Genomic DNA, 115,343 nt, shown 5'->3' with positions numbered 1-115,343 from the left:
GATTTGATGGATAAGATTGATCGAATGCCGATGGCATACTTTGAATCTCAGCCTTATGGTGAGGTCTTGTCCCGGATTACAAATGATATCGATACACTAGGAAATGGTTTGAATCAATCTTTGACAACGCTTATCACCTCGGTATTGACCATGGTAGGTGTCTTGTATATGATGTTCTCCATCTCACCTTTAATGACCTTGATTGCCATTCTGATTGTTCCTTTAAGTATGGGAATTATTGGTGTCTTAATGAAAAAATCTCAGGTCTTCTTTAAAGCCCAACAAGCTTCTTTGGGAGTTATCAACGGGCAGGTTGAAGAAGTCTTTGCGGGACAAACGATTGTAAAAGCTTTTAACCAGGAAAGCCAAGTGGCAGCTAATTTCCATGTTGAAAATGACCGCTTACGCGAATCAGCTTGGAAATCGCAATTCTTTTCTGGCTTGATGTTCCCTTTGATGCGCTTTATGGGTAATCTTGGGTATGCTGGGGTCGTGATTGCTGGAGCTTACTTAGCGATGCAAGGTAAGATTCAGGTAGGGGATATTCAAGCATTCACTCAATATGTGAATCAATTTACCCAACCTATCACCCAGATTGCGCAAGTCGTTAATATGATGCAATCGATGGCAGCTGCTGGTGAACGCGTATATGAGTTCTTGGACGAAGAGGAAGAAGATCAACTTGTTGGTGAAACGTTAGATGTGTCCCAAGTTCATGGACAAGTTAGCTTCGATCAGATTGGTTTTGGCTACCATGCGGACCAACCTGTTATTGGTAACTTCTCAGCTTTAATCCAACCTGGACAAAAAGTGGCTTTAGTGGGGCCAACTGGAGCTGGTAAATCAACAATCGTTAAACTTTTGATGCGCTTTTATGATGTGAATCAAGGGCGTATTTTGCTCGATGGGCAGGATATTAAAAATTATTCGCGGCAAAGTTATCGCCACACCATGGCAATGGTTTTACAAGATACCTGGCTCTTTAATGGAACGATTCGCGAAAATATTCGCTATGGGCGTTTAGATGCTAGTGATGAAGAGGTGATTCAGGCTGCTAAGTCAGCCCGTGTCCATCACTTTATTCAATCACTACCAGACGGTTATGATTTTGTCTTGAATGAAGAAGCGTCCAATATTTCGCAAGGGCAGAAGCAATTGTTAACCATTGCTCGGGCTATTTTAGCCGATCGTCCTGTCTTAATCCTCGATGAGGCGACTAGCTCGGTTGATACTCGAACTGAGGTACTTATTCAAGAGGCTATGGACCGTTTAATGAAAGGACGGACCAGCTTTGTGATTGCTCACCGGCTATCGACCATTCGGGATGCTGATTTAATTCTGTATATGGAGCATGGTGACATTGTAGAGCAAGGAAATCATGAACAATTGATGGCTTTAGATGGCCGCTATGCTGAATTGTATAACAGTCAATTTGTCAAAGTGACTTAATGGTCAGACCAATATATAAGTAATTCTTTGAAAGTGAAATTCTAAATTAGGATTTCGCTTTTTTGTGTAAAGGGACTCCATTTTTTTATATGAAGTTCAAAATATATCAGGGGTAAAAAATTTTTATGTTATAATGACAAACATGATAGGATGGATGAGACAAGAGAAAGGTGATTCAGTTGTGAAATTAATAAGGACTTTTGGTCGGGTAGTACAGCGTAGTTTACAAGTGGCCACGACAATAAGCCTAATAGGCTTGGGAACTCTTTTGGCAGTCAATGCCTATGTTGTGTGGTCTACGCAAGGACAAATGCTAACAGCCAAAGAAGTTAGCCAAGCGACATGGGTCAACCAAAAGACTCCTATATTAGTTTTGGGGGCAGGGGTTATTGATAATCAAAAGCCTAGTGAAATACTAGCTTTACGGCTAGAGGCGGCTCAGAGACTTTATCGCTATTTGCCGGACAATCCCTATGTGATGAGTGGCGATCATCGCCAGGATAATTATAATGAAGTCCAAGTGATGAAAGACTTTTTAAACCAACGAGGTTTGCCGAGTCAACGTATTTATCTTGATCATGCTGGCTATTCAACTTATGAAAGCCTTTATCGACTTAAGCACGTCTTGAAGCAGGACAAGGTGATTATTGTGACCCAAGGCTACCACTTGGCTCGAGCTTTGATGATAGCCAATGGCTTGGGCATTGAAGCGGTTGGTTTACCAGCTGAAGAGACACAAGCGGCCCGGCCCAACCGTGAATTCCGGGAGCTGTTTGCTCGTGCCAATGATTTTGTGGCTGTTTACTTAGGTTTTCAGGAGAAACGGCCAGAGACTAAATTTGCATTTAACTTGAATGTCGATGGCAATCGCACGAATGACAAACAAAATTTAATCAATCCCTGATTAAGCATTGAAATATAGGAATAAGTCACGTATACTGTGAACAGAATTAAGGACTTTAAGGTAGACCGAGAGTTTACCAAGCACTTATCGAGTATCAATTTGATAAACGTTTTTTAAGCCCTTGATTAATCAAACAAGGGCTTTTTTTGTGCCCAGAAGGAGTAAGAAATGGAAACAACACCAAATAAAGCGTTATTGTATGATACACATGAGAAACCACCTTTTGTAAAAGGGCTATTTTTAAGCTTGCAACACGTCTTTGCTATGTTTGGGGCAACAATCCTAGTCCCTCTCATTTTAGGTATGTCTGTGTCAACCGCTCTTTTAGCTTCAGGTTTGGGAACACTTATTTATATTGTAGCGACAAAGGCACAAGTTCCCGTGTACTTGGGCTCATCGTTTGCTTATATTTCTGCGATGGCTTTTGCCAAAGAACAAATGGGCGGAGATATCTCCGCTGCTCAATCAGGTATCTTTATTGTTGGTCTGATCTATGTTGCCGTGGCTGGTCTGGTTACCCTTATCGGTACGGAATGGATTGATAAGCTCTTGCCGCCGATTGTGATTGGTCCGATGATTATTGTGATTGGTCTTGGCTTAGCTAATTCAGCAGTAACCAATGCTGGTTTTGTTAAAGATGGCGATTGGAAGAATGTGGTCATCGCGGTAGTCACATTCTTGATTGCAGTTACCATATTTTCGCGCGGTAAAGGCTTTGTTCGGGTGATCCCTTTCCTAATTGCTATCATGGGCGGTTATCTTGTGGCTCTCTGCTTGGGTAAGGTTGATTTTACGCCTGTCTTGAAGGCTCCATGGATCGCCTTCCCTGACGTCAGTCTTCCATTTAAGCACCACTTTGCTTTTGCCAAGACACACCGTTTCTATTTTGGTCCAGAAGCCTTGGCCATTATTCCGATTTCAGTCGTCACGATTGCAGAGCATGTCGGCGACCATACGGTTTTAGGAGAAATTTGTGGACGCAACTTCTTAAAAAAACCTGGTTTGGCTCGCACTTTAGTGGGCGATGGCTTGGCCATCTGTTTATCAGCCTTAATTGGGGGGCCTTCAGAAACAACCTATGGAGAAAATACAGGTGTCGTAGGAATGACTCGGATCGCTTCTGTATCAGTGATTCGCAATGCGGCCATAATTGCCATCGCTATCAGTTTCTTCGCTAAATTTACGGCTTTAATCTCAACCGTTCCGACCGCGGTTCTTGGTGGTATGGCCATTCTTTTGTATGGGGTTATTGCCTCAAATGGTTTAAAAGTTTTGATTAAAGCCAAGACGAATTTTAATCACCCACGAAATCTAGTGATTGCTTCAGCTATGCTTGTGTTGGGTTTAGGTGGGGCAGTCTTACCAATTAGTCAACATTTCTTAATTTCTGGAACGGCCTTAAGTGCGGTTGTGGGTGTGATTTTGAATTTAATATTACCCGCTGAAGCGGATGATGATTTACTTGATTAAGAACTTAAATCAGTCTTAAGAAGGATATAAAGTTAAAGAGTCTTCTATATGATAGTCATACATTAACGAGAAGAAAGAGCTTCTTGCTTAATGGATGGCTATTTTTTTATTTATGGGGTTCTAGCAAATCAGATGTATTGTGGCTTCAAAATTGTTATACTCTGTTTAGAGATAACTATTAAATTGACCCCAGAGGAGGAGTTCCTATGTATTATGATTCAAGTATTATTTTAGTGTTTATTGGGATGGCACTTGTCTTGTATGCTCAACACAAAGTCAGCTCAACGTTTGCAAAGTATAGTGAATGGCCAACCGAGTTACAGATTACCGGTCAAGATGCCGCTCGGGCTATTTTAGCTGAAAATGGCATTACAGATGTGGCTCTAGAACATGTCCCAGGGGACTTGAGTGATCATTATGATGCACGAAATAAGGTCTTGCGTTTATCTGACGCGACGGATAAAGCAACCTCAGTCGCTGCTGTAGCTGTAGCTGCTCATGAATGTGGTCATGCTGTGCAAGATGCTCATGGTTATGTTCCTTTAAGATTACGTGCGGCTTTAGTCCCTGTAACTCAATTAGGATCGACTATTGCTATGCCTCTTATTTTTATTGGTTTTGCTTTATCTATGATGCAATTAATTCGGTTAGGTATATTCGCCTTTGCCATGGTACTGGTGTTTCAGGTGGTGACTTTACCGGTTGAATTTGACGCTAGTAACCGAGCGATGAAAGTCTTAGAGAAACAAGGACTACTCACTGCCGAAGAATTGCCAGCCGCACGCCGTGTTTTAAATGCGGCAGCTTTAACCTATGTTGCAGCAACCTTGAGTACGGCGCTTCAATTATTACGTTTTATCTTGATTTCACGCAATCGGGATTAATAGCCCTGATGGGTGACCCCCAAGGAGGAATGGACGATGAAAGTATGGCAACGATTAGTGCCTAAGAAGGTTAATCCACAAGTTGTGGATGACTTGATGGCCAAAATAAATCGTGAAGTAGAAAAGATGCCTCCGATTAATATTCTGCTAGTAGGTAAAACAGGATCGGGAAAGTCAACCCTAGTGAACGCAATCTTTCGCGAACAGTTAGCTGAGACGGGGATTGGACGCCCAGTTACCCAACAAATTCAAAAAATTACCAAACCAGGTATTCCGCTGACCTTATATGATACCAAAGGATTAGAACTCAGTGCTCAAGCACAACGGGAAGTTTTAACTAGTTTTTCTGACTTGATTCAACGACAAAAAGCTAAGGGACCTCGTGAAGAAATCCATCTTGTTTATTACTGCTTGAATGCTACCATGGGACGGATAGAGGATTACGAACGTGATTTAATTCAAACTTTAGCCAAGCAAATCCCTGTTATCTTGGTTTTAACGCAAGCTATTGGGCAAGAGTATGTCACCTTTGAACAGTACTTACGTCAACAGAATTGGCCGGTTAAGGCCATTGTGCCCATCTTGGCCAAGCCATACTTGATACAAAAGAAAGAGATGGTGTCTAGCTTCGGCTTACAAGCCTTGATTGATCAAAGCTTAGCGGTGATCCCGTCGCAGGTGCATCAGGCTTTTATCAATGCCCAACAAATCGATATCCAACTTAAATTGGATAAAGCGAGAAGTTGGGCTAAAACGTATGTCACGTCAGCTTTTGGTGTGGGCTTTACGCCAATTCCTGTAGCTGATGCAGCACTGTTAGTACCCATGCAAATTACCATGTTGGCGCATCTGTCGGCTATTTTCGGTTTGTCTTTAGATAAAGCCCAATTAGTCAGTCTTATTGCCGGTTTAGGGGGTACGACAGGAACAACGGTGATGGGGCGGATGATTGTCGCCAATGCGATGAAATGGATTCCGGGCCTTGGGACAATTTCGGGTGGTATCCTATCGGGTGTGACAGCAGGGGCCTTAACCTTAGCTTTAGCTTATTCCTACATTGAAATGTTACATCAAATCGCTAAAGCAGAATTGACGGGCCGCGACCTTCCTATGAAAGAATTGCAGAAATTAATGAACCGTTCCTTTGATCAACAATTGGCTGAAATTAGCAAGCATCTACCTAACGCTGTTAAAGATAAAACGGTCAGTCAATGGGTTGACCAATATTTCAAAACTAATCCAAAGAGCTAATCCTGTTTTGCAATCACTCTGATTATGAATCCGTATCAAATTCCAAGCGAGTAGCCTTGTACTTGCCAAGAAGGTGATACGGATTTTTTATTTCAATTTTTAGTTGCTATCTTTATTTTGCCTATTTTGGAGAGGGGAATTTGACAAACGTGATAATTGTCGGTAAGATGTCTTTTGGCTAATAGTAACAGTTACACGAAAATGTAGATTAGAATGATTCCCAAGGAGGGCTAACATGAACATATTAAAAGTAGAAGATTTGTCCTTCTTTTATGAAAAGGAGCAAGTGCTCAATCGTGTCAATTTTGAAGTGAATCAAGGGGAATTTGTTATTTTAACGGGAGAGAATGGGGCGGCTAAGTCAACCCTATTAAAGACTATCTTAGGTTTATTGAAACCAGCTAGTGGTAGTGTAACGATGGCAAAAACCACTGCTGATGGGAAAAAATTAAGCGTGGGCTATGTTCCCCAAAACGTTAATTCTTTTAATGCAGGCTTTCCTTCCACGGTGCAGCAATTGGTAGAATCGGGTCGCTATTCGGAAAATGGTTGGTTTAAAAAATTAAGTCGCCAAGATCATGAACATGTTGATCGTGCCTTAAGTTCAGTGGGCATGACCCAGTTTCGTCACCGTAAGATTGGTGAATTATCTGGAGGTCAGAAGCAAAAGATTTGTTTAGCCCGTGTTTTTGCCCAGGATCCGGATTTCTTTGTCATGGATGAACCGACTACAGGGATGGATCGCCAATCTCGGCGGTCTTTCTATGAATTGCTACGGCATGCATGCCAACATCATGGCAAAACAATTTTGATGGTGACTCATGCCGATGATGAGATTGAAGGATATTATACGCGCGAGATTCGCTTAGTAAGAGAGGAGGGAACCCAATGGAGATGTTTCAGTATGACTTCATCCAACGTGCCTTCTTAGCCGGAGCAGCTATTTCATTGATTACACCAATCTTAGGTCTCTTATTAATCTTGCGACGTCAGTCCTTGATGGCGGATACCCTTTCTCATATCTCTTTAGCCGGAGTAGCTTTAGGAATTATCCTACAAGTGCACCCGACCTATACCACTCTTTTGGTCGTAGTAGTTGCCTCTGTTTTGATTGAATATTTGCGGATGGTTTATCGGGACTATTCTGAAATTTCGATTGCCATGATGATGGCTACCGGGATGTCTGTTGCTTTAGTCTTGATGAATTTGAATCGCAATGCGACTAATTTTAAGATTGAACAATTTTTATTTGGCTCCATTGTTCTGATTTCAGATCAAGAGGTTAAAATGCTGCTAGGCTTAGCCTTGATTCTAGGTATTCTCTACTTGATCTTCCGCAAGCCCCTTTATGTGGTCACCTTCGATGAAGCGACGGCGCATACCAGTGGGTTACCGGTTAAGTGGATTTCGATCATTTTCTCGGTAGTAACCGGGGTAGCTATTTCAATAATGATGCCCATTGTGGGGGCCTTATTAGTTTCCGCATTAATGGTGATACCTTCAGCGACTGCGATTCGCATTTCTAAAAGTTTTGGTCAAGCTATTATTATTGGTATAATTATTAACTTTTTGGGTATTTTCGCTGGATTAACTGCATCTTATCAATTAGATACCCCGCCAGGGGCATCGATTGCTTTATGTTTTATTATGATTTTTATATTAGTAACGGTGGTTCATCGTCTGATCACCCACCGTCGATAAAATAGCTAAGTTCATCTTTCATTTATTGCTTTGTTCAGTGAATGATCGATGAGCTTTTTTTGTTCATGAAAAATTAAATTGTGATAAAAATTGCGAACTTTAGCCAAATTTTCGGTGTAATAGTTAGTATTAATTGGTATAATAGATAAGCATTGTAAGAGAGGGGGGAAAAGATGCAACAAGAAGCACTAAAAATCAAACGCAATCACCGGATGCTCTATATTTGTCAATATCTGGTTGAACACCCCAATGAACTCATTAGTCTGTCGCAATTTGTCGATTATTTTAACTGCGCCAAGTCCTCGATTAGTGAAGATATTGATTTTGTTCGGGAAGTTTTTGAATATAATCAGCTAGGAAACATCCAAACAGTGGCGGGTGTAGCTGGTGGGGTTATTTACTATCCTGCCGTTAAAGAAGAGGAAGTCCAAAGCTTGTTTGCTGCTATCGAAGAACGACTACAAGATGGCAAGCGTATTCTACCAGGGAATTATGTCTATGTAGCTGATATCCTAGAAGATGCGATCACCTTAAATAAGATAGCTAAATTAATTGCTACCCGTTACCAACATCAAGAAATTGATGCGGTTATGACCATTGAAACCAAAGGGATTGGATTATCCGTGGCCGTGGCACGCTATTTAAACGTTCCTTATGTGGTGGTTCGGCGGGGCTCAAGTGACAGTGAAGGGTCAACCTTATCTGTTAACTACGTATCGGGTTCGTTACAAACGGTGATGAAGATGGAGTTATCCAAACGAAGTTTAGCACCGGGTTCAAAAGTGTTAATTGTCGATGACTTTTTACGAAACGGTGGAACTATCAACGGACTCCTTACCATGCTTGAAGAGTTTGAATGTCAAGCTGCGGGAATTTGTGTTTTTGCTGAAAATACAGATCAAGAGAAACAAGAATTACCACGCTATGTGTCACTAGTTCAAGTCCAAATTAACTTCAATGAAGATGCCCGTCATTTTGAACTGCGGATTAAACCCGGCTCTTTCTTTAAAGAATAAAATTAAAGCAAGAAAAGTTTTTTATGGCAGGATGGCTTGCGTCATTCTATAATAGAAAGAGAGACAAGAAGATTAGGAGTGTTTAGATGAGTAAACGAATGGCAGTGGTTTTAGCTGCAGGTAAAGGAACTCGGATGAAATCATCCCTCTATAAGGTTCTGCACCCAGTATGTGGTTTGCCAATGGTTGAACATGTAATTCGTGCGGTAAAGGCGAGTCAGGTTGAAGAGATTGTCACCATCATTGGACATGGAGCTCAACAAGTAAAAGAAGTTCTTGGTGATGCTTCGCGCTATGCTATGCAAGAAGAGCAACTGGGAACAGGGCATGCGGTCTTGCAAGCGGCTGAATTATTAGCTGATCAAGAAGGACAGACTTTAGTTATTTGTGGAGATACGCCTTTATTCACCGCTGAAACTTTAAGTGAGCTTTTTGCTCAGCATGAAGCCCGTGGTGCTCAAGCAACGGTACTTACGGCTATATTGGCGGATGCAACGGGTTATGGACGAATTGTTCGATCTGCTCAAGACGATGTTGAACGAATTGTGGAACATAAGGATGCAACCGAAGAGCAACGTCAAATTAAAGAAATCAATACTGGAACCTTTGTTTTTGATAATCAAGCCTTGTTCAAAGCTCTAGCTAAAGTGACTAACCAAAATGCTCAAGGTGAATATTATTTAACGGATGTCATTGAATTAATCAAAGCGGATGGAGGCCTTGTTGGCGCTCATGTGATGGCCGATCACTTAGAAAGCCTTGGCGTAAATGACCGTCGGGCCTTAAGTCAGGCCAACCAAATCATGTCACGACGGATCAATCAAGCGCACATGGTGGCAGGCGTTTCGTTTATGAACCCAGATACGGTTTATATTGAAACCGATGTCACGATTGGACCAGATACGGTCATTGAGAATGGTGTCCTACTCAAAGGCAAGACTAGCATTGGATCGTCATGTTATATCGGCGCTAATACTGAGATAGTGGATAGTCAAATTGCTGACCAAGTAAAAATTACGCAATCGGTGATTGAGTCATCTACCGTAGCTGAGGGAGCAACAGTGGGACCATTTGCTCATTTGCGTCCTAAATCATATTTAGGAAAAGACGTACATATTGGTAATTTCGTTGAAGTCAAAAATTCAACAATCGGTCAAGGAACTAAGTCTGGTCATCTAACTTATATTGGCGATGCAGATTTAGGTGAAGGTATCAATATTGGTTGTGGCACCATTTTTGTTAATTATGATGGCAAGCGCAAATTCCGCTCTAAAGTCGGAGATCAAGCCTTCATTGGCTGTAATGCAAATATTGTGTCACCGGTTGAGATTGGTCAGCGAGCCTTTATTGCCGCAGGAGCGACCATCACTAACGATGTTCCCGATGAAGCGCTAGCAATTTCGCGGGTGGAACAAAGCAACATTTCTAACTATTGGCAAAAATTTTTAAATAAATAATTAAATGGGGGAATATTAGAGTGACTGAAAAACATTACACGGACGCAAGCTTAAAAATCTTTTCACTAAGTTCAAACCGTCCTTTAGCTGAGAAAGTAGCCGAAAAAGTAGGGATTGAATTAGGCCAAATCAATATTTCACACTTCTCTGATGGTGAAATCAAAGTTAATATCGAAGAAAGTGTTCGTGGGGACCATGTTTATATTATTCAATCAACATCATTCCCAGTTAGCGACCACATGATGGAACTATTAATTATGATTGATGCATTACGCCGGGCAAGTGCGAAAACGATTAACGTGGTTTTACCTTATTATGGTTATGCTCGTCAAGATCGTAAAGCCCAATCACGGGAACCAATTACAGCAAAATTAGTAGCTAACATGATCACAATGGCGGGTGCGGATCGGGTCTTAACTTTAGATCTACACGCTGCTCAAATTCAAGGCTTCTTTGATATCCCAGTGGACCACTTGATGGGGGCTCCACTTATTGCCAACTATTTCTTAGAAAAAGATTTAGTGGGAGAAGATGTAGTGGTTGTATCTCCTGACCATGGTGGGGTGACTCGAGCACGTAAATTGGCTGAATTCTTAAAAGCGCCAATTGCTATTATCGATAAACGTCGTCCAAAACCAAATGTAGCTGAAGTAATGAATATTATCGGGGATGTTAATGGAAAAACATGTATTATTATCGATGATATGATTGATACAGCTGGAACAATTACCTTAGCTGCGCAAGCGTTAATTGATAAAGGGGCTAAAGAAGTTTATGCTTCATGTACGCACCCAATTTTATCTGGACCTGCTTGCCAACGTTTAGAAGAGTCTCCTATTAAACGTGTGGTTGTGACGGACTCCATTCAATTAAAAGATCGTCCATTAAGCAAATTAGATATTATCTCAGTGGATGAATTATTAGCAGAAGCTATTAAACGGGTTCATGAAAATCGCTCTGTAAGCCCATTATTTAGCGAAACTTACAAATCAGCAATTAAAGACTAAACAAAGTGTAGATCTATTTACTCGAGTTGGGAGAGCAACTCGAGTTTTTTTGTTTGTGGATAACTAAATTAAATTAAAAGTCAGACTCAAGAAGGAGCAAAAGCTTAAAAATAAGCATTATTATGGATAAAAGGTAGATAAATTGCCTTATTATCATTATAATATGTTGGTGAAATTATACCGCTAGCCAAAGGCTAAACTTAAACATCAGTAAATAGGTGTCGTTCGTTTAAGTTGAAGAAAGGAAGTAAGCTGTGAATAACCGCTATGAATGGAATAGTATATTACGCTTAGGCGTGGTGATTATTGGGGCTTTAGTTTCCCTGATGAGTATCTATTTGTCTTTTATGATTAAATTTATGGGTCAAGTACCGGGACGCAATTTTGCTGCTCTACAAGGATCGTATTTATGGATTTTGATTGGCTTTGTTGTCATCAATATCTTGTTCGGAACCTATATTTTTTACAATAAAACCCTAACTGATCTCTTTTATTTTTCGATGCTCAGTCAATTTGTGCTAAATATTTATATGATGGCTCTGACTTATGCAGGGTCTTGGTTAACCTTCCCGCGCTCCGTTATCTTGATCAACTTTTTTGTTGGGACCTTGGTGATGTTCTTATTCAATTCTATTGTATATAAAGCCTATCATCATTTCCGGGGTGTCAAGAAGGTCATGGTCGTCGGCCAATCAGACCGAGTTTTGGAAGCCGTTCGCAATTTTGATATGATGTCCAATCGACGTCATGTGGTCTCTCATGCTGTCTTATCTAATTATTATCAACATGTTCGCGAATTATCGGATCAAGTTGATATTGTCTATCTAACAGGAGATATTGACGAACCCGAACGGATTCGGATCTATGATTACCTGATGAGTCACAATAAGAAACTATTTATTTCAACAACGTTTCAAAATTTGATGATGGTTAATCCAAATATCATGAATTTTGAAGATGAAAGTATCATTGAAGTCTCTCCGTTTAAAATTTCTGCAGAAGATGATTTCGTAAAACGAAGCTTCGACATTCTAGTTTCTTTAGTCTTATTGATTGTGGCTTCCCCAATTATGCTTGTGACGATGTTGGCGATTAAAATGGATTCACCTGGGCCTATTTTCTATAAACAAGAACGGATTACCAAAGACCACCGCCACTTTAATATCTTGAAGTTCCGTTCAATGACAGCAACAGCTGAAGCGCAATCAGGACCAGTATTGGCCACGTCTAACGATGCGCGAATTACTCGGGTAGGTAAATTTATCCGTTCAACGCGAATTGATGAGTTACCACAGCTTATTAATGTGTTGCTAGGGGACATGTCATTAGTTGGCCCCCGTCCTGAACGGCCATTCTTTGTTGAACAGTTTAAAGAGCAAAACCCTTATTATTCCTTGCGCCATCATGTACGGGCAGGGATTACCGGCTATGCGCAAGTATATGGTAAATACTCAACCGACTTTAACAGTAAATTGAATTTTGATTTACTGTATATTAAGAATTATTCCTTGGCGTTTGATTTTAAATTACTTTTCCAAACAGTCAAGATTCTTTTCGATAAAGTGTCAGCCCGGGGTCTTGATGAGGAAGGACCACGCACATTAGATTGGCAAGATTTTGCTGAAAAAATGACGATCATTCGCTAAGAATACAATCAAATAGCTAGAATTTTAATTAGGCAATCCACGCAAGAAACTTTTGCGTGGATTTGTTTATAGTCAGAACAACAGTACTATAGCTATCATTTATCTGATAGTTAGCGGATATCCGTACAAATTATCTGAGGCTAAAGATTTTTTTGAATTAGCATTCATATTGTTAGGGGATTGACCATATCTTGTGTTATCATGAAGACAACAACTTAGAGAGGAATGATATGTGTATGAAGAAAACGATGAAATGGATTTCGAGCGTTTTAGTGGCGTTCATGTTAGTGCTTTCAGTGTTGCCTACAGCGCAAGCAGCGGCCAATGTTCAAGATGTGATCAAAAAGATTAGCCAAGCTAATCAAAATGCTGACTCTGGTTTATTCAAAGGCAATATTACTATTACCTCTGAAGATAAAGGTAATAAAGAAGAAATCGGTACGGTTGATGGTGAATTCCAATTTGACCTTAAAGCTGCCCCTATGTTAGCCCTTAAAGGGAATTTAGCATCACAAATGGCTGGTTCTAAACCAATTGCTTTAGAAGCTTACATTAAAGATAATAAAGCCGCATTCAAAATGAATGATCAATGGCAACAAGCTGATGTTACTCAATACGTCAATGACTTTAAGAAACAATATGACGAAGCTAAAGCACAATATAAAGAACCAACTAAAGAACAATTAGCTTTACAAGAAAAATACATGGACTTTAAAGAAGAAGGTAACGAATATATCTTCACTTTAAAGAAAGACATCAAAGCGGAAGAGTTATATGCTGACTTAGATAAAGCTTATGATTTTGAAGCCATGAAAACAAAATCTTTAGAACAAGCTAAAGAACAAGCAAAAACCCAAGGACAAGAAATGACTCCTGAAATGGAAGCTGAAATGAAGAAGGCATTTGACAAAATGTATAGTCCTGAAACACTAGCTTTATTCTTAAAGAATAATCCTGTTATCGAAACTCACTATGATAAGAAGACTAACCAATTAACTAAGATGGTAGCTGATATTACTTTACCATTAAAAGAAATGATTGCTGCGGGTCAACCAGAAACAACTACAGCTGCTGAAAGTGATGCATCAGGTGCAAGCTTAAACGCAGCAAATGATGCACCAGAAAAATTAAACATCAAATTAGACTTTACTTTCTCTGGTTTAGGTGAAGCTCAAGATGTGCAAGTTCCTGAAGAAGCTCAAAAAGCTCCTGAAGCTGGTGCAGAATCATCATCTGAAGCATCAAGTAACTAATTCTAAAAGTTAGAGAATAAAAAGGTTGCCTAAGGGCAACCTTTTTTTGTGCAAGAAATCAAAGTTGTAAAAGGTAAGAGTCACGCTCACTTTTATGATACAATAGGATAAAGTTATACGTCGCAAACCAGTGGCGAGTGAAGGAGCTTCAATATGTATCAATATCCAGATGATAGTTTAATGTTGCATACTGACCTATATCAAATTAATATGTTAAAGACCTATTGGGAGCAAGGGTTAGCGGATCGAGTGGCCGTCTTTGAAGGTTATTTCCGACAAATGCCCTTCGAAAATGGCTATGCGGTATTTGCGGGATTAGAGCGTATTGTTCATTACCTAAATCATTTAAGTTTCTCCGAGACTGATCTTGATTATCTAGCCCAAACAGGACTATATCCGCCTGCTTTTCTAGCTTATTTACGCAATTTCGAATTTAAATGTACGGTTCGTTGTATGCGTGAAGGGGAACTTTGCTTTGCTGATGAACCTTTAATTCAAGTTGAAGGGCCTTTAGGTCAATGTCAGTTAGTTGAAACAGCGATTTTGAATATATTAAATTATCAAACCTTGATTGCAACTAAGGCAGCTCGGATCCGCACTGTCGTAGGCGAAGGAGACAAATTAGCCGAATTCGGAACGCGGCGGGCTCAAGAATTGGATGCGGCGATATGGGGGACTCGAGCAGCTTATATTGGGGGTTTTGATTCTACTTCCAACGTACGAGCGGGTAAAATGTTTAATATTCCAATTTCCGGAACCCATGCCCATTCTTTAGTTCAGGTCTATCGAGATGAATATCAGGCTTTTATGGCTTATGCCAAAACCCATCGAAATGTTGTTTTTCTGGTTGATACTTACGATACCCTCCGTTCAGGGGTTCCAACTGCGATTCGTGTGGCCAAAGAACTCGGCGATCAAATTAATTTTGTGGGTGTGCGAATTGATTCTGGGGATATGGCTTATCTGTCGAAAAAAATTCGTGAGCAATTGGATGAAGCTGGATTTACGCAAACCCGTATTATTGCTTCGAATGATTTAGATGAAAAAACGATTCTTAACTTACGAATGCAAGGTGCTAAGATTGATGATTGGGGAATTGGGACTAAACTAATTACGGCCTATGACCAGCCAGCCTTAGGAGGAGTCTATAAACTAGTAAGCATCGAAGATGAACACGGGCAGCGAGTGCCGACAATGAAGATTTCAAGCAACGCTAGTAAAATGTCGACACCTGGGGTTAAACAAGTTTGGCGAATTACACGCAACAAAGATGGAAAATCTGAAGGAGATTATATTACCTTTATGGAAGAGCGACCAGATCAATTGGATGAACTCTTTATGTTCCATCCTGTTCATACCTATATCAATAAGACGGTTAAAGACTTTACTGCGAAACCATTGCTAGTAACCATCTATCAAGAAGGGCAACAAGTTTATGAACTACCAACACTTGAAGCTATCAAGCAATATGCACAATCAAGTATAAATGCCTTGTGGGAAGAGTACAAACGAATCCTTAACCCCGAACATTATCCGGTTGACTTATCACAAAAATTATATGATGAAAAGATGGCTTCGATTAAAGCGATTCGGGAAAAGATCAAAGAAAATTATGAGAATACCAATATCTTTTTGAGAAAAGAAGATTAAGAAAGGAAGACGTCATGCGCCCTTTACAAGCTCAAATCATTCAAGAACTTAAGGTGCAAAGTCAGATTGATCCCCAAGAAGAGATACGGCGATCGATCGATTTTATGAAGGCCTATTTGTTAGCTCATCCTTTTTTAAAAAGTTATATTTTGGGTATTTCTGGGGGACAGGATTCTACCCTAGCGGGACGATTGGCCCAGATGGCGGTAGAAGAATTAAGGCAGGAACAGCCACAAGCAGACTATCGTTTTATTGCGGTTCGTCTTCCTTATGGACAGCAAGCTGATGAAGCGGATGCCCAAGCGGCCCTAGCTTTTATCCAACCCGATCAAGTGGTCGAAGTGAATATTAAAGCGGCGACTGATGCTATGGTGGCTGAATTAATTCAAGAAGGGCAAGCAGTTAGTGATTTTAATCGAGGAAATATTAAAGCTAGGCAGCGGATGATTGCCCAGTTTGCAATTGCCGGGCAGCAACAAGGGGCGGTTATTGGAACGGATCATGCTGCTGAAAGTGTGACGGGCTTTTATACAAAATTTGGCGATGGGGCAGCAGATATTGTGCCTTTATGGCGGTTAAATAAACGGCAAGGGGCTGCTATGTTACAACATCTAGGAGCGCCAGCCGCTCTATATCAAAAGATTCCTACTGCCGATTTAGAAGATGACCGGCCGATGTTAGCTGACGAAACGGCTTTAGGTGTAACTTATCAAGCGATAGATGATTATCTAGAAGGCAAATCGGTGTCGGAAGAGGCTGCTAATAAAATTGAAACTTGGTATTTGAGAAGCCAACATAAGCGCCACCTACCTATCACGGTTTTTGATGATTTTTGGCGTAAGTAGAAACTTAAACATAAAGGATGACTTGAAGGAGGAGAAAGATGCTAGCTGAATTTATTATGCCTTTTCTAGTAACAGCGGGACTCTCTTTTTTCCTAACAGCCAGCCTAGTTAAGTTAGCTAAACGCTATCGGTGGCTAGATCGTGATCCCCATAAACTTAAGCCGGATCAAGAGCGGGTGCCCAGCTTTGGTGGGGTTGCCTTGTATCTTAGTTTTTGGCTGGGGTCGGCTTGGCTAATGCCTTTTAATTTGTTTACGCTAGAACAGTGGTCAATCTTTTTGGCGGCCTCTTGTGTCTTGCTAGTCGGTCTTGCTGACGATATTTGGGAATTGCGACCTTGGCAAAAGTCAGTAGGGATTTTATTAGGGGCTCATATTATTTACTTTATGGGGGATATTCAATTTTCAACTACTTTGTTACCCGAGGTGTCACCTTGGATGTTTAATTTAATCTCCTATCTTTTAACGATTGCTTGGATTTTCTTTGTAACCAATGCCATTAATCTCTTAGATGGGATTGATGGTTTAGCGGCTAGTTTGTCTATGACATCGCTTGTGACTTTAATTATTACCACCTATTTCTTCAGTTTATCTATTCGTTTTTCTTTTTTGGCCATGCTGATCTTATTGGTGGCCGCTATTATTGGTTTCTTACCCTTTAACTGGTGTCCGGCTAAAATCTATTTAGGAGATACCGGGGCTCTCTTTATTGGTTTTATGTATGCCACGCTAACCGTTTCAAATCTGAAGAACGCATCGTTTTTCTCCTTGTTGTTGCCGGTTATTCTCTATGTTGTTCCCTTATTTGATGCGTTTTATGCTGCTTTTCGACGTATTTTAAAAGGTCAATCACCGGTTCGGGCAGATCAAGAACACTTACATCACCGGTTGCTACGTTTAGGCTTAAAGGAAAGTCAGGTAGTGTGGGCTATGTTGGGTATTACCATGGTGTTTTCGCTATTGGCTCTCTTTATTCAAGTGTTTAATCAATGGCGACAAGAGATTTTGCTCCTTGTGGGCGTTATGCTTATTGGGCTTGTTGTAATAATGGCAAAACTAGCCGGCAAGCCCAAAGGGTAAGCCGGCTAGTTTTCTTTTATGATGGGTGAATTAAGAGGAATATCAAGTTGCTGATGGCCTAGTTCTAGGATGGTTAGGCTAGCATGAAATTGGTCGGTGAGTTGCTCAATTAGTTTCTGACATTGGTCATCTTGGATGGTGAGTTTGAAGACTACCGTATCGGCATACTGGCAGTCTAAAAGATGAACAGCCAAGGGACTTTGATCGATAAAATAGCGGACTGAATCCACTTGTTTATAGGACATACCTACCGTTAAGACTGTTTGTTGACGGCTGTGAACAATCACTCTTTGTTCGTAAGCTTGTGCGAGACATTGGCTAACGCTTTGACTATAAGCTCGAATGAGGCCGCCAGTTCCTAGTTTGGTACCGCCAAAGTAACGAACGACTACGGCACCTATCTGACGTAGATGATGGTGGTTTAAGACCTCTAACATGGGAATGCCAGCCGTACCACCTGGTTCGCCATCATCACTTGTTCGATAAACTTGGCCATGGATATCTAGGATCATAGCTGAGCAATGGTGACTGGCTTTAGGATGTTGTTTGCGAAGTTTGGCAAGTTGATCATTAAAATCTGCTTCATCGGCTATTGGGAAGAGATAACAAATAAAGCGTGATTTTTTTATCTCGATTTCATAATCGATAGCCTGGGCCAATTTGATGTAATCCATGATGCATCCTTTCTAGTTGTTTCAATTGAGTTAATTATAACAATTGAACGACTAGACGTATAGGGACAAGACAGAACCAAGCTTTTTTGTTATAATGCCTAGTGTTCATTTTTTGCATGTAAATCATATATAGTTTAGTTATGACAAGTTAGAAGGAGATTTTTATGAAAACGGCCATCCTTGTTGATAGCACCGCCTATTTGAGTCCTAAAACGGCTCAACATCCGGATGTCTTTCAACTTAGTTTATCTGTTCATTTGAGTAATGGACAAATTCTGCCTGATTTGACCACAGATCATGAAAAGGCAGCTTTTTATCAATTATTACAAGATCAAGAAGTCTTACCTACAACCTCGCAACCCTCGCCCGCCGCTTATTATCAGGTCTTAGATCAAATCAAGGATCAGGGTTACGAAGCTGTGATTGGTATTTTTCTTTCTTCGGGAATAAGTGGAGCTTATCAAACAGCTCGGATGATTTTTGAGGAATACCAGGATCGGATGACCTTAGTTGCCTTGGACTCTAAAGGAGCTTCAGTTGTTATGGAAGACGTTGTTAACCAAGCTCTTAAGATGATTCAATTGGGGATGCCTATGGATCTGATGGTCGAGAAGTTAACTTGGGTCATTCAAGAGTCCCGCATCTATCTAATGGTGGAAGACTTAGATAATTTAGTCAAAGGTGGCCGTTTGAGTGCGGCTGGTGCCTTGATTGGTGGCTTGTTAAAGATTCGCCCCCTCTTGTATTTTAATCAAGAAGGTCAAATTGTCGTCTTTGAGAAAATCCGCACCAACAAGAAAGTTTATAGTCGTTGGAAAGAATTGGCTAAACAAGCCATTGAACAGTATCCTTATGGGGTCACTATTGGTTTTGCTCATGCGCAGGATGAATCAGAAATTCAGCGGGTAGCCGATGAAATTTTGTTTAACTATCCTGGACAAAAAGTCATCTTTAGTGAATTTGGTCCGGTTGTGGGAACGCATACCGGAATTCGTTCAAAGGGGATGGCCACGATTCCGCAGGCTCCCTTACATTTTTAATATAAAATCGTCCGCAGTCTCACACCCTTTTAGCTTACTTGGCTTTTGGGGTGTCTTTTTGTTGCTTTTGAAAATCATAAAAATGCTCTCTCTCTCGTTTTGGTGTAGTTAAACTAAAGGAGGGATGAAGATGGACTATGCTTGTTTCAATGGCATGGTTTTAAGTCGTCCGGAAGTCATAAAGCTTGCCCAAATGAATGGTCTAACGCCCAGTCAATTGAATGACTCTTTCTGGCAGGCCTTTACTTGTCAGCCTATGATCGAACGCCGGGGGAATCACTTAAGATGTCAGCGTTGTGGAAATCGTCAACGCCAAAGCTTTGCATGTTTGCCCAGGACTTCTACTGAGAAAGAACGCTATTATTGTCTTAATTGCCTAGTCATGGGTCGTCAGATTGAGGGGCAAGACTTGCTGATCTTGAAGGAGAAAGCTCCTATTCCGATAATGGCGGGGCCTTTGCTCGCATGGCAGGGTCAGCTTTCACCTCAACAAGCCCAAGTGTCTAAAGAACTGGTTGAATCTTTGAAAGACCCTCGTCCTCATCTTGTTCAAGCTGTGACTGGAGCCGGGAAGACAGAGATGGTTTTTGCTGTGGTTGAGGCGGTCTTACAGGAAGGGGGTCGAGTTGCTCTTGCTTCCCCGCGGGTAGATGTGATTCAGGAACTTGCTCCGCGCTTTAAGGAAGCCTTTCCTGTCGTTTCGCAACATGTCCGTTACGGCGGTCAAAGTTTTCAAGTGGGGTATGCCGCTTTAATATTGGCGACCACTCATCAACTCTGGCGCTTTAAATCGGCTTTTGATTTAGTAATCGTGGATGAGATTGATGCTTTTCCTTTTCGCGGGGATGCCAGTCTTCATGATGCTGTCGCAAGCGCCATTTGTCCTAAGGGAAAATGTATTTATTTGACAGCGACGCCGGATATCCACTTGCTAAAGGCGGTTCGACGGGGAAAAGTTATTCAGTCGATATTACCTGCCCGCTACCATCGCCATTCTTTGGTAGAACCTCAGTTTATTTGGTTGGGGGATTGGCGGCAAGCGATTGAGGAACGGCAAGAAAAATCTAGATTATTTGATCAAGTGAAATACTTTGTTGGTTTGCCAGGGGCCAAGTTAATTTTCATGCCTCATATCGGTTTAGCAAAAAGCTTATTTGCTTGGCTGAAAGATAGCTTAGGCCTTAAGGAGACTTGGGCTTGTGTTCATGCTGGTGATCCAGAGCGGAAGGAAAAGGTCCAAGCGCTCAGATCAGGAGACTTAGTTGGTCTGATTTCGACGACCATCCTTGAAAGAGGTGTTACGATTACTCAGGCTCAAGTCTTAGTGATTGGGGCTGAAGATACGATTTTTAATGCCGCTTCTTTGGTACAAATTGCTGGGCGAGTAGGACGAAAACCGACTTATCCAACGGGTTACTTGGCTTTCGGACACTATGGAGCCAGTTGGGCTATGAAGCAAGCTAGGCGAACTATTCGGCATATGAATCAGTTAGCACGGCAAAGGGGATTATTAGATGACTAGGACCTGCCTTTTGTGTCAAAATTCTTTGAGTAGCTCCCTGTCATGGCAAGAAATTTTCTCTTGTTGCCCCTTGAATCGTCAACATTATTGTCCGACATGTAGTCGCCATAAGCTGCTGCTTACTCCTTCCGATCAATTTTGCCAGGGATGCAGTCGTCCATTCACTTCTGCTGATGACCCATTTCAAAAAGGTTATATCTATCAAGAAGAAAACGGAGATAAGCATTATTATTGTTGGGATTGTTATCGCTGGCGTCAGCTAATGCCGGCAATTTGCTTACGTCATCAAGCTCTATTGGAATACAACCCAATTATGAAGCAGTGGCTTGCCTCGTATAAGTATGGAGGCGATGCTCGTTTGGCTGACTTTGTCGTCTCTGAATTACAAAATCTAGCTAAGAAATATAGCCATTATCAGTGGTTGGTTTTGCCCTCATCGCCGCAACATTTAGCCGAAAGAGGCTTTCATCCCTGCGAGCTATTGTTACAAGTTGCGGATATTGGTTATGCTTGCCCCTGGAATTATGTGGGGAATGGTCAAAGTCAAGCTAGTAAAAATCGCCAGCAACGTCTTCAATTAGCATCTCCCTTTGAGCTTAAGCGTGAACAGCTTTTGTCCCTTCAGCGTCCGTATTTAATTTTTGATGATGTTTATACAACAGGGGCAACAATGATGCGGGCGAAAAGGAGTCTTTTACAAGCGTTTGCGGCTGTTTCTGCCCCTTTAATGGCGGACGATTTAATCAGTTTTAGTCTCTTTAGAGAGACTTAATGGAAATTAAATAGCATAAATGTGATTGGAATAGGAATAGGTTGTTTGCGTTTTCATTTTTATAAGGATGTGGTATACTATAAAAAAGCAAAAGAGCTTTTGCTTTTTTAACTAACACATATTTGCTTTCTCGGCGTTCAGCGCTTAGTTAGTCCCTGTGTTAAATACCAATTGACTAGCGGAAGCTAAGTGTTAGCGCTAGTGAGCCTTATATCTGTTAGAAAACAATGTGAAATGAGGGATTTGTATGTTTAGTTACAATGTTCGTGGGGAAAATATCGAAGTAACCAAAGCCATTCGTGAATATGCTGAGAAGAAAGTAAGTAAGCTTGAACGATTCTTTACAGATGTGCCAGATGCGACCGCTCATGTAAACTTGAAAGTTTACCCAGATAAGACCGCGAAAGCTGAAGTAACCATTCCACTATCCTTCTTAGTGCTTCGGGCAGAAGAAACAACCCCAGATTTATATGCGTCTATTGACCTAGTGGTTGATAAACTTGAACGACAAGTCCGTAAATACAAAACAAAAATTCATCGCAAATCTAGAGAAAAAGGCTTTGAAGGAATTGCTGATGTGGAAGTTAGTCCAGTTGAAATGCCCCATGCTGAAATCCACGAAGAACCTGAATTGGAAATCGTTCGATCAAAACGCATTGATTTAAAACCAATGGATTCAGAAGAAGCTGTGTTACAGATGAATATGCTCGGTCACGATTTCTTTATCTACACGGATGCAGATTCTAATGAAATCAATATTGTTTATCGTCGTAAAGATGGACGTTTTGGCTTAATTGAGACAGCTACCTTATAATTAAAGCAATTTAATGCCACCAAGATTGAATTTTCTTGGTGGTTTTTTGTGTCTTTCAATAGAAAAGCGTTCAAATTGTAATTTAATAATGTTACAATGAATCAGTGAATACCAAAAATCATGAAAGCAACTAGCTTTCAGACTAAATTGAGTGTTATTAAAGGAGTTAAAGCATGGTTAATCTTAAACAGTTTTTTGAGAATGACAAAGCTGAATTAAAGAGAACAGGTAAAATTGCTGATAAAGTCATGGAGTTAGAATCGACATATAAACCTATGTCTGATGAAGAACTACGTGGTATGACTAAAGAGTTTAAAGAACGCTTAGCAAAGGGCGAAACGTTAGACGATATTTTGGTAGAAGCTTTTGCGGTTGTTCGTGAAGCAGCGCGTCGGGTCTTAGGTCTTTTCCCATATAAAGTGCAAATTCAAGGGGGTCTTGTCCTTCACAATGGTGACATCGCCGAAATGAAGACTGGTGAAGGTAAAACATTAACCGAAACCATGCCTGTATACTTGAATGCTTTAGCAGGTAAAGGGGTTCACGTGGTAACAGTCAATGACTACTTAGCTACTCGGGACTCAAAAGAAATGGGTGAAGTGTATCGTTTCCTTGGTTTAACTGTTGGTTTAAACCTTAATACGATGTCATCTGCTGAAAAACGAGCAGCTTATAATTGTGACATCACCTATTCAACAAATAATGAATTAGGTTTCGACTATTTACGTGATAACATGGTCGTTTATCAAGAACAAATGGTTCAACGTCCGCTTTACTATGCTGTTGTCGATGAAGTTGATTCAATCTTAGTCGATGAAGCACGGACACCATTGATTATTTCAGGACAAGCTGAAAAATCAACCGCTCTTTACACGCGGGCGGATTATTTCGTTAAAGGTTTGAAGGAAGAAGACGATTATACGATTGAGTTATCGTCTAAGAGTATCTCTTTAACGGACTTAGGTGTGGATAAAGCTGAGAAAGTCTTCCGCTTGCCAAACCTATATGATATTGAAAATACCGCTCTTGTTCACCATATTGACCAAGCGCTTCGGGCTAACTATATCATGTTACATGATATTGACTATGTCGTGGACGAAGGTAAAGTTAAAATCGTCGATCCATTTACAGGACGGATTATGGAAGGACGCCGTTACTCTGATGGCTTACACCAAGCAATTGAAGCTAAAGAAGGTGTAGAGATTGAAGACGAATCTAAAACAATGGCAACCATCACTTTCCAAAACTACTTCCGTATGTATGAAAAATTATGTGGGATGACAGGTACGGCTAAGACCGAAGAAGAAGAATTCCGCGAAATCTACAACATGAATGTAGTATGTATTCCAACGAATTCACCTGTTATTCGGGTGGATGCACCGGATTTATTGTATCCAAACTTAAAAACTAAATTTGCAGCCGTTGTGAAAGATATCAAAGAACGTCATGCTCAAGGCCAACCGGTCCTAGTGGGTACTGTAGCTGTTGAGACATCTGAATACCTTTCTCGTTTGCTAAATCAAGAAGGCATTCCTCACGAAGTTCTCAACGCTAAAAACCACTTTAAGGAAGCTGAAATCGTTATGCAAGCCGGTCAACGGGGAGCGGTAACCATCGCTACCAACATGGCTGGTCGGGGAACCGATATCAAGTTAGGATCAGGCGTTAAGGAAGTAGGCGGCTTATGTGTCATCGGTACAGAACGTCACGAATCACGCCGGATTGATAATCAATTGCGTGGTCGGGCCGGTCGTCAAGGGGATCCAGGTGCTTCTCAATTCTACTTATCTTTAGAAGATGATTTGATGCGTCGCTTTGGTTCGGAACGTATTCAAGCTATGTGGCAAAATTTAAATGCCAACGAAGCAGAAACCGAAGACTTAGTCTTGAAGAGCCGTTTCTTATCTAAACAGGTTGAGTCTGCGCAAAAACGAGTGGAAGGAAATAACTACGATACACGTAAGAATGTCCTTGAATACGATGAAGTTATGCGTGAACAACGGGAAGTTATCTATAATCAACGTCAACAAATTATTCGTTCGGAAGAATCTTTAACACCGATTGTTAAAGGAATGATCAAGCGAACAATCGAACAGCAAGTTGCCTTAGCTACTGAAGGCGACAAGAAGAACTGGAATTTAGAAAGCTTAGAAGAATTTATGTTATCGGCTCTCTTTAATCCAGAACAAGTGAATATGGCTGAACTAGAAGGTAAGAGTCCTAAAGAGTTAACAGCTTATATCTATGATAAGGCTGAAAATCTTTACGATGAAAAGTTAGCTCAATTGAATGGGCCTGAACAAATCTTGGAATTTGAAAAAGTGATTATTTTGAAAGTGGTTGACGCTAAATGGACCGACCATATCGATATGATGGATCATTTGCGGACCGGTGTTGGTTTGCGGGCTTATGCGCAAACGAATCCTTTAACCGAATACCAAACTGAAGGCTATGAACGGTTCCAAGAGATGGCGGCGGGTATTGAATACGATGTGACACGGTTTGTCATGAAAGCCCAAGTGCGCCAAAATGTGGAACGGGAGCAAGTGAATAATCCACAAGCGGTTCGTCGTCCAGGTACTTTGCCAACGAACGTAACCAAAACCAGAAAAGGTTAATTCTAGTTTGTAATGGAATCCTTTAGTAGACCTTATCTGCTAAAGGATTTTTTGGTTTAAAAAAACAAAGGAGTGAACAAATGGAACTATATGAAGTAAAACAATTTATTGAAGAGGCCCATCAACAGCTTGAAACAACAAGGGGGTCTCTTTGACTTAGATAAATTAGAAGCGGATATTGCAGAATATGAATATCAAATGACTGCTCCAGGATTTTGGGATGATAATGAAGCGGCCCAAAAAGTCATCAATCAATTAAATGAAGCTAAAGCCTCTTATCAAACCTCTTACGACTTAGAGACACAACTAGAAGAGATTGAAATGGCGCTTGAACTATATGAAGAGAGCCAAGATAGCGACATTTTTGACGAAATGGTTCAACAAGTTGAAACGCTACAAGCAGCCTTGGCAGATTACCAACTAAAAATGCTTTTATCTGGTGAACACGATCGGGCTTCGGCTATTTTAGAAATCCATCCAGGGGCGGGTGGAACCGAGTCGCAAGACTGGGGGTCTATGTTGTTACGGATGTATCAACGCTGGGCTGATAAACAAGGTTATCAAGTGACGGTGATCGACTATCAAGATGGCGAAGAAGCAGGGATTAAGAGTGTGACCCTTGAGATTGAAGGAATCAATGCCTATGGTTATTTGAAATCAGAAAAAGGGGTACACCGTTTGGTTCGTATCTCACCTTTTGATTCGAATAGTCGGCGCCATACCTCTTTCTGTTCAGTTGAAGTCACCCCCATGTTAGACGACACGATTGAAGTCGATATCAATCCCGATGATCTCCGGGTCGATTATTTCCGCGCAAGTGGAGCAGGTGGTCAACATATCAATAAGACCTCTTCAGCTGTCCGGATTACCCATATTCCAACTGGAATTGTGACCCAAAGCCAATCGCAACGGTCTCAATTTCAAAATAAAGATTTGGCGATGAACCTATTGAAGGCCAAGCTTTACCAATTAGAAGAAGAGAATAAAGCCAAAGAATTAGCGGCCTTAAAAGGGGAACAAAAAGAAATTGGCTGGGGATCGCAAATCCGTTCTTATGTCTTCCATCCTTATTCGATGGTCAAAGACCATCGGACCAATTATGAAGTGGGTAACACCCAAGCGGTTATGGATGGTGACTTGACGGGCTTTATTGATGCCTACCTAAAATGGTTAATCCAGGACACACTGGCGGAATAAAGCTTTAATTGATACATAAATGAAACCCTTCTGTGATACCTTCTGACTCGCTTCATGGTATGATAGATTAGGAAAACTATAAAGAAGGTGACAAAAAATGATTCAATTATCACATGTCGATAAACAATATGATAACGGCATTATGGGTATCGAAGATGTCTCACTTCGGATTGAACAAGGCGAATTTGTCTATTTAATTGGGCCCTCTGGGTCAGGTAAATCGACCTTTATGAAATTACTTTATCGTGAAGAGAAAGCAAGTTCAGGAACCATCCAAGTGGGTAAATATGCCGTTCACAAGATTAAAAAACGGGATATTCCTATGTTGCGTCGTTATGTAGGCGTGGTCTTTCAGGATTTTAAATTATTACCCCAATTGACGGTTTATGAAAATGTGGCCTATGCTTTGGAAGTAACCGGCAAGAGCGGTAAATTCATTAAACAACGAGTGGGCCAAGTCTTAGATCTAGTTGGCTTACGCTACAAGATGAACTTACTCCCACAAGAGTTATCCGGAGGAGAACAACAACGGGTAGCCATTGCCCGCGCCATTGCTAATGAGCCGAATATTCTTATTGCCGATGAGCCAACCGGGAACTTGGACCCTGAGACGGCTTTGGAAATCTTCCATGTGCTTGAGGCAATCAATCAAAGTGGGACTACTGTAATCATGGGTACTCATAATGAACAATTGGTTAACCAATACAAACATCGAGTGATCCGTTTACAAGATGGGCGCTTAGTCAGTGATGAACACGAGGGGGAATATCATGATACTCTTTAGAAATTTCTTCCGTCATGTCCGTGATGGCTTACGCAATTTATTCCGTAATGGTTGGATGACCATGGCATCGATATTGACCATGGCTTTGACTTTGTTCATGATTTCCGGACTAATCATCTTAATGGGCAATGTACAAAAAGTAACTCGCGATATGGAGAAAGGGATTCAAATTCATGCCTATATTGATTTGGCAGCAAACGAACAAGATGAAGCCAACCTTTATCATGAAATAGAAGCCATTGATCATGTCAAAAAAATTACATACCGTAGTAAAGATCAGGAATTACAAGATTTAATTAAGACGATGGGTAAAGACTTTGACTTGTTTGAAAAGGATAAAAATCCGCTTCATAATGTCTATCTTGTTGACGTCGATAAACCTGAGTTTGTTAAACCGGTGACAGAACAAATCGCTAATCTTAAGTATATTTCAGATGCCAAAAATGGTGGTATGAATACTGAGAAGCTCTTTAAGAGCATCAATGTTGTTCGTTATGTTATGGCCTTAGTGGCTGCGGTTTTCGTGATTATTGCGGTCTTATTAATCTCGAACACCATTCGCTTAACCATTTACGCTCGTCGCCATGAAATTGAGATTATGCGCTTAGTCGGTGCCAAGAATGGCTTTATCCGTGCACCATTCCAAATTGAGGGAACCTTGATTGGTATCATTGGAGCTGGATTGGCATTCGGCGCTTTATATGCGGTATATGAAGGTATTCAAACGGCAGCGCCAAGACAATTTGGTATTCAAAACCTAGCCTTATTACCAACCTGGCCCCTTTTCTGGTATGTTTTAGCCATTATGTTGGTTGTGGGGACCCTACTAGGTTTTGTGGGAGCTCGACGATCCATGAGCAAATTCTTGCAAGTTTAAGAATCGAATGGTCATAGAATAAATAGCTAATTGATAGAAAAAAGAATCCTTCCATTTGGAAGGATTCTTTTTTTATGGTTCATAATATCCCAGTGAAATTGAAAGAAATATTTGATTAGGGGAAAAAATATTGATATGCTTCCTAGTGAAGCTTAGACACAATTAGATGGAGGAAACAATGGTGCGTAAAATATTAATCGTCGATGATGAACCTCATTTATTGACACTTTTGGAATATAATTTAGTCCAAGCGGGCTACGATGTACAAGTGGCTGATAACGGTCTAGATGCCTATAATCGAATTATTGCTGAGAAATTCGATTTTATCATTCTAGATGTCATGTTGCCAGGCATGGACGGGATGGATGTTTGCCGTCGTGTTCGCCAAAAACAAGTTGCCACGCCAATCCTCATGTTGACAGCAAAAGATGGTGAATATGAAAAAATTATTGGCTTAGAATTGGGAGCAGACGATTATATGACTAAGCCCTTTAGTCCACGTGAAGTGGTTGCTCGGGTTAAGGCGATTTTGCGTCGGGTCAGTCAAGATGCTTTGCCTGAACAAATTGTAGCGACTAAAGAAAACGCTGGAACGAATGATCATAAAGAAGGTCAAGCTGATGCATCTGAAAATAGTCAGACTGAAGCTGATGGCAACCAATGCATGGTATTAGGTGATGTGGAAATTTTTACTGATCGCTATGAAGTTCGGGTGAAAGGGGAAGAGATTGAAATCACCCCAAAAGAGTTTGAATTGCTGGTTTACATGGCGTCACGCAAAGGACGTATTTTGAGCCGGGAGCAATTGCTCAATCGTATTTGGAATTTTGATTATGCTGGTGAAACGCGCATTGTCGATGTCCATGTCAGTCATTTACGTGAAAAAATCGAACAAGATACCAAACGGCCGCAGTACATTAAGACTGTCCGCGGCTTTGGCTATAAATTTGAGGTTCCGGGAGAATGAGGAAGTCCGGCTATAATAGTCTGCGTAATCGCTACTATAAAATTATTTTTTTAGGGCTAGCGATTCTTCTGTTGCTTTTCTCGCAGTATTTAAGATTCAATGTTCATGAACTCATTCGCAAACCATTAGCTGATCAAACCCATTTTGCTATTAAAGAATTGTCTTATGATATGGACTATGTGCGACCAGAGCAAATGCAGGAATTGGCGGGGCGTTTGAATCAGTATTGGTTGAAACGAAATGCGCAAATCTTTGTCGTGGAGAATACCATTCTCAAAGAAAAAGAAGGGCAGACGCTCATTCCAACACGTGATTTCATTTCGACTAACCAAGCCAATTTGCAAATTTCAACCTCAGAAAGCCGGATTTGGGCAAAAAAGATGTTAGCCCATAAAAATTTTGAAGTTTTTTGGAAAGATGCTCAATTTTATACTTTAGCGACCCGGATTAAACAAACTCAGCATGAATATTGGTTGGTTCAACGTTTCCCTTTGGCCAATTTTAGTCAAGAACACAAGTTATATTGGACAATCTTTGCGAGTGTGACGTTGTTGATGTTAGCGATTGCGACGATTACTTACCGGGCAGTTGAACGCTATATTACCCAACCCATTCAGGAAATTGATCTAGGTTTGCATCAGGTTTTAGAAGGGGATTTTAGCTTTGACTATAATAATCACTATTACCCAGCCATTGATTTGTTAGGGCAAACCGTAACGAGTTTGAAGAATAATCTAGCCAATCAGCAGGTGGAATTGAGTTCTAGCGAGCAAAGACTTTCTTTGCTGCTTGACCATGTTATTTTAGGTGTTTTAGTAGTCGATCAGACAGGCCATATCCAAGTCTATAATCCGGCGGCTTCAACCTTATTAGGACTAGAAAAGAGCGCCTTGGGTCGGTCATATCAATCAGTGATTAAGTCCTTTGTCTTAGCCAATATGATCCAGCAGGTGCTTGAAAATCGGACAGCTTTACGAGATGAAGTTGAATTATTTATCCCTAAGTCGCTGTTCCTCGATGTCAACATAGTCCCTTATCAAGAAGCGAATCAAGACGAACCGCTTACGATGGTTTTACTCTATGATATAACCCAGATTAAACGGTTGGAAACGGTCCGAACTGAATTTGTTTCCAATGCTTCTCATGAATTAAGAACACCTGTAACAGCTATTAAAGGCTTTGCTGAAACCTTGTTGGAAGGTGCGATAGCTGATCCAGTTTTGGCCAATAAGTTTGTCAGTATTATTGCCCATGAAAGTAATCGTTTGGAACGAATCATTGCTGACATTCTTGAATTGTCGCGGATTGAAAAGCAGACGGTTAGTGCACCTGTTGTAGCTGAATTTGATTTAGTTGCGGTGGCTCATGCTATGGCTCAGTATTTTGATAAGAAAGCTCATAAGAAAGCAATTACTATCCATGTTCATGCCAATCAAGATAAAATTTTAATGCAAGCTGATCAACATCGAATCGAACAAATCTTAACTAATTTGATTGACAATGCCTTGAACTATTCAGATGTTGAGGGGCGGATTGATTTATATGTGAATCATTTAGACAGTGAAATCGAGCTTATTGTTCAAGATACCGGTATGGGGATTCCTGAAGAAGACCAAGCCCGAATTTTTGAACGTTTTTATCGAGTAGATAAAGGGCGAAGCCGCAATTCAGGTGGAACCGGACTGGGCTTGTCCATCGTGAACAACCTGGTTAAGGTATTGAATGGCCATATTGAAGTGGAAAGCCAAGTTGGCAAAGGATCTAAATTTAAATTATATTTTCCAAGCGAAGACTAAATTTACATAAAATTTACAATACAGCCTATTAAATCAATAACCGCATAATTTTCATGAATTTAAGTATGTTTTCATGAAAATTATGCGGTTTTTGTAACAATCTTTACAATTAACCAACCTTAAAATTTACATTCGCTCGTTACAATAGTCTTGGAACAGTAGGCCTCATGAGAGTGATGTAACTGGATTTCGAGATTTTTAGAGTAGGAGTAGTGACATGAGTTCAAATTTTAAAGAAAAATTCATGAAGTATGTCTTTATGTTTTGTGCGTCCATTTCCATTATTTCCATCATCCTGATTTTTTATTTTATTTTTTCAGGTGGACTGCCTTTTATTATGGAAGAAGGAATTGGTCATTTTGTGTTTGGCATGAAATGGAAGCCAACTGCGTCTGAACCTTTGTTCGGTATTTTGCCGATGATTGTGGGTTCCTTAGTAGTTACCATTGGTGCGATTATTGTGGGGGTTCCGATCGGTGTTTTAACAGCCATCTTTATGTCGCATTTTTGTCCGCCTAAATTATATCGTTGGGTAAAACCAGCTATCAACTTAATGGCAGCTATTCCGTCGATTGTATATGGTTTCTTCGCGTTACAAATCTTTGTTCCTTTCTTCCGCTTTTTAGGAGGTTCAGGAATGAACTTGACGACGGCTTCGGTTTTATTAGGGATTATGATTTTACCAACCATTATTGGGATTTCAGAAGCCTCTCTTAGAGCAGTTCCGGCGTCTTATTATGAAGCCAGTATTGGTTTAGGGGCTACTCATGAACGCTCTGTGTTGAAGGTCATCGTACCAGCAGCTAAATCAGGGATTTTATCAGGTATTATTTTGGGGATTGGTCGGGCGATTGGTGAAACCATGGCTGTAATCCTAGTAGCGGGTAACCAGGCTCGGATTCCTAAAGAATTAAATGATGGAGTTCGGACCTTAACGACTAATATTGTATTAGAAATGGCCTATGCAGCTGGCCGGCATCGTGAGGCTTTAGTAGCAACCTCTGTAGTCTTATTTGTCTTCATTATTATAATTAACTCCATCTTCATGATGATTAAAGCGAAAGGAGACCAAAACTAATGAAATTTTTTAAATATTTAGTCTGGGCTTCTGCTATTTTTACGGTAGGTATTTTACTATATATAGTAGGGTTCATCTTCATGAATGGTATTACCGCCATTAAACCAGAAATCTTTGCTTGGACTTACAACACAAGCAATGTTTCGATGATGCCATCGATTATTTCAACTTTAATCGTTGTCATCGTTGCCTTAATTATTTCGACACCAATTGGTGTATTTACTGGTTTTTATTTGGTTGAATATGCGGATCGTTCGAGTAAATTCTTGCCAATTATCCGTTTAGCAACTGACACCTTAGCAGCTATTCCATCTATTGTATATGGTTTGTTTGGGATGTTATTTTTTGTTATTCAAATGAAATTCCAATTTTCATTGATTGCCGGGATTTTGACAATTTCAATCATGATTTTACCTGTTATTATCTCGTCGACTGAAGAAGGGCTTTTATCAGTTAATAACTCCTTGCGGATGGGCTCATTGGCTTTGGGTGCAGGTAAATTAAGAACCATCTTTACGGTGGTTTTACCAGTGGCTATGCCAGGGATTCTTTCAGGTATCATCTTAGCTATCGGGCGGATTGTCGGCGAAACAGCTGCTCTGCTCTTCACACTGGGATCAGCAACGGGTATGCCGCGTAATTTATTCTCTTCTTCGCGAACCTTGGCTTTACACATGTATGTCCTTTCATCAGAAGGATTCCACGTCAAAGAAGCCTATGCGACTGGAGCCGTCTTAATCATCTTGGTATTGATTATTAATTCATTATCTACATACTTGAGTAACAAGCTTAGCCAAGGAGGAAAATAAACCATGACAAATAATGTTAAATTTAAAATTACTGATCTAGATTTCTATTACTCAGATTTCCATGCGTTAAAGAATATTAATATGGAAATTGAAGAAAAACTGGTAACTGCTTTTATCGGACCTTCTGGTTGTGGTAAATCGACATTTTTAAAAACGTTGAACCGTATGCAAGATTTGGTTCCTGGTACTCGAGTTGACGGTAAGATTGAGTTAGATGGACAAGATATCTACCAAAAGAATTACGATGTAAACTTATTACGGAAAAAAGTTGGTATGGTATTCCAACAACCAAACCCATTCCCTAAGAGTATCTATGATAATATCGCTTATGGACCACGTACCCATGGGATAAAAGATTCTAAAGAGTTAGATCGCATTGTTGAAGAAAGTCTTCGTGGCGCAGCTATTTGGGATGAGGTAAAAGATAAGTTAGACCGCCGGGCAACCGATATTTCTGGTGGACAACAACAACGGATTTGTATTGCTAGAGCGATTGCTAACCAACCAGAAGTTTTACTTATGGATGAACCAACTTCAGCCTTGGACCCAATTTCAACTAACAAGATTGAAGAGCTCGTTCACGAGTTAAAAGATAAATATACGATTATTATCGTTACTCACAATATGCAACAGGCCGCTCGTATCTCGGATAAAACTGCTTTCTTCTTAACAGGTGACGTGGTAGAATTCAATGATACTGAAGCAATCTTCTCAACTCCGCAAGATCAACGTACAAACGACTACATTTCAGGTCGCTTCGGTTAATTATTTTGTTCATTTGGACCATTAAAGGAGGTTTATCATGAGAACTACTTATATTCATGAATTAGAAGAATTCCACAATCACTTAACCCGTTTAGGACATGCAGCGAACGAATCGGTTCATAAAGCTGTTAAAGCCTATGTTGAACATGACCTTGAATTAGCTCACGAAGTATTCAGTGATGATTTACGCATTAACGCTTCAACAGCGGACATTGAAAAAGAAGCTTATCGCTTAATTGCTCTACAACAACCAGTTGCGGGTGACTTACGCATGATTTTTACGGTTCTTCATGCTTCAATGGATCTTGAACGAATTGCTGACCATGGAGTAAACATCGCTCGTTCTTTACTAAGAAGAGAACCAGACGCAGGTGAAGTATCTAAAGTAGCTGATAAAATTTCAGCTATGGCTGAAATTACCCAAGCAATGATTACGGATGTGATTTCAGCATTTATCAATCAAGATATCGAAGCTGCTCGTGAAATTGCGACACGTGACTCACAAGTGGATATGCTCTTAAAAGATATCTATCGTGAAACAAGCTATCGTATGCAACAAGATACAGAATTAATTAATTTAGGTTTAAATTACATAGGGGTAGCGACTAACCTTGAACGAATGGGTGATTATGTTACTAATATTTGTGAACGTGTTATTTTCTTAAATAGCGGCGAAATCGTGGAATTAAATTAAAGTAAATTAAACTCTATATGAATTATTAAAGAATGAGAAGGACAAAACTTCTCATTCTTTTTTATATAACATTCATGTTAATTAAAAAGGTAAAATATTCATGTTTACTAGTTTAAAAACAAAAGACAAAAGTCTAAAACGAGATCGTGAGATAAGGAATAAGGGATGAATTTACATAAAATTTACATAGAATTTACAGTGAATTTATAATCGCTCGCTATAATAAACATGTACTGATAAGAAACTATCAGTGGTTTTACTTTGCCGTTCGCAAAGAATCAAAGCATTAAAAAGGAGAATAGTGATGAAAAAATCATTAAAAGCTTTACCATTAGTAGCAGTTATGGGTCTTGGACTTTCTGCAGTAGTTCCAGTTTTCGCTCAAGAAGGTGAAATCAACGTAATCTCTCGTGAAGAAGGTTCTGGTACTCGTGGTGCTTTCGTTGAAATCGTTGGCGTAGTAAACGATAAGAAAGATGACATGACAACTGATACAGCTGATATCCAAAACGGAACTTCAGGTGTTATGCAAGCTGTTGCTGGTAACCCTCAAGCTATTGGTTATATCTCATTAGGTTCTTTAGATGATTCAATCAAAGCTTTAAAAGTTGACGGTGTTGAAGCAACTGCTGAAAACGTTAAATCTGGTGACTACAAAATCTCTCGTCCATTCAACGTTGTATGGCCTAAAGATGGTATGTCTGACTTAGCTAAAGACTTCTTAAGCTACATCCACTCTAAAGAAGGTCAAGCTATTGTTGAAGCTGAAAAATACATTTCAGTTACACCTAAAGATGCTAAAGATCAAGAATTAAAAGCTTACGAAAAACAAGATGGCTTAAAAGGTCAACTTAACGTTGTAGGTTCTACTTCAGTAACTCCATTAATGGAAAAATTAGCTGAAGAATACCAAAAAGTTAACCCAGATGTTAAAATCGAAATCACTTCTAACGGTTCAACTGCTGGTATCCAAGCTGCTGAAGATAAATCAGCTGACTTAGGTATGGCTTCTCGTGAACTTAAAGATGAAGAAAAAGCTAAATTAGATGCTGATGCTATTGCTTTAGACGGTATCGCTGTTATCGTTAACAAAGAAAGCAAAACTGAAGACATCACTTTAGAAAACATCAAGAAAATCTTCCTTGGTGAAATCACTGAATGGGAAGAAGTAAAATAATTAATTCCCGTTAAGAGTCACTCTTATTCAAAGACTTGGACAACCCCTACTGTCCAAGTCTTTTTTGTGTTGTGCGAACATATATTCGCTTGTCGAGCCTGGTTTATGGTATACTCAAGAAGTAATGTAATGGTAAGACTGAAGGAGGTCTTGAACCTTGGTGAGAGATAAAATTGTAGTAAAAGGGGCCCGTTCCCATAACTTAAAGAATGTGAATTTGGAAATCCCGCGTGATAAATTTGTCGTTATGACGGGCTTATCGGGTTCGGGTAAAAGCTCCTTAGCTTTTGATACTTTATATGCTGAAGGACAACGGCGCTATGTAGAAAGTCTATCGACGTACGCTCGTCAATTTCTCGGTCAGATGGATAAGCCGGATGTGGATTCGATTGAAGGTTTGAGTCCAGCCATATCGATTGACCAAAAAACCACCAGTCAAAATCCCCGGTCTACTGTTGGAACTGTAACAGAAATTAATGACTATCTGCGTTTATTGTATGCGCGGGTGGGGGTGCCTTATTGTCCACACCACCATATTCCCATTGAACGACAAAGTGTCGAACAGATGGTTGATCGAATTCTTGAGTTGCCAGAAGGAACTAAAATACAACTATTTGCTCCACTAGTTCGAGAACAAAAGGGACAACATAAAAAAATATTTGAAAGAATTAATAAAGAAGGTTTTGTTCGCGTAAGAGTCGATGGCCAGGTTTATGATGTGATGGAAGTACCTGAGCTAAATAAAAATGCGAAACACACAATTGAAGTAGTCGTTGACCGGATTGTAGTTAAGCCGGGAATTCGGTCGCGTTTATTCGACTCAGTAGAGATCGCTCTCAAACAAGCTGATGGGTATCTAGTGGTTGATGTGATTGAGGGTCAAACCCTTTACTTTAATGAACATTTTGCTTGTCCTCACTGTGACTTCTCGGTGGATGAGCTCGAACCTCGTCTTTTTTCTTTCAATGCACCATTTGGTGCTTGTCCAGATTGTGATGGCTTAGGTTCACGTTTAACGGTGGACGAAGATCTTGTTGTGCCGGATCCGAATCTCACATTAGCCGAAGGGGCAATGTCAGCTTGGAATCCGATATCGTCAACCTACTATCCATCAATGTTGGAACAATTTTGCCAACAGATGAAGATCCCTATGGATATTCCTTATCGTCAACTTAGTTCAGACCAACAAGAATTAGTGAAATATGGGTCGCCGGATAAGCTTTTTAAATTTCGCTATCAACCTATGATGTCGAAAGGAAAAATGAAAGAAGTTGAAATGAATTTTGAAGGCGTGATGAATAATATTAGTCGTCGCTACCATGAAACAAATTCAGATTTTACGCGTGAAACTCTAAGACAATATATGACAGAGCTAGAATGTCCAACTTGCCACGGTCAACGGTTAAATGAAGTCGCCTTATCGGTTAAAGTGGGCGAATTGAATATTGCTCAAGTTGCCGATATGGCAATTGGACAAGCTTTAACGTATTTTAAGGAGCTTACTTTCCCTAAAGCTAAACAAATGATAGCCAAACCTATTATTAAAGAAATTGTGGACCGTTTGGAATTTTTGAATAATGTGGGGCTCGAGTATTTAACGCTTAGTCGGGTGGCTGGCTCCTTGTCAGGTGGCGAAGCACAGCGGATTCGTTTAGCTACTCAAATCGGTTCAAACTTAAGTGGGGTTCTATATATTTTAGATGAACCGTCGATTGGCCTCCATCAACGAGATAATGGCCGTTTGATTGATTCCTTGAAGAAAATGCGTGATTTAGGCAATACCTTAATCGTTGTTGAACACGATGAAGAAACTATGTTGAGCGCAGATTATATTATTGATATTGGCCCTGCTGCGGGTGAACACGGTGGCCAAGTTGTAGCTCAAGGCACGCCAGCGGAAATCATGAAAGATCCTAATTCCTTAACTGGTAAATATCTTTCTGGTCAAGAACGAATTGATGTACCAAAGGTCCGTCGTCAAGAGGACCGAGGCTGGGTGTCCGTGAAGGGGGCTCAGGAAAATAATTTACAAAATGTGGATGTAGCTTTTCCGATTGGTCGTCTAACTTGCGTGACGGGAGTTTCTGGCTCAGGAAAAAGTACCTTGGTCAATAAAATTTTGAAGATTGCTTTAACCAAACAGTTAACCTCAACTAAGGAGCGACCAGGAAAATTTGAATCACTTTCGGGTTATGAGGGGCTAGAGAAAGTGATTGATATTGATCAAACCCCAATTGGCCGGACACCGCGGTCGAATCCGGCGACTTATACGAGTGTTTTTGATGATATTCGAGACTTATTTGCTCAAACAAACGAAGCTAAAGTTAGAGGTTATAATAAGGGTCGCTTTTCTTTCAACACCAAGGGGGGGCGCTGTGAAGCCTGCTCTGGTGGAGGAATTAATAAGATTGAGATGCATTTTTTACCTGATGTTTATGTTCCGTGCGAAGTGTGTGGCGGTAAGCGATACAATTCTGAAACGTTAGAAATCACCTACAAAGGTAAAAATATTGCCCAAGTATTAGAGATGACCATTGAAGAGGCCGTTGAATTCTTTGCGGCGGTACCAAAAATTAAGCGTAAGTTGCAGACCTTGTTAGATGTAGGACTAGGCTATGTAAAACTGGGACAGTCAGCGACGACTCTTTCTGGCGGTGAAGCACAACGGATGAAATTAGCGGCTGAGTTGCAGCGGGTTTCTAGTGGCAACACCTTCTATATTTTGGATGAACCTACGACTGGTTTGCATCAGCACGATATTCGTAAACTTCTCGAAGTAATTAATCGCTTAGTTGAAGCCGGTAACACCGTGGTCATTATTGAACATAATTTAGATGTCATTAAAACGGCTGACTATATTATCGATATGGGACCTGAAGGCGGCGCTAAGGGAGGTCAAGTGGTAGCAACAGGGACTCCTGAAGAGGTCGCAAAGGTGAAAGATTCGTATACGGGTCACTATTTGAAAGATTTATTAAAATAAATGAATGAAGGACTAAGGAAGGATCAATAAATCCATCCTTAGTCCTATGTTATTTTCTGCGAGTATTGGCATAATGAAGACAGTAAGCGTGGTTGTGAATAACTTAGTCAATATGTTTTCTAGGAGGAAACGTCATGAATGAAAAAGAACGAATTATTGAACTGGTCAAAAAAGAGGTTATTTCGATGGAAGAGGCTTTGCGATTATTAGAAGCTGAGGCGCAAAGAACCAAGTCAAGCCAAGGTAAAACTCAGGTTCAAGTTGATAAGACTTCATTAACGGATCAAGAAGCAGCAGATTTTCTTGAAACAGTCAATGGTTTATCAACTAAACTGGATCAGCTAATACAACAGAAAGAGGCTGTAGAGCAAGACTTATTGATTACTCGCCAACGGCTTCGTGAATTTGAGGTGTTTGCCGAATTAGAAGAATTGTCGGATGAAATGCGTGAAAAACAAAATGGCTTGATGCAAGAAAGCCAAACGCTTGAAGGGCAAGTGACTCAGTTGGAAGCAGACATCCAAGCGACGCAAGTTCAGCTTGATTCCCAAAAACCCGAGGCTGAATTTCGGCAAGAGTTTAAACGTTTAGTCAGTCAAGCGAGTGAACAAGTAGCTGAAGTAGCTAGTCAGTTCTCGGTTGAAGCGGTTAAAGAATCGGGACGTTTAGGTCAAAAAATGAAAGAATTTAGCCGTAACTTTAAGCTTAAAGATATTCATATTGATGATGCTAAAGTCAAATTAAAAATGCCTTGGGTGAAGACCAGTCAATTGGCCCATACCTTTACTTTCCCAAGTGAAGGGGTAGACTTTATTGATGTCGATTTGCTGAATGGTCAAGTTCGAGTGGAAACCTATGAAGGGAATCAAATCGAAGTCGTTTCGAATCTTAGTTTCTATGGTGATCATGATGAAGTGAGTCCCCAAGCCTTTGAAGACTTAGCCACTATTTCTTGCCAGGATGGACACCTTGTTTTCTGGGTGAAGACGCCTCGCCTAGCTGTCGATGCCACTATTCGCTTGCCGCGACGCCAGTATCAAAGTGTGAAGCTAGCTACAACCCATGGTGACCAATTCATTGACAATCTAACCGTTAAAGAAATGAAGTCAGCTAATAAAAATGGTGATTTAACAATTAAACAAAGTCAAACTGATTTACTTGATATTAATCATTTGAACGGTGAGACTCATCTTGAAGATAATCAGATTAAAGATATTGTCTTTGCTAATTTTAATGGTAATTTGCGAATCAAAGGCGCTTTTGAGACTTTGACAGCCGATTCAGTCAATACGCAATATTATATCACTAAGACGGATCAAGCCCCTGCCAATATCAAATTAAAGACTGCCAATGGTGATATCAAAGTAGCCATTCCAATAGCCCTGTCTTTCAAGGCAGATGCACATTACCATTTCGGACAATTGAAACATCGCTTTACTGATTTGACTTCTGAAACTATTGGTAAAGAAAAGGGTCAAATAGAACGACACAACGATCAAAATCAGTCTCAGGTATTATTGAGTTTAGAAACGGTGCGTGGCACAATATATTTGAAAGATCATCAAAATTAAAAAGGAGCGAAAAACTATGTCAACTTACAAACGGATTTACAAATCTTCAACGGATAAGAAAATTATGGGTGTGTGCGGCGGTTTAGGTGAATATTTCAATATTGATCCAACGATTGTGCGGGTTTTAGTAGCTGTCTCAGTTGTTTCAGGTTTACCTGCCATTCTGTATTTTATCTTAGGTTTTGTGCTTCCATATGATTATGAAGTTAAAGCGAGTGGCATGGGACGTCAATCGTTTGTCAATCCCTCTAAAAGCACTAAAGTAAGCTATCCTGAATATACAACGGATACCCGTAAAAATGAAGAAGACGCTTGGGGCGACTTCTAAATCAATGACTCACTAAGCCAGAAAGGAGCAAGTTCTATGAAAAAATTTATGCTGAATGCCTTGTTGTTTATGGTGATTGCAGCTATTTTACCAGGTGTTCATCTAAATGGAATTTTAGCTTGCTTCATCATGAGTTTTGTCTTTGCTTGTTTAAATGCCATCTTGAAACCTATATTAATGATTTTGACTTTGCCTCTAAATTTTCTGACACTTGGTTTATTTACTTTTGTTGTAAATGGCATTGTCCTCTATGCGGCCAGTGGTTTGGTAAGTAATTTTTCAATCGATGGTTTATCCTCTGCCATCCTAGCTTCGATTCTTTTATCACTTGGGCAAGCTTTCTTCCATGAAAAGGAAAAGAAGCCAAGTCGTGGACCAGAGATTTATGGGCGCGATGGTCGTCGCCTATAACCTTTAAATTGATTTGAAAACAGTTAAATAGTTAGAAAAGAACCGGTTTTCCTTGAATAGTGCCCATTTAGTGTGTGCTCAAGGACAACCGGTTTTCTTTATATAGGATGCTAAGTGAGTATTCTTTAGCTAAATTTTAATCCTGTGAATAGTCATCTAGGGCTGAGTGTGGTAACATCAAAGAGTATAGTGTGGCCGATTGTGTCAAAGACCAAGGGAGGTTGAAGCCATGACAGCAGTAACAGTGAAAGAATTAGTAGATACCCTAGATATTGATATCGCTTATGGAGAAGAGTTTGAAGATCGGATTATCGTTTCCAGTGAGGTCGCCCGGCCAGGTTTGGTCTTAACCGGCTTTACGCAAGTTTATCCTCATGATCGGGTGCAAATTATCGGGAAGACTGAAATGGCATATATCAATTCCATGACCAGTCGCCAACGCAGTCAAATTTTTGAATTGATGTGTCGTCCCGAAACACCAGCTATTATTGTCTCGCGCGGAATGGAAGTCCCAGAGGAATTAATCGCACCAGCTATGGCCTGCCGAATTCCCTTATTGACCTCACGATCTAAATCGAGTCGTGCTTTAGCCAACATCACCAATTTCTTGGAAGGACGTTTGGCTGAGCGTTTGTCCAAGCACGGTGTTTTTGTCGAAGTTTTTGGCATGGGTGTTCTCTTGGTTGGTGCAAGTGGTGTCGGAAAATCTGAGACGGCTTTAGAGTTGATTCAACGTGGTCACCGTTTAGTGGCTGATGATCGAGTTGAACTCTTTATGTTAGATGAATTAACCTTGATGGGTGAAGCGCCAGATATCTTACAAAACTTATTGGAAATTCGCGGACTAGGCATTATTGATGTCATGAGTTTGTACGGGGTAGCCGCAATTCGACGCGATAAGAAGCTTGAAGTGATTATTGAACTCGTGATTGATGATGGATCAGTTGAATATGATCGTTTGGGCTCATTACGCGATTATGAAACAATTTTTGAAGTAAAAATACCGAAAATACGTATTCCTGTTAAAACGGGGCGGAACTTAGCCGCTATTATCGAAGCAGCTTCAATGAACTTTAGGGCAAATCAAATGGGCTTTGACGCCACCGAAGCGTTTAATAAGAAGTTAGATGCTTTGATTATGAAAAATACGAAAGGCTAAACAGTCATGAAGAGTATATTTTTACTGATGTTTAGTTGGGTCATTGATCCGGTTGCTTTTGAACTGGGTCCTTTTTCGGTTAGATGGTATGGAATTATCATAGGCTGTGGCATTCTCATAGCCTATAAAATGTTTAGTCAACAAGTTAAAGAACACGGCCTTGATCTTGAGTGGGCTACAGATGTGATGTTTTGGAGTATTCTCTTGGGGTTTGTTGGAGCGCGACTCTATTATGTCCTTTTTCGTTGGGATTACTATCAAGCCCATCCTGACCAAATTATTCAAGTCTGGCAGGGGGGCTTAGCCATTTATGGTGGGGTCTTAGTGGGCGGTTTAACCGCTTATTTATTAACGAAGCGGGCCCAGATATCTGCTCGTTTGATGGGTGATATGGCTGCTCCAGCCTTGATGGTTGCTCAAGCAATTGGTCGCTGGGGGAATTTTGTTAATCAAGAAGCGCATGGGGGACCAATTCAACGATCCCTATTGGCCGCTTGGCATTTACCTGAATTCGTGATTGAACAGATGAAGATTGAAGGGGTGTATTATCATCCAACTTTTTTGTATGAATCAAGTTGGAATATTATGGGTTTAATCTTACTTTTCATCTGTCGGTCAAAGTTCAAAGGCTATAAACAGGGCGATACCATGGCATTTTATTTAATTTGGTATGGTATCGGTCGGGCAATTATTGAAGGTTTGAGGACTGATTCGCTCTATTGGGGGCCCATTCGTGTTTCGCAGGGCTTGTCGATTGTTTTAGTTGGTATTGGTTTTACTTTAATGATCGTTAATCATCGGCGTCAAACTAAAGAATTTAATTAAAAGGAAGAGATTAAATGAAAGTTGCAGTATTGGGAACAGGATCTTGGGGAACAGCCCTTGCTCAATTATTGGTTGAAAATGGTCACCAAGTGGGTTTCTGGGGACGAGACCAAGAACCAGTAGAGGAAATAAATCAAAATCATACCAATCAAGCTTATCTTAAAAACATTAGCTTAAATCCAGCCTTAAAGGCTAGCCAGGATATGCGGACTGTGCTTGAGGGTGCACAAATGATTGTATGGGTTTTGCCGACGCAGGCTATTCGCCCTGTATGTCAACAAGTTCAAGACCATCTTCGCAGTCTGAATTCTTCAATGAAGCCCCTCTTGGTTCATGCGACCAAGGGATTAGAGCCGGGAACCCATTATCGAATCAGCCAAGTCATGGCGGAAGTAATCGACCCTAGCTTATATCAAGATATCGTTGTGTTATCAGGACCGAGTCATGCTGAAGAAGTGGCGCGACATGATTTAACTACAGTGACTGCTGCATCTCATTCTCTTGAGGCAGCTGAAGTTGTTCAAGAGGCCTTTATGAGTCCGTATTTCCGTGTCTATACTAATCAGGATGTTATAGGGGTGGAATTAGGGGCGGCCTTAAAGAATATTATCGCTCTTTGTGCCGGTTTAATAGCTGGTGTGGGCTACGGGGATAATGCTAAAGCGGCTTTGCTAACTCGAGGTTTAGCTGAAATCTCACGTCTAGGGATTAAAATGGGTGCCGATCCATTAACCTTTGCTGGTTTAAGTGGGGTTGGTGACTTGGTGGTTACCTGTACGAGTCCTCATTCGCGTAACTGGCAAGCGGGACAATGGTTGGCTAAAGGCTATTCACTGGAAGAAACGGTCGAGCGTGTTCAAATGGTAGTTGAAGGGGTTTCGACTTGTGCTGTTGCTTATGAATTAGCCCAGGAACTTGGTGTAGAGATGCCGATTACCCAAGCTTTATACGGTATTTTATATCAAGGGAAAGACGTAAAAACGAGTTTACAGGCCTTGATGATGCGACAAGGTAAGCAAGAAGCTTCCTTAAGTCATCATTTACAGTCAAAGGGGGAAGAATAGTTGGAAAATAATACACTTGAAAAAGAAGTAGTGGATGTCGTTGTCATAGGGGCTGGACCGGGTGGATTAACGGCAGCCTTGTACGCCTCACGAGCTAATTTAAAGACTGTGATTTTAGAAAAAGGAATGCCAGGTGGTGAAATCAATAACACAGCTGATGTAGAAAATTATACTGGCTTCTCGTTAATAGCGGGTCCTGAGCTAGCTCAACAAATGTACGATTCAGCTATGCGTTTTGGTGCCCAACATATCTATACCGAAGTGACAGGTATTGAATTAGACGGCCAAGATCGCTTAGTCTATACTCGTGATAAAGTCTATCAAACCAAGGTAGTCATTATTGCTACCGGTGCTCAACATCGTAAATTGGATGTTGAGGGAGAGGAACGTCTCAATGGACGCGGGGTTTCCTATTGCGCCGTTTGTGATGGCTTTTTCTTCCGTGATAAAGAATTAGTTGTCGTGGGTGGCGGCGATTCGGCGGTTGAAGAAGGCGTCTATCTAACTCAATTTGCTAAGAAAGTGACGATTATTCATCGTCGGGATCAATTGCGAGCGCAGCAAGTATTACAAGATCGCGCTAAAGCGAATCCTAAAATTGAATTTGTCTGGGATAGCGTGGTTGAAGCGATTGAAGGCCAGGATAAGGTTGAAAGCCTACAAGTTCGTCATGTCAAGACCAACCAAGTGTCGACTTTGAAAGCAGATGGGGTCTTTGTCTATGTCGGCTTGATTCCAAATTCAGAGCTCTTTAATCAACTGGGCATTACGGATGCTGAGGGTTGGATTATCACTAACGAAAAGATGGAAACAGCTGTAGACGGTATTTTCGCTGTTGGAGATGTTCGCCAAACGCATTTGCGTCAAATAGCAACGGCTGTGGGTGATGGGAGTCATGCTGGTCACATGGCTTATCAATATATTACAAGTTTGAATGATTAGTAAATTTAGCAAAGCTTGTCATAAGTGGTCTGCTTGTCAATGAGGCTAGCTGTTTTATCAAAAAAGTGGTATTATTTTACTGGATATTATCTCAGACTTGGACTAGAATAGTTCCTATTGAGACGATTAAAGGAGGCTAAACTCTGTGAGTTGGCAAGAAGAATATGAAAAATGGCGGGCTTATCCCGACTTAGATCCAAAATTACAAAACGCTTTAGCGGAAATGACTGATCAAAACGAGATTGAGGAAGCCTTTGCTGGCCCTTTAAGTTTTGGTACAGCCGGAATGAGGGGCTTACTAGGGCCAGGGCTGAATCGGATGAATCGCTATACCGTTCGTCAGGCTACTGAGGGATTGGCCCAATGGATTTGCCAAAATGGAGAAACGGCCAAACAACGAGGCGTAGCTATTGCTTATGATTCTCGTCATGGGTCGGCCGATTTCGCTATGGAAGCGGCCTTAGTGCTTGGATTCCACGGCATTAAATCCTATGTATATGAAAGTTTAAGGCCCACGCCCGTCTTGTCGTTTGCGGTACGCCATTTACAAACTTATGCGGGCATTATGATTACAGCTAGCCATAACCCGGCTGAATATAATGGTTATAAGGTTTATGGAGCAGACGGTGGCCAAATGCCTCCTGAAGAAGCAAGCCAAGTAACAGCACATATTCGCCAAGTAACCGACCCACTTACGGTTCAAGTGGGTAACAAAACAGAGTTGCTCGGTTCGGGTTTAATCGAAATTATTGGCGATCGAGTAGACCAAGCCTATTTAACTGAAATGGAATTGGTCACTATCGATCGCGACTTAAACGTGGCTATGGCAGATCAAGTGAATATTGTTTTCACCCCTCTTCATGGGACAGGTGGTATGCTAGGAATGAAAGCTCTCAATCAAGCGGGCTTTGATAATATTCATCTGGTTGAAACTCAAGCTAAGCCAGATGGTGATTTCCCGACGGTTAAGTCACCTAACCCTGAAGTAGAGTCAGCCTTTGATGTGGCCGAATTGTTGGCTAAAAAAGTCCAAGCAGATATTATTTTGGCGACTGATCCAGATGCTGACCGCTTAGGTGCTAAAGTCTTAACTAGTGAAGGTCAGTATCAACTTTTAACAGGAAATCAACTAGCTTGTTTGATGTTGGATTATATCTTAGCGGCCAAAAAGGCTAAGGGTGAATTGCCTAGCCATGGTGTCGTGTTAAAATCAATGGTGTCGACTGATTTAGCCGAGTCTATTTGCCAACATTATGATGTAGAAATGGTTGAAGTCTTGACAGGCTTCAAGTTTATCGCTGAGAAAATTGCTCAATATCAAGAGGACGGTTCGCGCGAATTTTTAATGGGCTTTGAAGAAAGCTATGGTTATTTGATTAAAGATTTTGTCCGGGATAAGGATGCTATTCAAGCTTTAGTGGTTCTAGCTGAATTAACCGCTTATTATAAACGGAAGGGTCTTAACTTGGCTCAAGCATTGGAAAATCTTTATCAAACTTATGGCTATTATTATGAAAAAACAATCTCCTTATCCTTCCCAGGCTTAGCTGGACAAGAACAAATGAAGGCGATTATGGCGCAAATTCGTCAAGATAGACTGACTTCATTTGCTGGAATCCAAGTACAGAATCAACTGGATTACTGGCGTGGGTTGATGACTACTCATGAAGGCAAAGAAATCAGTCTGGATTATCCTCAAGCAGATGCTTTGAAGTATCAATTAGAGGATGGTTCATGGGTAGCTTTTCGTCCAAGTGGAACAGAACCTAAAATTAAATTATATTTGGGAACCAAAGATCAAAGTATGGAGGCTGTGATTAATAAAGCCCAAGCCTTGGAGCAAGCTGTTCGTAACTTGATTAATCAAGATTAAATAAGTATTTAAGGGATTTTGTCTGAGTCGAAAGACTAGACAAGATCCTCTTTTTTGTCTATTTTAGTAAGGTGATTATGAGAGCATACCCCTTAGTTTTATTCTTTGTGCTATAATAGGGCTGAGAATTCATAAAGAAAGAGGCGAAGTCCAATGTCTGATGTATTAGAATTAGTGATTATTACGGGTATGAGTGGGGCAGGTAAGACAGTTGCTGTCCAATCATTTGAGGATTTGGGCTACTACTGTATTGATAATATGCCGCCTAACTTGTTACCGACTTTCTGGGAGTTAGTTAAGGAATCTGGGAAGATAACCAAAATTGCCTTAGTCATTGATTTACGGTCGCGCGATTTCTTTAATGAATTGGAAAATGTCATCTCGGCTATGGATAATACACAGTTTATTACTACTCGGATTGTCTTTTTGGAAGCCAATGATCAAGCTTTAGTGTCACGATATAAAGAATCAAGACGGAATCATCCATTGGCAGTAGAGGGGCGCATTCTAGAAGGGATTCAAAAAGAACGGGAATTACTAATGGATCTTCGTGCGCGAGCTTCTATTATCTTTGATACATCTAAGATGTCACCGCGAGAACTTCGCAGTCAAATCACTCAGAAGTTTTCAAAAGGGGATGAGAATGGTTTCCATGTGGAAATTGTCTCCTTTGGATTTAAATATGGAGCTCCGATTGATGCAGATGTGATGATGGATGTGCGTTTCTTACCAAATCCCCATTATATTGCTGAGTTACGCCCAAAAACAGGCTTGGATCCCGAAGTCTATGAATATGTGATGAAACAATCGGAAACGCAGCAATTCTACACTAAATTTGTTGAATTAATTGAAATTTGCTTGCCCGGTTATAAGAAAGAAGGCAAGTCAAGTGTCACGATAGCAATTGGTTGTACAGGTGGTCAGCATCGGTCGATTGCTTTAGCGGAACGTTTAGCCAACCATTTGAAGAATGACCACTATAAAGTGAACATCTCCCATCGAGATCGCTATAAAAAGAAAGAGAAAGCAGCAGGTCTATGAGTGAACAAATTAAAGGAAAATATAAAGTCTGTGTGATTGGTGGCGGAACCGGTCTACCAGTTATTCTAAAAGGCTTAAAAAAACTAGATGCTGATATATCGGCGATTGTGACCGTTGCAGATGATGGTGGGAGTTCGGGGACAATCCGGAACTACATCAATGTGGTACCACCGGGGGATATCCGAAATTGTATGTCTGCTCTGTCGCAAGCCGATCAAATGATGATTGACTTATTTCAATATCGTTTTAATTCCGAAGATGATTTCTTAGCAGGTCATGCTATTGGGAATCTCTTAATTGCGGCTTTGAAAGAAATGCAAGGATCTTTATCGGAATCGATTGACATTCTTTCTGGTTTCATGAAGATTCGCGGCCAAATCCTACCAGCTGCGCCAGAACCCTTAGTTCTTAATGCCTTGTTTGAGGATGGAACCTTGGCGATTGGTGAATCTAAGATAGCCCAGCACCGCAAAAAAATTCAAGAAGTTCTAGTGACAACGATGGCGGGTGAGGAAGCGATTGTGGCATCACCTCGGGTTGTTGATGCAATTCTCGAAGCTGATATGATTGTATTAGGACCAGGTTCCTTGTATACTAGCATTTTACCTAACTTGATGATTAAAGAGATTGGTTATGCAATTTGTTTAACCAAGGCTGAGGTTGTTTACGTTTGCAATATTATGACCCAACTAGGGGAAACTGAGAATTTTACCGATGCAAATCATGTGGAAGTCTTACATCAACACTTGCACCAACGCTTTGTCGACACGGTATTAGTGAATATTGCTGAGGTGCCGAAAGAATATATTTTGCATCAACCAAATCAAGAATATCTCTTGCAAGTTAAGCATGATTTCAAAGGTTTGCGTGAGGAAGGCTGTCGCGTGATTTCCAGTGATTTTCTAAGTATGAAAGACGGCGGAGCCTATCATGATACAGAGAAAGTGGTTGAAGAACTTCGCCACTTGCTTAATACCATCAAATTAAATCGAAAGAATGATAAAGACGATCCCCTAAAGGATTGAATGGAGGAAAAGACGTGACGTTTGCAGCTGAAGTAAAAAAAGAATGTACCTTGCTTGAAGTACATAAAGAACATGCTAAAGCGGAACTTACGGCTTTGATCCGAATGAACGGGGCAGTTAGTTTTTATCAACAGCAATTAATTTTGAATGTTCAAAGTGAAAATGCCGCCATCGCTCGGCGAATCTATTCCTTATTGAAAGATCATTACCAAGCTGAAGGCGAATTGATTGTGCGGCGAAAGATGAAATTAAAGAAGAACAATGTCTATATTGTGCGCTGTCGTCATCAAGTTAAAGAAATTTTAGCGGATTTGAATATCTTTGAGGGCTTTGTGCTTAACCCCCACGTTGATCAAACGATTATGGAGGACGAGCAAAAGAAACGTTCCTATTTACGAGGAGCCTTTTTAGCTGGTGGATCAGTAAATAATCCAGAATCATCTTCCTATCATTTAGAAATCTATTCAAATTATCAAGAACATAATGAGGATATTTGTCGAATGATGAATGACTTTAATCTCAATGCTCGGACCATTACTCGCCGCAACGGTTTTATTACCTATCTAAAAGAAGGTGAAAAAATTGTTGATTTCTTGGCGGTAATTGGAGCCAATCGAGCTATGCTAAAAGTGGAAGATATTCGCATTGTTCGTGATATGCGTAATTCAGTTAACCGTTTAGTCAATTGTGAAAATGCTAATCTTAATAAAGTGATTGATGCATCGCAAAGGCAGTTAGAGGCCATTAAACTCATTGAGGATCGTCAAGGACTGACTAGCTTACCGGAAAAACTTCGCCAAATGGCGCTCTATCGCATGGACAATCCCGATATGAGTCTGCAAGAATTAGGGGATACGATACCCGGTGGTCCTATCTCCAAGTCGGGTGTCAATCATCGTTTACGAAAATTAATTGAAATTGCTGATCAATTAGCTTAAATAAAATGTTTGCTTCCTTGTTTCGGTTATTTATTCATAGCTGAAGAAGAAAGGAAGTAATGGAATGAATCAAGTCTTTTTTGTTGGGCGAATTGTTCGACCTATTGAATTGAAATTAATTGGTCCTCAGCATCGAGTGGTCAATAATACCCTAGCAGTTAGTCGGAATCGTCGCGATAAGGAAGGACGCATGATGACGGATTTTATCCCAGTTATCGCTTGGGATCATGTGGCTGACCTCTTGGATCGCTTTTGCGAGAAAGGACAACGGATTGCGGTCGTAGGACGGATGCAGTCACGGACGTATACGAATCATGATCAACAGTCTGTTTTTGTTGTCGAATGCGTCATAAATGAAATTACCCTTTTAGATCGAATGGTTAAGGATGAACAAGGGCAGGAAGCTGAAATTCATTATGATCCTCATGATTTGCCAGAAGAGGATAAAGAATAGGGAGAAACGAAAACCGCAAGTTTTAGCCAAGAGCTAAAATTTGCGGTTTTTTTATAGTTTGAAAAAAGTCTGTGGCGTGTATTTTATGCTGATTGATGCAAAAATATTAAAATATTGGACAAAAGGTCTGAATTAATTCAAAATATGGATCAAGGAATATTGTATAATAGATGTGCAAGGACTTTGGTCTAGGAAGATAAATTATTATCTAGGAGGAATTAAGATGAATATATTAATGATTGAAGATAATGAATCGGTTTGCGAAATGATGGCCATGTTTTTTGAAAAAGAACAATTTTCGGCAACCTTTCATCATGATGGGGCGCAAGGATACCAAGCTTATAAAGATAACCCAACAATTTGGGATATTGTCATTCTAGATTTAAACTTACCATCCATGGATGGTATGCAAATTTGTCGTAAAATGCGAGAAATTTCAAAAGAAACCCCCATCATTATGCTGACCGCTCAAGATTCTGAAAGTGATCAAGTAATTGGTTTAGAGATGGGGGCAGATGACTATGTTACCAAACCATTCTCTCCTCTCACTTTATTAGCTCGTATGAAGGCTCTTCACCGCCGGGCACATATTGTTGTTAATGAATCAGAAAACCAAGATCAAGACCAATTTAATATCCAAACGGATACGGTTAAAATTAATACTGTAACTAGGGAAGCCTTTTATCATGACCAAGAAATTGCTAATTTGACCCCTAAAGAATTTGATTTATTGGTCATGTTTGCTAAGAATCCTAAACGTGTATTTAGCCGGGAACAATTGTTAAAGAGTATTTGGGAAGATCCATTCTTTGGTGATGAACGAACGGTCGATGCCCATATCAAGAAATTAAGACAAAAAATTGAATTGGTTGGTCCACAAGTGATTCATACAGTCTGGGGTGTGGGTTATAAGTTCGAGGATTCAGGTGAGGCTTAATGAAGTTTCTCTGGCAACAGATTATTGGCTTTCTTTTGGTCATGTTACTAGCTTTAGCCATTGGTGGCTATCGCATGTCCGAGTATATGACCCAAAAAATATATTATGATAAAGAACAGCAATTGTTAAATTATGGGAAAAATATCGTATCAAATAACTTTACACGATCGGATTTACTAAAAGCCAGTCAGCTTTTAGCCAGTGAAAAGATTTTTATCCAAGTTTATCTTGAAGATGGCCGAATTATTTATCCTACCTATGATCAACGCTATGATTCTAACTTGTCCCAAGAAGATTTAGCGACCATTAATTCAGGGAAAGTAGTCGGGTTACGAACCAACCAAGCTTTTGCGGGATCAGAAGGGAACTTGCAGTTTACGACTGTTTATCTTCCTATTAATTATGATGTCGGAGCTTTTCCTGCCGGTTTTATTTCGCTTGGAGCCCCTTTAGATGGGGTTAATAAACAAATTGAAGAAGCTCAGAAAAGCATTCAATGGAGTTTAGGGATTGCGACTGGTTTTGGAATTTTGGCAAGTATTATCTATGCCATGCTTCAAACGCAGAAAATTAAACAACTGCAAACAGCGACGAAACGAGTGGCATCAGGCCAATACGATGTCAAGCTCAATCTCAAGGGTCAAGATGAATTTGGTGACTTAGCTCGTGATTTCCAAGGCATGATTGATTCGCTTTTAGCTAGCCAAGAAGAGATTAAACGACAAGAAAGTTTGAGACGACAATTCATGATGGACGCTGCTCATGAGATGCGGACGCCTTTAACTACTATGAGTGGCTTGCTCGAAGGCTTACAACACGATCTGATACCTGAATCACAACGTGACCGTTGTATGGAATTAATTAATAAAGAAACTCAGCGCTTGATTCGCTTAGTCAATGAAAATCTAGATTACGAAAAAATTCGAAGTCACCAATTTACCTTGAATAAACAATTAATCAATGGCCGAGAATTCTTTGCTTTAATCCGCCAGCAGATGGAAACGAAGGCAGCTGAGAAAAATGATACGGTTCGCTTTGAGGTAGACTCTGATTTGGTGATTTGGGCTGATTATGATCGTCTGGTACAGATTGTTATTAACTTAACAACTAACGCGATACAATTTTCTGAAAATGAAGAGATTTTGCTCGTAGGTAAAAATCAGCCTGATGGTGTTGTGATCCAAGTGATAGATCACGGGATAGGGATTGATGCTTCGCAAATCAAGAGTATCTGGGAACGCTTCTATAAAGTTGATATTTCGCGCAAGAATACTAAGTTTGGCGAATCGGGTATTGGTCTATCGGTTGTTCATTCGTTAGTGGATGCGCATGGTGGCACAATTGATGTTGAAAGTGAATTAGGCAAGGGCTCGACCTTTACCATCAAATTACCCCATGCCCCACAAGAAGGGCATGACGACCAAGCCGAAGTTGACAAAAATATTGTTAAGAAAAGAAAATAAGAAATTAAAAAAATTCTAGGCTTTTGCAAACTTTAGTGGTATCATGCTTAATAGCATTGTGAATGTTATTAAAGGAGAATATAGTATGAGTAATAAAGTTAAGGCCCTAGTTCTTCTTGTGCTAGTTTGCCTTTTAGTGGGTGTTGTGAAGTTATATTCATTTATGGACAATCGTCACGCGGGCTCTCAACCCCAAGTGAGTAGTCAGCAAATTCAATCAATTCAACATGATTTAAATCAGCTCTATTTAAATGATAAGAAAGATTTTTTGAAAGCAGATATTAAAGCAGAAGATCTTCGTCAAGTTGAAACTAAAGTCGCGTCGCTTAGTGCAGTGGCTCCTGAAAAGTCTCAAATGCAAACGCAATTAGAAGATTTAAAGACCAAGTATGAAGCCTTAACTAAGCTTAATGAATTATTTGACCCTAAAAAGCCAGCCATTAAGGGTGATAAAGTAGCGACTGAGTTGGAACTATTAGAGTCCGTGAAAGAAGACCAATTTAAAGAAGTAAAAAAAGCTATCTACTTTAAGGCTAAATCTTTGGATGCCTTTGAAGTAGCGGTTAATAAGGTTCTAGACAAAGTAGAATTAGGTTTTGGTGGAGTTGAAAAGGCCAATAGTTTATTAGCAGAAATAAAAGCCATTCCTGTGGAAGATGGACAAATTGGTCGCATTGCTAAGAAAATGAAAGAACTTGAGGCTGTTTTAGCTAATATTAAAGATCCTCAAGCTTTGGCTGATTTGGAACAGGAAATTCAAAGTTATATTGCTGATTTCTTAACCAAAGTTCAAGTTATTGCTAAGGAAATTCCGGGCTACTATGACTTACTATTAGTCGCAGTAGAACCATCAGAAAAACTTACTAAAGCTGTTCAAGAAAATCGATCTTTATTTGAAGCAACGTCCAGTGAGTCTTCAACTGAATCTTCCGAGACTCAGGTGATTGAGAGCCATTCATCAGAGGCGTCTTATTCAGATCCTATCTACATCCCACCAACCAATCCAACTAATCCAACCAATCCGCCAAGTACACAGGCGCCAGATCCAGGTACACAAGCCCCAGATCCGGGTACGTCAAATCCAGATCCAGGTACACAAGCCCCAGATTCTACTGCGGGTAATTAAAAAAATAAAATTTAGACGCATTGAGTTTTCTAATAAGTCACTCAATGCGTTTTTTTGTTATAATCAGCTACAGAAAAGAGGGGGATCATAATGAAAACCATCGTATATTTAGCTCATCCACAGATTGATGCCTCACAAAGCCAACAATTCTTGATTCAAGCGGGAACCAGTGCAAGTCAAGTAACCTATGTTGATTTGCAGCAGCAGTTTCAGCAGGATGGTGGTTTTGATTTGCAGGTAGAACGTCAACGCCTATTGGAATATCAACGCATAATTTTCCAATTTCACTTGTATTGGTATCAAGCCCCGGCCATTTTAAAAATTTGGCTGGATCAAGTCTTTGATTTACAGGGAGATTATCGGGCTTTCAAGCAAGCTCTTCAAGCAAAGGAACTCGGTCTAGTGGTTATTGCAGGGGTCAAGGCGAGCCATTATCAATTTGGAGGCCGTGAGGATATCTGTCTTTCTGCCTTGCTGTCACCGTATCGGGCTTTGGCTGGGCATTTTCATATGACCTACTTGCCACCTTTGACCATTCACCAATTTGCATATTTAAGTACTGAAGAACAATATGCTTTGTTTTGGGATTATATTTTGTATTTGCAAACGGGTAAGATTGATGATTTTTCGGCTAAAAGCCAGTTAATCATTCAACGACTTGAACAGTTGCAGGAAAACCAATTGGATTTACCGGCGCTTGAACAGGCGGTATTTGAGTCTTTTGTTGATGAATGTGGGCAACAAGATGAGGCCTTGGCAGACTATCATCGTTTGATGGAAGGATGGTAAAATGATAGAAAATCGTTGGCAAGAAGAATGGTTAGCAAAATGGCTGAAAGGGGCTAAAGATTATCCAACTAGAGCCCTTCTTTGGCAGGCGGTTAGACTTAATCAAGAGCAAAAGCAGCGTTTGCAACAAGTTTCCAATCAGTTGGATGGTCAAATTTGGTCACCCAAAGAGTGGCGTTCATAACTTTTATCGAGCAAAAAAGCCCTCCTAGCCATTCGGCATAGGAGGGCTGAATTCTTTATATACGTTGATATGTTGTAGAAAAGAAGCTAGTCACTTAAGGTGACTAAATAGTAATTTTTCTTTCCGCGACGAACAATGATATATTGGCCGCCGATTGCAATATCGGGACTTAACTCAAATTCGAGGTCGGTAATTTTTTCGCCGTTTAATGAGATGGCCCCATTGGCGATAAATTCACGTGCTTGGCGACGAGAAGGAACCAAACCAATTTCGGTTAACCAAATGACTAGGTTTTGATTTTGGCGTGGGGCAGTAAATTGAGGCATATTTTTGAAGCCTTCTTTAATTTGTTTAGCACTTAAGTTGGCTACATCGCCGGTAAAGAGAGCTTGGGTGATCTCTTGTGCCTCATCTAAAGATGCTTGACCGTGGACAAAACGAGTAATTTCTTCGGCTAAGCGCTTTTGACCGAGTCGAAGATGGGGCTGTTCTTGGACACTTTGACCCAAGGCTTCAATTTCTTCATGACTTAAGAAAGTGAAGTATTTTAAGAATTTAACTACATCTTCGTCTTGTTGATTGAGCCAAAATTGGTAGAACTCATAGGGTGTTGTTTTTTCAGGGTCTAACCAAATAGCGCCACCTGCTGATTTGCCGAATTTAGTACCGTCGGCTTTGAGCATCAAGGGAATGGTTAATCCATATGCTTGTGCTTCATGACCCTCCATGCGGCGGATGAAATCCAAGCCGGCTGTAATATTACCCCATTGGTCTGCACCACCGACTTGTAACTGCACATCGTGGTGTTTAAATAAGTAATGGAAATCAATGGCTTGTAAAATTTGGTAGGTAAATTCGGTAAATGAGATACCCACTTCCAAACGACTAGCCACAATATCTTTACTTAACATTGTATTTACATTGAAGTGTTTACCATAATCACGTAAGAATTCCAATAAGGAAAGTTGGCTTAGCCACTCGTAATTATTGACAATGGTAAAAGAGTTACCGTCTGTTTGACCGGTTAAGAAGAGTTTTTCCATTTGCAAGGTCAATTTGCGGGCATTCTCTTTAACGACATCCATGGTCTGTAAAGTACGTTCACTATTTCGACCTGAAGGATCGCCGATTGATCCGGTAGCTCCCCCGATAATGACGACTGGGCGGTGACCAGCTAATTGAAATCGTTTAAGAACCATAAAAGGAATTAGATGGCCAATGTGCATGGAGTCACCCGTAGGATCGACGCCACAATAAAGTCCAATCGCCTTTTCACTTGTAAGTTTTGCTAGACCATTGGGATCGGTTTGCTGATTGATGGCACCACGCCAAGTCAAATCATCGATAATCGACATCGTATTCTCACACTCCATTTCTTTTAATCGTTTCTTGTCCCCGAGCATGGGGCTTAAGGTAAATTATAGTAATTTATCCATATATGCGCAATGGTCAAGCGGGAAAAAGGCAATAAATAATCCTTGATTCAAAGCGACTTTGGAATAATGCTTCAAAAAAAGTCATAATTTCTTCGAAATTTTACAGTAGTGTTACAGAACGTATACATATTGAAGAAAAGCTACTTCATGCGTTTAAAGTGTGCTATTATCATCTCAGGTCAAAAAACAATGGATTTTTATCTAAAAATCCATTCGAAATTTGAACTAATTATGAATTTGATTATTAAATAGAAAAAGAACCATCAGTAGGGAGAGAAACACAGTGAAAAAGACATTACCTAAACGCTTAGTTAAAACAATGTTTGCTTCAGCGATTATGTTAGGCACCGTTGCAAATCCTGTTGCGACTTTTGCCCAAGACTATGATTCATTAATTCAAGGAACTCAAGCGCAAATCGATGCAATGTCAGCACAACAAGCTCAAATTTACAGTGGCTTACAAGCAGCTTACGGTCAAATCAGTGAATTATATGCGCAAGCAGATCAATTAAATGGCTTAATTGCGGAAGACGATGCAGCTATTGAAAAATTACAAACACAAATTAAAGATTTAGAAGAACTTATTGCGAAGCGCGAAAGCTTATTAGAAGATCAAGCTCGTGCTGTCCAAGTGAATGGCGGCTCAAGTGATTACTTAAACTTCGTAGCTTCTTCTGAGTCAATCTCTGATTTTGTAGGTCGTTTGGATGTTGTAAGTAAAATGGTTACAGCAAACAAAGATTTAATCACTACTCAAAAAGAAGATAAAAAAGCTGTAGTAGCTAAACAAGCTGAAGTAGAAGAAACTAAACAAGCTAAAGTAGCTAAATTAGGTGAACTTGAAGCGATTAAAGGTGACTTAGAAGTTCAAGCGGCGAATGCAGAAGCAGCCTATAACCAATTAGCTAATGATATTTCATTAGCAGCTAGCAGTCGTGATGCGTTAATCGCTGAAAAACAAGCCTTTGAAGCTGAACAAGCTCGTATGGCTGCTGAAGCTGCTGCTCAAGCACAAGCTGCCGCAGAAGCGCAAGCCGCTGCCGAAGCACAAGCTGCAACTAGCGAACAAGAAGTTGCTTCACAAGAAAGTCAAGCAGCATCTGAAACACAAACTGAACAAAATGGTCAAACAACAACTGTGGCTGTTGAAGAAACAAGTCAAGCATCTTCAACTGAAGTTGTAACAGAAGCTGGTCAAACAACTGCTGCAACAGTTGCTCAAACGGAAGTAGCTACGACCGCAGCACCTGTTACTACTCAAGCGCCAAAACCAGTGAAGAAAGCTCCAGCTCCAAAAGCTAGCACATCTTCTAATTACGGTGACGTAATCAAAACAGCTGAACAATACTTAGGAACTCCATACGTATGGGGCGGAAAAAATCCAAGTGGTTTTGACTGTTCTGGTTTAGTAAACTATGTTTATAAACAAGCTTACGGTAAAGATTTAGGTGGTTGGACTGTTCCTCAAGAGTCATCAGGTTCACGTATTAACGTAGCTGATGCTAAAGCTGGGGACTTATACTTCTGGGGTACACCAGGTTCTTCATACCACGTAGCTATTGCAGCAGGTAATGGACGTTATATCCACGCTCCACAACCAGGTGAATCAGTTAAATATTCAACAACTGAATGGTTTGCTCCTGACTTTGCAGTTCGTCCAAACTAATAGTTATTTAAAGTAAGGCAGGTTACCCACGGGTAACCTGTTTTTTCTTTGTCTTAAAAGGCAAAGAATTACCGACCTAATAGACTTATTATTAGGACTTTGTGGTATACTAGGACCATCAGAATTTTGAAGGAGGCACTCATTCGTGACCGATCAAGTAAAAAAACCAACTTTTTATATTTCAACACCGATTTACTACCCAAGTGGCAAGCTGCATATTGGTAATTCTTATTCGACCTTAGCCTGTGACGCAATGGCGCGTTATAAGAGACTCATGGGTTTTGATGTGTTCTACGTAACTGGAACCGATGAACACGGACAAAAAATTGAAATGAAGGCTCGTGGCTTAGACATGACGCCGCAGGCTTATGTGGATGGAATGGCGGATTCGATTAAAGCCCTTTGGCAATCTCTGGATATTCAATATGATCATTTTATTCGGACAACTGATGACTATCATGAAACGGCTGTTCAAGCAATTTTTGAACGTCTATTAGCTCAAGATGATATTTATTTAGGTGAATATTCTGGCTGGTACTCCGTTAATGATGAAGAGTATTTTACCGAGAGTCAATTGGCTGAAGTCTATCGCGATGCAGATGGGAAAGTGATAGGTGGTAAAGCTCCGTCAGGTCATGAAGTGAAGTTAGTCAAAGAAGAGTCTTATTTCTTTAGAATGTCTAAGTATGCTGACCGCTTATTAGCCTACTATGAAAGCCATCCAGATTTCATTGTGCCTAACTATCGTAAAGCGGAAATGGTAAATAATTTCATCAAACCAGGTTTGGAAGATTTGGCTGTTTCACGAACCACTTTTAGTTGGGGGGTACCAGTGAAATCCAATCCTAAACATGTTGTCTACGTATGGATTGATGCATTGGTTAATTACATCACAGCATTAGGCTATGGTTCGAACGAGACTGGCAATTTTGATAAGTTTTGGCCAGCGGATGTCCATGTAATTGGTAAGGATATTTCCCGCTTCCATATGATTTACTGGCCGACGATGTTAATGGCGCTCGATTTGCCTTTGCCTAAGAAAATCTTTGCCCATGGTTGGTTATTAATGAAAGACGGCAAAATGTCTAAATCTAAAGGAAATGTCGTTTATCCCGATATGCTTATTGAGCGTTATGGTTTGGATGCTACTCGTTATTACCTCTTAAGAGAATTAAGTCAGGGCAATGACGCTATCTTCACTCCAGAAGACTTTGTCAGCCGGATTAACACAGAATTAGCCAATGACTTAGGTAACTTATTGAATCGGACTGTGGCTATGATGAATAAATATTGTCAAGGACACATCCCTACTAATTTAGACTCAGCTAAGTTAAATGAGGTTGATGCTAGCCTAGAGTCCTTTGCCAACCAAACGATTCAAGCCTATCATCAAGCTATGGATCAACTTCAGTTTTCATTGGCTTTGGAGCATGCTATGCAAATGGTATCGCGGGCTAATAAATATATTGATGAAACGAGTCCGTGGGTTTTGGCTAAAGATGACAGTAAAAAAGGTCAACTTGATTCGGTCATGTATCATTTAGCTGAAGTCTTGCGTATAGCTGCTCACTTATATAGACCGTTCATGACCCAAGCGCCGAGCCAGATTTTCCACCAATTAGGTCTAGATAACGAGTTGGAACGCGATTTAACGCAATTAACTTGGGGTCAATTACCAGAAGGAGCGCAAGTCATTGCTAAAGGTAGTCCGATTTTTCCGCGTTTAGATGTTGAAGTGGAAGTGACGTATATCCAAGAAGCGATGAAACCAAAAGAAGTTCAAAGTCAAAATCAATCAGTTGATGACCCTGAATGGCACCCTGAAGAGGTTCAATTAGTTCGGTCAAATGATCAGTCTATTACTTTTGATGATTTCGTGAAAGTAGAAATGAAAGTCGCTCAAATTATCGATTGTCAACCGGTTCCGGGTTCTAATAAATTATTGCGCTTCCGTTTGGATGCGGGTGATCAAGGTCATCGTCAAATTTTATCGGGTATTGCTAAACACTATCCAGATTATGCAGCCTTGGTAGGTCGTAAAGTGGCCATTGTCGCCAACTTAACGCCGCGAAAGATGATGGGTTATATCAGTCAAGGTATGATCTTATCTGCTGAACATGAAGGTCAACTTTCCTTGGTTTTTGTAGATGATGCTGTTCAAGTGGGTGCTTTGTTAGGCTAATCCAGAATATTAAGCTATCACACATCCTCAAGTCCACTGAAGACTTGAGGGTGTTTTATCAATAAGAAAGGACGCGATGATATGCCCTTATTTGATACACATACACACTTAAATGCCCAGCAATTTGTCGGACGCGAAGTTGAAATAGTTGAAGCAGCACTCGCTCAAGATGTTGCTTATCTAGCGGTGGTGGGTTTTGATCAAGACACCATTGAAAAAAGTTTGCAGTTGAGTCAACAATTTGCCAATGTCATTTCAGTGGTAGGTTGGCATCCAACCGAAGCGGAATCTTATACACCGGAAATCGAAACTAAGTTATATGAATGGCTACAAGCACCAAAAGTGCAAATGTTGGGTGAAATTGGTCTTGATTATTATTGGGATACGGCGTCCAAATCTAAACAAGATCAAGTTTTCCGTCGGCAGATTGGCATAGCTAAGGAATTAAATTTACCGATTACCATTCACAATCGTGAAGCAACTGAGGATTGCTACCGTATATTGAAAGAGGAGGGGCTTCCTCAAGCAGGTGGAATCATGCACAGCTTTGGTGGAAATGCCGAAGAAGCCAAGCAATTTCTGGATTTAGGTATGCATATTTCTTTTTCGGGAGTATTGACCTTTAAAAAAGCGGAAGAAGTACGCCAAGCAGCAAGTGTCGTCCCGATGGATCGCTTGTTGGTTGAGACTGATGCCCCTTATTTGACCCCGGTTCCTTATCGAGGCAAAGAAAACCAACCTCAATATGTGCGTTTAGTAGCTGAGGAATTGGCTCGAGTCAAAGGAGTTGACTATGAAACCTTGGCTAAGGTGACCACGGACAATGCTTTTAAATTATTTAATTGGAGACCTTGAGCATGACATATGACATAAAGGATGTTCCCCGCGAAATTATTATTGTCGAAGGACGCGATGATACGAAACGTTTAATTGAGACCTTTGGTCCCCAAGTTAAAACGATTGAAACAGGTGGCTCTGCTTTAAGCCGCAAAGTCCAAGCCGAAATTAAAGCTTTAGCTGCTGACTATGAATTTATTATCCTGACTGACCCTGATTATCAAGGTCAACGATTGCGTAACCTACTGAGTCAGCTTGTGCCTCAAGCCAAGCATGCTTTTATTGAACCAGAGCTTGCTCGTTCGACACAGCGCAAAGCTAGTTTAGGAGTAGAACACGCTACCCCTGAGACGATTCGTCAAGCATTAGCTGAGGTTATGACGCCAAGCTCGCAAGAACAAATGGAGTGGATTCCGCTCCATCAACTGGTTCAATTAGGCTTGATTGGCCATCCTCAGGCCAACCTTCGTCGCCAACTTATTGCCAAAGAACTTCATCTTGGCTATGTAAATGGCAAGCAGTTACAGAAGCGTTTGGCGCAATATCAGATTCGGCTTGAACAAATTCAAGCTATTTTGGAAAAGGAGGAATAAACCATGACAGAATTTCGTCCTATTGCTACACCTACACGGACAGTTGATATCATGAAACGGTATGATATTAAGATGAAGAAAAGTCTAGGGCAAAACTTTCTCATTGAACCTCGCATGTTGGAGAAGATGATTCAGGCTGGACAGATTGATCAAACAACGACCGTTATTGAAATAGGTCCGGGTATCGGAGCTTTAACCCAGTATCTGGCTCATTATGCTGAACGGGTGCTTGCTTTTGAGATTGATCAACGCTTTGTTTCAATCTTGGGTGAAACGCTAGCCGATTACGATAACGTCCAAATTATTCCTCAAGATATTCTCAAAGTGAATTTTGCTGCCGATGAGTTGACTTGGCTGAGACAGGTGTCTCGTTTGGTGGTAGTAGCTAACTTGCCTTACTATATTACAACCCCGATTATTATGCATTTAATTGAAAGCGGCTTGCCTTTTGACCGTTTAGTCATGATGATGCAAAAAGAAGTCGCTGAGCGAATGACGGCTCAGGTGGGTACTAAAGCCTATAATTCCTTAACTATTGCCATTCAGCAAAATATGGAAGCTAAGATTGATTTTATTGTGCCTAAGAATGTCTTCATACCTAAGCCAAACGTTGATTCAGCTGTTTTGGTCTTGACCCGACGTCAATCTCCTTTGGTACATGTATCGGATCCTTTAGCTTTTCAATCCTTTGTACAAGTAGCTTTTCAACAACGGCGTAAAACCTTATGGAATAATTTAAAAACAGCCTTGGTAAACTCAGACTATTCGGTTGATCGATTACAAGAATTATTTGACCAAACGGGAATAGAACCAGTGCGACGAGCAGAAACGTTATCCATTCATGAATTTGCCCATTTATTCCAACTATATCAACAGCAAAATTCATTAGTAAATTAAATTATTTTTTTCTTGCACATAAGCGAGCTCTGTGATAACATTGATTATTTTATAAATTTGTGATATACTTACCCTGTGAGGTGAGGCACATGCCGAAAGATTTGGTAGAAATCAAGTCTATTTTAGATGATAAGCTTGGTGAAGAGATTGTCGTAACGGTTCAAATGGGTCGCAAAAAGAAAAAAGAACGCCGTGGCGTTCTTCGAGAAACCTATCGCTCTGTTTTTGTTGTTGATTTAGATCAAGATGAAAATGCGTTTGATCGTGTTTCCTATAGTTATCGAGATGTCTTAACGAACTCGATTCGTTTAGAATTTGTTAAATAAAAAAGAGAGCCAAATTTTTTGGCTCTCTTTTTGTGTGAATTAAATTTATTTTTCTAATTGGGCAAAACCTTCTTCAATCACTTTTCTTAAAGTGTTAGCAGAAAGGGCCATTTTTTCTTTTTCTGAGTCATTTAAAGGTATTTCAATAACCTTTTCAATACCTTGACTACCGATGACGGCTGGACAACCAATAAAAATATCAGCCTGATCATATTCACCGTCTAAATAGACGGATAAAGGAAAGATGGCTTTTTCATCATTGAGAATAGCTGTGCAAATACGTGCTAAGGCAGCAGCTATTCCATAATAAGTTGCTCCTTTTTTAGCAATGATTTCATAGGCTGCATCGCGCACTTTGAAGAAGACTTCGACTAAAGCTTGTTCGTCTGTGTGGTTCTTTTTAACCCATTCGTAAATTTGTAAGCCCCCGATGTTGGCATGAGACCAGACTGGGAATTCAGTATCGCCATGTTCGCCTAAGATGTAACCATGCACATTACGAGCGTCTACGCCGACTAATTGAGCGATTTCTTGTTTGAAGCGGGCAGTATCAAGTGATGTTCCTGATCCGATGACCCGTTCTTTAGGGAAGCCAGAGAATTTCCATGTGGCATAAGTTAAAATATCAACAGGATTCGCCGCTACCAAGAAGATACCATCGAAGCCAGATTCAACGATTTGACTAATGATACCTTGATAGATTTTGAGGTTTTTATGGACTAAATCTAAGCGTGTTTCGCCAGGCTTTTGAGCGGCCCCAGCTGTTAATACGACAATGTCTGCATCGTGACAATCAGAGTATTCAGCAGCGTAAATTTTCTTGGGTGAGTTGAAGGCGAGAGCACTTGCTAAATCCAAGGCATCGCCGACAGTTTTATCTTTATTAATATCAATAATACCTAACTCGCGACCAACATTTTGAGTGACTAATGCAAATGCGAAACTCGATCCGACTGCGCCATCGCCAACTAAAATAATTTTGTGAGTTGACATTTCTTTTTTGGGGTTCATAGCAAGTCCTCCTTAGGGTATATTCTAATTATAACATAGGGTTACTTAAAATAAAATATACAGTTTTGTTCTGTTTTAAAGAGAATAATCCTAAATAATATAACAGTTATATGATTTGGTTGTAACAGATTATGTGACTGCACGATGAAAAATACAAGAGATAGTAAGGTCTACAAGTAATTAATAGAACTTTTGCTAGGATATTGCAAGAAAAGTGTCTCTTATATACTTGGCCGTTTGATAAAGCTAGAATTGAACAGTTCTACTGCTTGATGATGATTGAGAGAATCAAGGAAGGCATTTGCGTAAACTTATGCTATAATAAGCAGACCAAGGCAAGAAAATACATGTATTTGGGTGAGAAAGAATGAAATTAATTATTGGTCTAGGAAACCCTGGCGAAAAATATGCGGGCACTCGGCATAATATTGGTTTTGATGTGGTGGATCAACTTTTAGAACGTCATCATTTGAAGATGACCGATCAGAAGTTTCGAGCGGATTATACGGTTGCTCATATAGGGCAAGAAAAGGTGCTATTTGTTAAACCTTATACCTATATGAATCTATCGGGAGAGGCCCTCTTACCACTGATGTCTTATTATCATGTTGCTATGGAAGACATATTAGTTGTTTACGATGATTTAGATTTGGAACCTGGCCGTATTCGTTTGCGACAAACCGGTTCGGCTGGTGGTCACAATGGGATTAAATCTATTATCCAAATGTTAGGAAGTCAAGATTTTAATCGCATCCGAGTTGGGATTGGACGCCCTAGTGGTGGTTGGAAAGTGGTTGACCATGTCTTGGCCCCTTTTTCAGCTGATCAGCGTCCCTTGATTGATCAAGCAAATCAGCTAGCCGCTGATGCTGTTGAATATTGGTTGCAGGGACATGATTTTATTGATGTGATGAATCGCTATAATCAACGTAAAGCCTAAGTCAAAGCGCCGATAAGGGGGTCAGGAAACTGAGTCCCTTCTTCCTATGGCTATTGTTAGAACTAATTAAGTAAAGGAGGCTGCCAACATGCTAGCCACAATCTTTAATGCACCCTTTGATCCAGTCGTACAACAACTGAAAAAAAATAGCGGGCAAGACTTGCCCCATTTGGTGACGGGTCTAGATGATAGTGCACGGGCTGTCTTATTAGCTCAGCTCTACCAAGAACAACCGCAACAAATGATCGTGGTTGAACCGGTGGCCACTCATTTAAGCCAATTATGTGAAGACTTACAACAACTCCTACCAAACGTTAAAGTGTTGGAATTTCCAGTTGAGGAAGCCTTAGCTTTAGAATATTCCTATGCTTCCTTTGATTCACTCGCTCAGCGGTTAGAGTGTCTAGTGGCTTTACTTAATCAAGAAGCCTGCATTATCATTTGTTCACCAGCTGCTTTGCGTAAACAACTCAATCCACCTGAGCAATGGCAGCAGCAAGTTCAAACATTAGAGCTAGGTCAGGAAATGGATCGCCAACAACTTGAACGCCAACTTCATAACTTTGGCTACCATCACCAACCTATGGTTCAGAGTCCAGGCGAATACAGTATTCGAGGTTCGATAGTTGATTTCTATCCACTCAATCAACCGCATCCCATTCGTTTAGACTTCTTTGATACTGAACTGGATTCCATCCGTCTATTTGATGCGCAAACACAAGAATCAATTGAGAATCGAGATCGTGTTGTGTTGGCTCCGGCTACGGATCTGCTCTTTACTTTAGAAGAGCAACAAGCCTTGCTACCAAAATTAGAAACAAAATTAGAACAAGTAACCCAACGAATGCAAGATCAAGAACTGGCTCAACAAATTAAGCGTGCGATGGTCGACCAGTTGGCGCAACTAAAGGCGGGACAGCCCCTGAAATATGCGCCAGCCTTTTTCCGTTTCAACCAATCAAAACCAGCGTCGTTATTGGATTATGCTCAGCCATCCGCCTGTTTGGTGCTGATGGAATACGGTAAAATTGTGGCGCAAGAGCATCAATTAGCCCAAGAGGATCAGTATTGGCTTGAACAAGAGATTGTAAAAGGGACTATCCTACCTAATGTTGCGGTGCACCATAATTGTATCGAACTGATCCGCCAATCAGACTTGCCTAAATTGCATTTTTCAGTAATGCACCGAGGTTTGGGTAATCTCACTTTTGCGGCAGTTCACGCTTTTCAATATCGCTCGATGAACCCTTTCTTTAATCAAATGCCGTTGGTCAAAACCGAAGTTGATCATTGGATTAAGCAAGGTTATACCATCCAAGTTTTGGCCTCATCAGCTAAGCAAGCTCAAAAGACCCAAGCTCGTTTTGAAGAGTATGGAATGATGGGGTATTTGGTGGAACAAGCGACCGATATTATGAAAGGTAGGATCAACATTAGTCAGTTGACCTTGACTAATGGGTTTGAACTGCCCCTCGCTAAATGGGTTGTCTTAACTGAACGAGAACTCTTTAACCAACTGAAGAAGCGCCATGTTCGACCGCAAAATCTATCGAATGCTGAACGAATTAAATCCTACAATGAATTGACTGTGGGTGACTATGTGGTCCATGTGAATCATGGAATCGGGCTCTATACGGGCATGGACACCTTGGAAATCAATGGGATTCATAAGGATTTGTTAGCTATTGAATATCAAAATAAGGCTCGTGTTCTGATTCCGGTCGACCAAATACATCTGCTGCAGAAGTATGTTTCGTCTGAATCACGGACTCCTAAAATCAACAAACTGGGTGGCACGGACTGGGTAAAAACTAAGCAGAAAGTGGCGGCTAAAGTTGAAGACATTGCTGATGAACTCATTGCGCTCTATGCACAACGAGAGCAGGAACAAGGTTATGCTTTTGGTCCAGATACGCCTGAACAAGCTGAATTTGAACAAGCATTTGCTTACGTTGAGACACCCGATCAATTGCGCTCGACCCAAGAAATTAAGGCGGATATGGAAAAAATTCGGCCAATGGACCGCTTATTAGTGGGAGATGTGGGTTATGGTAAGACCGAAGTGGCGATGCGGGCGATTTTTAAAGCTGTGATGGATGGCAAGCAAGTGGCCTTTTTGGTACCTACGACTATTTTGGCTCAGCAACACTATAATTCATTGGTGCAACGGTTTGCTGACTATCCGTTTGAAATTGGGCTCTTATCACGCTTTGCTAGTAAAACCAGCCAACAAGAAACTTTGAAGGGCTTGGCTTCCGGCCAATGTGCCATCGTTGTCGGCACGCATCGCTTACTTTCAAAAGATGTCCACTTCCTTGATTTAGGTCTGTTGATTGTCGACGAGGAGCAACGCTTTGGTGTTAAACACAAAGAACGTTTGAAACAATTAAAAGCTCAAGTTGATGTCTTAACGCTAACGGCTACCCCGATTCCGAGGACCTTACATATGTCTATGATCGGTGTCCGTGACCTATCTTTAATTGAAACGCCGCCAAACAACCGTTTTCCAGTGCAAACCTATGTAATGGAACGTAATGACGGGGCAATCAAAACGGCAATCGAAAGAGAGATGGCTCGCGGAGGCCAAGTGTTTTACCTTTACAATCGTGTTGCTACGATTGATCAGCGGGCACTAGAAATTCATGATTTGGTTCCCGATGCACGCGTAGCTGTCGCTCACGGGCAGATGTCCGAAGCGGAATTAGAAACAGTTTTGATTGACTTTATCCAAGGCGCCTATGATGTTCTAGTTACCACGACTATTATTGAGACCGGGGTTGATATCCCTAACGCGAATACATTATTTATTGAAGATGCTGATCGGATGGGCTTATCTACCCTTTATCAATTGCGGGGACGGGTTGGCCGGACCCATCGGGTGGCCTATGCTTATCTGCTTTACGAACCATTTAAACAATTAAGTGAAGTCTCAGAGAAACGTCTTCAAGCTATTAAAGAATTTACTGAGTTGGGTTCAGGCTTTAAGATTGCCATGCGAGACTTATCCATTCGTGGAGCAGGTAACTTACTCGGTAAACAGCAGAGTGGTTTTATTGATTCTGTTGGTTTTGATATGTATTCACAAATGTTGAAAGAAGCTGTTGATCTTAAACGTGGCAAGAAATCGCCAGTTGGGAATGTAGCGAGTTCTGATTTGGAAATTGATTTAGCGATCGATGCCTATTTGCCGTCTGACTATATTGAAGATGGCCGCCAAAAAATAGCCATTTATAAGTCAATCCAACAATTGGATTCAGAAGAAGCCTATCGTCAGCTCCAAGATCAGTTAATTGATCGATTTGGGGAATTTCCGGATCAAGTGGCTGACCTCTTGGAAGTGGGGCTCATCCGTTACTTTGGTTCTAAAGCGGGGATGACCCAGATTAAGCAACAAAATCCATGGCTAATTATTTCCTTTAATTCCGTAGCGAGTAAGGCATTAATGGGACCGAAGATTTTTGAAGCCATGCAAGACATCCCACTTAAAGCTGAGGTGCAAATGGATCAAGACAACTTACAAGTTCGTTTCTTAATCCAAGGCAAAAAATCTTATCAGTGGTTGTCGGCTTTGCACAAGCTAGCGCAGAGAGCGGCCCAATTGGTTGAGAAGGGCCAAGCAGTGGAGTGAATCACATACAAAAGGAGGAAGAATAATGCGTTTAGATAAATTTTTAAAAATATCGCGTTTGATTAAACGTCGTAGTGTAGCTAAAGAAGTGGCAGACCAAGGACGAATTACCATTAATGGTAAAGTAGCTAAATCATCGACCGATGTAAAAATTGGTGATGAATTGACGATTCGGTTCGGTAACCGCTTGGTGACTGTACGGGTTAATGATTTGAAAGAAACGACTAAGAAGGATCAGGCCCTTGAACTATATGAGCTCATTAAAGAGGAACGGATAGCTAATCAAAGTGAAGACTCCTTGCTAGACTAACTATGTAGCGGGAATATTTAAATAAGTTTATGTACTTTAACATAGAAATTTAACTAGATTATTGATATACTCAATTAGAAAAGAGGTGAGCGAAGATGCCAACAAATCAAAAACGGTCGCAACAAGCAAGACCAAATATCATTCAATTAAATCAAGCGCGATCAGGTCAGATGGGGACCAAACTGAGCATGACTTCGTCGCCTAAAACCCGCTCTTTTAATGCAACGAAGCGGATTGCTCTACTGGGAGTCGTGGCAGTTCTGATAACCGGCGTTCCCTTAATTAATACTTTAGCGCAGTCTGTGAGCCAAAATACCAAATTGGAAGCAGCAAAAGCAGCGAACAAAGTCGCCATTCAACAGAATAAAGAAGTGGCAGATGAACTTCAACGACTTAAGGATCCTTCTTATTTAGCAGAGATTGCTCGTCGTGATTATTATTATTCTAAAGAAGGCGAAATTATTTTTGATTTAGGTCAAGACCAAGATCAAAACAGTATCTTTAACCAACAAAATTAGACTTACTGTATAAGTCTTATATAGGGTGGCTTTGCCACTGATTTTTTAAGGAGGAACTAGTTTTTTATGTCAATTGAAGTCGGTCAGAAGGTTGCGGGTAAGGTTACAGGAATCACTAATTTCGGCGCCTTTGTGGAATTACCAGAAGGTAAGACAGGGTTGATTCATATTAGTGAAATTTCAGATGGGTATATCAAAGATATCAATAGTGTTTTGACAGTGGGCCAAGAAGTTGAGGTTAAAGTCCTAACCATTGCACCTGATGGCAAAATTTCCTTATCTTTACGTCAAGCTGTCGATAAAGCACAACAACAAGCGGCTCCACAACGTTCATTTACACCGCGTGACCGTGGTAATCAGTTCCGCAAAGATAAAGACGATGATGATGCGCCACGCAAGCCTTTTAATCGTCCGAGCCATCGTCCAGATAATAATCGGAACGCGGCTGGTTCTAAGCCCTTGTCTGACTTTGATGCGATGATGAGCGGCTTCCTTAAAGATAGTGAGGATCGTTTATCTTCTTTGCGTCGTAATACGGAAGGCAAACGTGGTGGCCGTGGTGGCCGTCGCAATTAAAAGATTAACATAGAGGCAACTGCTAAGAAGCGGTTGCTTTTTCTTTTGCTTAGTGGTTGCTTCCTACTTGCGACTAAAGTTGGTACCCAAATTTGGGGAAGATTGTTATAATATGTTGGGAAGCTTTGCCGCACTCAGCGGATGATGGGGAAACGAGGGATGGAAGATGGAAGAATTGTTGCGACGTGTTAAGAATCAATTGCAAAAATGGCCAGCCTTTGATGAAGCAGATAAGATTGTTTTGGCTGTATCAGGTGGGGTTGATTCCATGGTGCTTTTGCATTTGATGCATCAAATCGTCCAATTGAAAGATTATCAGCATAAAGAACTGATTGTCGCTCATTTCAATCATCAATTACGCCTTGAAAGTACGGCAGAAGCACAAATGGTGAAGGACTATGCTTTAGCATGTGGCTGTATCTACTATAGTCAAACTTGGAAAGAACCGAGCCAGACGAATACGGAAGCTTTAGCTCGACAAGCTCGTTATACTTTTTTTGCTAATGTGTTGAAAGCGAGTCAAGCCCAGGTGCTTATGACAGCTCATCATTTGAATGATGTCGCTGAGACCTTCTTGATGCGGATGATCCGTGGGACCTCGCTAAAGGGAAGTCAAGGTATTCAATCATCCTACGAACGTATTTTGACGACGGAGGATAAACAGGTTGTCTTTACACAAATGTTGCGGCCTTTAGTTCAAATACCTAAGGACAAACTCTATGCTTACGCACAAGATTATAAGGTGCCTTTTGCTGAGGATGCGTCAAATCATACTGATAAACATTTTCGTAATCGTATTCGTCATCAGATGATTCCTTGGATGGAAGCAGAGAATCCCCAATTTTTACAGAACATTCTAGGTATTCAAGAACAATTACAGCATTCCTATCAAACGCATTTTGCTGACTATTTACAAATGGAACCGAATCTGTTAATGTATTCGCAACAAATTCAAGGGTGGATTTTATATATTCCGAATTTTCTAGCTTTGCCGGAAGCCAAATTAAAGACCTATCTATCTATTTTCTTTGAAGAGCGCCTCATCAATGATTTGCCCACATATGCCAAAGAAACGGTGGAGAGTGTGGAACAGCTGATGAAGAATCATTGGGATCCGAATGCACGGATTTCCTTAGGGTCCGACTGGGTAGCGATTCGCCAATATGATTATTTGCGGATTATGCCAATGGCCTCGCAAGCCAAGCTAGCAGATCAGGTGATGTTGCCGATTGAACAAGTTAATACTTGGTTAGTTCTTAGTGATCATGAACGCTTGGGATTGTTTGAACGTAGCCAGATTACGGGTAAGATGATGAAAGAGGCCACGGGTAAGTTAGCGGTTAATTTGGTTGATGAACGAAAAATAAAGGGTTTCTATTTGCGTCATCGCCAACAAGGGGATAAGATGCGATTAGGTATTCGCCAAGGGCAAGCCTATCATAAAAAGATTAATCGTATTATGATTGATGCCAAGATTCCACGCGATGAGCGGACACAAACTTGGTTGTTATGTGATGCGAATGATCAGATTATTTGGTGCATTCCTAAAGTGATTTCTCAATTGTATCGTGACATACAAACTGATACAATAACTCATGTATTTCTTTATCAAAACGACTATGATCAAGCTGATACTAAAACATTTGAAGGGCTGTTAAATAACCGTTTACCACTCGAAGGATAAGGAGAAGATTATGTTAGAAAAAGATATTGAACGCGTCTTAGTTTCTAAGGAAGAAATTGATCAAGCTTTGAGCCGATTAGGCCAAGATATTACCGCTGATTATGAAGGTAAAGACATCTTGGTTATCGGTATTTTAAGAGGGGCTGCCGTATTTATGGCTGACTTAGTCCGTCATATTGATGCTTATGTCACGATTGACTTTATGGATGTGTCTTCTTATGGAGATGCTACCCAATCTAGTGGTGAAGTGAAGATCCTTAAGGATTTAAATTCATCTGTTGAGGGCAAACACATTTTAATTGTTGAAGACATCATCGATACAGGACGGACCTTACATTATATTGTTGGCCTATTAGAACATCGTAAAGCTGCTTCGGTGAGAATCTGTACTTTATTAGATAAACCTGAACGTCGGGAAATTGCTGAAGTGAAACCTGACTATGTTGGTTTGGATATTCCAAATGAATTTGTGGTCGGATATGGCCTTGACTTCAAACAACGGTACCGTAATTTGCCTTATATCGGTGTCTTAAAACCCGCTATTTACCAAGAGGCATAAAGCTACCACATATTCAGCAACTGTGCTATGATGGCAAAGATTTGACTGACTTAGTTGGTAAGAAGGAGATAGACTGAATGAATAAACCAAATCCAAATAAAAATTTCTTTAGAAGTACCCTGTTTTATCTAGTGGCTTTTTTTGCCCTAGCGGGACTTTTTCAATTGTTCGCTGGCAACGGCGTGACAGGTTCTGGATCAACGAAAGAGTTGACTTCCTCTGAGTTCATGACTCAATTAGATCAAGGGAAAATTAAATCATTTGAAATCCAAAAAGCCGATGGTATCTACCTCATTAACGGGGAATTTGCTAATGGCAAGGTAAAGAAACAAGAAAGCGAAGATTTTATCTCGATGTTCAATGGCTCAAAAGCCTTGAATCGTTTCTCAGCCAAAGTATTGGACAACGACAATACGGTTAAGGAAATTACAGAATTGGCAAAAGCTAAAGAAGTCAAATTCCAAAGCGAAGGTCGTTCTAATTTGATGGACATTTTGATGTCCTTACCGTTATTGCTTTTGATGATTCCAGCTACCATGATGATGTTCTCAATGTTTCAAGGCGGTGGACCTGGTGGTGGTAAAAATGTCTTGAATTTTGGTAAATCCAAGACCAAAGATGTGTCTAAACAAAAAGTTAAAGTACGCTTTACCGATGTAGCCGGTGCTGAAGAAGAGAAGCAAGAATTAGTTGAAGTGGTTGAATTTTTAAAAGACCCTAAACGCTTTACTAAACTAGGTGCGCGGATACCAGCGGGTGTTCTTTTAGAAGGGCCTCCAGGAACGGGTAAAACCTTGTTAGCAAAAGCGGTAGCTGGTGAAGCCGGCGTGCCATTTTATAGTATCTCTGGTTCGGAATTTGTGGAGATGTTTGTCGGTGTCGGTGCTAGCCGGGTTCGTGACTTATTCGAAAATGCTAAAAAGAACGCGCCAGCGATTATATTTATTGATGAAATTGATGCGGTGGGACGCCAACGGGGAACCGGTATGGGCGGTGGTCACGATGAACGGGAACAAACCTTGAACCAACTCTTGGTTGAAATGGATGGGTTTGAAGGTAATGAAGGCGTGATTGTGATCGCGGCTACTAACCGATCTGATGTCTTAGATCCAGCCTTGTTACGTCCAGGTCGTTTTGACCGTCAAATTTTAGTAGGTAATCCGGATGTTAAAGGACGTGAAGCTGTTTTAGCTGTTCACGCCCGCAACAAAAAGATTTCACCGCTTATTGATTTGAAGACTATTGCTCAACAAACCCCAGGCTTTTCTGGGGCTGACTTGGAAAACTTGCTTAATGAGGCCGCTTTAGTCGCCGCTCGGCAAAATCATACTGAAATTATGCCGGATGATTTAGACGAAGCTCATGATCGAGTGATTGCAGGTCCAGCTAAGAAAGATCGGGAACGATCAGAGAAACAATTGCGGACAGTGGCTTACCATGAAGCGGGGCATACCGTAATTGGTATGGTCTTGAATGATGCCCGCATCGTTCACAAAGTGACGATTGTTCCTCGCGGTCGCGCAGGCGGTTATGCCATTATGCTACCTAAGGAAGATCAATTTATCGTGACCAAAGAAGAGCTTTACCAACAAGTGGTTGGTTTACTCGGTGGACGGGTGGCAGAAGAGATTGTCTTTAATTCTCAATCAACAGGCGCTAGCAATGACTTTGAGCAAGCTACACGTATTGTGCGGTCAATGATTACCGAATATGGTATGTCAGATAAGCTTGGAACCATTCAATTTGAAGGCAATCATAAAGTCTTCATCGGTCGCGATTATGGTCAATCTCCGGCTTATTCTGATCAAATAGCCTATGAAATCGATCTAGAAGTTCGCCGCATGATGAAAGAAGCCCATGACGAAGCGCATCGTATTATTACTGAACACCGTCAGCAATTAAATGTTATTGCTGAAAAATTACTTGAAGTCGAAACGCTTGATAAAGCTCAAATTAAAGCTTTGTTTGAAACAGGTCAAATGCCAGAAAAAGCAGAGCATGATCAAGAACCACTTGAACAACCGGATGATTTCCAAGAAGCTAAAGAAAAAGCTCAACAATCTGAAGATCAAGTGCATTCAGATCATGATCAAACAGCAAGTTTCGAATCGGAACAAGCTGAATCAAAAGTGCGTCAAGCCTTAGAAGATGGCAAACCGGTTATCAGCCAAGAAGATGGACAAGATAGAGTTTAAGCATGTAGAAGCAAAGTTGTCGAACAAGAACCCTCTGGACTATTACATTGAATAGCCCCTTGGGGGTTCTGTTCGCTTTTTTATAGGAAAAAAAGGAGGAAGAAAATGACCGATCGATTAATTAAAGCCTTAGCTTTTGATGGGCAGGTGCGCGTTTTTGTTTTGGATGCAAAACAAACGGTGCAAGAAGCTAAAGAAAGACATCAAACTTGGCACACAGCGACAGCGGCTTTAGGTAGAAGCTTGGCTGCGACCGCTTTATTGGCCGCAAATTTAAAAGGGCAAGAGCGGGTTTCAGTTGAAGTCATTGGTTCAGGTCCCCTAGGACGTATTGTGACAGATGGTGACAGTCAAGGTAACGTTCGCGGCTTTGTCAATAATCCTAAAGTTGCTTTAGAATTGAATAGTCAAGGCAAACTTGATGTAGCTGGCGCAGTGGGCTTGCCAGGAAGTCTAGTTGTGCGCAAACATATGGGAAGCGGCGAACCTTTTGCTGGTCAAGTTCCTCTTGTGTCGGGTGAATTGGCTGAGGATTTTACTTATTATATGGCTGTTTCTGAACAGACCCCATCTGCGATTGGCCTAAGTGTCTTAGTCAATGCGGATGAAAGTGTAGCCGCGGCTGGCGGCTTTATGCTTCAAATGATGCCAGGAGCTGACGACCTATTAGTCGACTTATTAGAGGCTCGAATTAAGGAATTGGGACGCTTCTCTGATTTGCTTGAATCACAAAAAACATTAGAAGAATTGCTTGATCTCTTAGTTGGTCCAGGAAATGCGCAAGTGTTAGAAGAAATTCCTGTTAGCTTCCATTGCCCATGTGATAAAGAACGATTTGCGAAAGGAATTCGGTCAATTGGTAAGGAAGAAATCCAAGCCATGATTGATGAAGACCACGGAGCAGAAGTAGTCTGCCATTTCTGTGGTGATCGCTTTACCTTTAGTGAGGACGAACTAAGTCAACTAGTTGCTGAGATTGATCAACAACGGACAGAAGCAAGTGAAGAATAGGAGGTCCTATGTTTAAAATTGGTGATATACAGATTAATAACCCAATCGTCGTAGCGCCGATGGCGGGCGTCTCCAATGCGGCCTTTAGGACCATTGTTAAACAATTCGGTGCGGGCTTGGTCGTCTGTGAAATGATATCGGACAAAGGTATCCAGTTTCGTAATGAAAAAACCTTGAGCATGCTCCATATCGATGAAAATGAGTACCCTCTAAGTATTCAAATTATGGGAGGGAATAAAGATACATTGGTAGAAGCTGCTAAATATGTAGCGACTCATACAGATTGTGCCATCATTGACATTAACATGGGCTGTCCCGTTAATAAAGTAATTAAGGCTGAGGCAGGTGCCCGTTGGTTATTGGATCCTAACAAAGTCTATGAGATGGTAGCTTCCGTTGTCGATGCGGTTGATAAGCCGGTTACCGTTAAAATGCGAACAGGCTGGGATGAGCAACATCTCTATGCGATTGAAAATGCCTTAGCAGCTGAACGAGCGGGCGCTTCGATGGTTGCCATGCATGGCCGGACTCGAGTACAAATGTATGAAGGACAAGCAAATTGGGATATTTTGGCGCAAGTGAAGAAGGAATTAAAAACCATTCCATTTGTGGGAAATGGTGATGTTCGAACGCCGGAACAAGCAAAACATCTTTTGGATACTACTGGTGTTGATGGTGTGATGGTGGGCCGAGCAGCCTTAGGTAATCCTTGGGTGATCAAGCAGATGGTTCACTATGTGGAGACAGGTGAATTATTACCGCCGATGACTCCGCGGGAAAAGATTGATACCGCGATAGACCACTTGGATCGTCTAGTTAATCTTAAAGGTGAGAAAACCGCTGCTCGCGAATTTAGAACGCAAGCCCATTATTATTTGAAGGGAATTCCGCGATCTTCAAAAGTCAAAGTAGCAATCAACGAGACAGAAAATCCTCAAGAAGTGAAACAAATGTTGCGTGAATTTGTTGAATTGACGGAAGAACGCATGGCTAAGGAAGAAGCTCGGAAAGCTCAATTAGATTCAAATCACGATGAGGATTAATGATAAATTAATCACATTGATTAAAAAAACGTTTCCAGACCATGACAAGTGTCTGAATATCGGTTAGAATGAAAAAAGTAATATTGATAAAGGAGTGGAAGAAGATGGCAGACCATCAAGTAGATGAACAATTAGAACTTAACGATCAATTATTGGTTCGTCGTGAGAAGATGCACCAAATGGCCCAAGCAAATGTTAATCCGTTTGCCTCAGGCTTCGAAAGAACCCATATCTCAGCGGAGATTATGAGCGCGTATGAACATGTCAGCAAAGAAGAATTTGAGACTCAAGATAAGGTGTACGTAGCGGTAGCTGGTCGTATCGTATCTAAACGGGTTAAGGGTAAAGCTGGTTTCGCTCATTTGTTAGATATGGCTGGAAAGATCCAAGTCTATGTGCGTCAAGATGGTGTTGGTGAAGAAAGCTATCCTTGGTTTAAAATAGCTGACTTAGGCGATATTGTTGGTGTAAAAGGTTATGTTTTCCGTACAAACACTGGCGAAATTTCCATCCATGCAACTGAATTCTATCCACTCACTAAGGCGCTAAGACCGCTTCCAGATAAATATCATGGATTGACTAATACAGAGCAACGTTATCGCCAACGTTATCTTGATTTGATCGCGAATGAAGACAGCCGTCAACGTTTTATTTTACGTTCGAAGATTGTTCGCGAAATTCGCCGTTATCTTGATGATCAAGGCTATTTAGAAGTGGAAACACCTGTCTTGCATAACATTGCTGGTGGTGCTGCGGCTCGGCCATTCATTACTCACCACAATGCATTAGATATGGAATTATACTTGCGTATTGCGACAGAACTTCATTTAAAACGCTTAGTTGTAGGTGGTTTTGAAAAAGTGTATGAATTGGGTCGCGTCTTCCGGAATGAAGGGGTTGATACAACGCATAACCCTGAATTTACGACAATTGAAATCTATACTGCATATACGATGTACCAAGATTGTATGGATTTAGTTGAAAATACTATTCGGACGGTGGCTGAGCGTGTCTTAGGTCGGACAACAGTCAACTATGCCGGTACGGATATTGAATTAGGCAAACCATGGGCACGTCTTCATATGGTTGATATGATCAAAGAAGCAACTGGTGTTGATTTCTGGCAAGAAATGACTTTCGAAGAAGCTAAAGCTTTAGCTGAACAACATAACGTTGAAGTGTCTAGCCATGATACAGGGGTTGGCCATATTATCAATAATTTCTTTGAAGAGTTCTGTGAAGAGCGTTGCATCCAACCAACTTTCGTTTATGGACATCCGGTTGAAGTTTCACCGCTTGCTCGTAAGAATGAAGAAGATCCTCGCTTTACCGATCGTTTTGAATTGTTCATTATGGGTAACGAATATGCGAACGCCTTTACTGAATTAACCGATCCGATTGACCAACGCGAACGTTTTGAAGCACAACTTGAAGAGAAAGATGGCGGTAATGATGAAGCCCATCCAATGGATGATGATTTTATCGAAGCCTTAGAATATGGTTTACCTCCAACCGGTGGTATTGGTATTGGTATTGACCGTTTAGTAATGCTTTTAACTGATTCACAAGCCATCCGTGATGTGCTTTTATTCCCAACTTTACGTAATAACTAAACGACTTGTTCGCGAGAGTAGCTCGGCTACTCTCGCGAATTTTTTTGTACGTAATTCAGTTCATTTGCATACTATTTGTGTGGCTGTTTGATATAATATAGCCAATAATAAGGAGGCGATTTTATGGAATTTGTTCGCGAAGAGAGAGCTATTCGACACTATGATCAAGCGGGTCAAATGGATGCAGAAATCACCTATTTGCCGACAACAGATCCCAAGGTAATCGCGGCTAATCACACCTACGTTGCGGAATCTTTACGGGGGCAAGGTGTAGCTGGAAAGTTGTTAGGGGAACTAGTTGCTTTGGCTCAGGAAAATAGTTGGAAAATAAAAGCAGAGTGTTCATATGTAGTTAAGAAATTTCGAGAACAGCCGGAAAAATATGCGGCGATTGAAGCATGAGACTGAAAAGTATCGGTTAATTTAGCTAAAGTAATGACTCAACTAGAAAACCCCCATCTCTACGATTAATTAGATCGTAGGGATGGGGGTTAATTATTTTGGCCAATGACCGTCTAGTGAACAACCAAGCTTTATTTATAGCGAAAGTTTGAAACTAGTTTTGACTGTGAGGGTTTGAATCAGGATTTGCAGAGTTTAAGTCGGTACTATTGTTTTGAGAATCTAAAGAGATAGTCGGTGACACTGTTTTGGCGTCAGACGCGACTGTGGTCTGCTCTGTAGTATGGGAAGATTCCTCTTCATCGGCAGCTGGATCCGCTAGCGTTGGCTTCATTTGGGTGACTTCCTCGCTAGTAATTTGAGTTGTCTGGGTGCTTGTTTCTTCTAGGATAGGGTTTGTCGTGGTTGTGGCTTCATTTGATACTTGTGTGTGATTTTGTTGAGCTGCAGGGTCATTGTATTCAACTTCTGGAACATTGTGGCCATCATTTGGTTGGCTTAGTTCAGTCGTTAGAGTAGGTTCATTTGCTTCAATTTTTGTTGGAGCAAAGAGTTGTTCTAAGGTTTCCATTGTCAGGTAAACATCTTTAACTGTTGAATTTGGATTGGCTTTGATTCGGCTAGCTTCAAGGAGAGCAGCATTAATTGCCCGATAGTGTTCAGGGTTTTTGCCGAGGACTTCGCGGTCGCGACGTAGACGTGTTTGCCACATTAAATCGGTTAAGTCTGCTTTAACATATAAATTAGCCCGTGAATTAAGATTTAAATCAGGTGTTTGGGCAGCTGTTTGTTTTAATTGTTCTAACTCTTTTATCCGCTGTTGGATTTTATCGTTACCAGTGTGAGGATCGGATAAAGCGATCAGAGCCCGAGTGATGGAGAAACCATAATCTTTGTGGATAGACACATCCTTGTTTCTTAATTCGTTCGTGGCATAATCAATTGAATCAATGACCGTTTTAAGTGCCGCCATTCTTGAACCAATCGAGCCGATTGGGTAGAGGGTATCTACTTCTTTGACTTTATCAATTTCGCCACCTAATAAATCAATTAATTTGAAGGCTTCTTTGAGGGCTTGGTCATATTTCTTATGATGAACTTTATTAGCTAGAGTCGTGAGGCGTTCCTTTTCACTTTGTAATGTTTCTTTGTTATTCACGATTAGCTTGTCTTTAACAATATCGGGTAGTACTAAATCTTTCGAAACGATGGAATCAACTGGGTGACCTAAGCTAGTTTCCAAGGCTGTTTGTAATTCTTTAACTGCCAAATCAATCTCAGCCACCGTTGTTTTCGGATTCAGTTGAATACCAACGGCATGAGTAATCGCGGCGTTAAGGGCATGGTATTTATCGGCACTTTGCTTACCTAGCACTTTTTGATCGCGTAAGAAGCGAGTATTCCAAATAGCGTTATCTAATTTGGCTTTGACATAAATGGTCGCAATATCTTCAGCTTTTAAATCAGGGTAATCTTTGATTTCTGTTTTTAAGTCGATTAAGCGTTGAACATGTTTATCGATGCTAGCTTGAGAGGCGAAAGGATCGGATAAGGCAATCAAGGCTTTGGTAATGGTGTAACCGATTTGTTTATGAGCATCGTTGACTTTGTTAGTGGCTTCGGTAGAAGCGAAGACAATACTGTCAATGATGGTGACTAAGGCTTCAATACGACTACCAATTGTCTCAACTTTAAGTGGAACTTTATTGCTTGAGCTACCAGGTTCGGCAACTGTTTGATCTTTAACCTTCTCTACGAGTTTGAGAGTACGTTCGATGATATCTTGGTAGTTACCACCTTTAGCAATTAATTTAAGGTGCTCAAGTTGAGTTTCTTTTTGTTGCAAACGATTTATTTTACTAGCAATGTAGGCTGATCGATCCCGTTTTTCTACTTGAACAACATGACCTTGGAGCGCTTGGCTTAAATGTTGGTCGAGTTCAGCTACGGCTGCGTCTATTTCTGCCATTGTTGAAGTAGGATCTAATTGGATGCCTACCGCTTTAGTAATGGCTTTGTTTAAAGCGTGATATACATCAGCTGGGAGTTGGCCGAGAATTTTTTTATCTCGGGTAAAGCGGGTTTGCCAAATAGTACGATCTAGTTTAGCTTTTGCGTAGATGGTAGCGGTATCTTCAGGACTTAAATCAGGAAGAAGTTGAGCCACTTTTTTCATTTCTTGTAATTCGCTAATCCGTTGTTCTAACCGGTCATTAGAAGCTAAAGGATTTAAGAGAGTGTATACGAGATGGGTTACTTTTAAACCCATGATGTTATGGGCTTCGACGACTTTTTTATCTAAATGATTTACGCAGAAATCTATGGCCTCGATAACTTCTGTCATGGCAATCAAGCGTGGGCCAATTGAATTTAAAGCGTAGATTGTGCTAGGGTCGATACCTTCGCCTTTAGTGATGGCGGTAGCGTCTGAAATTAGGGTTTCGATGATGTTGAAGCTCTGATTAATAGTGTCTTCATATTTAAAACCGAGCGGAGTATAACCTAATGCTGCTAAATGGCTTTTTTGTTGTTGTAACTTGTTAAGAGCCTGAGTAAGATCTGCAGTAGAATTTGCAGGTTGAACAATTGGGGGAGCTTCAGCCGCCCAAACCGCTTGGCTGGCTACTGGTGTAGCAACTTGAGCTAAAAGTAACGAACACGAGAGAACTAAGGGAAACTTTTTCATCTAAACTCCTCCATAAAAAGTAATTGTTACTTTTTATTATATTTAAAAGGTTTTTTTAGTCAATAAAGGGCTTTCAATAATTTTAAGAGAATAGTTGGAAAAGTTTTTAATTTATAAAGATTTTGAAAGACTAATACAAAATGACAATAAATTGGGTCCTGTTTAAGTTTTTAATTTGATAAAATAAAACGCCTGGAGTGGTTGACTCTCTTTGGGGGACATGTTATGATGTCTAAGGTGTTTTTATTGACAGATTCCTGTAAATCAGTCGTGCTGACTGCCTTAGATTCACCCGCCAATAGTAATCACCCGACTGGGGTGTTTATTATTTTTAATATAAAATGACACACTTGGATGTGTGGACTAGAACAAGTGATGGGAGGAGGACCTTTAATGCCAACAATTAATCAATTAGTTAAGAAACCTCGTAAATCTAAAGTTGTGAAATCAAATTCGCCAGCTTTGAATAAAGGTTATAACAGTTTCAAAAAGTCTCAAACCGATAACGACTCACCTCAAAAACGTGGTGTATGTACCCGTGTCGGCACTATGACACCTAAGAAACCTAACTCAGCTTTACGTAAATATGCCCGTGTACGTTTATCAAACTTGATGGAAGTAACGGCTTATATCCCAGGTATCGGCCACAACTTACAAGAACACAGCGTTGTTCTTATCCGTGGTGGACGTGTAAAAGACTTACCAGGGGTACGTTACCATATCGTTCGTGGCGCTTTGGATACAGCTGGTGTAAACGGCCGTATGCAAGGACGTTCTAAATACGGAACTAAGAGACCAAGAGGCTAATTAGCCAATCTACTACTTAATTAACCATATCCAGAAAGGAGGATTTTGAATGACTCGTAAAGGACAAATCGCGAAACGTGACGTTTTGCCAGATCCAATTTACAACTCAAAATTAGTAACTCGTACAATTAACCGTTTGATGGTCGATGGTAAACGCGGTAAAGCAGCTTCAATCTTATACTCAGCGTTTGATATCGTTCGTGAACAAACCGGTCAAGATCCAATGGAAGTTTTCGAACAAGCTATTGAAAACATCATGCCATTATTAGAAGTTAAAGCTCGCCGTGTAGGGGGTTCTAACTACCAAGTACCAGTTGAAGTTCGTCCAGAACGTCGTTATACATTAGCTGTTCGTTGGTTAGTAAGCTATTCACGTTTACGTGGTGAGAAAACCATGGAAATGCGTTTTGCTCGCGAATTAATGGATGCGGCTAACAATACCGGTGCTTCTGTTAAGAAACGTGAAGACATGCATAAAATGGCTGAAGCTAACAAAGCTTTTGCACATTACCGTTGGTAAGATTTATAATGATACTGTCAGAGTGTTTTACTACTGGCAGTGTCTTTTGACATCAACTCACAAATTTGAAAGAGGGGTAAATATACATGGCGAAGAGAGAATTTTCTCTTGAAAAAACACGTAACATTGGTATCATGGCCCATATCGATGCTGGTAAAACGACAACTACTGAACGTATTTTGTACTATACTGGCCGTATCCACAAAATTGGTGAAACTCACGAAGGAGCTTCACAAATGGACTGGATGGAACAAGAACAAGAACGTGGTATCACCATCACATCTGCTGCTACAACAGCTCAATGGAAAAACCACCGTGTAAATATCATCGACACTCCTGGACACGTAGACTTCACTGTTGAAGTTGAACGTTCTCTTCGGGTATTAGATGGTGCGGTTGCTTTATTAGATGCGCAATCAGGTGTTGAACCACAAACTGAAACGGTATGGCGTCAAGCTACTACTTACGGCGTTCCACGTATCGTATTCGTTAACAAAATGGATAAAATCGGTGCAGACTTCTTATACTCTGTAGATACAATCCACAAACGTTTACAAGCAAATGCACACCCAGTGCAATTACCAATCGGTTCTGAAGACAACTTCCAAGGTATTATTGACTTGTTGACCATGAAAGCTGAATACTACACAAATGACGAAGGAACAAACATTGAAGAACGTGAAATTCCTGAAGAAATGCGTGAATTAGCTGAAGAATGGCGCATGAAGTTAGTTGAAGCAGTTGCTGAAACTGATGAAGAATTAATGATGTCTTACTTAGATGGCGAAGAAATCGATATCGATACGCTTAAAGCAGCTATCCGTAAAGCGACTGTTAATGTTGAGTTCTACCCAGTGTTCTGTGGTTCTGCCTTCAAGAACAAAGGGGTACAATTAATGCTTGATGGTGTTATTGACTACTTACCATCGCCATTAGATGTTCCAGCTATCAAAGGTATTGTACCTTATGAAGAAACTGAAACTGAACGTCATGCAAGTGATGAAGAACCATTCTCAGCTTTAGCCTTCAAAGTTATGACAGACCCATTCGTAGGACGTTTAACTTTCTTCCGGGTATATTCAGGAACGTTAGAGTCAGGTTCTTATGTTAAGAATGCAACTAAAGACGTTCGTGAACGTGTTGGTCGTATTCTTCAAATGCACGCCAACTCACGTCAAGAAATTCCTGAAGTATTCTCTGGTGATATTGCAGCTGCTGTTGGTTTGAAAAATACCACCACTGGTGACACATTATGTGATGAAAAAGCTCCAGTTATCTTAGAATCAATGGAATTCCCTGAACCAGTTATCGAAGTAGCGATTGAACCAGATTCAAAAGCTGACCAAGATAAAATGGGTATTGCTTTAGGTAAATTAGCTGAAGAAGATCCAACCTTCCGTGCGTCTACTGACCATGAAACTGGTCAAACAATTATCGCTGGTATGGGTGAGCTTCACTTAGATATCATTGTTGATCGTTTGAAACGTGAATTCAAAGTAAACGCAACAGTAGGTGCACCACAAGTATCTTATCGTGAAACATTCCGCTCTTCATGTCAAGCTGAAGGTAAGTTCGTTCGTCAATCAGGTGGTAAAGGTCAATACGGTCACGTATGGGTTGAATTCACACCTAATGAAGAAGGAAAAGGCTTCGAATTTGAAAATGCGATTGTCGGTGGGGTTGTTCCTCGTGAATATGTCCCAGCAGTTGAAGCAGGTCTTAAAGATGCAATGGAAAATGGTGTCTTAGCTGGCTTCCCAATGGTAGATATCAAAGCTAAGTTATACGATGGTTCTTACCACGATGTCGATTCATCTGAAACAGCCTTCAAAGTGGCTGCATCGATGGCATTGAAAGCGGCGGCTAAGAAAGCTAATCCATCAATCTTAGAACCAATGATGGCTGTAGAAATTACAGTTCCTGAAGAGTATTTAGGTGATGTAATGGGTCACGTTAACTCTCGTCGTGGTCGTATCGAAGGTACAGAAACACGCGGTAATGCTCAAATCGTTAAATCAATGATTCCATTATCTGAAATGTTTGGTTACGCGACTACATTACGTTCTTCAACTCAAGGACGTGGTGTCTTCTCAATGACTTTCGATCACTATGAAGATGTACCTAAATCAATCGCTGAAGAAATCATCAAAAAATACGGTGGTAAATCAGAAGAATAATCAGTAAGGATTGTTCTATCATGCGGGGAATATCCGCCTAATGATTGATTTTAAGCGGATTTCTCTGTATAATTATCTTTGGTAGGTTTAATTTTAAATCTATAAAACAAGTACATTAAACTTTAGGAGGAAATACTCAAAATGGCAAAACAAAAATTTGATCGTTCTAAACCCCATTTAAATATCGGTACCATCGGACACGTTGACCATGGTAAAACTACTTTATCAGCTGCAATCGCAACTGTATTAGCTAAAAAAGGTTTTGGTGAAGCTCGTTCATACGACCAAATCGATAACGCTCCAGAAGAAAAAGAACGTGGAATCACAATCAACACTTCTCACATTGAGTATGAAACAGCTACTCGTCACTATGCTCACGTTGACTGCCCAGGACACGCGGACTATGTTAAAAACATGATCACTGGTGCTGCTCAAATGGACGGTGCTATCTTAGTAGTATCTGCTGCTGATGGTCCAATGCCTCAAACACGTGAACACATCTTATTATCACGTCAAGTAGGTGTTCCTTATATCGTTGTTTTCTTAAACAAAACTGACATGGTTGACGATGAAGAATTATTAGAATTAGTTGAAATGGAAGTTCGTGACTTATTATCTGAATACGAATTCCCTGGTGACGATACTCCAATCGTAGCTGGTTCAGCTCTTAAAGCTTTAGAAGGCGTAGAAGAATACGAAGAAAAAGTTATGGAATTAATGGAACAAGTTGATGCTTACATTCCAGAACCAGAACGTGACACTGACAAACCATTTATGATGCCAGTCGAAGACGTATTCTCAATCACTGGTCGTGGTACAGTAGCAACTGGTCGTGTTGAACGTGGACAAGTTCGCGTCGGCGACGAAGTTGAAATCGTTGGTATCGCTGAAGAAATCAGTAAAACAACTGTTACTGGTGTTGAAATGTTCCGTAAATTATTAGATTACGCTGAAGCTGGTGACAACATCGGTACTTTATTACGTGGTGTAACTCGTGATCAAATCGAACGTGGACAAGTTTTAGCTAAACCAGGTTCAATCACTCCTCACACTAAGTTTAAAGCTGAAGTGTACGTATTATCTAAAGAAGAAGGTGGACGTCATACTCCATTCTTCACTAACTACCGTCCACAATTCTACTTCCGTACAACTGACGTAACTGGAATTTGTGAATTACCAGAAGGTACTGAAATGGTAATGCCTGGTGATAACGTAGCTATGACTGTAGAATTAATCCACCCAATCGCTATCGAAGAAGGAACTAAGTTCTCTATTCGTGAAGGCGGCCGTACTGTTGGTGCTGGTGTGGTTTCTTCAATCGAAGCTTAATTTTAATCTTGTTTTTGAAGCGCTCTTCGGAGCGCTTTTTTTATTTAATCAGTCCTTGGTGACGGGTCTTATGCATGCTATACTTAAGATGAAAAGAATATGTAAAGGAGTGACAGCATGTCACAATGGAACGAATTAATTAGTTCATTTTCCCGTGAGCTTCCTGGTGTTTTAGGTGCGGTCTTAATACTAATTGTAGCTGTTATATTAGCGACAATCGCTAAAAAATCGTTAGGTCGTCTCTTGCGAAAACTTAGCTTTGATCAAAATTTGATCAAATGGGGCATGGCTAAGAATGACCAGGAAAGTGATGTCTATATCGATACGATAGGGTCTATTCTTTACTTTGTCATTATTCTATTTTTCTTACCGGTAGTCTTAAGTGGGCTAAATGTGGGCGGAGTAATGGATCCTATTGTGAATATGTTCAATAAATTCTTGAGTTATATTCCGAATTTAGTGGCAGCTATTATTATCTTGGTCGTTGGTTCTTATTTTTGTAAATTTGTAAAATCACTTGTCCAAAACATTCTAGAGACGATGAAGGTAGATCGATGGTTTGATAAAATAACTGGAGCACAAGATAGTATAGAAAAGTCCGAATTATCGATGGCAGAAGTTCTTGCTTCGGTAGTCTATGTCTTGATTTTTATTCCTATTTTGACCGTCTCCTTAGAAACGATGGGTATTAAATCGATTTCTGTTCCGATTGTTGGTGTCTTAAATCAGGTACTAAGCACCATACCTAATATTTTCGTAGCGATTGTTCTTTTAATCGTAGGTTCTTTTATTGCTAAACTAATTGGTGATTTAATCGAGAGTTTACTGGCAACTTCGGGAATTGATCAATATTCAAAACATTTAAATTTTAAAGGACAATCTGTGATTCGTATTTCTAATGTTACGGCTCAAATTCTACGCGGTGTCCTAATGATATTCTTTATTGTAGAAGCTTTATCGGTTCTCAAACTTGAAGTGTTAAATAATATAGGTAATGCTATCATAGCCTATATGCCCCTTCTTCTGAGTGCCTTTATTATTTTGGCGCTTGGTGTAATTGGTGGTAATATTTTAGGCTCTTTCTTGTCTGAGGTATCGGGTAGTAAGTTATTTGGTGAATTTGTCCGTTATGGGTTAATTATCTTATCGGTCTTTATGACCCTAGATCAACTAAAATTCGCTCAAACCATTGTCAGCACTGGCTTTGTTTTAATTTTAGGTTCGATTTCCTTTGCTTTTGCTTTAGCTTTCGGTTTGGGAGGGCGTGATTTTGCAGCCAAGCAATTGGAAAGAATCGATCATGCTTTGAATGAAGATTCATCTCAGCGCAATCAAAATGATTAATTCCTACCTGATTAAAGTAGGAGAAATTCAAGATTAATTGGAAATCTAATAACTAAATAATTATTTGGAAATAATAGAAAAGTGTTTATTAAGTTGCTAACTAACAGTCAACTGTTGGTGGGCAACTTTTTTATTTACTTGAATACATACGATTTAATGAGAATAAAATGAGAAAAAGAAGAAGTTATTCCATTCCATATTCAAAAATGCAATTCCATCGCAATAACGAATATTTATCATACAGATAATAAATATTAAAATCAAATTATAATTATTAATCTTATTTTAATAAAAGTATTGACTAAACCGTTTTGAAACGCTACAATCTCATTAAATTCTAATACAACGGAGGAGTAAAAATGAAAATGAGGTTTAAGTGGTTTAATAAATTTATGTTACTGACTTTATTGGGAGGAGCATTATTACCTGCCGCACCAGTATTGGCTCAAGGTCAAGTTTTAAACGTGCAAGTAGAAGTCGAACCTTCCTCACTCGATTCATGCGTAGCCACAGACGGAACTTCCTTTGAAGTAATGGGGGCTATTAGTGAAGGGTTAATGATTCAAGATGAAAAAGGGAATGCCGTTCCAGCCTTGGCAGAAAAGGTTGAGACAAGCCAAGATGGGAAAACGATTACTTACAAGTTAAGAGAGGCTCAGTGGTCTAATGGCGATCCAGTTAAAGCGCAAGATTTCGTATTTGCATGGCGTCGTCTAGCTGATCCAAAAACTGCTTCTGAGTATTCGGATTTATTAGATATTGCCTCAATTGAGAATGGTAAAGATGTTATTTCGGGCAAGAAGAAAGTAGAAGAATTAGGGGTTAAGGCTCTTGATGACAAAACACTGGAAGTGAAGTTGGAACAGCCGACGGCCTTTTTTAATGACTTAATGGCTTTCCCGCCTTTCTATCCAATTAACCAAAAATTCTTTGAATCAACCAAAGGTAAGTACGCTACTTCAGCCGATACAATTTTAGCAAATGGTCCATTTAAAGTGGCGAACTATCAACCAGCAGGTTCTTCCTTCGAATTAGTTAAAAATGACCATTATTACAATAAGAATGCTATTAAATTAGATGGTATTAAGTATCAAGTCATTAAAGATTTCCAACAAGCCGTTCTAGCTTATCAGACAGGATCCGTTGATCTCATTAGTTTATCGGGTGAACAGGTGGACTTATTCAAGGCAGATCCTGAATTTAAATCAGTAGAGGGAAGTTATCTTTGGTATATTGCACCAAATGAAAAGAATAAAGATTTAGCTAATCAAAATCTACGTTTAGCTTTAGGGACAGCTTTTAATCGTAAGACTATTGTTGAAAACGTTCTGAAAGATGGATCTCTGCCTGCTACGTATCTTGTACCAACTAAAATTGTGAATGGACCAGACGGAAAGGATTATCGGGAAATGGCTGGAAAAGACTTAATGGTATCGGATCAAGCCAAAGCTAAAAAATTCTACGAACAAGCAAAAAAAGAACTGGGTAAAGATAAATTTAAATTTAAACTTTTATGTGAGGATACAGAAGCTTCAATTAATGTCTCTCAATCTCTTGAAGCTCAGATTGAATCGACCTTACCGGGTGTGGACATTCAAATTGAACAAGTTCCTAAAAAGAATCGTTTACAACGGATGGATAAAGGAGACTATGAATTAGGCTTAACACGTTGGGGACCAGATTATAAGGATCCATCAACTTATCTTCAATTATTACTAACCGGTGGTAACTATAATTATGAATCTTATTCAAATAAAGAATATGATCAATTATATGCTGACGCTATGACAGGTTCACTTGTTCAAAAGCCTAAAGAACGATTTGAAGCTTTTGCAAAAGCTGAAAAAATCGCTTTGAGCCAAGGAGCTGTTTTGCCAGTTTATCAAAAATCAGCCGCAATCATGACGAAAGCCAATGTTAAAGGGATTCAATTTAATACGGTGGGTGTTCCGCGTCAATATAATAAGGTAACTAAACAATAAGCCAATCTCGATGAACCATTCAGACTGCTTGTGCATATGCTTGGGATTATCCCTCCGCAAGTATGAAAACGGGCAGTCTGAATATTTTTGATACTTATGAGCACTCAATAAAGAAAGGGGTCAAACATGAAGCGCTATATTTTGCGGCGAACACTCATATCGTTAGCCACTTTACTGTTAATTTTGTTTATTTTGTTTATGCTATTACATTTTATGCCAGGATCTCCCTTTAATGATGAGAAACTATCTCTAGATCAGCGTGCGCTTTTAGCAGCAAAATATGGACTAGACCAGCCATTATTCGTGCAGTTTTTGACTTATTTGAAGAATATGGTAACGGGAGATTTTGGCTTGTCCTTTTCTATTTCACGGGATGTTCCAGTAGCTTCTTTATTAGAAACACGTTTTCCTTTATCTCTTGAGTTGGGTGGATGGGCTATTTTGCTCGGAACGGTCGTTGGTTTAATTTTTGGATCAGTAGCTGCCTTCAAACAAAATACAATTTGGGATACATTTGCAACCATCCTCTCTGTAATCGGCGTCAGTGTTCCTTCATATGTGATGGCTTTAGCCTTATCTTATTATTTTGGCTTTAAACATCAATGGTTTCCTATTCTGTTTGATTTAGCTGATAAGAGTCGGAGTTTAGTCTTGCCTGCTATCTCATTAAGTTTGTTTACGATGGCTTCTGTAGCTAGGTTTACGCGGACTGAAATGATTGAAGTCTTGCAATCGGATTATATTCTTTTAGCTGAAAGTAAGGGAGTGACAGGGTTTCGTTTGTTTTATAAGCATGTCTTGCGTAATGCGGCTATTCCTATTTTGACTGTTTTGGCTCCCTTGGTAGTCGGACTGATGACAGGCTCCTTAGTTATTGAGAAGATTTTTTCAATTCCAGGGATTGGGCAGTTGTTGATTCAGGCTATTCAATCGAATGATTATAATGTGATTTTAGCCATTTCCTTTATCTACTCGGCTATGTTTATTGGGGTTATGTTTGTGGTGGACTTATTGTATGGTGTATTGGATCCGCGGATTCATATTACGAAAGGAGCTTGAATATGATAGAATCACAAGTCGATCTTAATGAAATCAAATTTCAGGCTGATGATTTTGAATGGGCGGATAAAAAGAGTCAAGTTGGCCAACAAGAGGTTTATATTCGTGAGTCACATTTTCAACAATTCTTGAGGAAATTTAAACGGAATAAGGGCTCAGTTTTTGGCTTTTATATGATTCTCATTATTATTTTGTTGGCCATTGTGGGGCCTATGATTAGCGGTTATACCTATAACCAACAAATTACGGGTAATGAGAGTATGGCTCCTCGGATTCAGGGTGTTGAAAAGTTAGGAATTTTCGATGGTAGTCAAACAATGAGAAGCTCAACCGCTACACTAGAAATTAATAAGTATAAGAGTCAGCCTGGTAAAGAAAATACGTATTATTGGTTTGGTTCAGATACGTTAGGCCGAGATATTTTCACTCGAACTTGGGAAGGGACGCGTATCTCACTTTATATCGCCTTGGTGGCAGTGGTGGTCGATATCTTTGTTGGAATCAGTTATGGATTAATTTCGGGTTACTTTGGTGGCAAAGTAGATATGGTCATGCAACGGATTATCGAAATTATTAACGGGATTCCTAGTTTAGTTATCGTGACATTGCTTATCTTGGTCCTTAAACCAGGTTTGTTGTCGATTACAATTGCGATTGCATTGACTGGTTGGATTGGGATGGCTCGTGTAGCTCGGGCACAAATCTTAAAATTAAAAAATTTGGAGTTTGTTTTAGCGGCTAAAACGTTAGGTGCTAACTCATGGACTCTCATTTTCAAGGAAATTCTGCCTAACATTTTTGCTCAGTTAATTATTATGTCGATGTTTTCAATTCCTAATGCTATCTTTACAGAAGCCTTTTTGGCCTTTATTGGTATTGGTATTCCGATGCCGATGGCATCTCTAGGATCTTTAATTTCAGATTCATTTAAATCTTTTTTAGCTGCTCCATTCATGATAGTTCCACCGGTATTAGTATTAGCTTTAATTATGCTGAGCTTTAACTTATTGGCTGATGGTTTAAGAGATGGTTTAGATCCGACAATGAAGGAGGTGTAAAAATGGATGCAAACAAAATTTTAGAGATGCGTAACCTAACCGTTTCTTTCTCAACAGCTAGGGGCAAGATTCAAACGATTCGACAGGTAGACATGGATTTATACCGGGGAGAAACGTTGGCTATTGTAGGCGAGTCAGGTTCAGGGAAATCCGTCACGGTAAAGACCATTATGGGAATTCAAGCTAAGAATCAGACCATTGACTCGGGTCAAATTCGTTTTAAATATCAAGAACAAGGTCAAGAAATTGAAGTTGATTTGTTGCAGTTATCCAAGCAGACGATGCGCAGTAAGATTAATGGTAAGCGAATTGCTATGATTTTCCAAGATCCGATGACCTCCTTGAATCCAACTATGACCATAGGTGATCAGATTATGGAAGGGATGTTCATCCATTATCAAACGCCAAAAGAAGAAGCGCGAGCTAAAGCTTTGAAATTATTAGATTTAGTAGGTATTCATGATGGCGATAAACGTATGAAGCAATATCCCCATCAGTTATCAGGAGGAATGAGGCAGCGGATTGTGATTGCGATTGCTTTAGCTTGTGATCCTGAGATACTCATTTGTGATGAACCGACTACTGCATTGGATGTGACAGTTCAAGCCAAAATTCTAGAATTAATTAAACAAATTCAACTCAAAACAGGAATTGCGGTGATTTACATTACCCATGATTTGGGTGTGGTGGCCAAAGTGGCCGATTATGTTAGTGTCATGTATGCCGGAAGAATAGTGGAAAAAGGAAGTGTTGAAGATATTTTTTATCAACCTCGACATCCTTATACTTGGGGCTTATTATCGGCTATGCCAGATTTGGAAACTAAAACTGAGAAGTTATATACAATCCCAGGTAACCCGCCTAATTTGGCTCATCATAAGCAAGGAGATCCATTCTTTATTCGAAATGATTTTGCCTTAAAAATAGATCAGCGTATTGAAGCTCCAATGTTTAAATTATCGTCAAGCCATTATGTGGCTTCTTGGTTGGTACATCCTGATGCTCCGGCAGTTAAAATGCCAGTGAGTTTGAGTAAGCGGATTGAACGTATGGTGAAAGTGGGTGAAGGGCGTGACTAAAGAACTACAGCCTCTTTTGGAAGTTCATAATTTGAAACAGCATTTTGATGGAGATAAGTATTTCGTGGTAAAGGCTGTTGACGGAGTTAGTTTCAACATCTACCCTGGAGAAACCTACGGCTTAGTCGGCGAGTCGGGTTCGGGTAAGTCAACTATTGGGCGATCGCTGATTCGACTATACGAGCCAACAGATGGGTCAATTCGTTTTAATGGTCAAGAAATTAGTGGTAAGTTAAATCGTCAACAAGAAAAAATGCTTCGAACAAAAATGCAGATGATTTTTCAAGATCCTATGGCATCATTGAATCCTCGTAAAAAAATTATTGAAAGTATAGTTCAGGGACTAGAAATTCATGGTTTATATAAAGATGCTAAGGAACGTCAAGAAAAAGGTTTGGAGATCCTTGAACGCGTTGGTTTATCAGCTGATTTTGCAGATCGTTACCCTCATCAATTTTCTGGTGGACAAAGACAAAGGGTAGGGATTGCTAGAGCCTTGATTATGGATCCTCAGTTGATTATTTCTGACGAAGCTATTTCAGCTTTAGATGTTTCCATCCAAGCGCAAATTATTAATTTAATGAAAGATATTCAAAAAGAAAAAAATCTTTCACTCTTGTTTATCGCCCATGACTTGGCCATGGTCAAATATATTTCGGATCGGATTGGAGTCCTTCATTTGGGCCACTTATTAGAGACCGGAACAACAGAAGAAATATTTAATCATCCCGTTCACCCTTACACTCAGTCCTTGTTATCGGCGATACCTCATGCTAATCCTAGGGTTGAAAAAAATCGAGTTTCAAAAGTCTATGATTATGCTACCTCTGGTTTTGATTATCAAAAAGGCGTTGAACATCAACTTAGTCCAACCCATTCAGTCTGGATGGAAGCAGATAAAATTGACCAATATATCCGTTAATAACGGGTTTTTGTATCCTATCGTGTGAATGGGATACTTGGAAATGAAGTATTTGCAAACATATAAAAAAGAAGCAAGTCGGAACTATCTTCCGACTTGCTTCTTTTTGTAAGGAATTATTGAATGGTGAATGATAATTCATCGCCAGTATTGATGGTTGCGAATTCTTTATCATAAAGATTTACTTGAATAACAAAGCTACGATCTTTGTATAGTTCATAATCATCTTTAGACATGGCGAATACTAAGTACATTTGTTTTTCTTCACCAGGTTTTAAAGTTTCAGTAGTAGAATGTTGTAACATTCCTTCATTTAACATATAAACGCTATCGTTTAAAGTCAATTTACCTGAAGTTGTACCGAATTGTAATTCTTTTTCAGAATTATTTTTAATGACGACATCTGAAGTTACTAAGACGGTTCCGTCTTTAAAGTTTTCAAAGCGAGCCGCTTCTTCTTCGTTTGGTTCGAAATCTACTATTTGAGTACCATTAATGGTTACATCGATATCCTCGAAGGTGTCTGTTTGAGGTTTTGAATATTCCTTAATCATTGTTTTGGTTCCCATGTTATCAGAGGTCGCTTTGTCTTCATAGAAAGATTTGGCAGCTGTTGCAGCTTCTTGGCCTTGAGAAGAAGTCGCTAATTGAATTAACTTAGGTTTGATGATCTCGGTTGTTGGGTCTGTTGAATCTTTTTCATTAATATAGTGGGTTTCGAAATTGATGATGCCGTTTTCTTTTGCTTTTTCTAAAGCATCTGGTTTAATAGCAATCGCCATGATTCCATGGAATTCTTGATTAGGCTCTAATACATTCTGAGCGTCCATCGTTTTACGGAACCAACTCAAGTCATCTGACATGATATCTGAGTTATCGGTGAAGTAAGTATCGATTCCTGTGATTTCAGCGTGCCCATTCACGCCAGTTGAAACGGGCTTGTCTGAGTTGTTCTTAACGGTTACATCTACTAAAAGGATTCCGCCTTTATCGGTTTGGTCGCCAAACTGAATGGAGAAATCTTTAGAGAATTCAGTTGCTTCATACAATGCGTAACCATTAATTTTGTAATCAATGTTATCTTTTGATAAATCTTCTACTAATCCTTCAGAAGAGAATAACTGGTTTAATTCTTTTGCTTCTAACTTTTCTTTAAGAGCTGCTTCGGCAGGAGCCCAATCGATTGTTGATGATTCAGTAGATGACGATTCTGAAGTTGTTGCATCAGCAGCTTGCGATGTCTCAGAACTTGAGTCTGTCTTTGATAGTTCTTGAGCTGTAGCAAATCCCGGACCCATTAACAACAAAATACTAGCACTTAACAAAATGGACCTTTTGTTCATAGATGAACCTCCTAATTTTTTGATAAATTAATTTTACCTTAAAGAAAGCGTAATCACTAGCGAAAAGGCTCGGAAAATTCAACGGATTTGTCGAGTTTAAACTGTGCTGAAAGGTCGTTACTTAAAGCAGCACGACGACAAATTAATAAAAGATAAATCTCTATAATCATTTTTAAAATTTCGAAAAGAAACGAGTCAAAAGACGATATTAGATAGAAATATAAAAATCTTTTGAATAGTGCTTGCTTCTCTTTTTTGTTTTGTGTATAATAATTTTGTTGTGCTTATAGGGATTTTTATGCCCAAAAAGCTCACCACCCCCTATAGAATAGGGTTTTTAGCTATGAAATGAGAGGTTGCGACACGCCCGGCCGCTTTGCCACGGAAGAGCTTGGTCGGAAATTCTTGTGGAGCTAGTCATTTTATAAAATTGACGAAGGAGGAAAGAAAATGGCAAATCAAAAAATTCGCATTCGCTTGAAGGCTTATGAACACCGTGCGTTGGACTTATCAGCAACTAAGATTGTTGAAGCAGCACAAAGAACAGGAGCTAAAACGGCAGGTCCAATTCCATTGCCAACAGAACGCTCATTGTACACAGTGATTCGTGCAACACACAAATATAAAGATTCTCGCGAACAATTTGAAATGCGTACGCACAAACGTTTAATTGATATTTTAGAGCCAACACCTAAAACAGTAGACGCTTTAATGAAATTAGACTTACCAAGTGGCGTAGACGTAGAAATTAAATTATAAAAATAAAACATAAATGGAGGTGTACTCATGACCAAAGGAATCTTAGGTAAAAAAGTAGGTATGACACAATTCTTTACAGCTAATGGTGAATTAGTTCCAGTTACTGTTATCGAAGCAACACCAAACGTTGTTTTACAAGTTAAAACAATGGAAAACGATGGATATGAAGCAGTTCAATTGGGCTACCAAGACATGCGTGAAGTGTTATCAAACAAACCTGCTAAAGGTCATGTAGCAAAAGCAAATGCTACTCCTAAGCGCTTCATTCGCGAAATTCGTGATGTTGAGCTTGGAGAATACGAATTAGGACAAGAAATCACAGTCGAAACTTTCGCAGCTGGTGACATCGTCGATGTGACGGGTACATCCAAAGGTAAAGGTTTCCAAGGCGCAATCAAACGTCACGGCCAAAGCCGCGGACCAATGGCTCACGGTTCTCGTTATCACCGTCGTCCTGGTTCAATGGGTATGGCGTCTGATGCTTCTAAAGTATTCAAAGGTAAAAACTTACCAGGTCAAATGGGTGGCGAACGCGTAACGATTCAAAATCTTGAAATCGTAGCCGTTGATCCAGAAAACAACGTTATCTTAATCAAAGGTAATGTCCCAGGATCTAAAAAATCTTTAGTTGAAGTTAAACAAGCAATTAAAACAGTTAAATAATTAATTACATAAGAGGGGAGGAACGAGAGAATGCCAAAAGTTACTTTATTTAAACAAGACGGTTCTTCAATCGGAGAAGTTGAATTAAACGATGCGATTTTCGGAATTGAACCAAATGAATCAGTGATCTTCGACGCAGTTATCATGCAACGTGCTTCATTACGCCAAGGTACTCACGCTGTTAAGAACAGAAGTGCAGTAAGCGGTGGAGGACGTAAACCATGGCGTCAAAAAGGAACAGGTCGTGCCCGCCAAGGGTCAACACGCTCACCACAATGGGTTGGCGGAGGAACAGTCTTTGGACCAACACCTCGTTCATACAGTTACAAATTACCAAGAAAAGTTCGCCGCTTAGCTTTACAATCAGTATTATCACAAAAAGTGGCAGAAGAAAAATTCGTTGTTGTGGATAGCTTAAGCTTTGACAAGCCAGAAACAAAAGCGTTCAAAGATGTATTAGGCAACTTAAAAGTTGATTCTAAATTATTGATCGTTTTAGAAGGCGAAAATACCAATGCTTACTTATCAGCTCGTAACATTCCAAATGTTAAAGTTATCGATGACTTAAACGTGAATGTTTTAGATGTAATTAACTACGACAAAGTATTAATTACGCAAGCTGCACTTTCAACAGTAGAGGAGGCTTTAGCATAATGGAATTATCTGAAGTAGTATTACGTCCAATCGTGACTGAGCAATCAATGGCCGGCATGGACGAAAGAAAATATACGTTCGAAGTTGATCGTCGTGCTAACAAAACCCACATCAGACAAGCTGTTGAAGCTATGTTTGAAGGTGTTAAAGTAGCTCAAGTAAATACTGTTAACGTACACCCTAAAGCAAAACGCATGGGCCGTTACACTGGCTTTACTCGTCGTTACAAAAAAGCAATCGTAACTTTAACTGAAGATTCTAAGAATATTGAATTATTCGCTGAAGCTGAATAATTTCCAGAAAATATCGAAATAGGAGGGACAAATAGTGGCGCTTAAAAAATATAAACCGACCTCAAACGGCCGTCGTAACATGACGGGCTATGATTTTTCTGAAATTACAGTAAGTAAACCAGAAAAAACATTATTATCATCACAAAAACAAAACGCAGGTCGTAACAACCAAGGTAAAATTACCGTTCGTCACCAAGGTGGCGGTAACAAACGCGCTTACCGTATCATCGACTTCAAACGTAACAAAGACAATGTAGTAGGAACCATCGCAACGATCGAATACGATCCAAACCGGACTGCTAACATCGCTTTAGTACACTATGAAGATGGTATCAAAACTTACATTTTAGCTCCAAAAGGACTAAAAGTAGGTCAAAAGATTGAATCAGGGGAAAATGCTGATATCCAAATCGGTAATGCATTACCATTAGCAAACATCCCAGTTGGTTCATTCATTCATAACATTGAGTTAAAACCTGGTAAAGGCGGACAATTAATCCGTTCAGCCGGTACAAGTGCTCAAGTATTAGGTCAAGAAGGTAAATACACTTTAATTCGTTTGAATTCAGGCGAAGTTCGTATGATCTTATCTACTTGCCGTGCAACTATCGGAGTTGTTGGTAATGAACAACACGAATTAGTTAACATTGGTAAAGCAGGTCGTGCACGTTGGATGTCTAAACGTCCTGAAGTGCGTGGATCGGTAATGAACCCTAATGATCACCCACACGGTGGTGGTGAAGGCCGTGCTCCAATCGGACGTAAATCACCAATGTCACCATGGGGCAAACCAACACTTGGTAGAAAAACACGTTCTAAGAAAGCTAAATCTAGCAAGTTAATCATTCGTTCTCGTAAAAAATAAGACTAGTTAATTAATTCGAAGGGAGGCTACACTGTGAGTCGTAGTTTGAAAAAAGGACCTTTCTGTGATGCTCATTTAATGAAAAAAGTTGAAGAACAAGCAGAAAATACTAAAAAACAAGTAATTAAAACATGGTCACGTCGTTCTACCATCTTCCCTAATTTTATTGGGTTGACTATTGCGGTATATGATGGCCGTAAACATGTACCAGTGTACATTCAAGAAGACATGGTTGGACATAAATTAGGTGAATTCGTACCAACTCGTACCTATAAAGGTCACGCAGCTGACGATAAGAAAACTAAGAAACGCTAATTAAGGAGGGTAATAAAATGACAGAACAAATCACATCTGCAAAAGCTGTTGCTAAAACAGTTCGTATTGCCCCACGTAAGGTTCGCTTAGTTGTAGATCTTATCAGAGGCAAAAAAATCGGAGAAGCAATTTCAATCTTGAAATTCACTCCAAACGCAAGTGCATCAGTTGTAGAAAAAGTGTTAATGTCCGCAATCGCGAACGCTGAACACAACTACGATTTAGACTTAGAAAACTTATACGTAAGTGAAGCATTCGTTAATGAAGGACCAACCATGAAGAGATTTACTCCTCGTGCAAAAGGTTCAGCTTCACCAATCAACAAACGCACAAGCCACATCACAATCGTGGTATCAGAAAAAGAGGAGGCATAATTCATGGGTCAAAAAGTACATCCAATAGGAATGCGTGTTGGCATCATTCGTGACTGGGACGCAAAATGGTATGCAGACAAAAACTTTGCAGAATACCTACACGAAGACTTAGCCATCCGTAAATTCTTATACAAGAAATTAGCTGATGCCTCTGTTTCAACGATCCAAATCGAACGTGCCGCTAATCGCGTCATCGTTTCAGTTCATACAGCTAAACCAGGTATGGTTATCGGTAAAGGTGGATCTGAAGTAGATGCAATTCGTGCTGAATTAAACAAAATGACAGGCAAAAAAGTCCACATGAACATCGTGGAAATCAAAGAACCTTCATTAGATGCTAAATTAGTAGCAGAAGACATTGCTAAACAATTAGAAAACCGGGTAGCATTCCGTCGTGCTCAAAAACAAGCCATCCAACGTACTATGAAAGCTGGCGCTAAAGGAATCAAAACAATGGTTTCTGGCCGTTTAAATGGTGCAGATATCGCTCGTGCTGAAATGCACTCTGAAGGAACAGTTCCATTACACACACTTCGTTCAGATATCGATTACGCTTGGGAAGAAGCAGACACAACTTATGGTAAATTAGGCGTTAAAGTTTGGATTTGCCGTGGTGAAATCTTACCTACAAAGAAGAACACTGAGAAGGGAGGAAAATAATCATGTTAGTACCTAAACGTGTAAAACACCGTCGTGAATTCCGTGGCAAAATGCGCGGGGAAGCAAAAGGTGGTAAAGAAGTTGCATTTGGTTCTTATGGTTTAAAAGCGGTCGAAGCTTCATGGATCACTAACCGTCAAATCGAAGCAGCCCGTATCGCTATGACTCGTTACATGAAACGTGGTGGGAAAGTATGGATTAAAATTTTCCCTCACAAATCTTATACTGCTAAAGCTATCGGGGTCCGGATGGGTTCTGGTAAAGGGGCACCTGAAGGATGGGTATCTCCTGTAAAACGCGGAAAAATTATGTTTGAAATTGACGGCGTATCTGAAGAAGTTGCGCGCGAAGCTTTACGTCTTGCTTCACATAAATTACCGCTTAAAACAAAATTCGTAAAACGTGAAGAATATGGTGGTGAATCGAATGCAAATTAAAGAAATTAGAGAATTATCCACTGCTGAAATGGTAGCAAAGGAACAAGAATTCAAAAAAGAATTATTCAACCTTCGATTCCAATTGGCGACTGGACAATTAGAAAACACTGCCCGTTTACGTCAAGTACGTAAATCAATTGCTCGTATCAAAACAGTCTTGCGCGAACAAGAATTGTCTAAGTAAGACAGCGAAGGAGGCAAACTAAATGACTGAAGAACGTAATCAACGTAAAGTATATCAAGGTCGGGTTGTATCAGACAAAATGGATAAAACCATTACCGTATTAGTTGAAACACGTAAAACTCATCCTAAGTATGGTAAACGTGTTAAATACTCTAAGAAATATAAAGCGCATGATGAAGAAAATCGTGCAAAAGAAGGCGACATCGTTCGCATTATGGAAACTCGTCCATTATCTGCAACGAAACGCTTCCGCTTATTAGAGATTGTTGAAGAAGCAGTAATCATCTAATAGTACAAGTTAATCTCGGAAGGAGGACATCGAAATGATTCAAACAGAAAGTCGATTAAAAGTCGCTGACAATTCAGGAGCACGTGAAGTGTTAACTATTAGGGTTTTAGGTGGATCAAACCGTAAAACTGCTAACATTGGGGATGTAATCGTTGCGACGGTAAAACACGCAACACCCGGTGGGGTTGTTAAAAAAGGTGACGTTGTTAAAGCGGTAATCGTACGTACTAAATCAGGAGCACGCCGTAAAGATGGTTCATATATCAAATTTGACGAAAATGCATGTGTCATTATTCGTGACGATAAGAGCCCTCGTGGAACTCGTATCTTTGGCCCAGTTGCACGTGAATTACGTGACCACAACTACATGAAGATTGTTTCTTTAGCTCCAGAAGTTTTATAAACATAAATTACGAAGGAGGGAAACATACATGCGTATTAAAACAGGCGATACAGTTAAGTTAATTGCTGGTAAGGATAAAGGCAAAACTGGAACTGTACTTAAAACATTACCTAAAGCAGATAAAGTTATCGTTGAAGGCTTAAATATTGCAAAAAAACATACTAAACCATCTCAAGGTGGCCAAGGCGGAATCGAAGAAATTCCAGCTCCAATCCATGTATCAAACGTGCAATTAGTGGATCCTAAATCAGGAAATGCTACACGCGTAGGATACCGCATGGAAGATGGCAAAAAAGTACGTTTTGCTAAAAAATCAAACGAAACTATCAACTAATAGCCGAAAGGAGGAGCCCATTTAATGGAAAATCGTTTAAAAGCTAAATACACAAACGAAATCGCACCAAAATTAGTAGAACAATTCAACTACACTTCAATTATGCAAGTGCCTAAAATTGAAAAAATTGTGATTAATATGGGGGTTGGCGATGCTACTTCTAACGCTAAAAACTTAGAAAAAGCTGTTGATGAATTAACCCTTCTATCAGGTCAAAAACCAGTAATCACTAAAGCTAAGAAATCAATCGCTGGTTTCCGTTTACGTGAAGGAATGCCAATTGGTTGTAAAGTAACTTTACGTGGCCAACGTATGTATGACTTCTTGGACAAATTAATTACGGTTTCTTTACCTCGTGTACGTGACTTCCAAGGAATCAGCAACAAAGCCTTTGATGGTCGTGGTAACTATACATTGGGTGTTAAAGAACAATTAATTTTCCCAGAAATCAACTTTGATAACGTAGACAAAGTACGTGGTATGGATATCGTTATCGTAACAACTGCAAACACTGACGAAGAATCACATGCTTTATTAAAAGAATTAGGCATGCCTTTCAAAAAATAATAAGGAGGCGAATTTAATTGGCTAAAACATCAATGATTAACAAAAATCAACGTACCCCTAAGTTCAAAGTTCAAGAGTACACAAGATGCGAACGTTGCGGACGTCCACACTCAGTTTACCGTAAATTCAAACTTTGCCGTATTTGCTTCCGTGAACTTGCTTATAAAGGTCAAATCCCTGGCGTTAAAAAAGCTAGCTGGTAATCCAAGAACTATCTAAAGGAGGTAAATAAATATGGTTATGACAGATCCAATCGCAGATTTCTTAACACGTATTCGTAACGCGAACAGCGTGGGTCATAAAACTGTTTCTGCTCCATCTTCACAAATGAAAGTAGCCATTGCTGAAATCCTTAAACAAGAAGGATTCATCAAAAACTACGAAGTAACTGAAGATAATAAACAAGGAGAAATCAAAATCTTCTTGAAATATGGCAAGAACAATGAAAAAGTTATCACAGGTATCAAACGTATTTCTAAACCAGGTTTACGTATCTATTCAAAATCAGAAGATCTACCAAAAGTATTAAATGGCTTAGGTATCGCTATGATTTCAACATCTAATGGTGTGATTACTGATAAACAGGCGCGTCAACAAGGTGTCGGCGGCGAAGTATTAGCTTACGTTTGGTAATCTTATCCAAATATTATAAAATAAAATAAGGAGGTGCAGCCTAATGAGTCGTATTGGTAAAAAACCAGTCATCATCCCAGCAGGCGTAACCATTGAAGTTAACGGTCATACAGTGACTGTCAAAGGACCTAAAGGTACTTTAACTCGTGACTTCCACCCAAATATCCAAATGGATATCAATGAAAACGAAGTTACATTCACTCGTCCAAATGATTCAAAAGAAAACCGTTCATTACACGGAACTACCCGTTCAGTATTTTCTAACATGGTAGAAGGTGTATCAACTGGTTTCAAAAAAGAATTAGACTTAATTGGGGTTGGTTACCGTGCTCAAAAACAAGGTAGCAAATTAGTCCTTAACGTTGGACTTTCTCACCCAGTTGAATTTGAACCATCAGAAGGCGTTGATATCGATGTTCCATCAAATACTAAGATCATCGTTCACGGTTTCAACAAAGAAAAAGTTGGCGAATTAGCCGCAAACATCCGTGGCGTACGTCCACCAGAACCATATAAAGGTAAAGGTATCCGTTACGTTGACGAATTCGTACGTCGTAAAGAAGGTAAAACAGGTAAATAGTCGACCTAAACTGATTATGCAAATAATATTAAAGAGGTGACAATTGTGATTTCTAAACCAGATAAAAACAAAGTCCGTTTAAAAAGACATGGACGTGTAAGAAATAAAATCTCTGGTACTGCTGAGTGCCCACGCTTAAACGTATTCCGTTCAAATACGCATATCTACGCTCAATTAATTGATGACGTAGCGGGTGTGACGCTTGCAAGTGCCTCTTCACTAGATGAAGCTGTTTCAGGAACTAAAGTAGAACAAGCTACAATGGTCGGCAAACTAATTGCTGAACGTGGTGCCGCTAAAGACGTTAAAAAAGTTGTATTTGATCGCGGTGGGTATTTATACCATGGTCGTGTCAAAGCTCTAGCAGATGGCGCTCGTGAAAACGGCCTAGAATTTTAAGAGAAGGAGGACACCTATTCATGGTATACATCAACCCAAATAATTTGGAAAATATCGAAGAACGTGTTGTTACAATCAACCGTGTTACTAAAGTAGTTAAAGGTGGACGTCGTCTACGTTTCTCAGCTTTAGTTGTTGTGGGTGACCGTAATGGTCATGTTGGCTTTGGTACGGGTAAAGCTCAAGAAGTTCCAGAAGCAATCCGTAAAGCCGTTGAAGATGCTAAGAAAAACTTAATCGAAGTACCAAGAACTGGTACAACAATCCCACACGAAGCGATTGGCGAATTCTGTGGCGGACGCGTGTTAATCAAACCTGCTACTGCCGGTTCTGGGGTTGCCGCTGGTGGTCCTGTCCGTGCCGTAATGGAATTAGCTGGAGTTGCGGACGTTACAAGTAAATCACTTGGTTCAAATACACCAATCAACATGGTTCGTGCTACTATCGAAGGATTAAAACAATTAAAAGTTGCTGAACAAGTTGCTGCTTTACGTGGCAAAACTGTTGAAGAAATTTTAGCTTAAGGAGGTCAATTAAATGGCAAACGTACAAATTCAATTGAAACGTAGTTTAATTGGTCGTCCACAAAACCAAATCGATACAGCTAAAGCTTTAGGTTTAACTAAGACTTACAAAACAGTCGTCAAACCAGACAACGAAGCTGTTCGTGGTATGATTAATACAATTAAACACTTAGTAGAAGTTAAAGAAGCATAATTGATATTTTAAAATAAGGAGGTGCCAACTATGAAACTTCATACATTACAACCAGCTGAAGGCTCACGTAAAACACGTAACCGTGTCGGTCGTGGACAAGGTTCAGGAAATGGTAAAACATCTGGCCGTGGTCAAAAAGGTCAAAAAGCGCGTTCAGGCGGTGGTGTACGTCTTGGATTTGAAGGGGGTCAAATTCCTTTATTCCGTCGTTTACCAAAACGTGGTTTCCAAAATATCAACCGCAAAGAATATGCGATTGTTAACTTAGAAACTTTAAACCGTTTTGAAGAAGGCACAACAGTTACACCAGCATTATTAATGGAAGCTGGCATTATCAAAAACGAATTATCAGGTATCAAAATTTTAGGTGAAGGACAACTCGAAAGAAAATTAACTGTACAGGCAGCTAAATTCTCAAAATCTGCTGAAGAAGCTATTACAGCCGCTGGCGGATCTATCGAGGTGATCTAATGTTTACCTTTTTGAAAAATGCATTTGCTGTAAAAGATATTCGTCAACGAATTCTATTTACCTTATTCATTTTCGCAGTATTCCGTTTAGGAACACATATCCCGGTTCCAGGTGTTAATGCGGCAGCAGTCCAATCCTTAGCGAATTCTGGTCTGCTTGGTCTGCTAAACACCTTCGGTGGGGGCGCTTTGAAACGTTACTCTATTTTTGCGATGGGGGTTTCTCCTTACATCACCGCTTCAATCATCATTCAGTTATTACAAATGGACATCGTGCCTAAATTTACTGAATGGGCTAAGCAAGGTGAGGTTGGGCGTCGAAAACTTAATCAAGCAACAACCTATACGGCTATTGTTCTTGGTTTCGTTCAATCTATCGGGATTTCGATTGGCTTTAACCAATTATCTGGTTTTGGCTTAATTAAGAACCCAGGCATGCCGACTTATTTGTCAATTGCTTTGGTACTAACCGCAGGTTCTATGTTCCTAGTCTGGTTAGGTGAACAAATTACCCGAAATGGGATTGGTAATGGGGTTTCAATGATTATCTTTGCCGGTATTGTGGCAGAGGTACCAAAGGAATTCTACAATTACTTAACAGCTAATTTGGTTAATGCAGGTGATAAATTCACCCAAAATTTACTTATTTTAGCTGCTATCATTTTGGTGATCATTGTCTTAATTGTAATCGTAGTATTGATGGAACGGGCGCAACGTCGCATTCCAATCCATCATTCAAAAAGAGCTTCAGGTGCCAAATTTACAGCTCATTTACCATTGAAAATCAACTCTGCTGGAGTTATCCCAGTCATCTTTGCTAGTTCGTTCATTACGACGCCACAAACGATACTTGGATTTTTCAATAACAAAGATCCGAAAGGCATCATGGATTTTGTCACTAAATTATTTAATATTCAACATCCATATGGTGCAGCATTCTATACTATCTTATTAATTGCTTTTGCTTACTTCTACTCATTAGTACAAGTAAATCCTGAGAAAGTAGCTGAGAACTTGCAAAAACAAGGTGGCTACATTCCAAGTGTAAGACCTGGTAAGGATACAGAATTGTATATTACCAAGTTGATTAACCGCTTAAGCGGTGTAGGGGCTTTATACCTTACCTTAATTGCTGTCTTGCCAATTTTAGCTGGATTTATCTGGAAAGTACCAATGAATATTTCATTAAGTGGAACCAGCTTACTGATTGTTGTTGGGGTTGCAATTGAAACAGCTAAACAAATTGAAGGTCGCATGGTAAAACGTCGTTACCAAGGCTTCATTCAATAGGACTTAGTGAATAAAAGATAAAGGATGAAATAGATGAATATTTTATTAATGGGATTACCGGGTGCCGGAAAAGGAACACAAAGCGAACATATCGTGAAAGATTATCCAGTGATTCATATCGCGACAGGAGACATCTTCCGGGAAGCAATTAAAAATGAAACCCCGCTAGGTTTAAAAGCAAAATCTTATACCGATCATGGTAATCTAGTTCCTGATGATGTAACCAATGCAATCGTCAGAGAACGTTTAGAAAAAGATGATGTCAAAACCAATGGTTTTATGTTAGATGGCTACCCTCGTACTAGTGTTCAAGCTCAAGCGCTCGATCAAAACTTAGCAGAATTAAATACCCAAATTGACGCCGTTATTTACATCGACGTTGATCCAGAAGTATTAAAAGACCGCTTAAGTGGCCGAATTATTTGTCGAAATTGTGGAGCAACATATCATCGTATTTACAACCCACCAAAAGTGGACGGCGTGTGCGATAACTGTGGCTCAACCGATTTTTATCAAAGAGAAGATGACAAACCTGAAAAAGTAGCGCATCGTATCAATCTCCAAATGGAATCAATTCGACCAATACTTGATTATTATGAAGAACGCGGCTTATTACACAAAATCAACGGTCAACAAGACATTGAAGATGTGTACCGTGATGTTCGTGATATTTTGGCAACTATCAAGTAATCCAGGACTTATCACTCAATAATCAGGTATGAATAATTGATAAAAGGAGGAAGTATGAATGGCTAAAGATGATGTTATCGAAGTTGAAGGTACGGTCATTGAAACTTTACCTAACGCAATGTTTAAGGTTGAATTAGAGAATGGGCATGAAATTCTCGCTCACGTTTCAGGTAAAATTCGCATGAACTATATTCGGATTTTACCAGGAGATAAAGTGACAATCGAACTTTCTCCATATGATTTGACTCGTGGCAGAATCACATACCGTTTCAAATAACCGTCCCGTTTCGAATTAAGGAGGGAAAATAATGAAAGTTAGAGCATCAGTAAAACCAATTTGTGAAAAATGCAAAGTTATTCGCCGTAATGGTAAAGTTATGGTGATTTGCGAAAATCCAAAACACAAACAACGTCAAGGCTAATTTAGAAGGAGGTGCTTCGCACAATGGCTCGTATTGCAGGAGTAGATATTCCACGTGAAAAACGTGTTGTTATTTCATTAACTTATATCTTTGGTATTGGCTTAACCACATCTCAAGAAATCTTAAAACAAGCAAACGTATCTGAAGATACACGTGTTAAAGATTTAACTAACGATGAGTTAGACCGTATCCGTGAAATTATCGACGGATTCAAAGTTGAGGGTGACTTACGTCGTGAAATCAACTTAAATATCAAACGTCTACAAGAAATTGGTTCATACCGTGGTCTTCGTCACCGTCGTGGTTTACCAGTTCGTGGACAAAACACTAAAAACAACGCTCGTACTCGTAAGGGTGCTAAAAAACCGATTGCAGGTAAAAAATAATCGCTAAATATTAGAAATGAAGGAGGTCAAAAACTTCATGGCAAAGAAAAAACAAGTTGCGCGTAAACGCCGTCGTGTTAGAAAAAATGTTGAAAAAGGAGTAGCACATATTCGTTCTACTTTTAACAACACCATCGTAATGATCACAGATGTAAATGGTAATGCAATTTCATGGTCATCTGCTGGATCATTAGGGTTCCGCGGATCTAAGAAATCAACTCCATTTGCTGCTCAAATGGCTTCAGAAGTGGCTGCAAAAGGTGCAATGGACCACGGAATGAAATCAGTTGAAGTTACAGTAAAAGGTCCTGGTTCAGGCCGCGAATCAGCAATCCGTTCATTGCAAGCTACTGGTTTAGAAGTAACCGCAATTCGTGACGTTACTCCAATTCCACACAACGGTTGCCGTCCTCCAAAACGCCGCCGTGTATAATGATAATGTCTCAAGTTTCTACATCGTGATTTATCATTGAAGTAAACGGAAAGAAACGTTTTGAAAGGGGATAGTAATCAATGATCGAAATTGAAAAGCCAGAAATTACAACGATTGAAGTCAGTGACGATTCCAAATTTGGTAAAATCGTGATTGAGCCACTTGAACGTGGATATGGAACAACCCTTGGAAACTCATTACGTCGTATTTTATTATCTTCATTACCTGGATCAGCTATCACTAGCATCCAAATCGATGGAGTGTTGCATGAATTTGCCACAATTGATGGTGTGATTGAAGATGTCCCTACAATCATCCTCAACTTGAAAAAATTAGCTTTAAAATTAATGACAAATGAAGACAAAGTGATTGAACTAAATGTTACTGGTCCTAAAACAGTAACAGCCGCTGACATCATCACGGACAATGAAGTACAAATCTTAAACCCTGAGTTATACATTTGTACCATTGCTGAAGGCGCTCAACTCAATATGCAGATGAATGTTGCCAATGGTCGCGGTTATGTTCGTAGTGAATATAACAAACGTGAAGATATGCCAATTGGTGTATTACCAATTGATTCAATCTACACACCAATTCAAAAGGTCAACTACCAAGTTGAAAATACGCGAATTGGTCAAAAGAACGTCTATGACAAACTCACCATGGATATTTGGACCGATGGTTCAATTAGTCCAGAAAAATCACTAAGTCTAGCAGCAAAAATCCTAACCGAACACTTAAACATCTTCGTTAACTTATCGGATGAAGCTCGTCAAGCTGAAATCATGGTGGAGAAAGAAGAAGCTGAAAAGGAAAAAATGTTAGTGATGACCATTGAAGAATTGGATTTATCCGTTCGCTCATATAATTGCTTGAAACGTGCTGGCATTAATACGATTCAAGAATTAACTAACAAATCTGAAGCAGAAATGATTAAAGTGCGTAATTTAGGACGCAAATCACTTGAAGAAGTGAAACAAAAATTGGCTAACTTAGAATTAGGTTTACGTCAAGACGATTAATATAAAATTCCGATTCAACTGTAAAGGAGGAACTCTTACATGGCATACCGTAAATTAGGCCGTAAAAGTGCTCAACGTAAAGCATTATTACGTGATTTAACGACTGATGTGTTAATCAATGAACGTATTGAAACAACTGAAGCTCGCGCTAAAGAAGTTCGTAAATTCGTTGATAACATGATTACCTTAGCTAAAAAAGGTGACTTGGCTTCTCGTCGTCAAGCAGCTGCTTTCTTACGCAACGAAATCGCTGAAGCAAGCATCAAAGATGACGAAGTAGTAGTAGAACGCGTATTACAACGTTTATTCGGTGAATATGCAGAACGCTACGCAAAACGTCAAGGTGGCTACACTCGTATCCTTAAAAAAGGACCACGTCGTGGCGATGCTGCCCCAATGGTTATCATTGAATTAGTTTAAGCTTCTAGCTCAAACTAGCTAAAAAGGGATCACTTTTATGATGGGAGTGTTATGATTGCTAGGCTTTATACCTAGTGGTCTAGCTCTAAAGCACGGATAGTAATTTCATATTATTATTCAGCGGATGAGATTTGCTTTTAGTGAATCTCATCCTCATGTGCTGTCATCGTTAAAAGTGCTTTTTTTTATACTTAAATGTAGGAACTTAGTAGGTCTGTGCCTATCTTTAATTATGAAAAAAGCTTTGTACCAGAATGAGACAAGTAAGCCGTTAACTGAACAGTAATGGAGGTCAACGATGACAGAACCAATTATCGAATTGCGGGATTTAAGCTTCCGCTATTATGCAAGTAAGCAAGATGCTTTGAAATCAATCAATATGAAGATATTTCCTGGTGAATGGGTTGCCGTAATCGGCCCTAATGGATCCGGTAAGTCGACCATGGCTAAAATTATTAATGGTTTATTGATACCTAGTCAAGGTCAAGTGTGGATTAAGGGTCAATTGCTTAATGAAACTACTGTTTGGCAAGCCCGACGAAGTGTTGGCATGGTCTTTCAAAACCCCGACAATCAGTTCGTGGGGGCAACAGTAGAAGATGATGTGGCCTTTGGCTTAGAAAACAACGGCATTGAACGTGACGAAATGGTTGGCCGTATTCACTCTGCCCTTAAAGAGGTTCGCATGGATGCCTTTTTAACCAAAGAACCCGCTCGCTTATCTGGCGGACAAAAGCAACGAGTAGCCTTAGCGGGGATTATTGCCTTGAGACCGGATGTCATTATTCTCGATGAAGCGACCGCTATGTTGGATCCTTTAGGTCGGGCTGAAGTGATACAAGTCGTGCGTAAGATTAAAGATCAATTTAACCTAACAGTCATCTCAATCACTCACGATATCGATGAAGCGGCTTTGGCTGACCGAATCTTTGTCATGGAACAGGGACGCTTAGTTAAACAAGATCAGCCATCAGATATCTTTGCCTTAGGACAAGATCTAATTAAGGCGGGGTTGGATATTCCTTTTACTTGGAAATTAAAAGAGGCACTGAAAGCTAGGGGTGTCGAGATTCCCGAACAAATTCAAAGTGAGGAGGCTTTGCTATCGTGGATAAGCCAATCGTATTTAAGCAAGTAAGCTATACCTATAATGATCAAAGTCCCTTTGCGGTTGGGGCTTTACACGATGTAAATTTGACTATTCCTCAAGGAAAAGTAACGGCCATTATCGGTCATACTGGTTCAGGTAAATCGACCCTCATTCAGCACCTTAATGTCTTAGTTCGACCTAGTCAGGGACAAGTGCAAATTGATGAAGAGGTCGTGACCGCTCAGTCAAAACACACCTCTTTGAAAGCCTTACGCAAGAAAGTAGGCGTAGTGTTTCAATTTCCTGAAGCTCAATTATTTGCCGAAACCGTCATCGAGGATGTCATGTTTGGACCACAAAACTTTGGCGCTAGCCCAGAGGAAGCTCGTCAAATAGCTCAAGTTCAATTAGAACGTGTCGGCGTTGGCCCCGATTTATATGAACGGTCGCCCTTTGACTTAAGTGGAGGACAAATGCGACGTGTGGCTATTGCTGGAGTCTTAGCGTTAGAACCCCAAGTTCTCGTTTTGGATGAACCGACGGCTGGCTTGGACCCTTTAGGACATCATCAAATGATGACCATGTTTAGCCAATTGCAAAAAGAGAACAATTTGACCATGATCATGGTAACTCATCAAATGGATGATGTGGGTGAATACGCGGATTATGTTGTAGTGATGGAACAAGGGACTGTGGTCAAAACAGGAACGCCGCAGGAGATTTTTGCTGACCCTCAATGGCTAAGTCAACGCCAATTGGGCTTGCCAAAAGCGATGGCTTTTCTTGAAAAAGTTCATCAAAGAATCAGTGACTTACCGAAATTAACCCCAGCACCCATCAGCGTTGACCAAGTTGCTGACTATTTAGTTATGGCTAAGCAAGAGCAAGGGCAAAAGTCAGCAACAAGGCCTGTAACTGAGGAGGCAATTCAGCATGGATAAGATGATTTTGGGTCGTTATTTAAAGCTAGATTCTTGGATTCACCATTTGGATCCGCGTACCAAATTATTGGCTTCTTTTTACTTTATTTTGATTGTCTTTTTAGCCAATAACTTGGCGACTTATGTGGCTTTAACTGGTTTCATGGTGCTTGCGGTGGTCTTATCAAAAGTGCCCTTAGGTTTTTTCCTAAAGGGGGTACGGCCACTGATCTTGCTTATTCTAGTTACTGTAGCTTTTCAAGTTTTCTTTATGCGTGGAGGTCAAGTGTATTTTCATCAAGGACCGATTATGATTACTCAAGCAGGGGTCATCGGTGGGGCCTTTATTTTTGCACGGCTTGTCTTAATTATCTTTATGTCGACCTTGCTCACTTTGACAACAGCCCCTTTAGAACTGACTGATGGGATTGAGCACCTGTTTCAACCACTAACACGCTTTGGTTTCCCAGCTCATGAGATTGCCTTAATGTTGGCGATTGCTTTGCGTTATGTGCCTACCTTGATGGATGAGGCTGGTAAAATTATGAATGCCCAACGTTCTCGTGGAGTTGAATTTGATCAAGGATCTTTAATGCAACGGATGAAGTCCATCATTCCAATTTTAGTGCCCCTCTTTATTTCGGCCTTTAATCGGGCGGAAGAAATGGCTTTAGCCATGGAAGCTCGTGGCTATCGGGGGGCTCAAGGTCGAACTAAGTATCGTCAACTAACCTTGACTCGACAAGATCTCTTTGCTTGGTTAGGCCTAGTAGTCTTAACCGGCATACTCCTTTATTTACGTCAATTCTAGTTAGAAAGGGTGAGCGTGATGCCACGTTATGCGGCAAAAATTCAATATGATGGCAGTCAGTATGTGGGCTATCAAGTTCAACCAAATGGTCCATCGATCCAACAAGCTGTAGAAGTAGCCTTAGCAAAAATGGCCAAATTGCCGAAAGGACAGTCAATTTCCGTTTGTGCGTCAGGCCGAACAGATGCAGGAGTTCATGCTTTGGGTCAAGTGATTCATTTTGATTATCCGGCCCCCATTGCTGAACAAGCGCTCTTACGGGCCATGAATAGTTTATTAGATCCATCCATCCGTTTTACTCAAGTTCAACGTGTGGCATCCGATTTTCATGCTCGTTTTTTGGTAGAAGCTAAAGAATATCGCTATCGAGTGGATACCCAAGCTTTTCCGGATCCCTTTAAGCGCCAGTATACTCTCCATCATCCCTACCGCTATAATCTTGAGTGGATGCAAGCAGCTTTAAATCAAGTGGTGGGAACCCATGATTTTACGTCTTTTTGTTCGACTAAGACAGATAAAGAAGATAAGGTGAGAACGATTGAATTGGCTCAGGTATACGAGAATAAAGAGCAAGAAGAGTTAGTTTTTCGTTTCAAAGGCAATGGTTTTTTGTACAATATGATTCGTATTTTGGTTGGGACGAGTTTGCAAATTGGTGATGGGCTCAAACCTGTTGATGAGTTAGCCCGTCTCTTAAAGGTTAAGGATCGCACTCAGGCTGGACCGACAGCGCCTCCTCATGGTCTCTATCTCTATCAGGTCGATTATCCTTTTGACCTGTTTGCTGATAAAAAGGAGGAAGACTATGTATATTCGTCGAACTCAACCCGATGATCTGCCGGCAGTGATGACTTGTTTTACTCATGCTAAGCAAATAATGCGAGCCAGCGGGAATCTCCACCAATGGTCTGGGGATTATCCTAGTCAGCAAGATGTATTAGCCGATATGGATTGCCAGCAAAGCTATGTTTGCTTAAGTGATCAACAGGAACACGACCTTGAACCGGATACCATATTGGCGACCTTTTGTCTTATGCAAGAGCCGGATCCAAATTATTTAAAGATTGACGGTCAGTGGCTCGATCAGCAAGCTTATGTGACAATTCATCGGATTGCTTCTAATGGTCTAATTCAAGGCGTTGGTCAGGCTTGCATTCGTTGGGCAATGGACCACTATCGAAATGTTCGTATCGACACCCATGAGGACAATCAGCTGATGCAGCATATTCTAACTAAGCTGGGCTTTCACTTCTGTGGCTACATTCAATTGGCAGATGGAGCGAGTCGTCGTGCCTATCATTATGTAAAAAAATAATCGAATGTTCATTCAAGTCGTTAAATAGCCGCCTTGTGCGGCTTGGCTAACGAGACTTTCTTCCAATTGGAAGAAGGTCGCATGAATGATCATTCGATTTTTTGTTGTATCTTTTTTCATTAGAGTTGGGCACGAAGATTTAGAGACCGTCATTTAGCGTTTGTCGTTGTAATCACATTTACTGGGAAAAAGCCGGTATATTAGCATCGTGAACTCCTTTGTCTAATTAGATCATTTTGTCGAGATAGCCAGCTTTATTTTGATAAGTATTATTATTAGTCAGACATAGACTTGAATGATAAAATAAGTCTAAGATAAATAGAGGGGGTTAATTTATGTTGAAAGAATTTGATCATCAGCAAATTGACCGGCGATTTGAAGAATTTAAGACAAGTGACTTAGGCAAGCAACTCGACCAGTTGCAACGCATGGCACAGGCCAATCAAATACCGGTATTGATACTCATTGACGGTTGGGAATCGGCTGGGAAGGGTCAAGTCATTAAGGATTTGACCCGTGAACTGGATCCACGCTATGTCCGAGTTGAAGTCTTTGAAGACGAAAACCAAGTTGAGCAAGCTCATCCATTAACGTGGCGGTATTGGCAAGCTTTACCAAGTAAAGAAGAGATAGCAGTCTATGATCGTTCCTTCTACTATGATTTATTTAACTCCACTACCCGTAAGAAGAAACAGCTTACCCAAGGACTTATCGAAATTAAGGCACTTGAAGAACCTTTGGTTCAAGACCAGATGCTTGTATTTAAGTTTTTCCTCTATGTTTCCCAGAAGGCGCAAAGAGAGCGTATTGAAGCGTTAGAAGAGGATGATTATCGCGACTACTTGTTAACGGATGCCGATTATGAACAAAACGAAGATTACCAGGCTAGCCTCAAATGGTTTGACAAGGTCTTAGAAGCGAGTCATACTGATCTGGCGCCTTGGCATATTGTCTCTGCCGAGGATTTAAAACTAGCATCTAAGACTGTCTTGGGACTAGTCATTGAAGAGTTAACGGCGGGCATTGAGCGAATCAAAAAAGGCCGTCAAGAGATTCAAGTCCCGGCTCGCCAGCATGAAGCATCAGAGTCTCCTTTGGCTAAATTGGATTTAAGCCAATCTATGGCGCAAGCAGACTATGATCAAGTGATTGAGGATCTACAAACCAAAGCAGCCCGATTAGTTTATGAAGCTTATACCAAAGGCATCGCTATCCATCTAGTTTTTGAAGGCATGGATGCAGCTGGAAAAGGAGGAGCTGTTAAACGTCTGACCCGCGAAATCGACCCTCGCTCTTATCGAATCTATGGGATTAAAGCACCGAGTGAAGAAGAGTTAGCTCATCATTATCTCTGGCGTTTTCAAACTAAATTTCCACAAGATGGAGGTATGGTTATCTTTGATCGATCTTGGTATGGACGGGTATTAGTTGAACGAGTGGAAGGTTTTGCGAGTCCTCAAGAATGGGAACGTGCCTATGAAGAAATCAATCAAATGGAGGCCGTCTTAACGCAACATGGGTCAGTCGTGATGAAGTTTTTCTTGGCGATTGACGAAGAAACTCAAGCTCAACGCTTTAATGACCGCGAACAAGAACCTGATAAGAATTATAAAATTACCCCCGAGGATTGGCGTAATCGCGCTAAATGGGGAGATTATAACCTCGCTTTTGATGAAATGTTAGTGCGGACGAATACGAAGGCAGCCCCTTGGTACCTTATCCCAGCCAATGATAAGTTGTATGCTCGCGTTCAAGTTTTGGAACATTTTATAACTCATCTTGAAGATCATTTAGGTAAGAAAAAAAGCAAGAAAAATAAAAAAGATAAGAAAAACAAATAGAAAGAGAGTGATTGTAATGGAAACATATCAATTAGCAAATGGTCTATCTATTCCAGTGCTTGGCTTTGGTACTTGGCAAGCCAAAGGAGACGATGCTTATCAAGCAGTCTTAGCAGCTTTGAAAGCGGGTTATCGTCATATAGATACGGCTCAGATTTATGGAAATGAAGCAGAATTAGGTCGAGCGATTAAAGAAGCCGGTATTCCACGTCAAGAATTATTTATTACAACCAAAATTTGGAATGATAAACACAGTTATGATTTAGCGAAAGAGTCTATTCAAGAATCGTTAGCTAAATTAGGAACAGATTATTTGGATTTAATTCTCATTCACTGGCCAAATCCAGTCACTTTAAGAGAAAATCAAGCTTGGGAGCAAGCTAACCGGGATACTTGGCGAGCTATGGAAGAAATGTTAGCTGAGGGTACCACGCGGGCTATCGGAGTATCGAATTTTATGATCCATCACTTGGAATCCCTTCTGGTTACAGCTAAGGTGAAACCGATGGTTAACCAAGTTTTATTAACTCCGGGTTGTCCACAAACAGAATTAGATGCCTTCTGCCAAGAACATAACATTCTCTTAGAGGCCTATAGCCCATTTGGCACAGGTAAGATTTTCTCCAATCCGGGTATGCAAGAAATGGCTGGCAAATATGGTAAATCGGTTGCCCAAGTAGCCTTACGTTGGGCTTTGCAACACGGCTTTTTACCACTGCCTAAATCATTGAATCCCGTCAATATAGCAGCTAATTTGGATGTTTTTGATTTTGAATTAAGCGCAGATGATATGATTGATTTGGATCAAATAGAAGCTTCCGCTTACCAATCAAATCCTGATGAACGTGACTTTTAATAAAACAAAAGAGCCAACTCTGTAGTGCACCCCTAAAGTTGAACCTTAAAATTCAACTTTAGGGGTGTTTATTTTGAAGAAAAAACATGAATTAGCCTTTAAATTAAAACTTATCAATGAATACAGGGAAGAAAAACTCGGGTATAAATTAATATGCAAAAAGTATAATGTTAATACAAGTTTATTAAAAACATGGATTTACCAAT

General features: G+C 40.2%; 117 protein-coding genes (1 of these 117 running past the window's edge). 112 read left to right on the top strand and 5 right to left on the bottom strand.

Features of this window, described 5'->3' with window-relative positions:
- From EIH20_RS04810 to EIH20_RS04740, 15 genes are all read left to right on the top strand, one after another.
- A protein-coding gene (locus EIH20_RS04810) for an ABC transporter ATP-binding protein (RefSeq protein WP_206424105.1) crosses the window boundary here: on the top strand, nt 1–1,449 show its 3' portion. Its footprint begins 405 nt before the window's first position; only the last 1,449 of its 1,854 coding nucleotides appear in the window; the start codon falls outside the window, past its left edge; the stop codon is at nt 1,447–1,449.
- 133 nt (nt 1,450–1,582) lie between these two features.
- Nucleotides 1,583–2,353: a SanA/YdcF family protein gene (locus tag EIH20_RS04805; protein ID WP_124058301.1), complete on the top strand. Its 771-nt coding sequence runs from the start codon at nt 1,583–1,585 to the stop codon at nt 2,351–2,353.
- Nucleotides 2,354–2,521: 168 nt separating this feature from the next.
- On the top strand, nt 2,522–3,823 hold the full coding sequence (locus EIH20_RS04800) for a uracil-xanthine permease family protein (RefSeq protein WP_124058299.1): 1,302 nt from the start codon (nt 2,522–2,524) through the stop codon (nt 3,821–3,823).
- A gap of 206 nt (nt 3,824–4,029) precedes the next feature.
- Entirely contained in the window at nt 4,030–4,707 is a 678-nt protein-coding gene (locus EIH20_RS04795) for a zinc metallopeptidase (RefSeq protein WP_124058297.1), read from the top strand.
- Between the two features lie 36 nt (nt 4,708–4,743).
- Nucleotides 4,744–5,958 (top strand): YcjF family protein, encoded by a 1,215-nt coding sequence (locus EIH20_RS04790; RefSeq protein ID WP_124058295.1) that lies wholly within the window; start codon nt 4,744–4,746, stop codon nt 5,956–5,958.
- Nucleotides 5,959–6,193: 235 nt separating this feature from the next.
- The gene (locus EIH20_RS04785; RefSeq protein WP_124058293.1) at nt 6,194–6,889 is read left to right on the top strand and encodes a metal ABC transporter ATP-binding protein; all 696 of its coding nucleotides are present in this window, start codon (nt 6,194–6,196) and stop codon (nt 6,887–6,889) included.
- The gene (locus tag EIH20_RS04780) at nt 6,847–7,659 is read left to right on the top strand and encodes a metal ABC transporter permease (RefSeq protein ID WP_124058291.1); all 813 of its coding nucleotides are present in this window, start codon (nt 6,847–6,849) and stop codon (nt 7,657–7,659) included. The genes EIH20_RS04785 and EIH20_RS04780 overlap by 43 nt, the downstream gene beginning before the upstream one ends.
- Before the next feature lie 173 nt (nt 7,660–7,832).
- Nucleotides 7,833–8,675, top strand: coding sequence for a pur operon repressor (gene purR, locus EIH20_RS04775; protein WP_124058289.1), 843 nt, complete (start codon nt 7,833–7,835; stop codon nt 8,673–8,675).
- Between the two features lie 86 nt (nt 8,676–8,761).
- Nucleotides 8,762–10,132 (top strand): bifunctional UDP-N-acetylglucosamine diphosphorylase/glucosamine-1-phosphate N-acetyltransferase GlmU, encoded by a 1,371-nt coding sequence (gene glmU / locus EIH20_RS04770; protein ID WP_124058287.1) that lies wholly within the window; start codon nt 8,762–8,764, stop codon nt 10,130–10,132.
- A 20-nt stretch (nt 10,133–10,152) separates the two neighbouring features.
- Nucleotides 10,153–11,139, top strand: coding sequence for a ribose-phosphate diphosphokinase (locus EIH20_RS04765; protein ID WP_124058285.1), 987 nt, complete (start codon nt 10,153–10,155; stop codon nt 11,137–11,139).
- Nucleotides 11,140–11,393: 254 nt separating this feature from the next.
- Nucleotides 11,394–12,785 (top strand): sugar transferase, encoded by a 1,392-nt coding sequence (locus EIH20_RS04760; protein WP_124058283.1) that lies wholly within the window; start codon nt 11,394–11,396, stop codon nt 12,783–12,785.
- A gap of 230 nt (nt 12,786–13,015) precedes the next feature.
- Nucleotides 13,016–14,038 carry a hypothetical protein gene (locus EIH20_RS04755; RefSeq protein ID WP_124058280.1) on the top strand — a complete coding sequence of 341 codons (1,023 nt, stop codon included), beginning with the start codon at nt 13,016–13,018 and terminating at the stop codon, nt 14,036–14,038.
- 153 nt (nt 14,039–14,191) lie between these two features.
- Nucleotides 14,192–15,688 (top strand): nicotinate phosphoribosyltransferase, encoded by a 1,497-nt coding sequence (locus EIH20_RS04750; protein ID WP_124058278.1) that lies wholly within the window; start codon nt 14,192–14,194, stop codon nt 15,686–15,688.
- Nucleotides 15,689–15,702: 14 nt separating this feature from the next.
- Nucleotides 15,703–16,533: an ammonia-dependent NAD(+) synthetase gene (gene nadE / locus EIH20_RS04745; protein WP_124058276.1), complete on the top strand. Its 831-nt coding sequence runs from the start codon at nt 15,703–15,705 to the stop codon at nt 16,531–16,533.
- 38 nt (nt 16,534–16,571) lie between these two features.
- The gene (locus tag EIH20_RS04740; protein ID WP_124058274.1) at nt 16,572–17,612 is read left to right on the top strand and encodes an MraY family glycosyltransferase; all 1,041 of its coding nucleotides are present in this window, start codon (nt 16,572–16,574) and stop codon (nt 17,610–17,612) included.
- 5 nt (nt 17,613–17,617) lie between these two features.
- Here EIH20_RS04740 and EIH20_RS04735 read toward each other — a convergent pair whose 3' ends face one another.
- Complete coding sequence (locus tag EIH20_RS04735; protein ID WP_124058271.1) at nt 17,618–18,286, bottom strand: YigZ family protein; 669 nt, start codon at nt 18,284–18,286, stop codon at nt 17,618–17,620.
- Nucleotides 18,287–18,450: 164 nt separating this feature from the next.
- Here EIH20_RS04735 and EIH20_RS04730 point away from each other — a divergent pair, with 164 nt between their 5' ends.
- The 33 genes from EIH20_RS04730 (at nt 18,451) to EIH20_RS04570 (ending at nt 54,309) form a co-directional block, all read left to right on the top strand.
- Nucleotides 18,451–19,326 (top strand): DegV family protein, encoded by an 876-nt coding sequence (locus EIH20_RS04730; protein ID WP_124058269.1) that lies wholly within the window; start codon nt 18,451–18,453, stop codon nt 19,324–19,326.
- 130 nt (nt 19,327–19,456) lie between these two features.
- Entirely contained in the window at nt 19,457–20,848 is a 1,392-nt protein-coding gene (locus tag EIH20_RS04725; protein WP_164470865.1) for an ATP-dependent helicase ComFA, read from the top strand.
- Between the two features lie 70 nt (nt 20,849–20,918).
- Nucleotides 20,919–21,620 (top strand): ComF family protein, encoded by a 702-nt coding sequence (locus EIH20_RS04720; RefSeq protein ID WP_164470864.1) that lies wholly within the window; start codon nt 20,919–20,921, stop codon nt 21,618–21,620.
- Between the two features lie 247 nt (nt 21,621–21,867).
- Nucleotides 21,868–22,434, top strand: coding sequence for a ribosome hibernation-promoting factor, HPF/YfiA family (hpf, locus tag EIH20_RS04715; RefSeq protein ID WP_124058263.1), 567 nt, complete (start codon nt 21,868–21,870; stop codon nt 22,432–22,434).
- A 173-nt stretch (nt 22,435–22,607) separates the two neighbouring features.
- The gene (secA, locus tag EIH20_RS04710; RefSeq protein ID WP_124058260.1) at nt 22,608–25,052 is read left to right on the top strand and encodes a preprotein translocase subunit SecA; all 2,445 of its coding nucleotides are present in this window, start codon (nt 22,608–22,610) and stop codon (nt 25,050–25,052) included.
- A gap of 80 nt (nt 25,053–25,132) precedes the next feature.
- Nucleotides 25,133–26,249, top strand: a protein-coding gene (prfB, locus tag EIH20_RS04705) for a peptide chain release factor 2 (protein ID WP_124058258.1) whose coding sequence is annotated in 2 segments (ribosomal slippage) — nt 25,133–25,204 and nt 25,206–26,249 — 1,116 coding nt in all. Because the reading frame shifts where the segments join, the coding sequence is not laid out codon by codon here.
- A 97-nt stretch (nt 26,250–26,346) separates the two neighbouring features.
- On the top strand, nt 26,347–27,033 hold the full coding sequence (ftsE, locus tag EIH20_RS04700; RefSeq protein WP_124058256.1) for a cell division ATP-binding protein FtsE: 687 nt from the start codon (nt 26,347–26,349) through the stop codon (nt 27,031–27,033).
- Nucleotides 27,020–27,910 carry a permease-like cell division protein FtsX gene (gene ftsX / locus EIH20_RS04695; protein ID WP_241152386.1) on the top strand — a complete coding sequence of 297 codons (891 nt, stop codon included), beginning with the start codon at nt 27,020–27,022 and terminating at the stop codon, nt 27,908–27,910. Before ftsE ends, ftsX begins: the two co-directional genes overlap by 14 nt.
- Before the next feature lie 181 nt (nt 27,911–28,091).
- Nucleotides 28,092–28,877, top strand: a complete 786-nt coding sequence (locus EIH20_RS04690; RefSeq protein ID WP_124058366.1) for a response regulator transcription factor — start codon at nt 28,092–28,094, stop codon at nt 28,875–28,877.
- Nucleotides 28,874–30,673 carry a two-component system histidine kinase PnpS gene (gene pnpS, locus EIH20_RS04685; RefSeq protein ID WP_124058254.1) on the top strand — a complete coding sequence of 600 codons (1,800 nt, stop codon included), beginning with the start codon at nt 28,874–28,876 and terminating at the stop codon, nt 30,671–30,673. Before EIH20_RS04690 ends, pnpS begins: the two co-directional genes overlap by 4 nt.
- 217 nt (nt 30,674–30,890) lie before the next feature.
- On the top strand, nt 30,891–31,751 hold the full coding sequence (gene pstC, locus EIH20_RS04680; RefSeq protein WP_124058252.1) for a phosphate ABC transporter permease subunit PstC: 861 nt from the start codon (nt 30,891–30,893) through the stop codon (nt 31,749–31,751).
- Nucleotides 31,751–32,560: a phosphate ABC transporter permease PstA gene (gene pstA / locus EIH20_RS04675; protein WP_124058250.1), complete on the top strand. Its 810-nt coding sequence runs from the start codon at nt 31,751–31,753 to the stop codon at nt 32,558–32,560. Before pstC ends, pstA begins: the two co-directional genes overlap by 1 nt.
- A 3-nt stretch (nt 32,561–32,563) precedes the next feature.
- Complete coding sequence (pstB, locus tag EIH20_RS04670; RefSeq protein ID WP_124058248.1) at nt 32,564–33,325, top strand: phosphate ABC transporter ATP-binding protein PstB; 762 nt, start codon at nt 32,564–32,566, stop codon at nt 33,323–33,325.
- Nucleotides 33,326–33,362: 37 nt separating this feature from the next.
- The gene (gene phoU, locus EIH20_RS04665) at nt 33,363–34,019 is read left to right on the top strand and encodes a phosphate signaling complex protein PhoU (RefSeq protein WP_124058246.1); all 657 of its coding nucleotides are present in this window, start codon (nt 33,363–33,365) and stop codon (nt 34,017–34,019) included.
- A gap of 304 nt (nt 34,020–34,323) precedes the next feature.
- On the top strand, nt 34,324–35,196 hold the full coding sequence (locus tag EIH20_RS04660) for a substrate-binding domain-containing protein (RefSeq protein WP_124058243.1): 873 nt from the start codon (nt 34,324–34,326) through the stop codon (nt 35,194–35,196).
- Nucleotides 35,197–35,353: 157 nt separating this feature from the next.
- Entirely contained in the window at nt 35,354–38,179 is a 2,826-nt protein-coding gene (uvrA, locus tag EIH20_RS04655; protein ID WP_124058241.1) for an excinuclease ABC subunit UvrA, read from the top strand.
- Nucleotides 38,180–38,313: 134 nt separating this feature from the next.
- Complete coding sequence (locus tag EIH20_RS04650; RefSeq protein ID WP_124058239.1) at nt 38,314–39,750, top strand: DUF4097 family beta strand repeat-containing protein; 1,437 nt, start codon at nt 38,314–38,316, stop codon at nt 39,748–39,750.
- 16 nt (nt 39,751–39,766) lie between these two features.
- Nucleotides 39,767–40,078 carry a PspC domain-containing protein gene (locus tag EIH20_RS04645; RefSeq protein ID WP_124058237.1) on the top strand — a complete coding sequence of 104 codons (312 nt, stop codon included), beginning with the start codon at nt 39,767–39,769 and terminating at the stop codon, nt 40,076–40,078.
- A 36-nt stretch (nt 40,079–40,114) separates the two neighbouring features.
- A complete protein-coding gene (locus EIH20_RS04640) occupies nt 40,115–40,489 on the top strand; it encodes a phage holin family protein (protein WP_124058235.1) in 375 nt (124 codons plus the stop codon).
- Between the two features lie 229 nt (nt 40,490–40,718).
- Nucleotides 40,719–41,648 (top strand): HPr(Ser) kinase/phosphatase, encoded by a 930-nt coding sequence (gene hprK, locus EIH20_RS04635; protein WP_124058233.1) that lies wholly within the window; start codon nt 40,719–40,721, stop codon nt 41,646–41,648.
- Between the two features lie 6 nt (nt 41,649–41,654).
- Nucleotides 41,655–42,473 carry a prolipoprotein diacylglyceryl transferase gene (gene lgt, locus EIH20_RS04630; protein ID WP_241152385.1) on the top strand — a complete coding sequence of 273 codons (819 nt, stop codon included), beginning with the start codon at nt 41,655–41,657 and terminating at the stop codon, nt 42,471–42,473.
- A 14-nt stretch (nt 42,474–42,487) separates the two neighbouring features.
- Nucleotides 42,488–43,537 carry an NAD(P)H-dependent glycerol-3-phosphate dehydrogenase gene (locus tag EIH20_RS04625; protein WP_124058231.1) on the top strand — a complete coding sequence of 350 codons (1,050 nt, stop codon included), beginning with the start codon at nt 42,488–42,490 and terminating at the stop codon, nt 43,535–43,537.
- Nucleotides 43,538–44,479, top strand: coding sequence for a thioredoxin-disulfide reductase (gene trxB / locus EIH20_RS04620; RefSeq protein WP_124058229.1), 942 nt, complete (start codon nt 43,538–43,540; stop codon nt 44,477–44,479). It begins immediately after the preceding gene.
- Between the two features lie 145 nt (nt 44,480–44,624).
- Entirely contained in the window at nt 44,625–46,352 is a 1,728-nt protein-coding gene (locus EIH20_RS04615; RefSeq protein ID WP_124058227.1) for a phospho-sugar mutase, read from the top strand.
- Nucleotides 46,353–46,505: 153 nt separating this feature from the next.
- A complete protein-coding gene (rapZ, locus tag EIH20_RS04610) occupies nt 46,506–47,393 on the top strand; it encodes an RNase adapter RapZ (protein ID WP_124058226.1) in 888 nt (295 codons plus the stop codon).
- The gene (locus EIH20_RS04605) at nt 47,390–48,418 is read left to right on the top strand and encodes a gluconeogenesis factor YvcK family protein (RefSeq protein WP_124058224.1); all 1,029 of its coding nucleotides are present in this window, start codon (nt 47,390–47,392) and stop codon (nt 48,416–48,418) included. Before rapZ ends, EIH20_RS04605 begins: the two co-directional genes overlap by 4 nt.
- 14 nt (nt 48,419–48,432) lie before the next feature.
- The gene (gene whiA / locus EIH20_RS04600) at nt 48,433–49,356 is read left to right on the top strand and encodes a DNA-binding protein WhiA (RefSeq protein ID WP_124058222.1); all 924 of its coding nucleotides are present in this window, start codon (nt 48,433–48,435) and stop codon (nt 49,354–49,356) included.
- Nucleotides 49,357–49,420: 64 nt separating this feature from the next.
- Entirely contained in the window at nt 49,421–49,810 is a 390-nt protein-coding gene (locus EIH20_RS04595) for a single-stranded DNA-binding protein (RefSeq protein ID WP_124058220.1), read from the top strand.
- Between the two features lie 223 nt (nt 49,811–50,033).
- Nucleotides 50,034–50,747, top strand: coding sequence for a response regulator transcription factor (locus EIH20_RS04590; protein ID WP_124058218.1), 714 nt, complete (start codon nt 50,034–50,036; stop codon nt 50,745–50,747).
- Nucleotides 50,747–52,210, top strand: coding sequence for a sensor histidine kinase (locus EIH20_RS04585; RefSeq protein WP_124058215.1), 1,464 nt, complete (start codon nt 50,747–50,749; stop codon nt 52,208–52,210). Before EIH20_RS04590 ends, EIH20_RS04585 begins: the two co-directional genes overlap by 1 nt.
- Nucleotides 52,211–52,295: 85 nt before the next feature.
- The gene (locus EIH20_RS04580) at nt 52,296–53,336 is read left to right on the top strand and encodes a cell division site-positioning protein MapZ family protein (RefSeq protein ID WP_124058213.1); all 1,041 of its coding nucleotides are present in this window, start codon (nt 52,296–52,298) and stop codon (nt 53,334–53,336) included.
- A gap of 90 nt (nt 53,337–53,426) precedes the next feature.
- Complete coding sequence (locus EIH20_RS04575; RefSeq protein ID WP_124058211.1) at nt 53,427–54,125, top strand: NAD(P)H-dependent oxidoreductase; 699 nt, start codon at nt 53,427–53,429, stop codon at nt 54,123–54,125.
- Nucleotide 54,126: 1 nt separating this feature from the next.
- Entirely contained in the window at nt 54,127–54,309 is a 183-nt protein-coding gene (locus EIH20_RS04570; protein WP_124058208.1) for a hypothetical protein, read from the top strand.
- An 86-nt stretch (nt 54,310–54,395) separates the two neighbouring features.
- On the opposite strand, the gene tyrS is transcribed toward EIH20_RS04570, so the two are convergent.
- Entirely contained in the window at nt 54,396–55,664 is a 1,269-nt protein-coding gene (gene tyrS / locus EIH20_RS04565; RefSeq protein WP_124058362.1) for a tyrosine--tRNA ligase, read from the bottom strand.
- Between the two features lie 364 nt (nt 55,665–56,028).
- On the opposite strand from tyrS, the gene EIH20_RS04560 reads away from it, so the two are divergent.
- From EIH20_RS04560 to EIH20_RS04535, 6 genes are all read left to right on the top strand, one after another.
- Entirely contained in the window at nt 56,029–57,411 is a 1,383-nt protein-coding gene (locus tag EIH20_RS04560) for a C40 family peptidase (RefSeq protein ID WP_124058206.1), read from the top strand.
- Between the two features lie 145 nt (nt 57,412–57,556).
- Nucleotides 57,557–59,593 carry a methionine--tRNA ligase gene (gene metG / locus EIH20_RS04555; protein WP_124058204.1) on the top strand — a complete coding sequence of 679 codons (2,037 nt, stop codon included), beginning with the start codon at nt 57,557–57,559 and terminating at the stop codon, nt 59,591–59,593.
- Between the two features lie 81 nt (nt 59,594–59,674).
- Nucleotides 59,675–60,448, top strand: a complete 774-nt coding sequence (locus EIH20_RS04550; RefSeq protein WP_124058202.1) for a TatD family hydrolase — start codon at nt 59,675–59,677, stop codon at nt 60,446–60,448.
- Nucleotides 60,449–60,450: 2 nt separating this feature from the next.
- Nucleotides 60,451–61,023 (top strand): ribonuclease M5, encoded by a 573-nt coding sequence (gene rnmV / locus EIH20_RS04545; protein WP_124058200.1) that lies wholly within the window; start codon nt 60,451–60,453, stop codon nt 61,021–61,023.
- Nucleotides 61,024–61,026: 3 nt separating this feature from the next.
- Nucleotides 61,027–61,920, top strand: coding sequence for a 16S rRNA (adenine(1518)-N(6)/adenine(1519)-N(6))-dimethyltransferase RsmA (rsmA, locus tag EIH20_RS04540; RefSeq protein ID WP_124058198.1), 894 nt, complete (start codon nt 61,027–61,029; stop codon nt 61,918–61,920).
- Nucleotides 61,921–62,009: 89 nt separating this feature from the next.
- Entirely contained in the window at nt 62,010–62,246 is a 237-nt protein-coding gene (locus tag EIH20_RS04535; protein WP_124058196.1) for a Veg family protein, read from the top strand.
- Nucleotides 62,247–62,291: 45 nt separating this feature from the next.
- Here the strand turns inward: EIH20_RS04535 and EIH20_RS04530 are convergent, their stop codons facing one another.
- The gene (locus EIH20_RS04530) at nt 62,292–63,257 is read right to left on the bottom strand and encodes an L-lactate dehydrogenase (protein WP_124058194.1); all 966 of its coding nucleotides are present in this window, start codon (nt 63,255–63,257) and stop codon (nt 62,292–62,294) included.
- 367 nt (nt 63,258–63,624) lie between these two features.
- Here EIH20_RS04530 and pth point away from each other — a divergent pair, with 367 nt between their 5' ends.
- From pth to EIH20_RS04470, 12 genes are all read left to right on the top strand, one after another.
- Nucleotides 63,625–64,197 carry an aminoacyl-tRNA hydrolase gene (gene pth, locus EIH20_RS04525; RefSeq protein WP_124058192.1) on the top strand — a complete coding sequence of 191 codons (573 nt, stop codon included), beginning with the start codon at nt 63,625–63,627 and terminating at the stop codon, nt 64,195–64,197.
- Nucleotides 64,198–64,285: 88 nt separating this feature from the next.
- Complete coding sequence (gene mfd, locus EIH20_RS04520) at nt 64,286–67,825, top strand: transcription-repair coupling factor (protein ID WP_124058190.1); 3,540 nt, start codon at nt 64,286–64,288, stop codon at nt 67,823–67,825.
- Between the two features lie 25 nt (nt 67,826–67,850).
- On the top strand, nt 67,851–68,135 hold the full coding sequence (locus EIH20_RS04515) for an RNA-binding S4 domain-containing protein (protein ID WP_124058188.1): 285 nt from the start codon (nt 67,851–67,853) through the stop codon (nt 68,133–68,135).
- A 95-nt stretch (nt 68,136–68,230) separates the two neighbouring features.
- Nucleotides 68,231–68,653 (top strand): FtsB family cell division protein, encoded by a 423-nt coding sequence (locus EIH20_RS04510; RefSeq protein WP_124058186.1) that lies wholly within the window; start codon nt 68,231–68,233, stop codon nt 68,651–68,653.
- Nucleotides 68,654–68,719: 66 nt separating this feature from the next.
- Entirely contained in the window at nt 68,720–69,229 is a 510-nt protein-coding gene (locus EIH20_RS04505; RefSeq protein WP_124058184.1) for a S1 domain-containing RNA-binding protein, read from the top strand.
- Nucleotides 69,230–69,395: 166 nt separating this feature from the next.
- The gene (tilS, locus tag EIH20_RS04500; protein ID WP_124058182.1) at nt 69,396–70,913 is read left to right on the top strand and encodes a tRNA lysidine(34) synthetase TilS; all 1,518 of its coding nucleotides are present in this window, start codon (nt 69,396–69,398) and stop codon (nt 70,911–70,913) included.
- A gap of 10 nt (nt 70,914–70,923) precedes the next feature.
- Complete coding sequence (hpt, locus tag EIH20_RS04495) at nt 70,924–71,472, top strand: hypoxanthine phosphoribosyltransferase (RefSeq protein ID WP_124058180.1); 549 nt, start codon at nt 70,924–70,926, stop codon at nt 71,470–71,472.
- Nucleotides 71,473–71,549: 77 nt separating this feature from the next.
- Nucleotides 71,550–73,667: an ATP-dependent zinc metalloprotease FtsH gene (ftsH, locus tag EIH20_RS04490; RefSeq protein WP_124058178.1), complete on the top strand. Its 2,118-nt coding sequence runs from the start codon at nt 71,550–71,552 to the stop codon at nt 73,665–73,667.
- A gap of 105 nt (nt 73,668–73,772) precedes the next feature.
- Entirely contained in the window at nt 73,773–74,678 is a 906-nt protein-coding gene (gene hslO, locus EIH20_RS04485) for an Hsp33 family molecular chaperone HslO (RefSeq protein ID WP_124058177.1), read from the top strand.
- Between the two features lie 8 nt (nt 74,679–74,686).
- Nucleotides 74,687–75,721 carry a tRNA dihydrouridine synthase DusB gene (dusB, locus tag EIH20_RS04480; protein WP_124058176.1) on the top strand — a complete coding sequence of 345 codons (1,035 nt, stop codon included), beginning with the start codon at nt 74,687–74,689 and terminating at the stop codon, nt 75,719–75,721.
- 104 nt (nt 75,722–75,825) lie between these two features.
- Nucleotides 75,826–77,334 carry a lysine--tRNA ligase gene (gene lysS / locus EIH20_RS04475; RefSeq protein WP_124058175.1) on the top strand — a complete coding sequence of 503 codons (1,509 nt, stop codon included), beginning with the start codon at nt 75,826–75,828 and terminating at the stop codon, nt 77,332–77,334.
- A 123-nt stretch (nt 77,335–77,457) separates the two neighbouring features.
- Nucleotides 77,458–77,736: a GNAT family N-acetyltransferase gene (locus EIH20_RS04470; protein ID WP_124058174.1), complete on the top strand. Its 279-nt coding sequence runs from the start codon at nt 77,458–77,460 to the stop codon at nt 77,734–77,736.
- A 154-nt stretch (nt 77,737–77,890) separates the two neighbouring features.
- On the opposite strand, the gene EIH20_RS04465 is transcribed toward EIH20_RS04470, so the two are convergent.
- On the bottom strand, nt 77,891–80,422 hold the full coding sequence (locus EIH20_RS04465; RefSeq protein ID WP_124058173.1) for a CAMP factor family pore-forming toxin: 2,532 nt from the start codon (nt 80,420–80,422) through the stop codon (nt 77,891–77,893).
- Between the two features lie 393 nt (nt 80,423–80,815).
- Here EIH20_RS04465 and rpsL point away from each other — a divergent pair, with 393 nt between their 5' ends.
- From rpsL to EIH20_RS04415, 10 genes are all read left to right on the top strand, one after another.
- Nucleotides 80,816–81,229 (top strand): 30S ribosomal protein S12, encoded by a 414-nt coding sequence (gene rpsL, locus EIH20_RS04460; protein WP_124058172.1) that lies wholly within the window; start codon nt 80,816–80,818, stop codon nt 81,227–81,229.
- Between the two features lie 49 nt (nt 81,230–81,278).
- Nucleotides 81,279–81,749: a 30S ribosomal protein S7 gene (gene rpsG / locus EIH20_RS04455; protein WP_124058171.1), complete on the top strand. Its 471-nt coding sequence runs from the start codon at nt 81,279–81,281 to the stop codon at nt 81,747–81,749.
- A gap of 86 nt (nt 81,750–81,835) precedes the next feature.
- Nucleotides 81,836–83,926, top strand: a complete 2,091-nt coding sequence (gene fusA / locus EIH20_RS04450; protein WP_124058170.1) for an elongation factor G — start codon at nt 81,836–81,838, stop codon at nt 83,924–83,926.
- A 141-nt stretch (nt 83,927–84,067) separates the two neighbouring features.
- A complete protein-coding gene (gene tuf / locus EIH20_RS04445; RefSeq protein WP_124058169.1) occupies nt 84,068–85,255 on the top strand; it encodes an elongation factor Tu in 1,188 nt (395 codons plus the stop codon).
- Between the two features lie 117 nt (nt 85,256–85,372).
- Entirely contained in the window at nt 85,373–86,599 is a 1,227-nt protein-coding gene (locus tag EIH20_RS04440) for a mechanosensitive ion channel (RefSeq protein WP_124058168.1), read from the top strand.
- A 359-nt stretch (nt 86,600–86,958) separates the two neighbouring features.
- The gene (locus EIH20_RS04435; protein WP_124058167.1) at nt 86,959–88,581 is read left to right on the top strand and encodes a peptide ABC transporter substrate-binding protein; all 1,623 of its coding nucleotides are present in this window, start codon (nt 86,959–86,961) and stop codon (nt 88,579–88,581) included.
- 126 nt (nt 88,582–88,707) lie between these two features.
- Nucleotides 88,708–89,640 carry an ABC transporter permease gene (locus EIH20_RS04430; protein ID WP_124058166.1) on the top strand — a complete coding sequence of 311 codons (933 nt, stop codon included), beginning with the start codon at nt 88,708–88,710 and terminating at the stop codon, nt 89,638–89,640.
- A 2-nt stretch (nt 89,641–89,642) separates the two neighbouring features.
- Complete coding sequence (locus tag EIH20_RS04425; RefSeq protein WP_124058165.1) at nt 89,643–90,698, top strand: ABC transporter permease; 1,056 nt, start codon at nt 89,643–89,645, stop codon at nt 90,696–90,698.
- A 2-nt stretch (nt 90,699–90,700) separates the two neighbouring features.
- A complete protein-coding gene (locus tag EIH20_RS04420; protein WP_124058164.1) occupies nt 90,701–91,777 on the top strand; it encodes an ABC transporter ATP-binding protein in 1,077 nt (358 codons plus the stop codon).
- The gene (locus tag EIH20_RS04415) at nt 91,770–92,699 is read left to right on the top strand and encodes an ABC transporter ATP-binding protein (protein ID WP_124058163.1); all 930 of its coding nucleotides are present in this window, start codon (nt 91,770–91,772) and stop codon (nt 92,697–92,699) included. The genes EIH20_RS04420 and EIH20_RS04415 overlap by 8 nt, the downstream gene beginning before the upstream one ends.
- 116 nt (nt 92,700–92,815) lie before the next feature.
- Here the strand turns inward: EIH20_RS04415 and EIH20_RS04410 are convergent, their stop codons facing one another.
- Complete coding sequence (locus tag EIH20_RS04410) at nt 92,816–94,042, bottom strand: hypothetical protein (RefSeq protein ID WP_124058162.1); 1,227 nt, start codon at nt 94,040–94,042, stop codon at nt 92,816–92,818.
- A gap of 450 nt (nt 94,043–94,492) precedes the next feature.
- On the opposite strand from EIH20_RS04410, the gene rpsJ reads away from it, so the two are divergent.
- The 36 genes from rpsJ to EIH20_RS04230 all read left to right on the top strand — a co-directional run bounded on the left by rpsJ (nt 94,493) and on the right by EIH20_RS04230 (nt 115,137).
- Nucleotides 94,493–94,801, top strand: coding sequence for a 30S ribosomal protein S10 (rpsJ, locus tag EIH20_RS04405; RefSeq protein ID WP_124058161.1), 309 nt, complete (start codon nt 94,493–94,495; stop codon nt 94,799–94,801).
- A gap of 27 nt (nt 94,802–94,828) precedes the next feature.
- A complete protein-coding gene (rplC, locus tag EIH20_RS04400) occupies nt 94,829–95,464 on the top strand; it encodes a 50S ribosomal protein L3 (RefSeq protein WP_124058160.1) in 636 nt (211 codons plus the stop codon).
- Nucleotides 95,465–95,494: 30 nt separating this feature from the next.
- Complete coding sequence (gene rplD, locus EIH20_RS04395) at nt 95,495–96,118, top strand: 50S ribosomal protein L4 (protein ID WP_124058159.1); 624 nt, start codon at nt 95,495–95,497, stop codon at nt 96,116–96,118.
- A complete protein-coding gene (locus EIH20_RS04390) occupies nt 96,118–96,411 on the top strand; it encodes a 50S ribosomal protein L23 (protein WP_124058158.1) in 294 nt (97 codons plus the stop codon). The genes rplD and EIH20_RS04390 overlap by 1 nt, the downstream gene beginning before the upstream one ends.
- 34 nt (nt 96,412–96,445) lie before the next feature.
- On the top strand, nt 96,446–97,276 hold the full coding sequence (rplB, locus tag EIH20_RS04385; protein ID WP_124058157.1) for a 50S ribosomal protein L2: 831 nt from the start codon (nt 96,446–96,448) through the stop codon (nt 97,274–97,276).
- A gap of 33 nt (nt 97,277–97,309) precedes the next feature.
- Nucleotides 97,310–97,591, top strand: coding sequence for a 30S ribosomal protein S19 (gene rpsS, locus EIH20_RS04380; RefSeq protein ID WP_124058156.1), 282 nt, complete (start codon nt 97,310–97,312; stop codon nt 97,589–97,591).
- Nucleotides 97,592–97,608: 17 nt separating this feature from the next.
- A complete protein-coding gene (gene rplV / locus EIH20_RS04375; RefSeq protein ID WP_124058155.1) occupies nt 97,609–97,965 on the top strand; it encodes a 50S ribosomal protein L22 in 357 nt (118 codons plus the stop codon).
- Between the two features lie 3 nt (nt 97,966–97,968).
- Complete coding sequence (gene rpsC, locus EIH20_RS04370; RefSeq protein WP_124058154.1) at nt 97,969–98,625, top strand: 30S ribosomal protein S3; 657 nt, start codon at nt 97,969–97,971, stop codon at nt 98,623–98,625.
- Nucleotides 98,626–98,627: 2 nt separating this feature from the next.
- A complete protein-coding gene (gene rplP, locus EIH20_RS04365; protein WP_124058153.1) occupies nt 98,628–99,062 on the top strand; it encodes a 50S ribosomal protein L16 in 435 nt (144 codons plus the stop codon).
- Nucleotides 99,052–99,246, top strand: coding sequence for a 50S ribosomal protein L29 (gene rpmC / locus EIH20_RS04360; RefSeq protein ID WP_066124384.1), 195 nt, complete (start codon nt 99,052–99,054; stop codon nt 99,244–99,246). The genes rplP and rpmC overlap by 11 nt, the downstream gene beginning before the upstream one ends.
- Before the next feature lie 22 nt (nt 99,247–99,268).
- Nucleotides 99,269–99,535: a 30S ribosomal protein S17 gene (gene rpsQ, locus EIH20_RS04355; RefSeq protein WP_124058152.1), complete on the top strand. Its 267-nt coding sequence runs from the start codon at nt 99,269–99,271 to the stop codon at nt 99,533–99,535.
- A 34-nt stretch (nt 99,536–99,569) separates the two neighbouring features.
- Entirely contained in the window at nt 99,570–99,938 is a 369-nt protein-coding gene (gene rplN / locus EIH20_RS04350; protein WP_124058151.1) for a 50S ribosomal protein L14, read from the top strand.
- Between the two features lie 28 nt (nt 99,939–99,966).
- Nucleotides 99,967–100,272 carry a 50S ribosomal protein L24 gene (gene rplX, locus EIH20_RS04345; protein WP_124058150.1) on the top strand — a complete coding sequence of 102 codons (306 nt, stop codon included), beginning with the start codon at nt 99,967–99,969 and terminating at the stop codon, nt 100,270–100,272.
- A gap of 24 nt (nt 100,273–100,296) precedes the next feature.
- Nucleotides 100,297–100,839 (top strand): 50S ribosomal protein L5, encoded by a 543-nt coding sequence (gene rplE, locus EIH20_RS04340; RefSeq protein WP_124058149.1) that lies wholly within the window; start codon nt 100,297–100,299, stop codon nt 100,837–100,839.
- A 17-nt stretch (nt 100,840–100,856) separates the two neighbouring features.
- Nucleotides 100,857–101,042: a type Z 30S ribosomal protein S14 gene (locus tag EIH20_RS04335; protein ID WP_124058148.1), complete on the top strand. Its 186-nt coding sequence runs from the start codon at nt 100,857–100,859 to the stop codon at nt 101,040–101,042.
- A gap of 31 nt (nt 101,043–101,073) precedes the next feature.
- The gene (rpsH, locus tag EIH20_RS04330) at nt 101,074–101,472 is read left to right on the top strand and encodes a 30S ribosomal protein S8 (RefSeq protein ID WP_124058147.1); all 399 of its coding nucleotides are present in this window, start codon (nt 101,074–101,076) and stop codon (nt 101,470–101,472) included.
- Nucleotides 101,473–101,515: 43 nt separating this feature from the next.
- On the top strand, nt 101,516–102,052 hold the full coding sequence (gene rplF / locus EIH20_RS04325) for a 50S ribosomal protein L6 (RefSeq protein ID WP_124058146.1): 537 nt from the start codon (nt 101,516–101,518) through the stop codon (nt 102,050–102,052).
- A 45-nt stretch (nt 102,053–102,097) separates the two neighbouring features.
- Nucleotides 102,098–102,451 carry a 50S ribosomal protein L18 gene (gene rplR / locus EIH20_RS04320; RefSeq protein WP_164470862.1) on the top strand — a complete coding sequence of 118 codons (354 nt, stop codon included), beginning with the start codon at nt 102,098–102,100 and terminating at the stop codon, nt 102,449–102,451.
- 20 nt (nt 102,452–102,471) lie between these two features.
- Nucleotides 102,472–102,975 carry a 30S ribosomal protein S5 gene (gene rpsE / locus EIH20_RS04315; RefSeq protein ID WP_124058144.1) on the top strand — a complete coding sequence of 168 codons (504 nt, stop codon included), beginning with the start codon at nt 102,472–102,474 and terminating at the stop codon, nt 102,973–102,975.
- 13 nt (nt 102,976–102,988) lie between these two features.
- A complete protein-coding gene (rpmD, locus tag EIH20_RS04310; protein WP_124058143.1) occupies nt 102,989–103,168 on the top strand; it encodes a 50S ribosomal protein L30 in 180 nt (59 codons plus the stop codon).
- A 30-nt stretch (nt 103,169–103,198) separates the two neighbouring features.
- Complete coding sequence (gene rplO / locus EIH20_RS04305; RefSeq protein ID WP_124058142.1) at nt 103,199–103,639, top strand: 50S ribosomal protein L15; 441 nt, start codon at nt 103,199–103,201, stop codon at nt 103,637–103,639.
- A complete protein-coding gene (secY, locus tag EIH20_RS04300; protein WP_124058141.1) occupies nt 103,639–104,928 on the top strand; it encodes a preprotein translocase subunit SecY in 1,290 nt (429 codons plus the stop codon). The genes rplO and secY overlap by 1 nt, the downstream gene beginning before the upstream one ends.
- A 33-nt stretch (nt 104,929–104,961) precedes the next feature.
- Complete coding sequence (locus tag EIH20_RS04295; RefSeq protein WP_124058140.1) at nt 104,962–105,618, top strand: adenylate kinase; 657 nt, start codon at nt 104,962–104,964, stop codon at nt 105,616–105,618.
- A gap of 58 nt (nt 105,619–105,676) precedes the next feature.
- Nucleotides 105,677–105,895, top strand: coding sequence for a translation initiation factor IF-1 (infA, locus tag EIH20_RS04290; RefSeq protein ID WP_023391463.1), 219 nt, complete (start codon nt 105,677–105,679; stop codon nt 105,893–105,895).
- A gap of 31 nt (nt 105,896–105,926) precedes the next feature.
- A complete protein-coding gene (gene rpmJ, locus EIH20_RS04285) occupies nt 105,927–106,040 on the top strand; it encodes a 50S ribosomal protein L36 (RefSeq protein ID WP_124058139.1) in 114 nt (37 codons plus the stop codon).
- A gap of 23 nt (nt 106,041–106,063) precedes the next feature.
- Entirely contained in the window at nt 106,064–106,426 is a 363-nt protein-coding gene (gene rpsM, locus EIH20_RS04280) for a 30S ribosomal protein S13 (protein ID WP_124058138.1), read from the top strand.
- Between the two features lie 37 nt (nt 106,427–106,463).
- The gene (gene rpsK, locus EIH20_RS04275) at nt 106,464–106,859 is read left to right on the top strand and encodes a 30S ribosomal protein S11 (RefSeq protein WP_124058137.1); all 396 of its coding nucleotides are present in this window, start codon (nt 106,464–106,466) and stop codon (nt 106,857–106,859) included.
- Between the two features lie 80 nt (nt 106,860–106,939).
- Complete coding sequence (locus EIH20_RS04270; RefSeq protein ID WP_124058136.1) at nt 106,940–107,884, top strand: DNA-directed RNA polymerase subunit alpha; 945 nt, start codon at nt 106,940–106,942, stop codon at nt 107,882–107,884.
- A 39-nt stretch (nt 107,885–107,923) separates the two neighbouring features.
- Nucleotides 107,924–108,304 (top strand): 50S ribosomal protein L17, encoded by a 381-nt coding sequence (gene rplQ / locus EIH20_RS04265; RefSeq protein WP_124058135.1) that lies wholly within the window; start codon nt 107,924–107,926, stop codon nt 108,302–108,304.
- A gap of 298 nt (nt 108,305–108,602) precedes the next feature.
- Entirely contained in the window at nt 108,603–109,442 is an 840-nt protein-coding gene (locus EIH20_RS04260; protein WP_124058134.1) for an energy-coupling factor ABC transporter ATP-binding protein, read from the top strand.
- A complete protein-coding gene (locus EIH20_RS04255) occupies nt 109,412–110,335 on the top strand; it encodes an energy-coupling factor transporter ATPase (RefSeq protein ID WP_124058133.1) in 924 nt (307 codons plus the stop codon). The genes EIH20_RS04260 and EIH20_RS04255 overlap by 31 nt, the downstream gene beginning before the upstream one ends.
- On the top strand, nt 110,328–111,125 hold the full coding sequence (locus EIH20_RS04250) for an energy-coupling factor transporter transmembrane component T family protein (protein WP_124058132.1): 798 nt from the start codon (nt 110,328–110,330) through the stop codon (nt 111,123–111,125). Before EIH20_RS04255 ends, EIH20_RS04250 begins: the two co-directional genes overlap by 8 nt.
- A gap of 18 nt (nt 111,126–111,143) precedes the next feature.
- Nucleotides 111,144–111,959 carry a tRNA pseudouridine(38-40) synthase TruA gene (gene truA, locus EIH20_RS04245; RefSeq protein WP_124058131.1) on the top strand — a complete coding sequence of 272 codons (816 nt, stop codon included), beginning with the start codon at nt 111,144–111,146 and terminating at the stop codon, nt 111,957–111,959.
- Nucleotides 111,931–112,440, top strand: a complete 510-nt coding sequence (locus EIH20_RS04240) for a GNAT family N-acetyltransferase (protein WP_124058130.1) — start codon at nt 111,931–111,933, stop codon at nt 112,438–112,440. The genes truA and EIH20_RS04240 overlap by 29 nt, the downstream gene beginning before the upstream one ends.
- A 335-nt stretch (nt 112,441–112,775) precedes the next feature.
- The gene (locus EIH20_RS04235) at nt 112,776–114,281 is read left to right on the top strand and encodes a hypothetical protein (RefSeq protein WP_124058129.1); all 1,506 of its coding nucleotides are present in this window, start codon (nt 112,776–112,778) and stop codon (nt 114,279–114,281) included.
- A gap of 16 nt (nt 114,282–114,297) precedes the next feature.
- A complete protein-coding gene (locus EIH20_RS04230; RefSeq protein ID WP_124058128.1) occupies nt 114,298–115,137 on the top strand; it encodes an aldo/keto reductase in 840 nt (279 codons plus the stop codon).
- Nucleotides 115,138–115,343 lie beyond the last annotated feature (206 nt).

Origin of the sequence: Vaginisenegalia massiliensis (assembly GCF_900604935.1) — a bacterium.
In the GTDB taxonomy this organism is placed as follows: Bacteria; Bacillota; Bacilli; order Lactobacillales; family Aerococcaceae; genus Vaginisenegalia; species Vaginisenegalia massiliensis.
The sequence above is the reverse complement of the archived record's forward strand: the minus strand, read 5'-3'. Positions and strand labels throughout refer to the sequence as shown.

Coding starts and splice junctions, on each gene's coding strand:
- infA (WP_023391463.1), top strand. CDS start 105,677: ATGGCTAAAGATGATGTTATCGAAGTTGAAGGTACGGTCATTGAAACT.
- EIH20_RS04640 (WP_124058235.1), top strand. CDS start 40,115: ATGAAAAAATTTATGCTGAATGCCTTGTTGTTTATGGTGATTGCAGCT.
- secY (WP_124058141.1), top strand. CDS start 103,639: ATGTTTACCTTTTTGAAAAATGCATTTGCTGTAAAAGATATTCGTCAA.
- pth (WP_124058192.1), top strand. CDS start 63,625: ATGAAATTAATTATTGGTCTAGGAAACCCTGGCGAAAAATATGCGGGC.
- EIH20_RS04750 (WP_124058278.1), top strand. CDS start 14,192: ATGTATCAATATCCAGATGATAGTTTAATGTTGCATACTGACCTATAT.
- ftsH (WP_124058178.1), top strand. CDS start 71,550: ATGAATAAACCAAATCCAAATAAAAATTTCTTTAGAAGTACCCTGTTT.
- rpsH (WP_124058147.1), top strand. CDS start 101,074: ATGGTTATGACAGATCCAATCGCAGATTTCTTAACACGTATTCGTAAC.
- rnmV (WP_124058200.1), top strand. CDS start 60,451: ATGACATATGACATAAAGGATGTTCCCCGCGAAATTATTATTGTCGAA.
- rsmA (WP_124058198.1), top strand. CDS start 61,027: ATGACAGAATTTCGTCCTATTGCTACACCTACACGGACAGTTGATATC.
- EIH20_RS04740 (WP_124058274.1), top strand. CDS start 16,572: ATGCTAGCTGAATTTATTATGCCTTTTCTAGTAACAGCGGGACTCTCT.
- EIH20_RS04410 (WP_124058162.1), bottom strand. CDS start 94,042: ATGAACAAAAGGTCCATTTTGTTAAGTGCTAGTATTTTGTTGTTAATG.
- EIH20_RS04440 (WP_124058168.1), top strand. CDS start 85,373: ATGTCACAATGGAACGAATTAATTAGTTCATTTTCCCGTGAGCTTCCT.
- EIH20_RS04390 (WP_124058158.1), top strand. CDS start 96,118: ATGGAATTATCTGAAGTAGTATTACGTCCAATCGTGACTGAGCAATCA.
- EIH20_RS04470 (WP_124058174.1), top strand. CDS start 77,458: ATGGAATTTGTTCGCGAAGAGAGAGCTATTCGACACTATGATCAAGCG.
- EIH20_RS04595 (WP_124058220.1), top strand. CDS start 49,421: ATGAATCAAGTCTTTTTTGTTGGGCGAATTGTTCGACCTATTGAATTG.
- EIH20_RS04780 (WP_124058291.1), top strand. CDS start 6,847: ATGGAGATGTTTCAGTATGACTTCATCCAACGTGCCTTCTTAGCCGGA.
- EIH20_RS04430 (WP_124058166.1), top strand. CDS start 88,708: ATGAAGCGCTATATTTTGCGGCGAACACTCATATCGTTAGCCACTTTA.
- hslO (WP_124058177.1), top strand. CDS start 73,773: ATGACCGATCGATTAATTAAAGCCTTAGCTTTTGATGGGCAGGTGCGC.
- EIH20_RS04465 (WP_124058173.1), bottom strand. CDS start 80,422: ATGAAAAAGTTTCCCTTAGTTCTCTCGTGTTCGTTACTTTTAGCTCAA.
- rpsJ (WP_124058161.1), top strand. CDS start 94,493: ATGGCAAATCAAAAAATTCGCATTCGCTTGAAGGCTTATGAACACCGT.
- rpsC (WP_124058154.1), top strand. CDS start 97,969: ATGGGTCAAAAAGTACATCCAATAGGAATGCGTGTTGGCATCATTCGT.
- hprK (WP_124058233.1), top strand. CDS start 40,719: ATGACAGCAGTAACAGTGAAAGAATTAGTAGATACCCTAGATATTGAT.
- EIH20_RS04590 (WP_124058218.1), top strand. CDS start 50,034: ATGAATATATTAATGATTGAAGATAATGAATCGGTTTGCGAAATGATG.
- rpsG (WP_124058171.1), top strand. CDS start 81,279: ATGACTCGTAAAGGACAAATCGCGAAACGTGACGTTTTGCCAGATCCA.
- EIH20_RS04730 (WP_124058269.1), top strand. CDS start 18,451: ATGAAAACGGCCATCCTTGTTGATAGCACCGCCTATTTGAGTCCTAAA.
- purR (WP_124058289.1), top strand. CDS start 7,833: ATGCAACAAGAAGCACTAAAAATCAAACGCAATCACCGGATGCTCTAT.
- fusA (WP_124058170.1), top strand. CDS start 81,836: ATGGCGAAGAGAGAATTTTCTCTTGAAAAAACACGTAACATTGGTATC.
- tilS (WP_124058182.1), top strand. CDS start 69,396: ATGGAAGAATTGTTGCGACGTGTTAAGAATCAATTGCAAAAATGGCCA.
- EIH20_RS04785 (WP_124058293.1), top strand. CDS start 6,194: ATGAACATATTAAAAGTAGAAGATTTGTCCTTCTTTTATGAAAAGGAG.
- EIH20_RS04790 (WP_124058295.1), top strand. CDS start 4,744: ATGAAAGTATGGCAACGATTAGTGCCTAAGAAGGTTAATCCACAAGTT.
- EIH20_RS04605 (WP_124058224.1), top strand. CDS start 47,390: ATGAGTGAACAAATTAAAGGAAAATATAAAGTCTGTGTGATTGGTGGC.
- EIH20_RS04435 (WP_124058167.1), top strand. CDS start 86,959: ATGAAAATGAGGTTTAAGTGGTTTAATAAATTTATGTTACTGACTTTA.
- rapZ (WP_124058226.1), top strand. CDS start 46,506: ATGTCTGATGTATTAGAATTAGTGATTATTACGGGTATGAGTGGGGCA.
- tuf (WP_124058169.1), top strand. CDS start 84,068: ATGGCAAAACAAAAATTTGATCGTTCTAAACCCCATTTAAATATCGGT.
- EIH20_RS04295 (WP_124058140.1), top strand. CDS start 104,962: ATGAATATTTTATTAATGGGATTACCGGGTGCCGGAAAAGGAACACAA.
- pstC (WP_124058252.1), top strand. CDS start 30,891: ATGAGTTCAAATTTTAAAGAAAAATTCATGAAGTATGTCTTTATGTTT.
- EIH20_RS04515 (WP_124058188.1), top strand. CDS start 67,851: ATGCGTTTAGATAAATTTTTAAAAATATCGCGTTTGATTAAACGTCGT.
- truA (WP_124058131.1), top strand. CDS start 111,144: ATGCCACGTTATGCGGCAAAAATTCAATATGATGGCAGTCAGTATGTG.
- rpsK (WP_124058137.1), top strand. CDS start 106,464: ATGGCAAAGAAAAAACAAGTTGCGCGTAAACGCCGTCGTGTTAGAAAA.
- EIH20_RS04240 (WP_124058130.1), top strand. CDS start 111,931: ATGTATATTCGTCGAACTCAACCCGATGATCTGCCGGCAGTGATGACT.
- rpsQ (WP_124058152.1), top strand. CDS start 99,269: ATGACTGAAGAACGTAATCAACGTAAAGTATATCAAGGTCGGGTTGTA.
- lgt (WP_241152385.1), top strand. CDS start 41,655: ATGAAGAGTATATTTTTACTGATGTTTAGTTGGGTCATTGATCCGGTT.
- EIH20_RS04505 (WP_124058184.1), top strand. CDS start 68,720: ATGTCAATTGAAGTCGGTCAGAAGGTTGCGGGTAAGGTTACAGGAATC.
- pstA (WP_124058250.1), top strand. CDS start 31,751: ATGAAATTTTTTAAATATTTAGTCTGGGCTTCTGCTATTTTTACGGTA.
- EIH20_RS04420 (WP_124058164.1), top strand. CDS start 90,701: ATGGATGCAAACAAAATTTTAGAGATGCGTAACCTAACCGTTTCTTTC.
- mfd (WP_124058190.1), top strand. CDS start 64,286: ATGCTAGCCACAATCTTTAATGCACCCTTTGATCCAGTCGTACAACAA.
- rplP (WP_124058153.1), top strand. CDS start 98,628: ATGTTAGTACCTAAACGTGTAAAACACCGTCGTGAATTCCGTGGCAAA.
- EIH20_RS04530 (WP_124058194.1), bottom strand. CDS start 63,257: ATGAACCCCAAAAAAGAAATGTCAACTCACAAAATTATTTTAGTTGGC.
- EIH20_RS04270 (WP_124058136.1), top strand. CDS start 106,940: ATGATCGAAATTGAAAAGCCAGAAATTACAACGATTGAAGTCAGTGAC.
- dusB (WP_124058176.1), top strand. CDS start 74,687: ATGTTTAAAATTGGTGATATACAGATTAATAACCCAATCGTCGTAGCG.
- EIH20_RS04260 (WP_124058134.1), top strand. CDS start 108,603: ATGACAGAACCAATTATCGAATTGCGGGATTTAAGCTTCCGCTATTAT.
- rplC (WP_124058160.1), top strand. CDS start 94,829: ATGACCAAAGGAATCTTAGGTAAAAAAGTAGGTATGACACAATTCTTT.
- EIH20_RS04580 (WP_124058213.1), top strand. CDS start 52,296: ATGAGTAATAAAGTTAAGGCCCTAGTTCTTCTTGTGCTAGTTTGCCTT.
- secA (WP_124058260.1), top strand. CDS start 22,608: ATGGTTAATCTTAAACAGTTTTTTGAGAATGACAAAGCTGAATTAAAG.
- EIH20_RS04625 (WP_124058231.1), top strand. CDS start 42,488: ATGAAAGTTGCAGTATTGGGAACAGGATCTTGGGGAACAGCCCTTGCT.
- EIH20_RS04550 (WP_124058202.1), top strand. CDS start 59,675: ATGCCCTTATTTGATACACATACACACTTAAATGCCCAGCAATTTGTC.
- rpsL (WP_124058172.1), top strand. CDS start 80,816: ATGCCAACAATTAATCAATTAGTTAAGAAACCTCGTAAATCTAAAGTT.
- EIH20_RS04650 (WP_124058239.1), top strand. CDS start 38,314: ATGAATGAAAAAGAACGAATTATTGAACTGGTCAAAAAAGAGGTTATT.
- rpsE (WP_124058144.1), top strand. CDS start 102,472: ATGGTATACATCAACCCAAATAATTTGGAAAATATCGAAGAACGTGTT.
- tyrS (WP_124058362.1), bottom strand. CDS start 55,664: ATGTCGATTATCGATGATTTGACTTGGCGTGGTGCCATCAATCAGCAA.
- rpmC (WP_066124384.1), top strand. CDS start 99,052: ATGCAAATTAAAGAAATTAGAGAATTATCCACTGCTGAAATGGTAGCA.
- rplN (WP_124058151.1), top strand. CDS start 99,570: ATGATTCAAACAGAAAGTCGATTAAAAGTCGCTGACAATTCAGGAGCA.
- rplF (WP_124058146.1), top strand. CDS start 101,516: ATGAGTCGTATTGGTAAAAAACCAGTCATCATCCCAGCAGGCGTAACC.
- hpt (WP_124058180.1), top strand. CDS start 70,924: ATGTTAGAAAAAGATATTGAACGCGTCTTAGTTTCTAAGGAAGAAATT.
- lysS (WP_124058175.1), top strand. CDS start 75,826: ATGGCAGACCATCAAGTAGATGAACAATTAGAACTTAACGATCAATTA.
- EIH20_RS04235 (WP_124058129.1), top strand. CDS start 112,776: ATGTTGAAAGAATTTGATCATCAGCAAATTGACCGGCGATTTGAAGAA.
- EIH20_RS04645 (WP_124058237.1), top strand. CDS start 39,767: ATGTCAACTTACAAACGGATTTACAAATCTTCAACGGATAAGAAAATT.
- rplQ (WP_124058135.1), top strand. CDS start 107,924: ATGGCATACCGTAAATTAGGCCGTAAAAGTGCTCAACGTAAAGCATTA.
- EIH20_RS04535 (WP_124058196.1), top strand. CDS start 62,010: ATGCCGAAAGATTTGGTAGAAATCAAGTCTATTTTAGATGATAAGCTT.
- EIH20_RS04425 (WP_124058165.1), top strand. CDS start 89,643: ATGATAGAATCACAAGTCGATCTTAATGAAATCAAATTTCAGGCTGAT.
- EIH20_RS04795 (WP_124058297.1), top strand. CDS start 4,030: ATGTATTATGATTCAAGTATTATTTTAGTGTTTATTGGGATGGCACTT.
- EIH20_RS04230 (WP_124058128.1), top strand. CDS start 114,298: ATGGAAACATATCAATTAGCAAATGGTCTATCTATTCCAGTGCTTGGC.
- hpf (WP_124058263.1), top strand. CDS start 21,868: ATGTTTAGTTACAATGTTCGTGGGGAAAATATCGAAGTAACCAAAGCC.
- rpmD (WP_124058143.1), top strand. CDS start 102,989: ATGGCAAACGTACAAATTCAATTGAAACGTAGTTTAATTGGTCGTCCA.
- EIH20_RS04585 (WP_124058215.1), top strand. CDS start 50,747: ATGAAGTTTCTCTGGCAACAGATTATTGGCTTTCTTTTGGTCATGTTA.
- rpmJ (WP_124058139.1), top strand. CDS start 105,927: ATGAAAGTTAGAGCATCAGTAAAACCAATTTGTGAAAAATGCAAAGTT.
- EIH20_RS04570 (WP_124058208.1), top strand. CDS start 54,127: ATGATAGAAAATCGTTGGCAAGAAGAATGGTTAGCAAAATGGCTGAAA.
- EIH20_RS04755 (WP_124058280.1), top strand. CDS start 13,016: ATGTGTATGAAGAAAACGATGAAATGGATTTCGAGCGTTTTAGTGGCG.
- rplV (WP_124058155.1), top strand. CDS start 97,609: ATGACAGAACAAATCACATCTGCAAAAGCTGTTGCTAAAACAGTTCGT.
- rpsM (WP_124058138.1), top strand. CDS start 106,064: ATGGCTCGTATTGCAGGAGTAGATATTCCACGTGAAAAACGTGTTGTT.
- EIH20_RS04800 (WP_124058299.1), top strand. CDS start 2,522: ATGGAAACAACACCAAATAAAGCGTTATTGTATGATACACATGAGAAA.
- ftsX (WP_241152386.1), top strand. CDS start 27,020: ATGATACTCTTTAGAAATTTCTTCCGTCATGTCCGTGATGGCTTACGC.
- ftsE (WP_124058256.1), top strand. CDS start 26,347: ATGATTCAATTATCACATGTCGATAAACAATATGATAACGGCATTATG.
- EIH20_RS04660 (WP_124058243.1), top strand. CDS start 34,324: ATGAAAAAATCATTAAAAGCTTTACCATTAGTAGCAGTTATGGGTCTT.
- pstB (WP_124058248.1), top strand. CDS start 32,564: ATGACAAATAATGTTAAATTTAAAATTACTGATCTAGATTTCTATTAC.
- rplX (WP_124058150.1), top strand. CDS start 99,967: ATGCGTATTAAAACAGGCGATACAGTTAAGTTAATTGCTGGTAAGGAT.
- glmU (WP_124058287.1), top strand. CDS start 8,762: ATGAGTAAACGAATGGCAGTGGTTTTAGCTGCAGGTAAAGGAACTCGG.
- pnpS (WP_124058254.1), top strand. CDS start 28,874: ATGAGGAAGTCCGGCTATAATAGTCTGCGTAATCGCTACTATAAAATT.
- rplD (WP_124058159.1), top strand. CDS start 95,495: ATGCCAAAAGTTACTTTATTTAAACAAGACGGTTCTTCAATCGGAGAA.
- rplE (WP_124058149.1), top strand. CDS start 100,297: ATGGAAAATCGTTTAAAAGCTAAATACACAAACGAAATCGCACCAAAA.
- EIH20_RS04725 (WP_164470865.1), top strand. CDS start 19,457: ATGGACTATGCTTGTTTCAATGGCATGGTTTTAAGTCGTCCGGAAGTC.
- EIH20_RS04510 (WP_124058186.1), top strand. CDS start 68,231: ATGCCAACAAATCAAAAACGGTCGCAACAAGCAAGACCAAATATCATT.
- EIH20_RS04735 (WP_124058271.1), bottom strand. CDS start 18,286: ATGGATTACATCAAATTGGCCCAGGCTATCGATTATGAAATCGAGATA.
- EIH20_RS04250 (WP_124058132.1), top strand. CDS start 110,328: ATGGATAAGATGATTTTGGGTCGTTATTTAAAGCTAGATTCTTGGATT.
- EIH20_RS04575 (WP_124058211.1), top strand. CDS start 53,427: ATGAAAACCATCGTATATTTAGCTCATCCACAGATTGATGCCTCACAA.
- nadE (WP_124058276.1), top strand. CDS start 15,703: ATGCGCCCTTTACAAGCTCAAATCATTCAAGAACTTAAGGTGCAAAGT.
- EIH20_RS04805 (WP_124058301.1), top strand. CDS start 1,583: ATGACAAACATGATAGGATGGATGAGACAAGAGAAAGGTGATTCAGTT.
- phoU (WP_124058246.1), top strand. CDS start 33,363: ATGAGAACTACTTATATTCATGAATTAGAAGAATTCCACAATCACTTA.
- rplO (WP_124058142.1), top strand. CDS start 103,199: ATGAAACTTCATACATTACAACCAGCTGAAGGCTCACGTAAAACACGT.